Here is a 115,343-nt window from a genome sequence, read left to right on the forward strand (position 1 = left end):
GAGCGCCGTGGGCGAGTGGGGATGGCGCGTGCCGTTCCTCCTCGGCTTCTTCCTGGCGCTGTTCGCCCTCTACCTGCGACGCAGCATGGAGGAGAGCGAGGTCTTCGACCAGCAGGAGACCCGGGTCGACGAACCGCGCATCCCGCGCAAGGTGGTCGTGCGTGCGATCCTGCTGATGATCGGCATGACCTCGGGTGTCACGGCGGCGCACTACACGTGGACCTCGTACGTCTCGACGTACGCGATCACGCAGAAGGGCATGGACGCCGACACCGCCTACTGGATGCTCGTCATCGCCCAGGTCATCGCGCTGGTCTCGCTGCCCTTCTGGGGTCTGCTCTCCGACCGGATCGGCCGGCGCCCGATGCTCGGCGGCTTCGCGGTCCTCATGTTCGCGCTGCAGATCCCGCTGACGTCGATGATCACGTCGGCCGGGTGGACGTTGCTCGTGTCGACCACTCTCGCCCTGCTCATCGTGTCGATCCCTGGTGCGATCCTGTCGTGCACCCTGTCGGAGAGCTTCCCGACCCGCCTGCGTACCCAGGCCATCGGCTTCGCCTACTCCTTCTCGGTGGCGGTCTTCGGTGGCACCGCGCCCTACCTGAATCAGCTGCTCACCGGCTGGGACATCGGCTGGGTCTTCGGGGTCTACATCATGGTGCTGTGCGTCGCGACCGGCATCGCTGCGCTGATCATGAAGGAAACGAAGGGTATCGACCTGCAGAAGGTCTGATCATTCGGATGATCCCTGCCGCCGCGTACCGCTCAGGTGCGCGGCGGCAGTCCGTTTCGGAAGGGGCAGCCGACGAGCAGGCGCAGCGCGCGGCTCAGGGCGGCGGGATCGTCGACCGGTTCGTGGAAGGGGATCCGCACGTCGTGGTCGTCGCCTTCGGACTCGACGCGTAGCCGCAGTCCGTAGCGGTCGAGGCCCAGGGGGCGGATTCGTCCGCCGCGGTGCGCGGGCGGGATGCGTCGCGCGATCTGCCGCACGATGTCGGCGTGGTCCTCTTCGAGGTGCTGGAGCCACCCGGTCTCGAGTGCGGCGAACGGGTCGGGAGCGGCGTCGAGGACGTCGGCGACGTCGACGGCCTCGGCCCCGGTGGTGTCGGCGGCGACGACGGAGTCGAGCGTCAGGCACAGCAGTTCGGAGCGGTGTCCGACGTCGAGGAGTTCGGGATGCGGCAGGATCTCCGCGATCTCGGCGGCGACCCGGCGCGGATGCTCCACGGGACGCAGGGTGCCGCTGAGCCAGATGAGCGACCGGACCGGATTGCGCAGGGCGATCGGGGAGTGGTCGGTGAGCTCGAGCATGGCGGGGATGCCTGCGCTGCCGGACTGCCAGGCGAGTGCGACGGGGAGGCTGTCCTCGGCGACGACCACCGCGACCTGCCCGTCGTCGAGGAGATGATGAACCGAGGTGGGGAGTGGACCGCAGCCGTCGATCGCGAGCTGCGTCGTGTCGGCGCGGATGAGGGCGGTGCGTACGCGTTCGGCCGTGGTCGGCGCGGGGATGACGGATGTGGTGGTCTGCATGCCAACCCTCCTTCTCGATGTAGGTGAGGCAAACCTAAGTCATTGTGATCGCGGTCGCAAGTGGTCCATCGGTAGCCTGGATCGGTGCCGATCCCACTTCCCCTCGGAATGCCGCCGTCCCGCGACGAGCCCCGCGGACTGCTCGACGCGCTGCTCACACACCGGCACGACAGCCTCACCGACGCCCTCGCCGCGACCGGCCGCACGCTCGCCCCGCCGATCGTCCCGGCCGCTGCCGTCACCGGATCACCCACCCGCGAACTTGTCGTCGAGCTCGACGCCTCGGCCGAACTCCCCTCGCCCGCCGGGTGGCGTCCGGTCCGGTATCAGGTCGACTGCACGGCCGAGGACCTCGAGGACGTTCTCGCGATCACCGCGCCGGCACCGCTGGTCGTCTACCCGCACGTGCCCGACGCCGCGCTCGCCGACGCCGCCCGCGCGCTCACCGAGGCCGGTCACATCCCCGGCCTGACCGCAGGTCGCGGGGGCGACGCCGTCGCCGACTTCCTCTCCGTCCTCGCCCACGCCGACACCGGTTACGCCGCCCGCGCGACCGGCACCGACGACGTCGTCGCCCTACTCTCCGCCACCGTCGCGGCGCTGAGCGGTTTCGACGTCCGCGAAGCCCTCGGGACTCCCGACGTGGCCCGGCTCCGGCGACTCGTACCGGAGGCCGCCGCGGCGGTGCGGGAGATCCTGCTGGTCGTCGAGGTCGACGACACAGACGCCGTCGTTCGGGAGCTCGAGGCGCTCGACCTCACCACCGACTGACACGGGCCACCGCTCGGGTGCGGTTCACGCAGAGTCCGCCTTCCCGTCACGACCGATGCGTAACCTCGTACACGTGCCACGTATCGCCTATTTCGGACCCTCGGGAACGTTCACCGAGATGGCCCTCGACCGCTTCGAGAGCCTCGGTGCACTCGACGTGCTCGGCGACGGATCCGCCGACGTCGAGCGCGTCTCGGTCGCCAGCCCGCCCGCTGCCCTGCAACTCCTGCGCGACGGGAAGGCCGACGGTGCCGTCGTCCCCATCGAGAGCTCCGTCGAGGGTTCGGTGCCGCCCACCATGGACGCCCTCGCGCTCGGGCCGCGCCTGCAGATCGTGTCCGAGGTCGAACTCGACATCGCGTTCACGGTGGTCACCCGCGAAGGGATCACCCGCGATCGTGTCCGCACTATCGGTGCCTATCCGGTGGCCGCAGCGCAGGTGCGTCGCTGGATCGAGGACCACCTGCCCGACGCCGAGGTCGTGACCGCGGCCTCCAACGCGGGAGCCGCCGAGGACGTCGCGTCCGGCAAGGTCGACGCGGCGGTGTCCACGGCGCTCGCCGGACAGCGGCTCGGCCTGTCCGTCCTCGCCGACAAGGTCGCCGACTTCGAGGGCGCCCGCACCCGCTTCGTGCTCATCACGCGGCCGCGGCCCGTGCCGAAGCGCACCGGTGTCGACCGCACCTCGGTGGTGCTGCAACTCCCCAACGAGCCCGGCTCGCTGGTGCGCGCCATCACCGAGTTCTCCACGCGCGGAATCGATCTGTCGCGTATCGAGTCCCGGCCGACCCGCAGGGAATACGGCACCTACTTCTTCCACTTGGACTGTGTGGGTCACATCGACGACGCGCTGGTCGCCGAGGCGCTGCAGGGATTGCACCGCTTCGCGCAGGTGCGGTTCCTCGGATCGTGGCCCGCTGTGTCCGAACACGGTGTCCCACCCGTGTCGGACGACGAGGATGCGCGGTGGCTCGACCGACTGCGGCGCGGAGAGGACTGACGGTGAGCGGCAGATTGATCCTGGCCCGGCACGGCCAGACGGTGGCGAACGTCGCCCGGAGGCTCGATACGAAACTCCCGGGCGCGGAGCTCACCGAGCTCGGCGTCGAACAGGCCCGCACGCTCGGGAAGAACCTCGTCGAGCAGACGCCGTCGCTGCTCGTCGCGTCGCAGGCGCTCCGCGCTCGGCAGACGGCCGAGCACGCGGCACCGGTGGTGTCGCTCGAGACGGTCGTCCGCGAGGGCGTGCACGAGGTGCAGGTCGGCGAGCTCGAGGACCGCAGCGACGAGGAGTCGCACAAGTTGTTCATGAAGGTCTACGAGGAGTGGCACAACGGCGACCTGCGGGCGCGGGTCCCGGGCGGTGAGTCGGCGCTCGACGTGCTCGACCGGTACCTGCCCGTCCTGGAGTCGCTGCGCAGCGACTATCTCGATGCCGGTTCGGGTGACGTCGTGGTCGTCAGTCACGGTGCCGCGATCCGGCTCGTCGCCGCCTATCTGGGGAAGGTGCCGTCCGGCTTCGCCATCACCAACCACCTGGCCAACACCGAGACGGTCGAGCTGGTGCCGGTGGCCGGCGGTGGCTGGGAGTGCGCGCGCTGGGGAACCTTCTTCGCGCCCTTCCACGACACCGCGCGCGGTGGTGCCGACGACCCGATGGGGTGATACCGCCCACCTTTCGATCCTTCGAGCGCAAAACGTACGGGTATCCTCGGGGCGTCCGTATGAAGTAGCGATCGGTAGGTAGGTGCGGTTTCATGGGTGCTTCGAGCGACGGGGCCGACACCCTCACCAACGGTGAGGCGATCCCGGACTGGCGCATCCTCGAACCGATGCAGCTCAGTCCCATCCTCACCGCTGCCCTCGACGCCTTCTACGAGACCGGCTTCCACGGCACCTCGGTGCGGGAAATCGCGCGCCGCGTCGGCGTCACCGTCCCGGCGCTCTACTACCACCACGAGAACAAGGAAGGGCTGCTCATCGCCCTTCTCGAGCTCTCGACCAGCGACGTGCTCTCCCGAGCCCACGCCGCCGCCGAGGACGCCGACGGCGACCCGGTGCGCAGGCTGTCCAACGTCATCGAGGCGATTGTGCTGCGCATGACCCTGCGGGCCCGCCTCGCCGCGCTCGAGGGTGAGGCCCGCTACCTGAGCCCCGAGAACCGCCAGCGCTACCGTGCGGTGCGCAAGGGCGTCGAGCAGCTGGTGCGTCAGATCGTCGAGGAGGGTGTCGCCGCGGGCGTGTTCGACGTGGACGATCCCGCCGAGACCACGCGTGCCCTGCTCGGCATGTGCCAGTCGATCCCGCGCTGGTACCACGCGGAGGGCACGCTCAGCCCCGAGGCCGTCGCGCAGAAGTACGTCGGTATCGCCCTCAAGACCGTCGGGGTCTGACGGCCGGATCCGGTGTCGATCGAACTTCGGCGGTCGAAGTTCAGCGTCGGTCGAACCAGGTGACCTGCGTGCCGTTGCTGAACTCCTCGCGCGCGGTGACGTCGAATCGCGTGGGGACGAAGTTGCCCGACAGTGCCGGGATGCCGTCGCCCGCGATCACCGGATAGCTCTTGAAGATCAGCCGGTCGATCTCGGCGAACAGTTGCCCCGCGATGTTGCCGCCACCGCAGAGCCAGATGTCGAGCCCCTCTTCCGCCTTCAGCTTTCGGATCAGCTCGACCGGGTCGGTGCCGACGATCCGAACCTGCGGATCGTCGACCGGCGCGAGAGTGCGGGACACGACGTACTGCTGCATGTGGCTGTACGGGCTCGTGAGTCCCAGCGAGAGACCGGGTTCGTAGGCACCGCGCCCCATGATCACCGTGTCCCATTCCTTGTTCGGCGTGTCGACCGGCATGCCGACCTGTTCGCGGAGCGCGGTGGGGACGGCTTCCGGATATCTCGCGCTCATCGCCGCTGCCATGTCGTCGCAGATCGGATAGAAGTCGTACTCCCCGTTCGGCCCGGCGATATAGCCGTCGAGGGTCACTGCCACGTAGTAGACGAGCTTTCGCATGGTGGACCGCCATTCGTAGTACTATGGATGAAGTGGTTTGAAGGTAGTACTACATATGGAGTGGTGTCAAGTGGTTCGGACGAATCCGGAACGACGACAGGCCTTGTTGGATGCCTCGATCGAGGTGCTGGCGCGCGACGGTGCGCGCGGGCTGACCTTCCGCGCGGTGGACAAGGAGGCAGGGGTCCCGACGGGGACGGCGTCGAACTACTTCGCCAACCGCGACGACCTGCTCGTCCAGGTGGGTCACCGCTACTACGAGCGGCTCCTGCCCGCCGACGAGGTCATGGCACAGTCGCAGGCGCCGCAGACCCGCGAATCCATGATCGAGCTGATGACGGAGGTGGTCGACCGGCTCATCCGGTTCCGCGCCGGCTATCTCGCGCTCCTCGAACTACGCCTCGAAGCCACCCGACGGCCCGAACTGCAGGCCCTGCTCACCGAGCGGGTGCGCGCCGACCTGGATTTCAACATCGCCAACTACCGGCACTCCGGCCTGCCGGGCGGTGAGAACGCCGTCGTGCTGCTCTATCTCGCGTTGAACTGGCTCGTGCTCGACCGACTCACCCTCCCCGGGATCGTCGACGAGGACCGTGTCGCCGAACTGGTGCGGGCGGCCGTCGAACGCGTGATCCCCGACGCCTGAAACGACTTCGGTGGATCCGACCCCGCTCAGCGAGGCCGGATCCACCGAAATCGTCGACGGTTCAACGACGGAAGTTCGCGGTGCGCTTCTCCTGGAAGGCCGTAACACCCTCGGTGAAGTCGGCGCTGCCGAGCAGGACGAGCTGCCCTTCGCGCTCGCGGGCGAAGGCGTGGTCGAGTTCGGTGAGCGTCGCGTCGTTGATCGCATTCTTCGTCGAAGCGAAGGCGGTCGACGGGCCGTCGGCGAGCCGATGCACGAGAGTCTCGACCGCACTGTCGAATTCGTCGTCCGCGTAGACGTCCGAGATGAGTCCGGAGGCCAGCGCTTCACCGGCCGGAAGTCGCTCGGCCAGCAGGGCCATCTTCAGCGCCCGCGCGCGACCGATCGACGCGGCGACGAGCGCGGACGCACCCCCGTCCGGCATCAGACCGATCCGGGTGAAGGCCAGCAGGAAGTATCCCGACTCCTTTGCGACGGTGAGATCGCATGCCAGAGCGAGCGATACGCCGACACCCGCGGCCGCGCCGTTGATCGCTCCGACGACCGGCCGGGGGAACACCCGGATCGCGGCAACCGCGCGGTTGGCGGCGTCGATCGTGTCGGCGGAGGGCGGAGCGCTCAGGTCACGACCGGAAAGGTCGGCGCCGGAACAGAACGCGCGACCGACGCCGGTGAGCACCGCGACCCGGACGGAGGTATCGTCGGCGTACTTCTCGAACGCATCGGCGATCGCCTCGAGCGTCTCGGTCTTCACGGCGTTCATCCGCGAGGGACGGTTCAGGGTGACGCGCAGGACGCCGTCGTCGACGGTCGTGTCGACACCGGGCAGGTCGTCGGTCATGGCTGTTCTCCTAGGGTCGGGACGTCAGGTCGAGCGCGACCTTGCCGGTCGCGGAACGGTTCTCGAGCGAACGCAGTGCTGCCGGAGCTTCGTCGAGGGGATGGAGGGTGGGTTCGGGGACGACGAGCGTCCCGTCGCGCAGCAGCGGTTCGAGTGCGGCCCACTGCCGCGCCGGGTAGCCGGGGTCGGTGCGGAGGTACTCGCCTCACCCCGCGCCGACGACCGAAATGTTCTTCAGCAGAAGGCGATTGACCTTCACGGTGGGAATGCTGCCGCCGGTGAATCCGAGAACGACGGCCCGTCCACCCGGCGCACCGTGGGCGAGGACGGTCTCACCCGCCCGGTACCGGGCGCGCTCGTCGAGCGCGAAGTGCGCGGTGAAGGAGTTCATGAGCATCCCGGCGCCCGCGGTCAGCGACACGCTGTCGGGCAGCGGGAAGACCAGCTCGCGCGGCAGTGCGACGGTCTGCTGCCACGATCCGTCGATGGACAGCACGGCGACGCGTTGTCCGGCGGTGAGGCCGCTGCCCTCGGGTGCGCTGCGGACGATGCCCGCTGCTTCGGCGCCGAGCACGCACGGCAGCGGCCGGACCATCTGGTAGCCGCCGGTCGTCTGCAACAGATCGGGAAAGGGCGCGCCGGCGGCGTGTAGGTCGACGAGGACGAGCGAATCGCCTGCCTCGGGTTCGGGGATGTCGGTCACGCGGACGGCGTCGGGGCCGGCGTGTTCGGTCAATTGCGCTGCGCGCACGGGCGTCTCCTCGACTCGGGTCGTGATCCATCACTATCAGAGTGGCTTAGCGTGCGCTAGCTCTCAGAGATCATTGACCGAGCGCTAAGTCCGTGGTAGAGCTTTTAGCGATCGATAAGTACGCCGCTGGGAACGTCTCCGGCCCGCACGCTGCACTTTCGAAAGGATCGTCATGACCAACGCTGTCATCGTCGACGTCGTCCGTACCGCTGTCGGTAAGGGCAAGCCGGGTGGTGCCCTGTCCGGCACCCACCCCGTCGAACTCCTCGCCCACGTCCTGCGCTCGCTCGTCGAGCGTAACGACATCGACCCCGCGCAGGTCGACGACGTGATCGGCGGCTGCGTCGCCCAGGTCGGCGAGCAGTCCCTCAACATCTCGCGCACCGCGCTCCTCGCCGCCGGTTTCCCCGAGTCGGTGCCCGCGACCACCATCGACCGCCAGTGCGGATCGAGCCAGCAGGCCGCGCACTTCGCCGCGCAGGGCATCATCGCCGGTGCCTACGACATGGTCATCGCGTGCGGTGTCGAGTCGATGAGCCGCATCCCGATGGGCACCGCCACCCTCGGCAAGGACACCCACGGCCCGAGCATCCGTGCCCGCTACCCCGAGGGCCTGGTCAACCAGGGCATCTCGGCCGAGCTCATCGCTGCGAAGTGGAAGTTCGACCGCGACGCGCTCGACGCCTACTCCGCGCAGTCGCACCAGCGCGCCGCCGCCGCCCACGAGGCCGGCCGGTTCGACAAGGAGATCGTCCCGATCACCGTGGAGAACGCAGCCGGTGAGCAGGTCGAGCACACCGTCGACGAGACGCTGCGCGCCTCCACCACCGCCGAGGGCCTCGCCGGCCTGAAGCCGTCCTTCTACACCGAGGAGTACGCCGCCAGGTTCCCCGAGGCGCAGTGGGTCATCACCCCCGGCAACTCGTCGCCGCTCACCGACGGTGCGTCGGCCGCGCTCATCATGAGCGAGGAGATGGCGAACAAGCTGGGCCTGACCCCGCGCGCCCGCTTCCACTCGTTCTCCGTCGCCGGCGACGACCCGATCTTCATGCTCACCGCCCCGATCCCGGCCACGCAGAAGGTGCTCGCCCGCGCGGGTCTGGGCATCGACGACATCGACGCCTACGAGGTCAACGAGGCGTTCGCGCCCGTGCCGCTCGCCTGGGCGCACGAACTCGGTGCCGATCCGGCCAAGCTCAACCCGTGGGGTGGCGCGATCGCGCTCGGCCACGCACTCGGCTCGTCGGGCACCCGTCTGTTGTCGACCCTCGTCAACCACCTCGAGGCCACCGGCGGTCGTTACGGCCTGCAGACGATGTGCGAGGGCGCGGGCATGGCCAACGCCACCATCATCGAACGTCTCTGACTTCTCGAAGTCTCGAAGATCTCCGAACCGCAACCACTCTCGAAAGGGTAATCAATGATCGTCAACGACAGCGTCGCCGTCGTCACCGGTGGTGCCTCCGGCCTCGGTCTCGCCACCGTCAAGGCCCTGCTGAACGACGGTGCCCAGGTCGTCATCATCGATCTGCCGTCGTCCAACGGTGAGACCATCGCCAAGGAACTCGGCGACCGCGTCCGCTTCGTCGCCGCCGACGTCACCGACGAGGCCGCCGTCACCGAGGCCCTCGACGTCGCCGAGTCGCTCGGACCCGTGCGTGTCGCGGTGAACTGCGCCGGCATCGGCAACGCGATCAAGACCGTCAGCAAGAAGGGTGCCTTCCCGCTCGACGCGTTCAAGAAGGTCGTCGACGTCAACCTCTTCGGCACGTTCAACGTCATCCGTCTCGCCGCCGAGCGCATCGCGAAGACCGAGCCGATCGACGGCGAGCGCGGCATCATCATAAACACCGCTTCCGTCGCCGCTTTCGACGGCCAGATCGGACAGGCCGCCTACTCGGCGTCCAAGGGCGGTGTCGTCGGCATGACGCTGCCGATCGCCCGCGACCTCGCGTCGCTGCTCATCCGCGTCGTCACCATCGCACCGGGCCTGTTCAAGACCCCGCTGCTCGGCTCGCTGCCGGAGGAGGCACAGGCCTCGCTCGGCGCACAGGTGCCGCACCCGGCCCGCCTCGGCGATCCGTCCGAGTACGGTGCCCTCGCCGCGCACATCGTCTCGAACCCGATGCTCAACGGCGAGGTCATCCGCCTCGACGGCGCGATCCGCATGGCTCCGCGCTGACCCGAGCACCGACTGTGAGAGGAGGGGGTCGATGACCCCGGCATACGAGGCCGAGGAATCCGACACGCCCCACGCGGACGTGCCGTGCGCGGACTGGCGTGAGTTCCAGCCTCTGGGGCTCGACCCCATCCTCGAACACGCCCTGGAAGCATTCAGCGAGAACGGCTTCCACGGAACCACCGTCCGCGACCTGGCCGGCCGGGTCGGCGTGACGGTGCCCGCGCTGTACTACCACTACGAGAACAAGGAAGCCGTTCTCGTCACGCTGCTCGACGCCGCCGTCCTCGACCTCATCGACCGTGTGTCGGCCGCGGTCGCGGACGGCGGCGACGACCCGGTCGCCCGCTTCGTCAACGCCGTCGAGGCGATCGTGCTGAACATGACCCACCGTGCACAGCGTTCGGGCCTGGATTCCGAAGTGCGCCACATTTCCCCGGAGAACCGCCGGACCTACGCCGCGACCCGCAAGCGTCTCGAGCTGATGATGCTCGACCTGGTGCGCGAGGGCGTCGAACAGCAGGTGTTCGACGTAGACGACGTCGAGGAGGCCGTGCGCGCCCTCCTCGGGATGTTCCAGTCCATCGTCCGCTGGTACCAGCTCGGCGGTCCCCTCACTCCCGCTCGGATTGCCCAGCGGTACATCGTGATCGCACTGCGGGTCGTGGGTCACCACCCGGCCGCCTGAGAGTCTTTCCAACCACCTCCACGCAAGGAGTCCATGCCGTGCTGACCACCGCCTTCACCGAAACCTTCGGCGTCCGCCATCCCATCGTGCAGGGAGGGATGCAGTGGGTCGGCCGTGCCGAACTCGTCGCAGCGGTCGCCAATGCCGGCGCGCTCGGCATGATCACCGCTCTGACGCAGCCGACCCCCGAGGATCTCGCTAAGGAGATCGAACGCACCCGCGAGCTCACCGACCAGCCGTTCGGCGTCAACCTCACGATCCTGCCGGCGATCACCCCGCCGCCCTACGAGGAGTACCGCCAGGTCATCATCGACTCCGGTGTGAAGATCGTCGAGACGGCCGGATCGAATCCCGCGCCGCACCTGCCCGACTTCCACGCTGCCGGAATCAAGGTGCTGCACAAATGCACCAGCGTCCGGCACGCCGTCAAGGCGCAGGACATCGGTGTCGACGGCATCAGCATCGACGGTTTCGAATGCGCCGGGCACCCCGGTGAAGACGACGTCCCCGGCCTCGTGCTCATCGCCGCCGCGGCCGAGAAGATCACCATCCCGATGATCGCCTCCGGCGGCTTCGGTGACGGTCGTGGTCTGGTCGCGGCCCTCGCTCTCGGCGCCGACGGCATCAACATGGGCACCCGCTTCATGTGCACCGAGGAATCGCCGATCCACCGCACCATCAAGGAAGCCATCGTCGCGGCGAGTGAGACCGACACCGAGCTCATCTTCCGTCCGCTGCGCAACACCGCCCGCGTCGCGAGCAACACCGTCAGTCGCGAGGTCGTCGAGATCCTCGACCGCGGAGGACAGTTCGAGGACGTGCGCGAACTCGTCGCCGGTGCCCGCGGCCGCCTCGTCTACGAGAACGGCGATCCCGAGGCCGGCATCTGGACGGTCGGTACCGTCCAGGGAATCATCCACGACATCCCCACCGCGGGGGAATTGGTCGAGCGCATCGTCGCCGACGCCGAGAGTCTCATCGCGGAGCGTCTGAGCGGCATGATGTCGCGCGTGAACGCCTAGGAAGCCATGAAACGCACCCATTTCGACGACGATCACGAGGCGTACCGGGAGACCGTGCGCGAGTTCCTCGCCCGCGAGATCGAACCGAACTACGAGCGGTGGGAGGAGGAGCGCCTCGTCGACCGGTCGGCGTGGATCGCCGCGGGCAAGTCCGGCATCGTCGGCCTCGGGGTACCCGAGGAGTTCGGCGGTTCGGGCGTGACCGACTACCGCTTCCGGCACATCGTGCAGGAGGAGATCGCGCGCACCGGAACGACCTCCTTCGGCGCCGGACTCGCACTGCAGGACGACATCGCGATCCCGTACATCCTCCACCTCGGCACCGAGGACCAGAAGGCGCGCTGGCTGCCGGCACTCGCCACCGGCGAACGAATCGGCGCGATCGCCATGACCGAACCGGGCGCCGGATCCGACCTGCAGGGCGTGAAGACCACCGCCGTACGCGAGGGTGACGAGTGGGTGATCAACGGACAGAAGACGTTCATCACCAACGGAATCCACTCCGATCTCGTCATCGTGGTGTGCCGCACCGATCCGAACGCGGGGTCGAAGGGCTTCTCGCTCATCGTCGTCGAGCGCGACACCCCCGGTTTCGGCAGGGGCCGCAAACTCCACAAGGTCGGTCTCGCCGCACAGGACACCGCCGAGCTCGTCTTCGAGGACGCCCGCGTCCCCGCCGGGAACCTCCTCGGCACCGAGGGTCGCGGCTTCGTGCATCTGATGGAGAACCTGCCCCTCGAACGCATCGGTATCGCCGTCAGCGCGATCACCTCGGCGCGGGCCGCCTACGAGTGGACCGCGCAGTACGTCTTCGAGCGCAAGGCGTTCGGCAAGCCCATCGGCGACCTGCAGAACACCCGGTTCGCGCTCGCCGAGATGCTCACCGAGATCGAGATCACCGAGTCGCATGTCGACCGGTGCGTACTCGCCCTCAACGCCGGGGAACTCACACCGGTGGATGCGTCGAAGGCCAAGTGGTGGGCGACCGAACTGCAGAAGCGCGTCGTCGACCGCTGCGTGCAGCTGCACGGCGGGTACGGCTACATGATGGAGTACCCGATCGGGCGCGCCTACGTCGATGCACGCATCCAGACGATCTACGGTGGCACCACCGAGATCATGAAGGAGATCATCGGCCGCGACATCGCTGCCGGGTACGCGTAATCGTTTCAGGGAAGAGGGATTCGATCTTCGACCTCACAGGCAAGCGCGCTCTCGTCACGGGTGCTTCCGCGGGGATCGGTCTCGGCATGGCACGGGGTCTCGCCCGTGCCGGCGCCGACGTCACCCTGTGGGGCGGGGGCGAGGACAAGCTCGCGAAGGCCGCGGCCGACATCGGGAGGTTCGCCGGCCGTGTGGCGACCCGCACGGTCGACGTCTCCGACGAGCAGGCCGTGACCGACGGTGTCGCGGCGCTCGTCGACGACTTCGGTGGGCTCGACATCGTGGTGGTCAACGCCGGCATCTGGTCGTCGCTGCAGAAGTTCCACGAGTCGACGACCGAGCGGTACCGCGCCGTCATGGCGACGAACGTCGACGGCGCGTTCTTCACGATGCGGGAGACCTCGCGTGTGCTCGTCGAGCAGGGCACCGGGGGTTCGATGATCGTCACGTCGAGCCTCGGTGCGCTGCAGGGCGCCGGACGCAACCAGCCGTACGGGGCGAGTAAGGCCGCGGTGCTCGCGCTCGCGAACGGCTGTGCCGTCGAGTTCGCGCGTCACCGGATCCGGGTCAACAGCGTGCTGCCGGGCCGGCTCGCCACCGACATGACCGGTCCGCTGCAGGAGTCCGACGTCTTCAACTCGAACGTCATCGGCCGTGTGCCGCTCGGCCGGTGGGGCACCCCGGAGGATTTCGAAGGCATCGCCGTCTATCTTGCGAGCGATGCGTCGTCCTTCCAGACCGGCAGCACGACGCTCATCGACGGTGGCTACAGCATGTTCTGACCGGTCCTAAGCTGGTCCGGTGAACCAGCACCCCGCGATTCGTGACCGTGTGATCAGAGTGAGCGCCGTCGTTCTCCGCAACGCCGCCGGTGAGGTGCTCACCGTGCGGAAGCGGAACACGTCGCGGTTCATGCTGCCCGGAGGAAAGCCGGATCCGGGGGAGACCCCCGCCGAGACCGCCGTGCGCGAGTGCGCCGAGGAACTGGGCGCCGAACTGGATCTGTCGTCGTTGCGTCTCGTCGGGGTCTTCGACGCCGAGGCCGCCAACGAGCCCGGTTACCGGCTCGAAGGAACCGTCTACGAACACCCGCTCGTGGAGGTCGCCGGCGCCGCCGCGGAGATCGCGGAGACGCGCTGGCTCGACCCGGCGGCCCTTCCGCTGCCCGACGATCTCGCGCCGCTGCTCGAGCACCACGTCCTTCCCGCTCTCGCCTCGGCCTCCCGATAATCCTGTTTCCGCAGAGGTATTGCGCAGTTCTCATCCATGGGGAAATGTGATGAGAGCAGTCACCTCGCACATCACGGAAGGTCTCCCATGGCGCTCACCGCTCTGCTCGAACTCGAATTCAAGGCCGACTCCCTCGACGACGCGAAGAAGGTCATGACCCGCGTGCTCGACGAGACGCGACAGTTCGACGGATGCGACGGCATCGAGATCCTTGTGGATCAGAAGAACGAGGCCCGTTGGGTGGTCGTGGAGAAGTGGCGCTCGGCCGAGCACGACGCCGCCTACCGCAAGTTCCGCGCCGGCGAGGGTGCCATCACCGAACTCGGACCCCTCCTGGCGGGAGCGCCGAAGCTCGAGCACTTCACCACCCTCTGAGTCCCCCATCGGAGCGCGGGCGGAGTCGGTCGTCACCCGGCGGAACGCGGACGGTAGGGTGACCCCCGGGGCGGACGTGTGCCGTTCGCCTCGAAGTGACATCGACTGTGGAGGTAACCGGGCATGTTGGAACTCTTCGGCGTCATCGTCGTGTGGCTCACCGTGGCCGTCGTCGCTGTCGGAACCGTCATCATGTTCGTCGTGTCGACGCTCAGCCCGCACTTCGGTCAGCGCAAGGCCAAGGGACCCCGCCTCGACAAGGCGACCGCGGCCCGCAACAAGTAGCACCCGGTACCGATCGCGAAGAGCGCCTCAGCCCCAGCCCAGCTGGTGGAGGCGCTCTTCGTCGATTCCGAAATAGTGCGCGATCTCGTGGACGACAGTGACCAGTACCTCGTGCACGACGTCGTCGTCGCTCTCGCAGATGTCGAGGATCGCGTCGCGGTAGATCGTGATCGTGTCCGGTAGCGATCCCGCGTAGTGGCTGTCGCGCTCGGTCAGCGCGACGCCCTGATACAGACCCAGCAGGTCGGGTTCTTCCTCGTGGCGGGGCTCGACGAGGACCACGACGTTGTCGATCGCCCGCGCGAGTTCGCGGGGGATCTCGTCGAGCGCTTCCGAGACGAGCTCCTCGAAGTGCTCGTCCTCCATGTGCACCGGCACGTCACGACCCCGGCAGGGGAACGGCGCCCGGCAGCGGCGTCGGCAGCGACCGGCCTTCCGGCACGGGCGGCGGCGGCACGGGCGGCTGGCCGTCGATGAGGATGTCGCCCTTGGCGCTGCCGGTGATCGACGAGAATCCGCCCCCCTCGACCTGCTTGCCGATCGAGCAGTTCACCTTGCGGCTGCCGGCGAGCCAGCTGTCGTAGTCGAGGTTGTCCCAGAACAACGTGAGGGTCTTGTTGCGCAGAGCCTCGGGTTCGCCGAGGTACTCGTTGACCAGGCGCGTGCAGGTCTCCTCGAGATAGCCGTCCTGGTCTTCGATGCTCGGCAGACCGCCCGGGAACTGCCCACCGAGGTCGACGACCGCGACGACCTCGAAGGCGTGCGGCTTGGAACACTCCACCGGGTCGGCAGGCACACCGTTGTTGATGCCGATGCAGACGCCGACGTCCCAGGCCCGCGACTGGTCCTGATCGGCGACCCGGCCCTTGATGGGGAGCAGGTTGCCGGTGGTCGACGAGAACTGCAGACCGCACCGCAGCGTGCGTTCGCCGGCCGCCCAGCCCGCCTCGCCGGGGTTGATGAGGCCGATGCTGAACTTGCCGTGCGGGTCGAACCGGCCGTCGAGATAGTCCATCGCGGCGGGTGCGCACTGCTCGTCGCGCAGCTCGGTGAAGCGCGTGACCGACGGGAAGCGTGATCCCGGTCCCCATTCGGTGCCGGGATACAGGCTCAGGTCGATGTCGGCGACCACCTCGAACAGATGCGTCTCGGCGCAGTCGACCTTCGCGAGGTCGCTCGCGTCGAGAGCACTCCAGGTCAGGCAATCGCCGGTGGTGGCGGTACCGAACGCTTCCCCCGCGACCGCGCCGGTCGTGCTGATGTTGGCGCCGGCGCTGTCGTCCCCGCCGCCGGCGCCCTGGAACCCCGCGACGACGAACGTCGCGATCGCCGCCAGGACGGCACCGGCCGCAACGAGCACGAGGGCGCGTCGGGTCAACCGCGCCGAGGGCGGGCGCCGGTCGGGCTTGGGCTTGTTGTCTTCGGCCATCACTTCCATCATGCCTGTTCGAGTGGACGCAGGTAGTTTCGGCTCATGGCCGACGACCCGATCGATCCCGAGATTCTCGAGATCGCCAAGCAGACCTTCGACGCCGCCCGCCAGGGAGACGTCGAGACCCTCACCGCGTACGTCGACGCCGGAGTACCGGTGAACCTCACCAACGAGACCGGCGACACGCTGCTCATGCTGGCGTCCTACCACGGTCATGCCGAGGCCGTACAGGTCTTGGTCGAGCGGGGAGCCGACGTGAACCGGCTCAACGACCGCGGCCAGTCGCCTCTCTCGGGGGCGGTCTTCAAGGGCGTCGAGGCAGTGGTGCGGGTGCTCGCCGAGGCCGGTGCCGACCCGCGTCACGGGCACCCCACCGCGGAGGACACAGCGAAGATGTTCGGGCGCGACGACTACCTGGAACTCTGGCAGCGGTAGGCTTCGATTCCGTGATCGACCTCAAGTTCCTCCGCGAGAATCCCGACGCCGTCCGCGAGTCGCAGCGCATGCGGGGAGAGGACCCGGGCCTCGTCGACGTGCTGCTCGAGGCCGACGCCTCCCGTCGCGCCGCTGTCCTCGCCGGCGACAACGCACGCGCCGAGCAGAAGGCCCTGGGCAAGAAGGTCGGCAAGGCGTCTCCCGAGGAGCGCCCCGCGCTGCTCGACGGCGCCAAGGAGCTGGCTGCGAAGGTCAAGGAACTCGAGGCCGAGCAGCACGCCGCGCAGGAGGCCTTCGATCGCGCGCACCTCGCGATCTCCAACGTCGTGCAGGACGGCGTGCCCGCCGGCGGCGAGGACGACTTCGTCACGCTCGAGACCGTCGGCGAGCTGCCCACCTTCGACTTCGAACCCAAGGACCACCTCGCGCTCGGCGAGTCGCTCGGGCTCATCGACATGGAGCGCGGCGCGAAGGTCTCCGGTGCCCGGTTCTACTTCCTCACCGGTTACGGCGCGCTGCTCCAGCTGGGTTTGCTGCAGCTGGCCGCCCAGAAGGCCACCGCGAACGGGTTCACCATGATGATTCCGCCCGTGCTCGTGCGCCCCGAGGTGATGCAGGGCACCGGCTTCCTCGGCCGGCACGCCGACGAGGTGTACCGACTCGAGGAGGACGACCTCTACCTCGTGGGCACCTCCGAGGTGCCGCTCGCGGGCTACCACTCGGGCGAGATCCTCGACCTGTCGAAGGGGCCGAAGCGCTACGCGGGCTGGTCGTCGTGCTTCCGTCGCGAGGCGGGCAGCTACGGCAAGGACACCCGCGGCATCATCCGCGTGCACCAGTTCGACAAGGTCGAGATGTTCGTCTACTGCCGCCCCGAGGAGGCCGCGGCGGAGCACGAGCGTCTGCTGGCCTGGGAGCGCGACATGCTCGCCGCCATCGACGTGCCGTACCGCGTCATCGACGTCGCCGCCGGCGATCTCGGGTCGTCGGCGTCCCGCAAGTTCGACTGCGAGGCCTGGGTGCCCACGCAGGAGCGCTACCGCGAGCTCACGTCGACGTCGAACTGCACGACCTTCCAGGCGCGTCGCCTCAACATCCGCTACCGCGACGAGAACGGCAAGCCGCAGACCGCCGCGACCCTCAACGGCACGCTCGCGACCACCCGCTGGCTCGTCGCGCTGCTCGAGAACCACCAGCAGGTCGACGGTTCGGTCAAGGTGCCCGAGGCTCTCGTCCCGTTCGTGGGACGCGAGGTGCTCGAACCCGCCGGCTGATCCGTCCAGCGGTACAGCACAGCCTCGACGACGGCTCCTCATTGCGCCCGCGGTGAGGAGCCGTTTTCGTGTGTCCGTCCGAGCATAACGAACTGAAAGTTGGTTTTTAGGATTTAAACGGTCCTGAAGTACTTATTTCACGTTATTCTTGGGCGATGGAGAAGGTTTTGGTGGTCTACGGAACTCGTCCCGAGGCGATCAAGATGGCGCCGGTCGTCACCGCCCTGCAGAGATCGGAAGTACTCGAACCCGTTGTCGCAGTGACCGGCCAGCACCGCGAGATGCTGGACCAGGTCAACACCCTGTTCGGTATCGAACCGAGCCACGACCTCGACATCCTCACCCAACGGCAAGGGCTCGAGGCCATCACGGCCAAGGCCCTCGGCGGGGTGTCGGATGTGATCGCGCGGGAGAAACCCGGTGCGGTTCTCGTCCAAGGAGATACGACGACCTGCTTCGCCGCGGCCCTCGCGGCGTTCTACTGTCAGGTGCCGCTCGTGCACCTCGAGGCCGGACTCCGGACGGGGGATCGCTACAACCCCTTCCCCGAGGAACTCAACCGACGCCTGACCTCGCAACTGGCGTCGCTGCACCTGGCGCCCACCCCCACCTCCCGCGCCAATCTCCTGGCGGACGGGATCGATCCCGGCGATATCGTCGTCACCGGAAATACGGTGATCGACGCGCTCTACACCGTGACCTCGCAGCAACCCTCGCTCGACAATCCGGATCTCGCTCCGCTGCTGGATCGTCCGATGGTTCTCATCACGGCGCATCGGCGCGAGTCCTGGGGCGAACCGATGGCGTGCTCGGCGCGGGCCATCGCCCGTCTGGCCCGCGCGTTCCCGCACATGGCCTTCCTGTTGCCGGCACATCTCAATCCGATCGTGCGGGAGGTCCTCCTCCCGCCCCTCGCCGGCCTGGACAACGTGGTGGTGACGAATCCGCTGTCCTACAGCGACTTCGCGCTCGCGATGGCGGCGTCGACGATCGTGCTGACCGACAGCGGCGGTGTGCAGGAAGAGGCACCGAGTCTCGGCAAGCCCGTCCTGGTGATGCGGGAGACCACCGAGCGGCCCGAAGCCGTCACGGCGGGAACCGTCCGGTTGGTGGGGACGGACGAGGAGCTCATCGTCGATTGGGTCACCCGGCTACTCACCCGGCCCGCGGCGTACGACGAGATGGCCCGCGCAGTCAATCCGTACGGCGACGGGAGCGCCGCCCAGCGTTCGGTGGCGGCGATCGAGCACTTCTTCGGCCTCGGACCCCGCCCCTCGGAGTTCGCGCCCGTCGAGGCGGTCGGCTCCTACTGACGAATCCGGATACCGCGCAGTCCGAAAGGAATGTCGCCCGAAAGGAATACGGCCGGTAGGTGTGAGAACACCTACCGGCCGTACTCTCGTGGGTGCCGGATTCTCGTGGGTTCAGCGCCACACCCCGCGGGTGTCGTAGACGACCTTGCCCGCCAGGAGACTGCGCGACAGCGACCGGAACTGGTCGTGGTCCACGAGTTCGACGACGATGTCCGCCGCGGCGATGGCGTCCCGGCACCGCGCGGTACGCACGCTTTCGTAGCCGACGAGGGTATCGGGCACCTCGTGCACGAACGGATCGGCGAGCAGGAGTTCGACGTCGGGCAACGCCTTGGCGATGAGCTCGACGACGTGCAGGGCCGGACTCTCCCGGATGTCGTCGACGTTGGCCTTGAACGTCAGCCCCAGACACGCGACCGTCGGATTCTTGAAACGCGAACAGGTTTCGATGACCTGCTGGGCCACGTAGTTCGGTTTGGAATCGTTGATCTCGCGTGCGGTGCGGATCAGCTTCGCCGAACCCGGCGAGGCACCGACGATGAACCACGGATCGACCGCGATGCAGTGCCCGCCGACACCGGGGCCGGGACTGAGGATGTTCACCCGGGGATGGCGATTCGCCAGCCGGATGACCTCCCAGACATCCAGTTCGAGTTCGTCCGAGACGTACGACAACTCGTTGGCGAAGGCGATGTTGATGTCGCGGTAGGCATTCTCGACGAGCTTCGCCATCTCGGCACTCGCGGCGTCGGTCAGGCAGATCTCGCCCTGGCAGAAGACGCGATAGATCGAGGCGGCGCGCTGAGCGCACAGCGGCGTGATCCCGCCGACCACCCGGTCGTTCGTGATCATCTCGATCATGATGCGTCCCGGGAGCACCCGTTCGGGGCAGTGGGCGATGTGGATGTCCGGCAGACCCTCGTCGGTGTGGGGGAGACGGAGATCCGGCCGCAGTTCGGACAACCACCGGCTGACGCTCTCGGTGGTGCCGGGTGGTGACGTCGATTCGAGCACCACGATCTCCCCGCCGCGCAACTGTGGGGCGATCTGTTCGGTCGCCCGCCGCACGTACGACAGGTCGGCGGTGTGATCGGCGTTGAACGGTGTCGGCACGGCGATGATGTACGCGTCGGCGAGGGGAACCGTGTCGGTCGCGCTCAACGTCCCCATGGCCACGGCGCCGGCCAGGCTCACCGCGAGATCGGGTTCGGCGAACGGCACCTCGCCCCGCGAGACGGCCGACACGATACGGGGATCGATGTCCACGCCGATGACGTCGATGTCGCGGGTCGCGAGAACGACGGCCGTCGGCAGGCCGATGTAGCCGAGTCCGACGACGGCGACGGTGCCGCTGAATGTGTCAGCCATGATGCTTCCTCGGGGTCGGGAGTTTCTCGGGACGCGGATAGGGCGGGGTGGTGCGGAAACGCTCGCGGGCGAGCAGGATCAGGAACGCGGTGTTGGTCGTGAGATAACGCCGCCACATCCGGCGCGGTTCCTGCAGGAGGCGGTAGGCCCACTCCATGCCGGCGCGCTGCCACCGCTCGGGTGCGCGCTTGGTGATCCCGGCGAGAACGTCGAATGAGCCACCCACACCGTGACGGATCGGGACGTCCAGCACGTCCTCCCAGCGCCGCAGGAAGTTCTCCTTGCGAGGAGAGGGCATGCCGAGGAACAGCATGTCCGCGCGGGACTCGCGGATGGCCCGGGCGATCGCCACCTCCTCCGATTCGTCGAAGTAACCGTGGTGGGCGCCGGCGATCCGGAGGCCGGGATACCTCGTGGTGAGGACGTCGACGAGGGCGTCGAGCACCGACTGCTCCGCGCCGAGCAGATAGACGGAGCGGTGTTCGGCATCGGCCGTCGCGAGGAGCGAGGTGAACAGGTCGATTCCGGCGACGCGTTCGGGTAGCGGATATCCCAGGAGGTTGCCCGCCCACACGACCGCCTGCCCGTCGGCGAGGAGTATGTCGCACTCGAGCAGGGATTCGCGCAGGGCCGTGTCCTTGCGGAGACGAACGGTCTTCGCGGCGTTGACGACTCCGACGGTCATCGGTTCTCGGCGTTCGAGGGCGTCGCGGCATCGCGCCACGGCCTCGTCCATCGTGACGGCGTCGAGCGGCATCCCGAACAGGGTCGTCGCCGTGGGGACGTCGGTGGTGGGGTTCGCGGTCATCGGGTTCCTCCGAATTCGTTGCGCGGCAGCCACGCGTAGAGCATCCAGCCGAGTTCGTACGGGCGGCATTCGTAGTCCACGACTCCGGCGGGAAGGAGCCGATCGAGTCCCGGCAGTTCCGAACCCGGGCACAGCGCGGTGGTCGCGGCAGCCAGAGATCTGGCGGCCTTGCGCGGTTCGCGCCGGCCGACCTTGCGCCAGACGACGTCCTGGGACTCGCAGACGAGATCGGCCAGCGTCTCGGGATGGCTCTGCAGCCAGTCGATCCCGAGTTCGATCGCGGCGGTGTGGTCGTCACCGCCGGCTGCGGCAAGATCGAACAGCACCATCGGCGCCATCGCGTGCTGATGGACGCTGTAGACGGGGAAGCGCTCGACCACGCTGTGCCCACGCGAGTCGTAATGCCACCACCACTGGCCGGCCTCGCCCTGCAGCGCGCAGATCCGGGTGGCGCACGCGTTCGCCGCGGCGAACGCGACGTCGTCGTCTGTCGCCGCGGCCGTCCGGGCGAGTGCCTGGAGGGGATAGACCTGGTCGGCGAAGGACCCGATGTGCCGGCGCAGTCTGCTGCCCGTGCCCACGGGGATCATGTGGGGGAAGAGACCACCGGGACCCTGCGCGGCGAGGATCCGTCGCTTCAGCGTCTGCACGAGACCACCGGAATCGAATTGTGTGCGCGCGGCGAGTGCGGCGGTGAGGGCCCAGGACGCGTCGACCGTCGCCAGGGGGCTGCCGCTCTCGCACCGGCTCCGGAGTTCCTCGTAGAGCGCGGAGTCGACCGAACCGGTGATCTCGGCGCAGGCCCACACCGCGAGGGCGAGGGCGCCGGTGTCGCGGTGACCGCGGGCCCGGATCCCCGTGCGACGGGCGAGCTCCGCGGCCGTGTCTCCGTGCAGCGCGCTCCGCTGTGCGTGTTCGGGCAGCAGGTGCAGTCCGAGGGCGGCGATCGAGGTGTAGCGCGTGCTCCGCCCCTCGAGCCGGAGTTCGGTACCGAACGATGTCCTCGCGCCACGCGCGGTCTGGGGGAAGCCGTCCCCGTCGTACATCCGGGTGAGCCCGCGTACGGCGAGATCGGTCAACTGGATGACGCGTACGGCCGTCTCCGGTCGGGTGCCGGTCCGGGACGGTACAGGGTCGGTGCCGCTCTGCGGCGGTACAGGGTCGCTGCCGCTCCGCGGCGGTACAGGGTCGCTGCCGCTCCGCGGGGGTGCGTGATCTTTGTGCAGTCCTGCCGCAATCTTCATGGGGACTCCTTCGCGGGACGAATGCCGTGTCCGTGGAGTGGATGAAAGTCTGTGGATGGCGGAAATAAACTGATGCAAGGATAGCTACTGCGCCAGAAAAAGTCCTAGAGTTTGTTTAAGCCTTGTTGGCGGACTCCGGATGTGTTTTAGTGGGAACCACGATCGAAATCTCGGACCCATCGACATTCCTCTGCGGGGTCTTCCGTCAGCCTGGCCTCCGTCGCCGAAGACAAGGTGTTGATCATGAAAGTGCTTCTGTCTCCCGTCGTTTGCGCTCCCGGCCGCAGCACCGAGGGGGTGTGGGAGTCGTGATCGAGCTGATGCCGCGCAACGTCCGCGAGGTCGCGCTGTTCGGCGCCCACTGCGACGACATCGCCATGGGGGTCGGCGGAACACTGCTGACCCTGTCGGCGGCGTGCCCGAACCTGCGGGTGCGTGCCTTCGTCCTCTCCGGCGGCGACACCCCGCGCGAGATCGAGGAGAACCACGCGCTGCGGGCCATGTGCCCCGGAGCGGACGTGATGGTCCGCGTACTGGACATCCCGGACGGGCGTGCCCCGGGGTACTGGGAGGGAATCAAGATTGCACTCCAGTCCTTCCGCTACCACACCGAACCCGACGTGGTGTTCGCTCCGCAGCGCGCCGACGCGCATCAGGACCATCGGTTGCTCGCCGAGATGGTGCCGACGGTCTTCCGCGACCACCTGGTCCTGGGCTACGAGATCCTCAAGTGGGAGGCGGACACGCCGGCCACCGCCGTGTACCACCCGCTCACCAGGGATGTCGCGGCGGAGAAGGCGCGTGTGCTGCTCAAGCACTATCCGTCGCAGACCGATCACGACTGGTTCGACGAGGAGTCGTTCCTGGGCCTGTCCCGTCTCCGCGGGGTGCAGTGCCGGTACCCGCACGCCGAGGCGTTCGTCCTGGAGAAGGCGGTCGTCCGGTTCGGCGGGCAGGGCGCCTGAGCATTCACCACAACACGTCGGCCGGGTTCTCCGAGGAGGTGAGCCCGGCCAACAGGTCCTTCCAGCTGCCGGCAGCGGCGTCACGTGCGCTGATCGTCGTCACCGGCAGTGGCCAGACGATGCCGAGATCCGCATCGTCGTGTGCCACCGCGAGATCCTCACGCGGATCGTGCGGGCGGTCGATGCGGTAACAGACGTCGGTGACGTCGGCCAGCGCCTGGAAACCGTGCAGGAATCCCGGCGGGACGAACAGGTGGGCGAACTCGACGTCGTCGAGCAGGAATGCCTGTGAGCGGCCGAAAGTGGGCGATCCGGGACGGATGTCGACCAGCACGTCGTGGATCGCTCCATGTGCACAGCGCACCAGTTTCGCCTCCCCGTCCCCGGAGCGACCGTGCATGCCACGTACGACGCCCCGGACCGAGCGGGACTGCGAGTCCTGCACGAAGTCGCATGCCCGGACGGCCGGCGAATCCGGACGGCTCCGGAGGTAGGCGTCGAATTCGGTCGCGTCGAAGGTGCGGGTGAACAGGCCTCGATCGTCACGGAACGGTTCGGGGTGGAGAACGAGAACACCGGCCAGGTCGGTGGTGTCGATACGCATCGCAGGTCTCCCTCGTGTCTACGGGATGGGAAGGTGCGTCAGACCGGCGCGTTCAGACGGACGGCCACCCGCCCGGCCGCGCTCGTCAGTCGTTGTTTCGCCGGGTACAACAGCCGGACCGGGCCGGGAGCCACCGTGACGGACGCGAGCGCAACCGCGGCACGCAGGGAACGCCGGTGGGTGAAGGCGTCACGGGCCGCGATCCGGGCGGCGGGCAGATCGTTGCGGAGGAAGGCGGACCGGGCCCGACGCAGTGCCTGGTCGTAGCGGAGCCGACGCACCGTCTCGTCCAGGGCCTCCTGCTCCTCCGGGGTCGTCGCCAACGCCGCGCCCGCCTGGAACGACCGGATCAGCTGCCGTTCGAAGGTCGAGACGGTGGCCTCGTCCCGCGAATCCGAGTCGCCGCGCAAGCGGTACCGGGCGAGCCGGTCGGGCAGCATCTGCACCTCGAAACGGTCGGCGAGGCGGAGCCAGACGATCACCGATTCGTCGACGTCCTCGATGCCCGACGCGTAGGCGTTCACCGCGGACCACGCCTCGCGGCGGATCGCCGCCGTGTAGTAGGGGACCTCGCCGCCGAGGACGTCGAGCAGGGAGAGGCGTCCGCGCCCCCGGCGGTTCCCGCCGGCCCCGATCGACCGCATGTACCCGGTGGGCAGCAGTCCCTCGGCATCGGTGAACAGGTGGGCGTCCACCGCGACGGCGTCGATCTCCGGCCGGGCGTCGAGCACGGCACCGACCCGCGTGCAGAAGCCCGGCATCAGGTGGTCGTCGCTGTCGAGGACGCACAGGTATCGTCCGCGTGCCGCCTTCGCCGCCGCGGCGATCCCGCCCGCGTAGCCGCGATTCTCCTGGCGCACCAGGATAATTCGCGGGTCGTTCAGATACCGCCCGACCACGCGGGCCATGTCGTCCGACATGCCGTTGTCGACGATCACGTGTTCCCAGTCGTCCAGTTTCTGCGCGAAGACGGATTCGATCGTCTCGGCGACGTAGTCCTCGGTGCGGTAGGCGGTGGTGAGGAAGCTGAAGGTCGGTTCCATGCTCGAACTCCTCGGAGAAACTGCGGGGATCAGGCGGGTGATCAGGAAACGGGGTCGGCGACGTCCTCGCGCCGCACGTGTCCGGGCGGGTCGCTGCTCGACAGGACGGTGTGGAGGTGGGCGCCGTCCTCGTCGTGCCACCGGACGGTGATCGCGTCGTCGCACAGGGCGACGGCGAGTCCCGACACCGCCGGTTCTCCGGCGCCGCCCGGGGTCAATGTCGTCACCAGCGCGACCGGGGTCTGCGCGTGCACGACACTGCCGACGAGCCATGCGGGGACGCGGGATTCGAGCCGGTGCGACCACCAGCCCAGATTCGTGTCGGTGTCGCCGCGGATCTCGCTGCGGATCGGTTCTCCGGAGGACGCGGCGTAGGCGAGCTGCAGGGCGGGTGCGTCCTCCCGGAGGGCGAGATGGCCGCATCCGGCGGGTCGGACGTCGAGGGAGGGGTGCAGCGGCCAGGCGGTGCGGAACTCGTGGTGGCCGGCACCGGTGAACAGGTCCACCACCACCGCGGTGACACGGTCGGGTGGTGCGATGAGCCACCTGCGGTGTACGACGGGTTCGTCGAGCCGGAGGTAGCCGTCGTGCTCGGCGTCCACGAAGCCCGCTGCGGTGTCCACGGAATGCGTGTGCACCCGTGCGTGCTGCCGCCAGAGGAAGGCACCGCCGATGACGGATTGATCGAGTCCGTCCACCGAGGCGGTCGGGTGGGCTCGCGTGCCCCGATGTGCGGACCGCCAGTCGGGATGGCCGTAGTAGCTCGTCACACCCGGATGTCCGACGAGTTCGTGGCCGTCGGCACTCAGGGTGACCGCGAGTGCGTCGGCGTGGCCGTGCGCCGCGATCGACAGGTACCCGAGGGGCCCGACGTCCATGGTGATCCGGCGTCGCCCGGAGCGCAGCACCACGAGGCCGCCGTCGGGCGCGTGGAAGCTGCCGAAGGGTTCGCCACGAGGCACGTCCTCGGTGGCTTTCGTAGGGGCGTCCAGCCATCCGGCCGCCGGCGATCGAGTGCCGGCCCGTATCGCATCGGGTGTGCCGAGGACGGCCCCCACGAGACCGAGATGATCGCGGATGGTGCGCACGGGCGACGCGTCGAGGCGCAGGGCGAACCCTTCGTCGTCGTCCCCGTAGCGCGGTGCCGGGTCGTGGTCTCCGACCACCGTCGCGAGATACCGGCTACTGCGCGTGATCGCGTTCGTGAGCAGGACGGGCGCGTATCCGTCACGTCGCCGGAGCATCTCGGCGACGAGGAGCAGTAGCTCGGCGGTGAACATCTGATAGCCCACGGCCTGTTCGGCACCGCTGCCGTCGGGCAGGATCTGCCGGTCGGCCTCCGCGCACAACGCGGTGACGGCATCACGCTCCCATCGCGGAGAGGGCCGTAGATCGGGGAACAGCAGCGCCACGGTGACAAGGCCCGCGAGTTCACCGATGAGGTGATTGTTCGCCGAGCTGTACAACGAGCGTTCGGCCCAGCATCGGCGGGCGCTCTCCGCGAGCATGCACACGACGGCGCGGAAGCGGGCGACGGTGAGACGCGGACTGTGCCGCAGCCCCTGCAGCGCGACGGCCACCGAGATCGCGCGGATGCCCGCCTCGAACGCTCCGCGCCAGGCGATGCCGCGTCCGGGGGGATTGGCGGCGATCCACGAGTCCAGCTGGTCGAACGCCTCGGCGGCGTAGCGATCGTCGCCGGTCAGGAGCCAGGCCTGCGCCAGCCACGGAAGGTGCTGCAGCCGGTTCAGTTCCCAGATCCACTTCGGGTCGCCGGCCGCAGTGCGGTGATCGATGCGGTGACCGGGCAGCGCCGGCCAGTCGATCCCGCCGATGGGGTCGTGATTCCAGTCGATCTCGGGTCCGAGTGCCGCCTCCGGATAGCCGAAGTAGGCGAAGCGGTGGTCGAGAACCCGATCCGCGGCGGCGAGCGTGGCGGCGGCGATCTCGGTTCCGGCGAGGCCGCCGGCCTGTTCGTGGCCGAGGAGGACGGGACGGCCCTCGGTTGCACGGAAACGGTCGAGGGTGCCGCGCCAGTCGAGGTCGGGCCCGACGAGTTGCGCGTCGGTGAACGATCGGGACGGAAGTCGTTGTCCGACCACGCGGCGGACCCGCCATTCGATCTCGGCGGGTTCCATCGCGCGGAGCCGATGTGCGTACCAGGTGAGTCGTTGCACGGGACCTCCGTTACGAGGTGGTTGCACGGGACCTCCGTTACGAGGTGATCGACAGGGGATCGGCACGGTGCGGATCCCCACCGTAGCAAAATCAAAGTCTGTAGATTGCCGCTTAATCAGACTACAGGTATGTTTAGCGCGAGCGCATCCGAACCGAAGGTGGGCCCATGGCACCTCCGAAGAAACTCGTCGCCGTCCAGCATCGCGTGCGGCGTATGCATCCACTCGCCGCCCTGATGACCCGTGAACTCGGCAGGATCGCAGCGGCGGGCCCCGACGAGATCCGCGCCTTCCAGGAAGGTCGGCTCCGTGCGATGACGCGATGGGCGGCCGTCGCCTCGCCGTTCTACCGGCAGTGGTTCCGCCGCGAGAAGGTGGACCCGCGTGAGATCCGCACCCTCGACGACCTGCGGCGCCTGCCCGTCCTCCGCCGCAACGACCTGATGGACCGTCCCGAGACGTTCCGGGCCTATCCCGCGCGCGCGATGTGGGAGGCCCATTCGAGCGGGACGTCGGGCCGGGCCGTCACCGTCTACCGGACCCCGGGCTCGTCGGTCTACGAGATGCGGGTGCTCGAGCGGCAGTGGAGTTGGTTCGGCCTGCCGCGTGCCCCTCGCCGGGTGACGCTGGGCGGCAGCGACTTCGCGGCCGACCGCCCCGGAAACCCGACCGAGATCGTCCCCGGCGCACGACAGCTGCTGGTGTCGAGCTACCGGCTCACCCCCGACGATCTGCCCACGATCGTGTGGGACATCCGCAGGTTCGGTCCCGACGCGATCGACGGCTGGCCGTCGAGCATCTGTCTGCTCGCGGAACTGCTGTACGAGCAGGGGGAGCGGCTCCCGGTCCGCGCCGTCCTCACATCCTCCGAGACGATGCGGTCCGCCCAGCGCGCCCTGATCCGCGAGGTCTTCCGAGGCCCGATCGTCGATCACTACGGTCAGACGGAGCGCGTCGCGATGGCGGGCACGTGCGAGGCGGGCACGATGCACATCTTCCCCGACTACGGCATCGTCGAACTCGAACCCGTCCCCGGTGTCGCGGACAGATGGGAAATCATCGGAACACCCTTGCACAACTGGGGTTTCCCGATCTTCCGTTACCGGACGGGTGATCTGGTCGGACCGGCACCGGCACCGGCACCGGCAGACGGGTGCGCGTGCGGCCGGGCGTTCCCTACCCTCGGAGCGCTCGACGGTCGGGTCGAGGACGCGTTCACCACCGCGGACGGCAGGCCGCTTCCGTTGCCGTCCACCGTGATCGACGACGTCACCGGTGTTCGCGAAGCGCAGATCGCGCAACTCGCACCCGGGCGTTTCGAGATCCGGATGGTTCCGGGCGTGGGCTTCGACGCCGAGCGTGTCGAGCAACAGTACAGACGCAATGTCGAGCGGTTGTTCGGCCCGGGGCAGGAACTCCGCGTGGTGACCCTGGATGCCGTGCCGCGCACCGCCTCCGGAAAACTCAAGACGGCCGTGGTGGAGGGCGGGGGAGACCGTGCCGTTCCGGCGGCCGTGGCCGAGGCCTTCGCCGGTTATCGCCTGGGTCCGGGAGAGTGAGGCGTCATCCTGTGTACAGGAGAACGGGGCGCCGCGGGTCGGGAGGATCCCGGCACCACTACCGATCCGGAGGATCGAAGGGCCGTACGGTGTCCCGCATCCTGCTCGTCGTGCTGGTGACGACGTCGTCGCTGTCCTGCGCGGCGCCCACCGCGCGCGAGACCACCGCGGATGCGGCGTCGACAGCGATGTCCCTGCCGGGTATGCCCGCGACCGGTGAACCGACCTTCCCGAGAACCGCCACCTACTATCTCGACCAGGATCGCCTTCCTCCGATGGACGAGCTCGCCCGATACGATCTCGTGGTTCTCGATCACGAATGGGCGCATCGTGTTCCGGAGTCGTACTTCGACGGGCTCCGGTCGCGGAATCCGCGTGTCCGTCTGCTCGCGTACATGAACCTCGTCGACCTTCCGGGAGCGCTGGGGTCGCCGGGATACTGGGCCGATCGGTACGCCCTGTGGCAGTTCGACGACCCGAACAGCAGCGCCTTCCCGGAGGAATGGCTCGCCACCACGGCATCGGGGGAGCCGGTCAGCGAATGGCCCCGGACGACGATGGCCAACCTCACCGACGTGGCGCCGCGGGTCGACGGCAGGATCTATGCGGAGTACGCCGCGGAGTGGGTCGCCGATCAGGTCTGGTCGACCGGGATCTGGGACGGTGTCCTTCTCGACGTCTGGGGGGATCGGATCTACTCGGCCGACGCGGATGCGTGGGACATCGACGGCGACGGTGTGGACGAACCGGATTCACAGATCTACGGCACCGACGGTCCGTGGGCGCGGGGACTCACCGTGGCGGAGCGGATCATGCGGGAGCGCATGCCCGACGCGATCATCGTCGCGAACGGCGATCGCAGCCCGGTCGACGGCCTGCTCGACGGGCGGGCCTGGGAGAGCTTCGCGGATCCGATGGTCGAGCGCGACCCGGGCATGGACCTCGACCGCTATCTCGAGACGAGTGCCGGCGGAGGACACCGATCGCCGGGAGTGTGGATGACGATCGACCGTCTGGGGACGGGCCGGAGTGTGGCCGACACCTATCGACGAGCGCGCTTCTTTCTCACGGCCACGCTCCTGGGAGACGGTTACTGGGCGCCGATGCTCCTGCACTACGGCAGTACCGCCTACTACGACGAGATGGACGGGGCGGGACTCGGCCCTGGTTATCTGGGCCTGCCCGTCTCCGAGGTCGGCCTGCAGGGCGACGCGGGACGGACCGTGCTCCGCCGGGACTTCGAGAACGGGATCGTCCTCGTGAACAGCGGGGACAATGCCGAACACGTGTACCTCGAGCGCCCCTACCGTCACCTGCAGGGGACGCAGGACCCGAGCGTCAACGACGGCAGCGTCACCGACGAGGTGGTGCTCGAACCGCTGGACGGCCTCATCCTCCTGCGGACGGACTGACCGGTCGATCTGCCCGTCAGCTCGACCGGGCCGTCAGTTCGTCGAGCAGGGCCTCGAACGACCGTGCGGTCCGGGAGATCCGGTACTCGCGTTCCGCGCGTTCGCGGCCGTTCGCGCCGAGGCGGCGGGCGAGTGACCGGTCGGCGGCCAGCACGCACAATCGTTCCGCGAGTGCTGCGGCGTCTCCGACCGGGACGAGGAAGCCGTCGGTCCCGTCGGTGACCATGTCGGGCAGGCAACCGCATTCGGTGGCCACGACCGGAAGCCCGGCGGCCATGGCTTCGATGACGGTGATGGGTGCACCTTCGTGGACGGACGACAGCGCAGACACGTCCAGTCCCGGCAGCAGTGCCCGGACGTCGCGGCGCACACCTGTGAACACGGTCCGACCGGAGATACCGAGATCATCGGCGAGCGAACGCAGTTCGGATTCCCTCTCGCCCCCACCGATGACCAGCAGTTGCAGCTCGGGACGGGCGTGTGCGGCGAGCCGCACCGCTTCGAACAGCACCTGGTGTGCCTTCTGACGGCTCAACCGCGCGACGATACCGACGGCGAACGCGTCGGGGGACAGCCCGAGCGCTGCGCGGGCCCGGTCGCGGTCCTCCTCGGTGGGTGGCTCACCGATGTCGATCCCGTTGGTGATGACCACTTCTCGCGTGCGGGACCACGGCCGGCGGGCGACCCCCTCCTCGCGGCGCAGATAGTCGCCCTGGCGCGGTCCCAGCAGCACGAGGGCATCGGAGAGGAAGAGGGTGGACACCACCCACCGGGGAAGACACCGCTTGCCGATGCTCGTCAGATCCATGTCGTGTGCGGCAACGAGATTCGTGGGTGTCCCGGCCAGTCGCGCCGCCAGTCTACCGAGTGCCAGGGCGGCATGGTGGTGGTGTGTCACGAGCACGGCGTCGGTGCGGTCGGTACGCAGCATCCGCACGAGCCGTGTCAACCGGCGCGGATCGTAGCGGCCGGATCGGGGGACGACCTCCACCTCGAATCCCGCGCGCCGATATTCCTCGGCGAGCGGACCGGCTTCGCGCAGGCACACCAGACGGGGGCGCACGACCGACGGATCGAGGTGCCGGAACACCTCGAGCATGAGGACCTCGACGCCCCCGACGAACGTCTGGTCCAGCACGAGCGTGAGGCGGACGGGATCCGTCCGATCGGCTCGCTCCGTCGGCCGTGCGGGTCGCACGATTCTGGACCGTGCGGGTCGCACGATTCCGGACCGTGCGGCTTCCACGAGGGCGGTCTGGGCGCCCTCGACACTTCGGTGGAGTGTGAACTCCGATTCCACGCGTTCCCGCGCGGCCCGCCCCATCTTGCGGGCGAGTTCGGGATCGTCGAGCAGTTCGAGCATCCCGTCGGCGAGTGCTCGTTCGTCGCGGGCAGGGACGAGTCGGCCGGTGACCCCGTCGACCAGCATCTCGGGGACACCGCCGACGGCCGTGCACACCGCGGGACGGCCGGATGCCATGGCTTCGAGCAGAGCCATGGGGAAGCACTCGATGCTGTACGACGACAGGACGACGAGATCCAGGGCGCGGAGGATGCGGGGAATGTCGCCGCGTGCACCGGTGAAGACGACGTTCGCGCGCAGACCGGCGGCGTCGGCGATCACTTCGAGGTCCTCGCGGCACGGCCCGTCGCCGATGACAAGGAAACGGGTGTCGGGCCGCACGTCGGCGACCCGCCGTGCGGCGCGGAGGAAACAGGCGTGGTCCTTTTCCGGACGCAGTGCCGCCACGATCCCGACGGTGGGAGCATCCGCGGGCACGCCGAGTTCGGGCAGCACGCGGCGATCGTCGGTGGTGTCGTACAGTGACGGATCGACCCCGTTGTGCACGACGGTGATCTTCTCGGGTGGGTAGCCGAGATCGTCGGTCATGAATGCGCGCTGGGCCTCGGCCACACCGAAATAGGAATCGGTGATCGGATCGAGGCACCGGTCGATCAGTCGCCGGAGCGGGCCGCGAGGTTCGGGATCACCGCAGTGGTGAACCCACACCACGACGTGCGGAACCCGGGCGAGGAAGGCCGCAGCCCGTCCCAGCGTCTCGGCGTTGTATCCCCGAGTGATCACGATGTCGGGACGGAACCGGCGCATCTCCCGCACCAGATCGACGAGGGAACGCACCATCTGTCGTTTTGTCCTGCGCAGCGCCGTTGCGGGAATCGACGAGTCCACCAGGTCGGAGAACAGCGCGCCGGGTTCTCCGATGCAGACGGCGCACGAGGTGAAGCGCTGGGGGTCGAGTCGGGGGAGCAGGGTGGTGACGTGCCGTTCGGCGCCGCCCACACCGAGATCCGGCACGACGTACATCAGTCGCAGCGGACGGGACATCTGCCGACCTCTCTGTAGAGGGCGTCGAAACGCCGTGACACGACGTCGACGTCGAATTCCGTGCACACCCGGCGCCAGGCGCCGGCACCGAGACGGGCCCGCTCCGCGTCGTCGGTGACGACCTTCCGGAGGGCGACGGCGAGGGCGTCGGGATCGTCGGGTGGGACGAGAATTCCCGAATCGGCGTCGACGAGATCGGGTATCCCGCCGACCGGACTGGCCACCACACACAATCCTGCCGCCATGGCTTCGAGGATCGCCATCGGCTGACCTTCGTTCCGGGACGGGAGCACGAGGATGCGGCTGTCCCGGAGCAGTCCGGAAACCTTTTCCGGCGCCGCCCATCCCGCGATGGTGACGGTGTCGTCGATTCCGAGTTCGGCGACCTGCTGTGCGGCCGCGTCCACGGCGCCGTCACCCGCAATCGTCAGGTGCGTGCCGGAGACGACTCCTTCGTGCGCGAGTCGCGCCCATGCCTCGAGCAGGACGAAGGTGCCCTTGCGTTCACCGACCTCGCCGAGGAAGAGCACGTTCACCGGTCGCCCGTCCGGCAGTTGGGAAACGGGCGTCCGGGGCCGGACGGCATTGGGCACGACGATGATCCGGGCGCGAGGTGCGATCTCCTGCAGGCGGCACGCCCACCTCTCCCCGAGTGCGATCACCGCGTCGGCCTCGGTGAGGGTCGCGCGGATGACGGCCCGGGCGGGCTTGGGGCACAGGGAGTAGAAGCGGTGGAACTCGGCACCGTGGACGTGGAGGATCACCGGGATGCGGGCAGCGCGTGCGATCCACGCCAGCGTGGCCTTCCGGACGAAGCTCCCGTACGAGGCGGTGTGGAGGTGTACGACGTCGGGTCGCCTCCGGATCACCGTGTAGGTGAACGAGACCAGCCCGACGGCGAAGGCGACGATCCGGAGGGGGATCGAACCGTTGCGATGGGTGCCGATGTGTTCGATATGCCAGTCGCTCCACAGATCGGTGCCCTGCATCGTGCGAACGAACGAGGCGACACCGCCTCGGGTCGATGTGCTGGTGGAGACCCACAGCACCCGTGGGGCATTCATGACGAGACCTCCTCCGGGGATCTCTCGGGATCCCACTTCCGCGGGACGAACCGGTCGGACCATCCGATCGCCACACCGGCGATGAGCAGTGCCATCGCATTGGTGACATCGAAATTGCGGAGTTCGGCGGTGAACCCGGTGACGAGCAGGCACAGCACGGCGAGGACGGCCGCGATCGCGAGCGGTTGCCCGGTGAGCCGGCCCGGTGGCAACCTGCGGTAGGCGCGGACGAGTTGGACGACGAGCAGCACGAGCACCGTGATCCACAACAGACCACCGACGATGCCGAGTTCGGCGAAGATCCCCAGTTCCGTGAAGTGGGCGTCGATACCGAATCCGCCCTCCCACGGGATGCTCGGTCCCCACGCCCGGTGGAAGAAGGTGTTGACGGACACGAAACGCGCGACACCCCATCCGGTGAGCGGTTCCTCGCGGATCGCCCAGAAGGCCGTCGCCATCGCATTGAGCCGGTCGTGGATCTCGCTCGTCGAACCCACCCCGCCGGCCTTCCGGTCGGCGCTGGTGAAGGTCGACCAGTTCATCGCGACGGCGACCACCATCGCCGTGGCCGTCAGGGCGAAAGCGCGGCGGAAGTCGCGGGCGCACAGCAGTCCGACGAGGACGACGATCCCGAACGCCAGCCACACCGCGCGTGTGTAGGTGAGGAAGACGCCGTAGGCGCAGGCCGCGGCGATCACGGCGGCGAGGCGCCGGAGCCAGACGGGTTCGGATTTCTGAGAAGCCAGGACGACCGTGACGATGAATCCGAAGATGAGGATCGTCCCGTTGCCGACGGGCTGATTGGTGACACCCACCGCGCGGCCCGGCCAGTGCTCATTCTCGAGCATGTAGCGCGGCCATACCAGAGCGGTCGGACCTTTGAGCTGGAAGATGCTCATCATCGCCGAGAACGCCGCGATGCCGGTGACGGTCCAGAGCATGCCTCGCACCGCACGCTCCCGATCGAAACTCAGGCGGCCCATGACGAAGACGGCGAACGGGATGACCGTGCCGATGATGATGAAGCGGGACACCGAGGTGGGTTGACTCGTCAGGGGAACCACCGCGGGGAAGCGGTGCGAGGCGAACATCGACCAGAAGTTCCACAGGACGAACAGGCCCATGAAGATCTCGAGCATGCCCAGCTGCCGGATGCGATCGGGGCGCACGGTGATCCAGAGCCCGAACGACCCCAGCGCGACCGCGAAGAGGAAGACGAACAGATCGACAGGCAGCATGGGGATCTCGGGTGTGGGGAGCCGGAAGAACATTGCGACGATCAGCACGAGCACCGCGGTGGCCGGGTGGTAGACCGCCGCGGCGATGACGGCCAGTCCCACCGCCCCGGGCAGGATCAGCGCAAGCAGTTCGCCCGGGAGGACGAATGCGGCCAGGGCCGCGGCGACGAGCAGGCCCGCGGCCGTGGCGGCCGTGAGCGCCGCGCGTCCGAACCGGGCTCCCGACGATCGGATGCCCGGCCGGACAGCTCCTGCGGTGGTCATGGTGTCGCACCCGGCTTGCCGGACAGCAGTGTCGCGGCGTCCCGGTCGGGATGGTGGCCGTTGGACGAGATCGTCGTCGTGTCGGGGCCGAGGTTGTCGATCCGTTCGTAGCGCACCGTGGCGAGGGACTCGCCCCGCTTGTTGCGGCGGAAGAGACGGCGGACGAGCGAGCTTCCGGTGCGGGGGTCGACGAGGACCGCGCCGAGCAGTTCGGCGTCGGCGAGCAGTTCGACGGCCTCGCGGGTGAGACCTACCCGGCCCGAGCGCCGATCCAGGACGAGCACGGTCCGGTCGCTCACGACGCACGCGGAGTGGGCGAAGGGATCCTCGGTGAGCGGCGGGACCTCGACGATCACGAGGTCGGCATCGGCCCGGAGCCGTCGCAGGAGGTGGGTGAACCGTTCGCGGTCGAGCGGGGCGTCCGGGTCGTCGAGCAGATCCCGGACGAGTGCCGTGCGTACCGTGACGGCGTTGTCGGCGGCGGTGCGTTCCTGCACCGTGGCGGTGTGCATGTCGGCGTGGAGCAGGACGACGCGCTCGCCCTCACCGGCCCAGAACTCGGCGATCGCCCGTGCAACCTGGCCGGTCGCCGGTGTGCGGGTCGGCGAGACGACGGCCAGGGTCCCCGGCCGCGGTACCTGGCGGTGTCCGGCGCGGGTCGCGAGGCGGACGAAACCGAGATGTCGCGCGCGGCCCTTGCGCCGGCTTCCCCCGCGGGGGATCTCGACGAGCGGATTCACTCCCGTCCTCGTGTGCACGTCGTGGGAGGTGCCGAGGGTGGGGGAGAACAGGGCGGCGAGAACTGCGGCGACGGAGCCGAGGACGAGGCCGCCGAGGAGTCCGACCAGCACGTTGCGGGACATGCTCGGTTCCGACATCGCGATGCCGGCGTCGGGCTGCAGGATCTGGAGCTGGTTGGTCGAATCGCCCTGCAACTGCTGGATCAGCGTCTCGAGTTCGATGATCCGCTGGGTGGTGTAGGCGGGGTCCGCGCCCTCGGTGAGCAGTCTGCGCCGCTCGTCCAGCTGGCTGCGGAGTGCATCGAGAGAAGCATCCTTCTCGGCCCGCCGCACCGCGTCGACGTCCCACCGGAAGTTCGTGGCCAGGGCAAGGGCGGCGTCCTTGGCTCCCACATCGGTACCGGCCGTCGCCTCGACGAAGATCATCGAGCTCGCGGCGGCGGTGCGTGCCTCGAAGGTCGTGCCCGGCGGGAGATCGGTCGAATCCCGAAGTCGCGCTTGGTAGGCGGGATCGTTGAACAGGTCGATGTAGCCCCGCACCATGACGGCGTCCTCCTCGGGGACACGTCCCGGCGAGGAGACGATCAACACCGTCCGGCCGGTGTAACTCGGCTCGGCGGTGTAGGTGCTCACGGCCGACGCGATCACGGCCCCGAGCGTGATGAGAAGGACGAGGGGCCAGAAGTGGCGGATGCGCTGAAGTTGGATCCCGACGGTCGTCGCCGTGCCGAGCGTATCGGCGTCGGTAGTGGTGCTCGTGTGTGTCATGGGGTACCCCAGGTCCTCGGGAGACGACGCTTAAAACAATCTCTTAGTCTCTTTTTACACGATAGAACAGAGCTCCAGTTTGTTAAATCCCAATTTTGATGGACTATGGATGCGAACAGCACCCATGAGCCTGATTCTGGGTATGCTTCGCTACACCGCACCGCCGGGGACTCCCGGACCCTCTCTCATCGAGGATCGGATCATCGGATGATCGACAATCATTTCGGACTGCACTCGGAGGAACCGGCAACGCGACCGGTCCGCATTCTTATCGAGAGCAGCGAGTATTGGCTTCGCAACAACGGCGACCTGGCGATGCTCGAGGTCACGATCACGCGCCTACGTCGCAGATGGCCCGACGCGCAGATCGGCGTGCTCACCGACGTCCCGCTCCTGCTCCGCGCCTACCACCCGACGGCGAAGGGGATCACCGTCCTCTCGACCGACCCATGGGCCGAGCCGACGGTCGCCGAGGACTTCTTCGCCGCACTGGGACCGCACATCGTCGGCCCGATCGCCCTCGGCATGGTCCGCTTCCGGGTGTGGTTCCCGCAGAAGGCACGCGGACTGCGCCGGCGGCTCGAGCGGCTCGTCCGCGCGCGTCTCCCGTCCGAACAGGCGGTGGAAGCGCCCGTCTCCGCGAGTGAGGCGGCCGCTCGCCGGCCGGTGCACCCGGGCAGCGCGGCCGCCGTCGAGAAGGCCTCCCTCCTGCTCGTGCTCGGAGGCGGCTACATCACCGATTCCGATGCCGCCCAGGCCCACCGTGTCTTCACCCTCATCGAGCACGCCCGCGACCACGGTGTTCCCGTCGCCATGGTCGGCCAGGGCCTCGGACCGCTCGACGACCCCCTCCTGCAGAAACGCGCGGCCGAGGTGATGCCGCGCGTCGACTTCGTCTCCCTGCGGGAGAACCTTCGCGGCCCGGCCATCCTCGAACGGGCCGGTGTGCCGGACGATCGAATCCTCGTCACCGGCGACGACGCGATCGAACTCGCCTACACCGAATGCGACACCGGCCCCGGAACCGACCTCGGCGTGTGCCTGCGTCTCGCCGCCTACGCCCCCGTCTCGGAGATCGCCCGCGACACCGTCCGCAGGGTCGTGCAGGCCGTGGCCACCGAGTACTCCTCGACGCTGGTGCCGCTGATCATCGCGGAATACCGTTCCCAGGACCGCCGTTCGACGCTGCCCATCGTGCGCGGAGCGGACTCGGTGGCCGAACCGCCGTCCCGGTACACCTCGCCCGGACGGCTCGTCGAACAGGTGTCGAGGTGCCGCGTCCTCGTGACCGGTGCCTACCACCTCGCGGTGTTCGCGCTCTCGCGGGGAATCCCTGTGGTCGCCCTGTCATCGACTCGCTACTACGACGACAAGTTCCGCGGCCTCGAGGACATGTTCGGCGGTGGCGTCACCCTGCTGCACCTCGACGATCCCGCGCTCGGAAGCAAACTCGCGGATGCGACGCGCACCTCCTGGCAGCAGGCGGACGAGGTCCGCGGTCGTCTGCGTGCCCGTGCCCGGGAGCAGATCCGCCTGGGACACGTGGCCTTCGAACACGTGTTCGCGCTCGCCGAACGGGCGCGGGTCGAGAACCACTGAGACCCCTGGGATCACCGAGCAGTACAGGTCGGAAGGATGTCGCCGGAGTGAGCAGCACGACCCCCGACGAGACGGACCCTGCGAGCCGGACGGTGGAGACCGGCCCGTCCGGTCGGTCGCTGATGTCCTCGATCGGACGGGTGGCCGGCGCGTCGACTGTCGCGTTGCTCTTCTGCGAACTGGTCTCGCTCGCCCAGACCGTCGCCCTCGCACGCCTGCTCACTCCGGCCGAGATCGGGATCTTCGTCGCGGGAACGGTTCTCACGACCTTCTTCGGAACATTCGTCGAAGGTGGACTGCGGTCGGGGCTCATCCAGCGCGACACCGACGTCGCCGACGCGGCCGAGACCGTCTTCCGCGTGACCCTGCTGGCCGGGATCGTCATGAGCATCGGCGCGCTCGCGGCCGCACCCGTGATCGGGGCGATCTTCGACAGCACCACCGCCGGGCTGGTCGCCGCCGCGACCTCCGGAGTACTGCTGGTCTACTCGGTCGCCAACGTGCCGGAAGCCATGCTGCAACGCGAATTCAGCGTCAAGAGGCGGCTGATCGTCGGTCCCGCCGTCGCCGTCAGCTACGCGACGGTCGCGGTGTCGACGGCCGCCCTCGGCTGGGGCGTGTGGAGCATGGTCGCCGGCACCTACGTCTCGTACATCACCCTGGTGGTGTCCGTCTGGACGATCACCAGCTGGCGGCCGGGTCGCGGCCGCGCCTCGTTCGCCCTCTGGCGCGAACTCGCCCGCTACGGAGCACCCCTCGTGCTCGGAATGATCGGCTCGCGGGTGCAGGCGGCGACGGAGGCGGTGGTGGTCGGCCGAGGGCTCAGCGCCTCCGACCTCGGCTTCTTCCGGTACGGCCAGCGGATCGCCCGGATCCCGGCGATGGCGATCATCGAGATCGGGTCGGTCGCACTGTTTCCCGCCTTCTCACGGATCGCCAAGGACCCCGACAGGCTCGTCTCGGCCTATCTGCGCGCCCTGCAGTGGGCGACCATCGGAGCCGCCGCGTGTTCCGGACTGATGATCGCTGCCGGCACACCCGCCGTCGTCGTCGTGCTGGGAGAGCCGTGGCGCGGAGCCGGACCGGTGGTCGTCGCCCTGGCCGGTCTCAGCCTCGGCAAGGCGTTCATCTGCGTGAGCGAGGAGATCATCAAGGGATGCGGCCGGACGGGCCTGCTGAACTGGTACACGCTCACCGAGGTCGGTGTGGGTCTGGCGCTCCTGCTCGTGTTCGTCGGATTCTTCGGCCTCGTCGGAGCAGCACTGTCCGTGTCGATCACGGCCATCGTCGTGGGGATCGTCGTCATGGCCCTCGCCAGGAGATGCATCCCGGTGTCGCTCTCGCAGCTCGCCGGCGCGATCCTTCCCCCGCTGCCCGCCGCGGCAGTCGCGACGGTCGTGCTCTGGTTGTTCGAACACCATCTCGCACACAGCGATACGCACCCCACCCTCGCCGCCGTCGCCTTGTTGGCACTCGACGCACTCGTCTTCGCAGCCGCCTATCTTCTGGCGCTCGGCGTGTTCGCGAGATCTGCCACGACCGACCTGGTCGGCACGGTCCGCCGACTTGTCGCAACCGCCGTCAGGACGAGGAGAGATATCCGTGTCGATTCCTAGAACCCATCCCGAGAAACACGGCTCCGCCGAACTCGCCGCGGTCGCGCGGTCCGGGGAGGTGGTCCGGCTCCGGCCCCCGCGGTTCTCGGACCATCGGGAGTGGCGCCGGATCCGGCTGCGCGACCGGGCCATCATCGAACCGTTCTGGGCGACCAGTCCGCTGTCCTGGGAGGCGCGGCACACCCAGGACGAATGGGTGCAGGAGTGCCTGCACCTGCGATCCTGCCGCCGGTCGCGCGGCTTCGTGATCGAAGTCGACGGGCGTTTCGCCGGACAGGTCAACCTGTTCGGCATCGATCACGTGAGCCGCTCCGCGGAGCTGGGTATCTGGATGGATTCGGCGGTGGGTGGTCGGGTCATCGGGCACCTGGCGATATCGATCCTGATGGACCACGCGTTCACCGCCCTGGGACTGTACCGGCTGACCGCGCCGATCTGTGTCGACAACCTCCCGGCCGCCCGCGGCGCGGACCGGCTCGGGTTCGTCCGGGAGGCGACGATGAAGAAGTCCTTCGCGGCAGGAGGCCGTCGCAAGAACCACATCCTGTTCGCTATGACGGCCGATCGGGTGCCCGGCGAGGGACTGACCGCGCAGTGGTCCGATCCCTCGGTTCCCCTCGTCCTACCGGTGTGCTCGGTCGACCGGCGCATCTCGCCGAGAAGTCTCGCGATCGGCTGTCGGTACGTGCTCGGTACCGCGAAACGGCTGGCTCCCGGACGCGCAGCGCTGCAAGCGGCACCCGCCCACGTCGGTGGGCTGATCCTGCGACCGGTCCACGCCCTGTCTCCTCCTCTGTTGCGACGACACTGCGGGGAGGAGGACGCCGTCCTGGAAGGGATGTGGCAACCGAGTTCACCGCTGGCGGGCTGGTCGGGGCACGCCTTCGGATACCGCGTGGAGAAGGACGGCCGGCACCTCGGCACGGTCGGTTTCGAACCGATCGATCTCGTCCGGCGCGACGCCACACTGCGTGTGGACGCGACCGGCGACGACAGTCACCGGGCGCTCCTGCAGGCAGCGGGATGGCTGCTCGACCGGGCATTCGGGGTGCTGAACATCGAGCGGGTGCAGACCGGGGTCGATTCCTGCAACGCGGTGGCAGCCGGTTTCGCGAAGGCGCTCGGGCTCACCCTCGAAGGACGGATGCGAGGCATCACCACACGCGACGAACGGCTGCGCGATCTCGACCTGTGGGCCAAGGTCGCGGACGGCAGCGCAGACAGCGAAACACACAGACTCGATCACGCAACCCCCGCGGGAGAATGACGATGACCGAATCCGTCGACCTATCAGAAAAATTCGACAGGTCCGCCCACCTCCAGCGGCGCCTCCACGAACTCGTGCCCGGAGGTGCCCACACCTACGCCCGTGGTCCGGACCAGTATCCCGAACACATGACGCCGGTCCTCACCCACGGAAACGGCGCACACGTGTGGGACGTCGACGGGAACCGCTACGTCGAATACGGGATGGGACTGCGGTCGGTGACGCTGGGACACGGCTACCGCCCGGTCGTCGACGCCGTCACCGAAGCCGTGCGCAGAGGGACGAATTTCAGCCGTCCCACCCTCCTCGAAGTCGAGGCGGCCGAGGACTTCCTGTCGCTCGTGCCCGGCGCCGACATGGTCAAGTTCGCCAAGAATGGATCCGACGCCACCACCGCGGCGGTCCGTCTCGCACGCGCCGTCACGGGGCGCGATCACATCGCCGTCTGCGACCACCCCTTCTTCTCCGTCGACGACTGGTTCATCGGCACCACGCCGATGAGCGCGGGCATCCCGGAGAGTTCGCGATCACTCACGCTGCGCTTCCGCTACAACGACCTCGCATCGCTCGACGCTGCCCTCACGTCGCACCCCGTGGCGTGCGTCGTCCTCGAAGCGGCCACTGCCACAACAGAACCCGCACCCGGATTCCTCGAGGGAGTGCGCCGGCTGTGCGATCGCCACGGTGCGCTCATGGTGCTCGACGAGATGATCACCGGGTTCCGCTGGTCGGAGCACGGGGCGCAGTCGGTCTACGGCGTGCGGCCCGACCTGTCGTGCTGGGGCAAGGCGATGGGGAACGGATTCCCCATCTCCGCGCTCGCCGGTCGCCGCGAGTACATGGAACTCGGCGGACTCGGGACCGACGCCGAACGGGTCTTCCTGCTCTCGACCACCCACGGACCGGAAGCGGCGTCGCTCGCGGCCTTCCGCGCAGTGGTACGCGCGTACGGGACCGAGCGGCCGATCGAACGGATGGAGGCCGCCGGAACGCGCCTGGTCAGCGCGGTGAACGCGCTCTCAGCGGAGATGGGACTCGACGAATACGTCCGGGTCGAGGGCAGACCGTCCTGCCTGGTGTTCTCGACGCGAGGACCCGACGGGACGCCCTCGCAGGAGTACCGGACGCTGTTCCTCGCCGAACTGCTCGACCGCGGGGTCCTGGGCCAGTCGTTCGTCGTGTCGGCGGCCCACACCGACGACGACATCGACCTCACGGTCGCCGCGGTGGAAGCGGCGCTCGTGGTGTACCGGAAGGCGATCGACGCCGGGAGCGTCCGGGGTCTCCTGCGCGGACGGCCGGTGGCACCTGCCCTCCGCCGGTTCGCTGCCCCGCGCCGACTGCCGTAGAGGTCAGCGCAGGATCAGGCAGGTGGTCGAACCCGTCGCGAGCAGGCGGCCCTCGGAGTCACGGGCCTCGCCGCGCGCCGTCGCCGTGCGACGTCCGGTGTGCTCGCAGAAGCCCTGCACACGGATGACGCCCTTGCCGGTCTGCACCGGACGCACGTAGCGGACCTGCAGGTCGAGGGTCGTGTACCCGACCCCGGCCTCGAGGGTGCTCGACACGCAGAAGCCCATCGCGGTGTCGAAGAGGGTAGCGAGCACGCCGCCGTGGATGCTGCCCACCGCGTTGGCGTGGAACTCCTGCGGCTCGAGGGTGACCTCGGCGAAGCCCTCGCCGGCATCGGTGACGGTGAAGCCGAGCGTGCGGGAGGTGGGGTGGTGCGGGATCGTCCCGTCCATCAGCCCGCGCAGGAAGTCGAGTCCGTGCATGTCGCGGTTGGCCGCCGACGTCGGTGCCGGGTCCTCCCACGTGTAGGTACGCTGCCGCTGCTGTTGCTCGTCCGTGCTCACGATGACCGACCGTATCCCACCTCCGGAGGGGTGACATGTGGAGCCGGGCGTGCCATTCTCGTTGCATGCGCCGTCGATGTTGATCCGATCCGGTGACCTCGCTGTCCGCGCGGGTGGTCGCGTACGCGTCCGTCCGTGAGTTCGTGCCGCTCTACGGCCTGTACGCGTTGCTGTTCGAGGATCACGGTCTCGACACCCGTTCCATCTCCTCGCTGTTCGTCCTGTGGTCGGTGGTCGCCTTCGTCTCCGAGGTGCCGTCGGGTGCGTGGGCCGACACCGTCTCCCGTCGCGGTCTGCTGTTCGGCAGCGGAGCCCTGCTCACGGCAGCGTTCACGATGTGGCTGGTGTGGCCCGGTTACTGGGGATTCGCGCTCGGTTTCGTCCTATGGGGCATCAGCGAGTCGATGAAATCCGGCACCTTCGAGGCCCTCGTGTACGACGAACTCGCCGCGCGCGGGTGCGAACACCGGTACGCGGCGATCATGGGATACGCCAACGCGGGTGAGATGACGTGTGTCTTCGTCGCGATCCTCACGGCGGCACCGCTGTTCGAACTCGGCGGCTACGCGCTCGTGGGCTGGGTGTCGGTCGCGATCACCGTCGTCGACATCGCGCTCGTGGGAACGCTTCCCGCCGCACCGAAGGTGGAGGAGGCCGATGAGATCGCCGGCAGAGGCGACACCGTCCTCGTCCGCTACATGTCGTCGCTGCGCGCGGGAACGTCCGAGATCCGCACCGACCGGGTGGTGCGACGATCGGTCGTCCTCGCGGCCGCCCTGCTCGCCTGCCTCGCCTTCGACGAGTACTTCGCTCTCCTCGCACGCGAATCGGGAGCGGAGACCGGATTCGTGCCGGTGCTGGTCGCGCTGACGGCCGTCGGACAGGTGGTCGGTGCCGCGACCGCCGGACGGACTGCGACGATGAGCGGCCGCACCATGGGTGCCGTCGTGATCGTCGGATCGGCACTGATCGCCGGTGGTGCACTCGCCGGGGGGATCGCCGGATTCACGGCGATCGGTGTGGGCTACGGCGCGCTGCACAACACGGCGATCGTCGCCGAGGCGCGCCTGCAGGACACGATGTCCGGTCGTGCCCGCGCGACCGTCTCGTCCGTCGTCGGCCTGACGAGCGAGGTGCTGTCGGTGGCGGTCTTCGCCGCCTACGCGATCGGCTCGCTGTGGTTGCCGATGGCGGCGCTGGTCGCGGTGACGGTGCTCCCGCTGGTCGGGTTGGGCGTGGTCGCGCCGAGGCTGTTGCCCGCGGCGCGACCCGCCGGGACCGAACGGGAGCGGTGACTACCGGATGCGGATCACAGCTTGGTGCTGCGCAGTTCGTGACCCTTCGAGGTCTTGCAGCGGCCCGATTCGAGATCCCACTGCCAGCCGTGCAGGTTGCAGGTCAGCGTGGTGCCGTCGACGACACCGAACTTCGACAGGTCGGCCTTCAGGTGCGGGCAGCGACGCTGGATCTCGTAGCCGCCCAACTCGATCGACGCCGAGTCGTCGTGCGCCTCGGCGAACCAGCCGTCGGCGTACGCGATGCGCTCGTCGGTCAGGCACTTGAAGAAGGTGTAGAGGAACTCGTTGTATCCGCCGATGCGCCAGGCCGTGAACCGGGTGGACAGGAAGATCGTGTTGACCCAGTCGGGCTCGTCGTCGCGCAGAACCGTGCGCACGAGCTCGGGAGCGATACGGAAACCGTAGCGGTACTTGCCTTCTCCCTCGATGGGTTCGCGCACGACGCGCTTGGGGAAGTCGAGCACCACGGTCTCGTCGCCCATCACCAGACCCACCGGGTAACCGATGCCGTCGCAGATGAGATCGGACTGCGCCATGATCGGCTCGAACTTCGCCTTGAGTGCGGGCAGCAGCGGCTCGCCCTCGGCGGGAGCCCAGGCCGCCTTCTGCGCCGCGATCACCGGAGCGAAGCGCTGCGCCATGTCCTCGATGTAGGCGGCCTTGTTCGTGAAGATCGCCTCGACCTGCTCGTCGGGGATCGGGTGCGTGAGCGTCATGTGCTCGCTGCCCTTCAGATCCACCACCGAACCCGGGATCATGAGCAGACCGCCCTCGCGGCCGTGGATGCGCAGTTGCTCGAGGAAGACCTGCTGGTCGGGGAAGATGTTGCCCTCGTCGCCGTGGTCGTCGTTGAGGTCGCGCAGGTCGTCGTCGAGGAAGACCGGCGGACCGGCCGACGGCACGATCCACGTCGCGTCGACTTGGTCGATGTAGCTGCGGCAACGGTCCATGCCGCGCTGGCGCTTCTGCTTGCCGAAGTTGGCCTTGGTCTTCTTCGGGATGTCGTAGACCATCGGGTACCAGATGGCGCCCGAGTACTGCAGCAGGTGGATGTCGATCTTCCCGAACGCCTCGTGCATGACGTCCATGTCGATCGGCCGCGCGTCGTTCATGTTGAACACGGTCGACTCACCGTCGGAGACGATCAGGCCCGAGTCGCCGATCGGTCCGTCGGCCGGCGCACGCAGCGCGATGATCATGATGTCGAGATCGCCCGGCGAGAGCGGAGCTTGCGGAGCGACCTCGATAGTGCCGTGCCGCAGCCGGTGCTTGACGGAGTCGGTGGTCTCGAAGAATTTCGAGAAACCGAGCTTCTCGAGCTCGCGACGCAGGTCCGGTACCGGATAGTCGGGCAGCAGGACGGTCGCGTCCTTGTTGACGTGCTTGCTCAGCGTGTCGGGATCGAAGTGATCCTTGTGCAGATGCGAGACGTACAGGTAGTCGACGTTGCCGAGAGCGTCCCAGTCGAGACCGGTGTTGTCCGGGAAGGGCACCCACGAGGCGAAGTACGCGGGCGTGACCCACGGATCGCACAGGATGGACCCCGCTTCGGTCTGGATGTGGAAACCGGCGTGTCCGACGCTGGTGATCTGCACTTCGTACCCTCCTGACGTGCTGACCGACGCCTACCAGAGTAGGCGCCGCCCGTCAGTCCACTGCGCCCAGGCAGTACCCGTTGCTGCCCGTGGTGAGCAGGACCACCAGGTCACGGGGTGTACCGGCCTCGACGATCGGAATCGTCACATTCGTGTACACCTCCGAGACCGGGGTGACGGAAGCGGCCGCGGCGTCGAAGGATTCGAGGTCGCCGACGACGTCGGGATCGGTGGCCAGCGGCGGCACTCCGGGGTTCCCGGTGCCCCAGGGATCCCACGTGCCCCGCGCCTCGCACACCAGTGGGTACCGCTCCTCGGTGTCGTCCGGATCCACCGGCGCGCCGATCGCCCGTCCGAGGAATCGTTCGACGGCGTAGCGGGCGTCCTCGTCGGTGTAGCCCGGCGCGCCGGTCGGGTTCACGTACGGGCACGCGTAGCCGGACGCGATCTCGCTGCGCAGGACGGACAGGTCGATGCCACCGGCCGACCACGTCACCGCGTACTGGCCGTCCCTGCCCGGCTGCTGCACCGCGGCGGTGATCGCGTCGACGTCGGCGTACATCTGCCGGGCCCGTTCCGGGGCGATCGTCCAGCACTTGCCCACCACATCGATGCCGCCGACGAGATCGTTCGTCCATGCCTGCAGCGCCGCGGTGGCGGCGGGATTACCGGGGACGTCCCCGACGACCACCGCGGGCGTCGCGGCGGGGGTGGTCTCCTCGACGGTTTCCGCCGCGGTCGGTTCCGGGCTCTCGGTCGGGATGCCGGACTGCCCGTCGCCCTCGCAACCGGCGACGGTGAGGACCACGGCGACGGCGAGGCCGGCGAATGCGAGTACGTCGGGCTTTCGGGCGAGGGTGCGCACAGTAGTGGCCTTTCGACGATGATCACGGTCGTTCCTCCACCGGGCCCCGCTAGGCTGACCGGCGTGGAACCCTTCTATCGGACCATCATCGGTGTCGCCCGCACGCTCTTCGCAGCGCAAGGGCTGAAGTTCGCGATCACCGGGGCGGAGAACATCCCGGCGACGGGTGGTGCGGTCATCGCGATCAACCACACCGGCTACATGGACTTCACCTACGCCGGGATCCCCGCCCGGGTCACCAAGCGGTACATCCGCTTCATGGCGAAGAAGGAAGTCTTCGACCACAAGATCTCCGGCCCCATGATGCGCGCGATGAAGCACATCCCCGTCGACCGCGGCGACGCCGGCGAGTCCTACCGACTCGCCGTGGAGGCGCTGCGTGCCGGTCAGCTCGTGGGTGTCTTCCCGGAGGAGACGATCAGCCGCAGCTTCGAACTCAAGGCGTTCCGGTCCGGCGCGGCACGGATGGCGAACGAAGCCGGTGTCCCGGTGGTCCCCATGGTCATCTGGGGGTCGCAGCGGGTGTGGACGAAGGGCCACCCGAAGCGGCTCGGACGTACGAACACCCCGATCACCATCGAGGTGGGCGCCCCCATCCATCCGTTCGAGCCGGCAGCGGAGATGACCGCGCAGCTCCACGCGACCATGGAGAAGATGCTTCACCGGGTCCAGGACGGTTACATCCACGAGGACGGTGCCTACTGGGTGCCCCGCCGCCTGGGCGGATCCGCGCCGACCCTCGAGGAGGCGACCGCCCTGGACGAGGCCGCGGCCGCCGAGCGTCGCGCCCGGAAGGCCCGGGAACGTGCCGCCCGTGAAGGTGCTGCCGGTAGCGGCAACGATGACGCAGGCGGCGACCGCGGTACTTCGGCACAATGACGGAGTGAACGCACAGTCGAGTCGAGAGCCGTATCGGGACCACATCACGGACGCGGTGCGTCCTGCTTCCACGGACGCGGTGCGTCCTGCTTCCACGGACGCGGTGCGTCCCGGATTGGTGGCTACGGACGTGGACGGCACCCTGATCGACGACACCGAGAAGGTGTCCGATCGGACCCGCGCCGCGGTACATGCGGTGGTCGACTCCGGTGTTCCGTTCGTCCTGGCCACCGGCCGCCCGCCGCGCTGGATCGCGCCGGTCGTCGAAGAGCTGGGCTACGCGCCCATGGCGGTGTGCGCGAACGGTGCCGTGCTCTACGACAGTTCCACCGACCGTGTGCTCAGCGCCGCGGTGCTCGAGGTCGACGAACTGGCGTGGCTCGCCGAGGTGGCCTCGTCGGTACTTCCCGGTTGCGGTCTGGCCGCGGAGCGGGTGGGGGATCGGGCCCACGACGCGGCGACGCCGCAGTTCGTCAGCGCTCCCGGTTACGAACATGCCTGGCTGAATCCGGACAACACCGAACTCGCCGAGCACGAGGTGATCAGTGAGCCCGCCATCAAGTTGCTCGTCCGGCTCCCCGGCGCGACCAGCCGGGAGATGGCGGAGGCTCTCGTGCCGAAACTGCACGGGCTGGTCGACGTGACCTATTCGACGACCCACGGGCTCATCGAGATTTCCGCGGCGGGGGTCACGAAGGCTTCCGGTCTCCAGGAGATGGCCCGGCTACTGGGTGTCTCCCACGAGAATCTCGTGGCCTTCGGCGACATGCCCAACGACATCCCGATGCTGTCGGTAGCGCGTCACGGTGTGGCGATGGAGAACGCGCATCCGGACGCGAAGTCGGTCGCAGACGAAGTCACCGCCACCAACGTCGAGGACGGGGTGGCCCGCGTTCTCGAACGGTGGTGGCGGTGACTCGTTCCTACCGGTGCGCTGCGGGTCAGCCCGCGGGCGCCGGTTCGGGTGCCGGTTCCGGCGCAGGTGCCGGTTCGGGTCCGGGCGCAGGAGCACCCTCGGGTGCGGGTCCTGCGACGTCGGCCGGCTGATCCTGCATCGCCTGGTCGTAGGCGTCGTCGTAGGCGCGCAGCACCTTGGTGACGACACCCGTGACCTCGTTGAAGATCAGCGAGCCGAACTCGAAGTCCGAACGCCAACCGTCCGGCACCCGGTACTCGTCGCTGGTGGGCAACCCCAGCTCACCAGCGTCGAGTCCGTTCTTCTCCCACGCCTTGTAGATCTCGCCGAGTACCGTCCACGTGCCGCCGTTCGGTGACGTGTAGATGGCCCCGTTGACGAAATTCACTCGTTCGAAACCGCTCTTGACCGCGGGAAGGATCGAGGTCACCGCCTGTCCGAGCCGTCCGAGTTCGCCGCCCTCGGCGAGCCACTTCTGGACCAGCGGGTGACCGCTGAGGCGGATCAGCTCGTCGACGACACCTTCGGCGGTGTCGGCCGAGCCCGAGGCGAGCGCTCCGACGTTGATGTCCGGCACGTTCGGCGACGGATTGGACGGCGACGGGTTCGAGGGTTGCGGGTTCGAGGGTTGCGGGTTCGACGGCGACGGGTTCGAGGGCTGCGGGGCAGTGCCACCGCCACCGCCCTTTGCCGCAGCGACGGCGATATCGCGGATCTTGCCCATCTGCGAGTAGCCGGCATCACCCGGGCAGCTGGTGTTGCCCACGTCGCGGTGCGCGAAGATGATCGGCAGATCCACCGCCGCACCCTGCGGGTAGGGGGTGAACGATGTGCCCTCGGAGTACATCGTGGTGCGGCCCTTGGGGTTCAGTCCCGCGCGGGCCAGACGCCAGCCGAGGAACTTGCCGACCGACTCCACCGCGGCCTGCGGCGGGGCCTGGGTCGAGAAGTCGCCCATCATCGCGATGCCGTGGGTGTTCTCGTTGAATCCACCCGCGTGTGCGCCCTGGACGTTGCGGTCGAGACCACCGGCGCGACCCTCGAAGATCTGGCCGTACTTGTCGACGAGGGTGTTGTATCCGATGTCGCACCAGCCGAGCGTGCGTGCGTGGTATGCGTAGATCGCGCGCACGATCTCGGCCGATTCGGCCTTCGAGTAGTTGTTGCTGCCCGCGGTGTGGTGCACGGTCGCGCCACCGAGGGAGTCGTCGTAGGTCGGGGTCTGGCAGCGCATCGACTCGTCGGCGCCCCACTGCTGGCGGGTGATCACCTTCAGGCCGGAGTTACCGAGCGGGCTCGCGATGTCCTCGAGTCGCGCGTCCGCTTCGCTGCTGCCGGGCGAGATGAGCACGGCACTGACCGCTTCGGCGGCCGCCTGCAGCGGGTTCTCGCGCAGCGGCTTGGACGAGGACGCGGGCACGTATCCGAGATCGGGTGCATCGGCTGCGGGTGCAGCGACCGGCGCGGGTGCCTCGTCGGCGGGGACCGGGGCCTCCGCCGGGGCTGCAGGAGCAGGAGCTTCGGGCGCCGGTGCCTCCGGGGCGGGTGCCTCGGGAGTGGGAGCGGGGGCTTCGGGTGCCGGCGGGGCCTCCGCGCCGGCGAGATTCGGTTCGGGGCCGGGACGCGGCGTCAGCAGCACCTGCACCGCACGGGTGGCACCGACGTAGATCGGCTCCGTGCCCGTGCGTCCCTCGCTGGTGGCGTCGTCGGCGCGCGTCTCGATCGGCTCGGTCGCGGTCCAGGGACCCCAGCTGCCGTCGTCCTGCTGCGCGCGGATGAGCGCGTCGGTGGCGGCGACGTCCTCGGCGGCGAGCGCGACGAGGCTGAACGGGGTGTCGCGGGTGAGTTCCTTGACGGTCGCACCGACGCGCTGGACGAGTCCGCCGTTCGGGTCGGGAGCAGTCGTGATCTGCGGGAGCCCGTCGACGATCTCCTTCAGGCTGAGGTCCGGCAGGTTGAGACCGGTGAGCTCCTCGAGCGGGATGATCAGGTCGGGCACCGAGGCGAGCACGACTTCCGCGATATCGGGTGCCACTGCCTCGACGGTGTCGTTGGCATTCCGGATCTCGGGAGCGGTGCTGGTCAGCCCGGTGACGGCGAAGGGCGTCGCGACGGCCAGGGCGGCGACGGCACCCAGGACGATCGACGGCTTGGGGCGGCGATGCGGCACTGTTTGCTACTCCCTGTCGTTGGTGCTCCAGCGGACGGTTCCGACTTCGGATCGTCCCTTACGTGTCGCTTCCGTGGCCCGGTTCGGACACGAAAGTTCTGTAACTCGTGATTCTTGTGTTGCTTCTGTGACATTTGTTGCCTAGCTCCGTCACTCTTGTCACACTAGACGCAGCAAACCTTAAGCCTCAACCTGAGCTTGAGGATCGGTCGAAATTGTCCGATATCGCGGATCACGAGTTCGCGCCTACAGCGACAACGAGGGAGCAACGTCATGTCACGACAGTCCATCGGGCGCAGAGGCAAGATCCGGAGGCGGCGCATCATCCTCGGCAGGCCGCTGCGCAACGGATGGCGTCCCTCCGTCGCCCGTGCCGCCGCGATCGGGGTCGCTCCCGCGCTGCTCGTCGGAGCCGGCGTGGGCGCGCTCGTCCAGAGCAACCAGGCGGCACCAGGTGTCGTGCAAGCGGTTTCGGCCGACACGCCCTTCACGTTCAGTGGCTTCGGTCACGGCCACGGTCGTGGCATGGGGCAGTGGGGTGCCTACGGCTACGCCCAGGACGGGTGGACCGCCGAGCGGATCATCGGCCACTACTACGGCGGCACCGAACTCGGCACGGTCGACGACGCGATGATCGCGGTCCGTCTCATGGCGCGCGACGACCACACCCTCGACGTCTACTCCGACGCCGGCATGGTCGTCGCCGGTAAGCAACTCGCGCCCGGCGAGGCCGCGCACCTGACACCCACCCCGGACGGCGGCGCGAACGTCGTCGTCACCGAGGGCTGCAGCGGCGACGTGCTGTGGCAGGCAGCCACCGACCTGCCGTGGGTGGACCCGATCGACCTCGCCGAGGACCGTCCCGCGAACGAGCACCTCACGATGTGCTCGGACGACAAGACCTACCGCGGTGCCCTCGGTGTGGTGCTCGACGGCACCGCCCCGCGCACCGTCAACCGCCTCCACGTCGAGGACTACCTGCGCAGCGTGGTCCCCGCCGAGGCGCTGCCCGCCTGGGCCGACACCGGTGGTGCCGAGGCGCTGCGGGCGCAGGCCATCGCCGCGCGGTCCTACGCCCTCGCCGAGAAGCGTCACGAGAAGTGGCAGACCTGCGACACCACGGACTGTCAGGTCTACGGCGGGTCGGGCGTCGAGGATCCGCGCACGGACGACGGTGTGCGCACCACCCGCGGAACCGTCCTGATGAAGGACGGCGAGGTCGTGCGCAGCGAGTTCTCCGCCTCCACCGGCGGCTACTCGGCCGGCGGCACCTTCCCGCCCGTCGAGGACGAGGGTGACAAGGTCGCCCCGAACCGCGAATGGGCCAAGACCTTCACCGCGGCCGAGATCGGCAGCAAGTTCGGCGTCGGCGACCTCCAGGCATTCGAGGTGCTCTCCCGCAACAATCTCGGACCCGAAGGCGGTCGCGTGACCCGGGTCCGCGTGGTCGGCTCCGACCGCACCATCGAAACGACGGGCGCCGAGGCACGGACCAAGCTGGGACTGCGTTCCGACTGGTTCACCGTCAAGGAAGGCATCGACGAGGACGCCCCGGAGATCACTCCGGCACCCGAACCCGGCCCCGAAACCGGCACCGATCCCTTCGGCAGCGGCACCGGCACCTCGCCCATCGAGCAGGCCTATCTGGACCTCGGCGGCGTCGACAGCGTGCTCGGCTCGCCCATCGGCCCCGAGCTGATGCTGCCCGACGAGATCGGCAAGTTCCGGATCTTCACCGGCGGCGCGATCGTGTGGACACCGGACCTCGGTGCTCAGGTCATCGACGCGAGCTTCCTGAAGGACTGGTTCCCGAGCACGGGTAGCGCCGAGTAACCCGACGGCACATCTCGACCGGCCGGTCGCCCCGAACAGGGCGGCCGGCCGGTGGCGTTCCGGCACCGCGACGACGATGGTTGACATTGACGCAACGTGAAGATGCACGCTGGGCGTAGCCGGAAAGAAGGAGGTGGGCACGTGCGGGAATGGTCGATCCAGCAACTGGCACGCGCCGCCGGTGTCACCAGCCGCACACTGCGGCACTACGGCGACGTGGGGGTGCTGCATCCGAGCCGCACCGGCAGCAACGGCATGCGGTTCTACGACGAGGACGCACTCGTGCGTCTCCAGCGCATCCTGCTGCTCCGCGATCTGGGACTGGCCCTGCCCGCCATCCGCGACGTGCTCGCCGGTCACGACGACACCGCGAGCGCACTGCGCACCCACCTCGACCTGCTCGAACACGAGCGCCGGCAGTTGGACCGCCGTATCGCGGCGGTGCGCACCACCTTGGCGAAGACGGAGAGAGGGGAGGAACTCGTGGCAGACGAAGTGTTCGACGGGTTCGACCACACGCAGTACCGGGACGAGGTCATCGAACGGTGGGGCAAGGACGCCTACGACTCGGGCGATCGTTGGTGGCGGGGCATGGACGACGCCGCCAGGCACGACTGGATGAAGCAGGTCGAGCAGCTGAACCATGACTGGATCGCGGCGGCCCGGGCCGGTCTCGACCCGGCGGGCCCCGAAGCGCAGGACCTCGCGCGGCGGCACGTCGCCTGGCTGTCGTCGATTCCGGGCACCCCGGGAGGCGGCACTGCGGCGGGCAGTCCGCGGGAGTACGTGCTCGGTCTCGCCGACATGTACGTCGAGGACGAGCGTTTCGCGGCGAACTACGGAGGACGGGAGGGCGCCGAATTCGTCCGTGACGCGCTCACCTACTACGTGTGAGTGTGACGGCCCTCTCGGTCCGCCCGGACCGAGAGGGCACCTCCGCGACGGAGTCGCATACCCTGGTCTCCCGTGACTGCTGCATCAGCGCCCCAGCCCTCCACCGGTGAGTACGACCTGATCGTCGTCGGCTCCGGATTCTTCGGACTGACGATCGCCGAGCGCGCGGCCACGCAGCTCGGCAAGCGAGTGCTCGTGATCGAGCGTCGCCACCACCTCGGTGGCAACGCATACTCCGAGCCCGAACCGGAAACCGGAATCGAGATCCACAAGTACGGTGCCCACCTGTTCCACACCTCCAACAAGAGGGTGTGGGACTACGTGAACCAGTTCACCGATTTCACCGGCTACCAGCATCGCGTGTTCGCGATGCACAAGGGCCAGGCCTACCAGTTCCCGATGGGTCTCGGACTGGTGTCGCAGTTCTTCGGCCGGTACTTCAGCCCCGACGAGGCACGCGCCCTCATCAAGGAGCAGGCCGCCGAGATCGACACCGCCGAGGCGAAGAACCTCGAGGAGAAGGCGATCTCCCTGATCGGCCGCCCCCTGTACGAGGCGTTCGTCCGCGACTACACGGCCAAGCAGTGGCAGACCGACCCGAAGGAACTGCCCGCCGGCAACATCGCCCGGCTGCCCGTCCGCTACACCTTCGACAACCGCTACTTCAACGACACCTACGAGGGCCTGCCGGTCGACGGGTACACGGCGTGGCTGGAGAACATGGCGGAGAACGAGCGGATCGAGGTCCGGCTCGACACCGACTGGTTCGAGGTGCGCGATGAGGTCCGTGCCGCGAGCCCGGAAGCCCCCGTCGTCTACACCGGCCCGCTCGACCGCTACTTCGACTACTCCGAGGGCCGGCTCGGATGGCGCACCCTCGACTTCGAGACCGAGGTGCTGCCCACCGGCGACTTCCAGGGCACCCCGGTCATGAACTACAACGACGCCGACGTGCCCTACACCCGCATCCACGAGTTCCGGCACTTCCACCCCGAGCGCGACACCTACCCGACCGACAAGACGGTCATCATGCGTGAGTACTCGCGTTTCGCCGAGAACGACGACGAGCCGTACTACCCGATCAACACCCCCGAGGACCGCGAGAAACTCAACGCCTATCGCTCCCTCGCGAAGAAGGAAGCCGCGGACAACAAGGTGCTCTTCGGTGGCCGGCTCGGCACCTACCAGTACCTCGACATGCACATGGCGATCGCGAGCGCGCTGTCGATGTTCGACAACGTCCTCGCCCCGCATTTCGACTCGGGAGCGCCCATCGCCGGGGACGCCTCGTGAGCGCCGCGAAGCACGCGGCCGTCGCGAAGCACGAGGCGGCGAGTACCCCCGCCACGGAGGACGAACTGCTCGGCCGGTCGCTGCTGCAGCGCATCATCCTGCCGCGCCCGGGCGAGCCCCTCGACGTGCGCACGCTCTACCTCGAGGAGTCGCCCACCAACGCGCGTCGCGCCCACGCGACGAGCCGGACGACGCTGGCGATCGGCGCCGAGTCCGAGGTGTCGCTGTGCACCTACTTCAACGCCTTCCCGGCGAGCTACTGGCGTCGCTGGAGCACGCTCGGCTCGGTGGTGCTGCGACTCGAACTCACCGGCCACGGCCGCGTCGACCTGTACCGCAGCAAGGCCGACTCGAGCCGCATCCACGTCACCGGCCGCGAGTTCCGCGGGTCCGACACGGTCGTCGAGATCGAAGCCGACCTGGGGCCGTTCGAGGACGGCGGCTGGCTGTGGTTCGACGTCACCACCGACAGCGAGGTCACGCTGCACGCCGCCGGCTGGTACGCACCTGTCGAGGCGCCCGGACACGCCTCGGTCGCAGTGGGCATCCCGACCTTCAACCGCCCTGCCGACTGCGTGAAGGCGCTGCGTGCGCTCGCGTCCGACCCGCTGGTGATGGACGTCGTCGACGCCGTCATCATCCCCGACCAGGGCACCCGCAAGGTTCGCGACGAGGCCGACTTCGCGGAGGCCGCCGAACCCTTCGGCGACCGTCTCGTCATCCACGACCAGGGCAACCTCGGTGGCTCCGGCGGCTACAGCCGCATCATGTACGAGGCGCTGAAGACCACTTCCAGCCCGTACATCCTGTTCATGGACGACGACATCGAGATCGAACCCGACTCGATCCTGCGCGCGCTCGCCCTGTCGCGATTCGCGAAGAAGCCCATGCTCGTCGGCGGGCAGATGCTCAACCTGCAGGAACGCAGCCACCTGCACACCATGGGCGAGGTCATCCACCGCTCGAACTTCATGTGGGGTGCCGCGCCGAACGTCGAGTACGACCACGACTTCTCCACCAAGCCGCTGCGCGACCGGGAGAACTCGAAGCTCCTGCACCGACGCATCGACGTCGACTTCAACGGCTGGTGGATGTGCATGATCCCGCGTGTCGTCGCGGAGGAGATCGGCCAGCCCCTGCCGCTGTTCATCAAATGGGACGACGCCGAGTACGGCCTGCGGGCACGGGACGCCGGCTACCCCACGGTGACGATGCCCGGCGCCGCGATCTGGCACATGGCGTGGAGCGACAAGGACGACGCCATCGACTGGCAGGCGTACTTCCATCTGCGCAACCGGCTCGTCGTGGCCGCGCTGCACCAGCACGGCGACGCCAAGCCGATGGTGCTCGACACGATCAAGGCCACGATCAAGCACCTCGTGTGTCTCGAGTACTCGACGGTCGCGATCCAGAACAAGGCCATCGAGGACTTCCTCGCCGGTCCGGAGAACCTGTTCGAGCTGCTGCCGCGTGCCCTCGGCGAGGTGCACGCGCTCCGGAAGAACTTCCCCGACGCCGTGGTGCTGCCGTCGTCGACCGAACTGCCGATGGCATCCGGCGCCGAGGTCGGGGCCGTCGGACTGCCCGAGGGTGCGGTCGCGAAGGTCAGGCGTCTCGCGAAGGGTGTGCTGCACAACGTGCGCCCCGAGAACCGCGAGCACCACGAGCGGCCGCAGCTGAACGTGCCCACCATCGACGCGCGGTGGTTCCTGCTCTCGCAGGTCGACGGCGTGACGGTCACCACGGCGGACGGTCGGGGTGTCGTCTACCGTAAGCGCGACCGTGCTCAGGCCCAGGCCCTGCTCACCGAGGCGCTCAGGCTGCGACGCGAACTCGCGCGCCGGTTCCCCGAGATGAAGAAGCGGTACCGGGACGCGGTTCCCGCCCTGACCAGCAAGGAGGAGTGGGAGCGTGTCTTCGGAATCGGCAACTGACCCCGGCACTGCGGCTGCACGTCACTGGAAGAGCACCGACACCGAGGTGCGGGTGCTGCAGACCGTCCAGGCCACCGCCGGTGCCGTACCCGCAGCGACGACGATCGCCCGCGGCATGTCGCACTTCGGTGAGCACGCTCTCGGCTGGATCGCGATCGGCGCCGCCGGCGCCCTCGTCGACCGTCCCCGTCGCCGCAAGTGGGCGAGCGTGGCGGTCGGCGCGTTCGGTGCCCACGCGGCGTCCGTCGTCATCAAGCGGGTCGTGCGCCGTCCGCGGCCGGTGGACCCGACGGTGCAGGTCAACGTGTCCACGCCGAGCCGGCTGAGCTTCCCGTCGTCGCATGTGACGTCCACGACTGCGGCGGCCGTGCTACTCGCCCGCACCACCGGGCTACCCTTTCCCGCGGTGCTCGTGCCGCCCATGATGCTGTCCCGCCTGGTGCTGGGCGTGCACTATCCGACGGATGTACTGGCGGGTGCGGCACTCGGTGCGGCGTCCGCGGCCGTCGTGGCGCGGGCAGAGACGAAGTGGGGAGATCGATGAGCGAGGAACCGGCGCCCGTCAAGGAGGCGCCCAAGAGCCTGGGCGCCGGGATCGTCAAGGCGGTCCGTCCCCGACAGTGGGTGAAGAACGTCCTGGTGCTCGCGGCCCCGATGGCGGCCGGCTCGGTCACCCAGGTCGACGTGCTGCTGCCCGTCGCGCTCGCCTTCGTCGTCTTCTGTATGGCCGCCTCGGGCATCTACCTCGTCAACGACGCGATGGACGTCGAAGCCGACCGTGCACACCCCACCAAGCGGTTCCGGCCCATCGCGGCCGGCGTGCTCCCGGTGCGACTCGCGTACATCCTCGCGACGGTGCTGCTCGTCGGCTCGATCGCGCTGTCGTTCATCGCGAACTGGCAGCTCGCCGTCGTCATGGCGGTGTACATCGGCATCCAGCTCGCGTACTGCTTCGGGCTCAAGCACCAGGCCGTGCTCGACATCTGCATCGTCTCGTCGGGCTTCTTGATCCGTGCCATCGCCGGTGGCGTGGCCGCCGAGATCCCGCTGTCGCAGTGGTTCCTGCTGATCATGGCGTTCGGGTCGCTGTTCATGGCGGCCGGCAAACGGTACGCCGAGTTGCGCCTCGCAACCCGCACCGGCGCGAAGATCCGCAAGTCGCTCGAGTACTACACCGAGACCTACCTGCGGTTCGTGTGGACCGTCGCGGCGACGGCGGTCGTGCTCTGCTACGGCCTGTGGGCGTTCGAACAGGACAACGTGGCCGGTTCCAACTGGTACGCCATCTCGATGGTCCCGTTCGTCGTCGCCATCCTGCGCTACGCGGTCGACGTCGACGGCGGTGAAGCCGGCGAACCCGAGGAGATCGCCCTGAAGGACCGGGTGCTGCAGTTGCTCGCAGTGGTGTGGATCCTGGTGGTCGGCGGTGCTGTCTACCTCTTCTGACGTCGTGCACGGCGTCCACGACACCGAGGCCGGACCGTCCAGTACGGTCGGGCCCGTTCGGCGTGACCGCCTCACCGGCGGTGTGTTCGCCGCGGGTGTGGTCGTCTCCGCGTTCCTGATGTTCTGGGGAGCGTGGGAGCGGCGCTGGATCGCCGACGACGGTCTCATCGTCCTGCGAACCGTGCGCAACCTCCTCGCCGGCAACGGGCCGGTGTTCAACGCGGGGGAGCGCGTGGAGGCCAACACCTCCACCGCGTGGACGTACATCGTCTACGCGGGCGGATGGCTCACCGGCCTCCGCCTCGAATACGTGGTGCTCACGATCGCGCTCGTGTTGTCGACGGGCGCGATCGTCCTCGCCATGCTCGGCGCCGCACGCCTGTACCGGTGGCGACTGCGCGCCACCACGGGCACCGTGCTGCTCCTGCCCGCCGGTGTCCTCGTCTACATCGCGGTGCCCCCGGCCCGCGACTTCGCCACCTCGGGCCTCGAGTCCTGCCTGGTGATCTGCTGGCTCGGCCTGCTGTGGCTGCTCATGGCCCGGTGGGCGACCCCCACGCCGGGAGGGGACGGATCGCTCCCGGGTACCGGGCAGATCCTCGCCACGGCGTTCGTCGCCGGACTCGGCCCGCTCGTGCGACCCGAACTCGCGCTGGTCGCGGTGCTCGCACTCGCGATGCTGTTCCTCGCGCCCGGCCTCGACCTGCGCATCCGGGTCGCGATGGTCGCGGTCGCCGGGATGATCCCGATCGGTTACCAGATCTGGCGCATGGGCTATTACGGACTGCCCTATCCCAACACCGCGGTCGCCAAGGACGCCGGTGGTGCCAAGTGGTCGCAGGGCCTCGAATATCTCGGCAACCTCGTCTCGCCGTACCTGCTGTGGCTGCCGCTGCTGGTCCTCGCGGTCCTCGCCGCGCTCGTCCTCGCGACCAGCCGTGAGGTGGTGGGCCTCACCGCAGCGGCGGCGCGTCCCGATCCGCGCGACGTGCGGGCCACGCTGACCTGGGCGCAGAAGCTGTTGCGCACGCCGACCGCCGTCGTCGTGCTGTTCCTCGGCTCCGGTGTGCTGCTCGCGCTGTACTCGCTGCGTGTGGGCGGCGATTTCATGCACGGCCGCGTCCTCCTGCCGCCGCTGTTCTGCCTGCTCCTGCCCGTCGCCGTCGTCCCGCTGCGGATCCCGGACCGGGCGGAGCTCGGCAACAACCGGCCGACGCAGGTCGCGGGTGCGTTGGCCGTGCTGTGGCTGGGCACCGTCGTGTGGACGGCCGCCGCGGCCAACACGACCGGCATGACCGAGGGCGCCGTGGTGGGCCGATCCGGCATCGTCGACGAGCGCGCCTTCTACGCCCTCAACACCGGGCATCTGCATCCCATCCTGGCCGAGGACTATCTCGACTACCCACGTATGCGGGCCATGGTCGAGGCCATCGCGAACACCCCGAACGGCGGGCTGCTGCTGCCGACCCCCTCCTTCGACGCGTGGGACGTCGTGCCGCCACCCGAGCCCATCCCACCGGGCGGTGCCGGGCACACGGTGTTCTTCCTGAACCTGGGCATGACCAGCATGAACACCGGTCTGGACGTGCGGGTCGTCGACCAGATGGGCCTGGCCTACCCGCTCGCCGCGCACACCGAGCGTCTCGAGGACGGCCGGATCGGCCATGACAAGATCCTGTTCCCCGACTGGGTGGTCGCCGATTCGGGCATGGTCGACGTCCATCCGTGGATGCCGGGCTATCTCGACGAGGACTGGGTCGCGATGGCGAAGACCGCGCTGACCTGTCCCGAGACCCGGGAGATGATCGATTCCTCGAGCGCCGAACTCACGTGGGCACTGTTCAAGAGGAACCTGCGCAACGCGTTCGACTACGCCTCGTACCGGATCGAACGGGTGCCGAAGTACGAGATCCAGCGCTGTGACCTGCCGATGCCACCGCCGCGGGGGTGACGGCCGGACACCGAGATCAACTTGGCCCCCTTCGACTGTCTCGATAGGATCACGACGCATCACGGATAGGTAACATTCCGGCAGCGCGTGCTTGACCTATAGGTCAAGAGGTGCCCAAGAGCTGTTGAAACCAGGGTTTGTCAGAGATCACGCGGTCCTTTACAGTTTTGACCGCAGTGTGACTTGGGGCGGCCTTCCGCGGTCGTCATCGCCGGAATCCGGGGGACGCGAACGCGGACGCCGCAGACGAGAAAGAGAGCATTGTTCATGCGTTTTGTCCCGAGGTTGAGGCAGGGCCTTCGACGGCGACTGCTCGGCACCGCCGCCGCAGCTCTGGTCCTCCCCGTGGCTGCCGGCCTCGTCGGAACCACCGCCGCCGTCGCCGCGCCGGCGCAGGGAGCGCCGGTCTCGCACCGCGCGCCTGCAGGGGGCTTCGAAGAGGTCTTCGTCGAGTCCGACATGGGCCCGATCAAGGTTCAGATCCAGTGGGCTGCGCGCGGTGGCGACGCGGCGCTCTACATGCTCGACGGCCTGCGCGCTCGGGACGACGCGAACGCCTGGACTTTCGAGACGAACGCCCTGCAGCAGTTCGCGAACGACAACGTCAGCCTGATCATGCCGGTCGGTGGACAGTCGAGCTTCTACACCGACTGGTACGCGCCGTCCAACCTGAACGGCCAGGACATCACCTACAAGTGGGAGACGTTCCTGACGGAGCAGCTGCCCGACTATCTCGCCACCCGTGGCGTGTCGCGCAACAACAACGGCATTCTCGGCCTGTCGATGGGCGGTTCCGCCGCCCTGACCCTGGCCGCCTACCACCGCGACCAGTTCAAGTTCGCGTCGTCGTTGTCCGGCTACCTGAACCTGTCGGCTCCCGGCATGCGTGAGGCCATCCGCGTGGCGATGCTCGACGCCGGCCGGTTCAACGTCGACTCGATGTGGGGCCCGCCGTGGAGCCCGGCGTGGCTGCGCAACGACCCGTTCGTCTTCGCTCCGAAGCTCGAGGGTCTGTCGCTGTACATCTCGGCCGCCAGCGGTCTGCCCGGTGAGCACGACAACCCGCAGGGCTTCGTCGGCTACTACAACACCGCCAACGGCATGGCGCTCGAGGCGCTGTCCCTCGCCCAGACCCGCGCGTTCCAGCTCAAGCTGGCGACGCTCGGCATCCCGGCTACCTTCGACTTCCCGGCGCGCGGCACGCACGCATGGAAGTACTGGGAGGATCAGCTGTGGAAGGCACGCCCGCAGATCCTCGAGGCGCTGAACGCGTTCTGATCTCCGGTACGCACTGCTAGCAACGACGCCGCCCGCTCACCGATCCGGTGAGTGGGCGGCGTCGTAACTTTCTGCAACAATTTTCTCACCTGTCACAGCGCGGCACCCGCGATTCCGGGTGCCGCCGGTGTAGAAACAACATCCGGGACTCCGGTATCCCGAGTCGGCATACCCAGCCGGGCGCCCTGCCACTGCCGCCGTCGCGGTCCACCCGAAGCCGCACTTCGGCAGGAAATCCGGCAACGCAGAAAGTGAGCGATGCAGATGCGAACTGAGCTCGAGCACGGTGAGCGACGGACGGGGCCGAGCAGGAGAGCGGCTCGCGTCGCGGGTGCGCGGCGCAGAAGATCCCGTGCGCTCGCACTGATCGCCGCAGCCCTCGTCGCGCCCGTCGCCGCAGGTCTGACCACCGTCTCGGTGGCTACCGCCGATCCGCTCATCGCCCAGTCCGGCCCGACGAGCACTGCCGGTGCGACCGTCCGCTCTGTCGATTGGCTCACCGATCGCCGCGTCGCTCTGTGGATCGACTCGCCGTCGATGGGGACGCCGATCCAGGTGCAGCTGCTGCTCGCGCGCGACTGGAACAGCAAGCCCGACGCGAAGTTCCCGTCGGTGTTCATGCTCGACGGCATGCGCGCGCGCGACGACGAGAACGGGTGGACGCTCGAGACCGATGCGGAGGCGTTCTTCGCCGACAAGAACGTCAACGTCGTGCTGCCGGTGGGCGGCCAGTCGAGCTTCTACTCCGACTGGATCGATCAGAACAACGGACAGAACTACAAGTGGGAGACCTTCCTGACGAAGGAGCTCCCTCCGCTGCTCGAACGCGACTGGCGTACCACCGACAAGCGTGGCGTCGTCGGCCTGTCGATGGGCGGTACCGCCGCGATGTTCCTACCCGCCCGCAACCCGGGCTTCGCGCAGTTCGCGGCGTCGTTGTCCGGCATCCTCACCACGACCACCCTCGGCATGCCCGAGGCCATCCACTACGCGATGCAGGACGCCGGTGGTTTCGACTCCGAGGCGATGTGGGGTGCGCCCGGCTCCGAGGGCTGGGAGTCGCACGATCCCTACCTGCTCGCCGACAAGCTCAAGGGCGTGAGCCTGTACGTCTCGAGCGGCAGCGGCACCACCGGCCCCCACGACGATCCGTCGGGCATCCCCGGGGTCAGCACCAACTACGCCGGCATGGGCCTCGAGATCCTCTCGCGCCTCACCTCGCAGGCGTTCGCGACGAAGCTCGAGAAGCAGGGCATCCCCGCCCAGATCGTGTACCGGCCGTCGGGCACCCACACGTGGAAGTACTGGGAGTTCGAACTGCACCAGCTGTGGCCGCAGCTCGCCAACACCCTCGGGGTCGAGGTCGACAAGCCCGAGTGCAACCCCACCGGCGCCTTCGGCGATGTGGCGAACGTGAACGGTTGGCTCGGCGACTGCCTCACCGGTGAATACGACGTCGCCGGTGGCAAGGTGCAGGACTTCCGCCTCGGCCGCGTCTTCTCGTCCGACGGCACGACGGTGCCGGTCGCGGGTGCGATCGGCGGCGCCTACCAGGGTGTCGGCGGTCCGGCCGGGCAGCTCGGCTATCCGACCACCGAGGAACGCGTCGCACCCGACGGACGCGGACGGTTCAACCATTTCCGGAACGGCGCGATCTACTGGACGCCCGAGCACGGCGCCCACGCGGTCCGCGGAAAGATCTTCGAGGAATGGAAGAACCAGGGCTGGGAGGGCGGACCGCTCGGCTACCCGATCCTCGACGAGGCGGCGACCCCCGACGGCCGCGGCGCGGTCCAGGGCTTCGAGATCGGCGCCATGTATTGGGGCGAGGACACCGGCGCCCACGGCGTGCAGGGCATGATCCTCGACAAGTACTCCCAGCTCGGCTACGAGACGGGAGTCCTGGGCTACCCGACGGCCAGCGAGCAGCCCGCAGGGCGTGACGGTCGCTTCAACGAGTTTCAGCACGGCAACATCTACTGGAGCCCGCTCACCGGTGCCTGGCCGGTCCGCGGCAAGATCCTCGAGGCGTGGCTCGCCGAGAAGGGTGCCGAAGGACGTCTGGGCCTGCCGATCAGCGACGAGTTCCCGGCCGTGGACGGCAAGGGTGTCCAGCAGAACTTTCAGAACGGCTTCATCACCCTCGACGGCGACGAAGTGAAGCTGCAGCCGTAACCGAACGACAGCAGGGTCGGCCCGTGTAACCGGGGGAGGAGGGACGCTCCTACCGGCCGCACGGGCCGCTCTGTAGCCTGGGGCGCATCTGACCAAGTTCGACCGACATCCCGGATGTGAGGACCCCACCACATGCCTGCACGGACCCGCTCACGCTCGACCCGAGTCCTCGGCGCCCTCGCTGCGGCACTGACCGCCACGGCCGTTCTCTCCGCGTGCGGAAGCGACGACTCCACCGCGACGAACACGCCGACGACGTCTGCCGCCACGGAAACCTCGGCGTCGACATCGACCTCCGCGGCCGAGACATCCCCCGGCGCAGCCGGGGCCGAGACCACGGGCGAGACCGAGACGAGCGAGGCGTCCCCGGCTCCGTCCTCGCCCGCTGCCGGAGACGACGATGCCGGAGAGGCCACGGGGGCGGCACCCGCTCCCACGCCCGGCGCACAGGCCTTCCTCGACGGTCTCCGCGCCGAGGGCGTCGAGCCCAGCGACGAGACCGGCGCGGTGAACATCGCCGACTACATCTGCAGCGCCCAGGCGCAGGGCGGGTCGCCGGAGGAGATCAAGGTGTTCGTGACCGCGCTCGTGGGTAGTGATGCTGCAGCCGGTGGTGTCGAGTTGTCGGAGGATCAGGCCTCCTCGACGGCCGACACGTACATCGCCGTCGCCGGCGAGACGTACTGCAACTAGGGAACGCGGGGACAGCACGAATGGTCAGGACGAAGCAGCGTCGCGGACGCAGGATCGTGGTCGTGGGGGCGCTGCTCGTCCTGGCGATCGTGCTGGTGCTCTGGTACATGCTCGCGGGGCGGCTGGACATCCCGTCGCCGATTCCTACCCCGCCCGGGCCGGAGGAGCCGCAGTCGCAGCCGGCCTCGTGCCCCGACGTGCAGGTCGTCGCGGTGCCGGGCACCTGGGAGTCCGCGGTGGGCGACGATCCGTACGCTCCGGCCGCGAACCCGTACTCGCTCATGCTCAACGTGACGAGGCCGCTGCAGGAGCGTTTCGATGCCCAACGCGCCGATGTCTACACGGTGCCGTACGTCGCGCAGTTCTCGAACCCCATCGCGATCCCGCCGGACGGCCAGCAGTCCTACAACAACAGCCGCAGTGAGGGATTCGCGGCCACCACCGACATCCTCGCGCGACGCTCGGCCGAGTGCCCGCTGACCACCTACGTGCTCACCGGTTTCTCGCAGGGCGCCGTGATCGTGGGCGACGTCGCCGCGCAGATCGGTGCCGGCAACGGCCCGGTCCCCGCCGACCGGGTGCTCGGTGTCGCACTCGTTGCCGACGGTCGCCGCGACGGGGTCTCGGGCACCGACATCGGTGCGCCCGTCGCCGGAGTGGGCGCCGAACTGTCGCTCGACGGCCTGCGGCTGCCGGGGATCACGATGACCGGCGCGCGTCCCGGTGGCTTCGGGGAGCTCGACGACCGCACGATCCAAATCTGCGCGCCCACGGACAGTATCTGTGACGCACCACCGAACGCGCTGAATCCCGCCAACTGGATGTCGGCCGCTCCGCGCCTGCTCGAGTACGTCAACAACCCGATCCACGCGATGTACAACACCTACGTCGTGGACGAGAACGGCACGACCGCGACGCAGTGGATCGCGAACTGGGCGGCGGAGAAGATCGATGCCGCACCGGAACCCGCAGAAGAATGAGGTGCGGCCGTCGCTGCACGCGGGGGAGGTTCGGGTCCGAGTGAACCCTCCCACATATTACTCGCCGGTAGTGTCCGATCTCACCACCCGGTACACTCGAAAGACGGGCTGCCTTTAGACTCATCCCTCGGCTGCGGCCCGGCCGTCCGGGATCGTGGCGCACGACGACTGCCACAGGAGAAGAGGTTCATGGTGCCAGTGACGGCACGGCGAACGGCCGGCCCCCTCCGGGGGCGTAGCGACGGCCCGCGACCGGGAATGATCCTTGTCACGAGCTCTCGCCTCGGTCGGGCGTACGTACCGGGGCGCCGATCCTGGGCAGCAGAGGGCGGCGGGTTGCACCGTCGGTCGGTGTCGGCGTCGAAAAACCCTCGCACACAATCGGATCGTGTGCTCGTCTCGTTCGACGGGCGCGGAATGTGTGTGTGAAGACGACCATGTCGTATCTTTGTGTTTCCCGTGTGCGAGGGGAAGCGTTCTTCCCGGCGACCGCACTTTGCGTGGGTGCGCGTGATGCCGATCTGTAACATATTCGTGATCTGGGGTCGATGGACACGTTCGAGGAACGGACCGCCGGAAGCCGTGGGGGGCGGTATCGGTACGACGATCCGCCGGCGCGGAGGAAAAGTTAGTGGCGCAACCATGTCGAGTGGTTGTGGGATCGCTTCGACAGGGAGAAGGAATTGAGCGTCGGGTTCGAAGAGTTCATCGATGAGAACGGGCGGATCAGGCTGCCTGAAGGGCAGACCCTGCTCGATCACCTCGAGGGGAACTTCGCTTCAAACGGTGACGACCTCGCCTACCGGTACATCGACTACTCGCGGGAACGCGACGGCGAGGTGCACGAGCTGACCTGGGATCAGTTCGGCGTGCGCATCAAGGCCATCGCCGCGCGCCTGCAACAGGTCACCGCTCCCGGCGACCGCGTCGCGATCCTCGCTCCGCAGGGCCTCGACTACGTCGTGTCCTTCTTCGCCGCGATCTACGCCGGCACCATCGCCGTGCCGCTGTTCGATCCCGACGAGCCCGGCCACACCGATCGCCTGCACGCCGTTCTCGGCGACTGCACCCCCAGCGCGATCCTCACCGCCACCTCGTCCGCGGCCGGCGTGCGGCAGTTCTTCCGCCCGCTCCCCGCTGCGCAGCGTCCCCGCGTGATCGCCGTCGACGCCATCCCCGACTCGGTCGCCGAGTCCTGGAACCGGCCGCCCATCGGCACCGACGACATCGCGTACCTGCAGTACACCTCCGGCTCGACCCGCGTTCCCGCCGGCGTCGAGATCACTCACCGCTCGGTGCTCACCAACGTCATCCAGATGGCCGACTCCATCGAGCTCGACGAGTCGTCGCGCGGCGTGACCTGGCTGCCGCTGTTCCACGACATGGGCCTGCTCACGGTGATCCTGCCCGCGGTCGGCGGCAAGTACATCACCATCATGAGCCCGCGTGCCTTCGTGGCCCGGCCGAGCCGCTGGATCCGCGAGCTCGCCGCCGTCTCCGACGGTGCCGGCACCTTCGCCGCCGCCCCGAACTTCGCGTTCGAGCACGCTGCGGCACGCGCGGTCCCCAAGCCGGGCGAAGAACTCGACCTGAGCAACGTCATCGGCCTGATCAACGGCAGCGAGCCGGTCACCACGTCGTCGATGCGCAAGTTCAACGAGGCATTCGGGCCCTACGGTCTGCCCCGCACGGCGATCAAGCCGTCCTACGGCATGGCCGAGGCCACCCTGTTCGTCTCCTCCACCCGTCACAGCGACGAGGCGAAGGTCATCTACGTCGACCGCACCGCACTCAACGCGGGCCGGGTCATGCGCGTCGAGCCCGATGCCGAGAACGCCATCCCGCAGGTCTCCTGCGGTTACGTCGCACGCAGCCAGTGGGCCGCGATCGTCGACGCCGAGACCGGCACCGAGATGCCCGACGAGCAGGTCGGCGAGATCTGGCTGCACGGCGAGAACATGGGCATCGGCTACTGGGGTCGCAAGGAAGAGACCGACAACACCTTCCACAACCGCATCACCAAGCGTCTGGCCGAGGGCAGCCACGCCGAGGGCACTCCGGACGACAGCAAGTGGCTGCGCACCGGCGACTACGGCGTCTACATCGACGGCGAGCTCTACATCACCGGTCGCGTCAAGGACCTCGTGATCGTCGACGGCCGCAACCACTACCCGCAGGACCTCGAGTTCTCGGCGCAGGAGGCCAGCTCCGCGCTGCGTCCCGGCTTCGTCGCGGCGTTCGCGGTGCCGGCCAACCAGCTGCCGCGCGAGGTGTTCGACAACGACGCCTCCGGCCTGCAGTTCGATGCCGACGATTCGTCGGAGCAGCTCGTGATCGTCGCCGAGCGCGCTCCCGGCGCCGGCAAGGCCGATCCGCAACCGATCGCCGACGCGGTACGTGCCGCGATCTCGTCCCGGCACGGTGTCACCGCCCGCGACGTGCTGCTCGTGCCGGCCGGTTCGATCCCCCGTACGTCCAGCGGAAAGATCGCGCGTCGGGCGTGCAAGACCGCATATGTCGAGGGAACGCTGCGTGGTGGTTACCAGCAGCAGGCCTTCCCGGACAGCGTGTAAGAACGAATGTCCTCTTTCCCGGGTAGCGTGGTGGGTTGATGTCTGACACTGAAATGACGGTTGCGCAGCTGCGCGAATGGCTGCGCAACTGGATCGCCGACGCGACCGGGCAGCCGGTCTCCCAGATCTCGGACGATCGTCCGATGGAGGAGTTCGGGCTGTCCTCCCGGGACGCCGTCGCCATGGCGGGTGAGATCGAGGAACTCCTCGGTGTCACCCTCAACGCGACGATCGCCTACCAGCACCCGACGATCGCGTCGCTCGCGACGCGCATCATCGAAGGTGAGCCCGAGGCACCCGCCGAGGACGACTCCGCCCTGTACACGGTCGGTGCCGCGGCGGGTTCGAAGGACGTCGCCATCGTCGGTCTGTCCACCCGTTTGCCGGGCCACGTCGACACCCCCGAACAGATGTGGGAGCTGCTCGCGTCCGGACGCGACGGCATCTCCGATCTGCCCGAGGGCCGCTGGTCGGAGTTCGAGAACGATCCCGCCGTGTGGGAGTCGATCCGCAACGCCAACACCAGGGGCGGCTACCTCGACGACGTCAAGGGCTTCGACGCCGAGTTCTTCGCGATGTCGCCGCGCGAGGTCGAGATGGTCGACCCGCAACAGCGCCTCGCGCTGGAGCTGACCTGGGAAGCACTCGAGCACGCGCACATCCCGCCGAGCGACCTCAAGGGCGGCTCGGTCGGTGTGTTCATCGGCAGCTCGGCGAGCGACTACATGCTCCTCGCGGTCGGTGATCCGTCCGCAGCGCATCCCTACGCGCTCACCGGCACCTCCACCGCGGTCATCGCGAACCGCGTGTCGTACTTCTACGACTTCCACGGCCCGTCGGTCACGCTCGACACGGCGTGCTCGTCGTCGCTGGTCGCCGTGCACCAGGCCGTACGTGCGCTGCGTAACGGCGAAGCCGACGTCGCCCTCGCCGGTGGCGTCAACATGCTGCTCGCCCCGGCCGGCACCCTCGGCTTCGACGAACTCGGCGTGATGGCACCCGACGGCCGCATCAAGGCGTTCTCCGCCGACGCCGACGGCATGATCCGCGCCGAGGGCGGGGGTCTCGTCGTGCTCAAGCGTCTCGAGGACGCCGAGCGCGACGGCGACGACATCCTCGCGGTGATCGCCGGTTCGGCCGTCAACCAGGACGGCCGCTCCAACGGCCTGGCCGCTCCCAACCCCGAAGCGCAGGTCGACGTGCTGCGCCGCGCCTACCGCGACGCGCAGATCCTGCCGTCCGGTGTCGACTACATCGAGGCGCACGGCACCGGCACGGTGCTCGGCGACCCGATCGAGGCCGACGCGCTCGGCCGCGTCGTCGGTCGTGGCCGCGAGGACGACAAGCCGGTCCTGCTCGGTTCGGCCAAGACCAACTTCGGTCACCTCGAGTCCGCCGCGGGTGCGGCCGGTCTCATCAAGGTCGTTCTCGCGATGCAGAACGATCAGCTGCCCCCGACGCTCAACTACACCGCGCCCAACCCGTACATCCCGTTCGACAGCGCGCACCTGAAGGTCATCCCCGAGGGCGCGAAGTGGCCGCGCTACACCGGTCGCGCCGTCGCCGGTGTATCCGGCTTCGGTTTCGGTGGCACGAACGCGCACGTCGTCGTGCGCGAGTACACCGGCCCCGAGGGGCTCGAAGCGTCCGAGGCCGAGGTCGAGGTCCTGCCGGAGGAGATCCCCGCCGCGGAGACGACCGAGCAGACCCGCGAGCTGCCCGTCCTGCTCGCCATCTCCGCTGCGATGCCGTCGCGTCGCCGCCGTGCCGCCGCCGATCTCGCCGACTGGCTCGAGACCGAGAAGGGCAGCACGACGCCGCTCGCCGACGTCGCCCGCACGCTCGCTCGTCGCAACCACGGCCGGTCCCGCGCGATCGTCGTGGCGAGCAACCACGGTGAGGCGATCGCCGGTCTGCGTGCCGTCGCCGCCGGCAAGCCCGCGCAGGGCGTGTTCACCGCCGACGCTCCCGCCTCCAAGGGCGCGGTGTGGGTGCTCTCCGGCTTCGGTGCCCAGCACCGCAAAATGGCCAAGCAGCTGTACCTGGAGAACCCGGTCTTCGCGGCGGCCGTCGACGAGGTCGACGAGCTGATCTACGACGAGTCGGGCTACTCCATGAAGGAGAAGTTCCTCGACGACGCGCAGGACTACGACGTCGAGACGGCGCAGGTCGGCATCTTCACGATCCAGATCGGTCTCGCCGCGCTGCTGCGCCACCACGGTGCCGAGCCCGCCGCGGTCGTCGGCCACTCGATGGGTGAGGCCGCCGGCGCCTACATCTCGGGCGGACTCTCGCTCGAGGACGCCGTGCGCGTCATCTGCTCGCGTTCGCGTCTGATGGGTGAGGCCGAATCCGGCCTGACCGGCGACGACATCCGCCTCATGGCGCTCGTCGAGTACAGCGCCGCCGAGATCACCGACGTGCTGCCCGACTTCCCGCAGCTCGAGGTCTGCGTCTACGCGGCGCCGACGCACACCGTCATCGGTGGCCCGCAGGAGCAGGTCAACGCGATCGTCGCGCGTGCCGAGGCCGAGGAGAAGTTCGCCCGGGTCCTGCAGACCAAGGGTGCGAGCCACACCTCGCAGGTCGATCCGATCCTCGGCGAGCTCGCGGCCGAGCTCGCCGGCATCGAACCGCACCGTCTGAAGGTCGACCTGTACTCGTCGGTCGATCAGGAGACCCTCTACCGTGCAGGTCACGAGGGCATCCACGACGTGGAGTACTGGACCAAGGGCATGCGCCACAGCGTGTACTTCACGCAGGCGATCCGGCAGGCGCTGTCCGACGGGCACACCACCTTCGCCGAGCTCAACGCCAACCCCGCGACGCTCATGTCGGTCGCGGCGACGGCCTTCGACGCCGGTGTGCAGGACGGCCAGTTCATCCAGACGCTCAAGCGCAAGGAGGACGAGTCCCTCGGTGTGCTGACCGCGCTCGCGCAGTTGTACGTGCACGGGCAGTCCGTCGATCTGAAGACGTTGCTGCCGGAAGGCGACTACGCCGACCTGCCGCGCACCGCCTTCCTGCGCAAGCCGTACTGGGTCGACGCCAGCATCGGCACCTCCGGCAACGGCCGCGCGCCCGGCGCCCGGGTCGCACTGCCCGACGGCCGCTACGTGTGGGAGGTGCAGGCATCCGCCGTCACCGATGCGGCCGAGCTGGTCGTCGCGGCGGCCTCGCAGGTGCTGTCCGATGTCACGCTCACCGCGTCCATCCCGCACACCGACGTCCCCGCGACCGGCACCCTCACCACGACGCTCACCCGGCACCCGGGTGGCGCGTCACTGCAGGTGCACGCGAACACCGGCGACGGTTTCACGCTCGTCCACGAGGGTGTCGTCACCTCCGGTGAGCCGCTGCCCGCGCCCGTCGCGGTGGCCGCGAAGCCGGCCGCGCAGGCCGAGGAGCTTCCCGAGGTCGTCGAGTCGTTCGGCGACCAGTGGGATCCCAACGGATCGCAGAGCCTCGACGACCGCCTGACGCTGATCGTCGCCGAGTCCATGGGTTATGCGCCCGAGGATCTGCCCGCCGAGATCCCGCTCATCGAGCTGGGCCTCGACTCGCTCATGGCGGTCCGCATCAAGAACCGCGTCGAGTACGAGTTCGACATCCCGCAGCTGCAGCTGTCGGCGGTCAAGGACGCGAGCCTGCGCGACGTCGCGAAGTACCTGCGATACGCCGTCGAGAACCGCGAGGAGATCGCGCAGCTCGCCGAGCAGCAGGCCGCCGAGAAGGCGGCCGAACGCGCCGCCGCTGCGGAGCAGGACGATCTTCCCGAGGTCGAGGACACCACCGCGGTGGGCGAGGCCGAGCAGATTCTCGCCGAAGCCGAAGCCGAAGCCGAAGCCGAAGCCGAAGCGCAGACCGCGCCCGAGACGGCCGAGCCCGAGCAGGAGTCGAGCGGTGTCGACGTGCCGCCGCGCGACGCCGCGGAACGGTTGACCTTCGCCTCGTGGGCCGTGGTCACGGGCAAGTCGGCCAAGGGCATCTTCAACCCGTTGCCGAAGCTCGACCGCGATGTCGCCGAGAAGCTCGCGGCACGGCTGACCGAGCGGGCCGAGGGTGAGATCACCGTCGACGACGTGCTCTCCGCCCCGACCGTCGAGCAGCTCGCCGAGACCGTCCGTCAGCATCTCGAATCCGCCGATCGCATCGACGGACTCGTGCGCACCCTGCGGCCCCGCGCCGAGGGATCGGACACCGTGCCGGTCTTCGTCTTCCACCCCGCGGGTGGTTCGACGGTCGCGTACGAGCCGCTGCTGCGCCGCCTGCCCGCGCACACCCCGGTGTTCGGTTTCGAGCGCACCGAGGGCCCGATCGACACCCGCGCACAGGCGTACCTGCCGCTCATCAAGGAGATCCAGGGCGACGGCCCGTACGTGCTGTGCGGCTGGTCGCTCGGCGGTGTCCTGGCCTACGCGGTGGCCCGTCTGCTCCGCGAGGAGGACAAGGACGTGCGTCTCGTCGGCCTCATCGACACCGTCATGGCCGGTGAGAAGGTCGAGGACACGCCCGACGAGATCCGCAAGCGCTGGCAGCGTTACTCGGCGTTCGCGAAGAAGACCTACGGGGTCGACGCGCCGCTGCCCTACGACCTGCTGGCCGAGGCCGGCAGCGACGAGGAGCAGATCGGCATCCTGATGGGTCTGCTCGAGCTGAGCGGGGCGCAGATCCCCGGCGGCATCATCGAGCACCAGCGCACGTCGTGGCTCGACAACCGCGCCATCCAGACCGCGGAGCTGCTGCCCTACGACGGCAAGGTCGTGCTGTACATGGCCGACAAGTATCACGACGACGCGATCGATCTCGAGCCGGCCTTCGGGACCCGGCTGCCCGACGGTGGGTGGGGCGAGGTCGTCGCGGATCTCGAGGTCGTGCACGTCGGCGGCGATCACCTGCAGATCGTCGACGAGCCGTACATCTCGAAGGTGGGGGAAGACCTGACCCGCAAGCTGGCCGACATCGAGGCCTCGAGGAGCTGAACGAAGAAGTGAGCACCACGGCACAGAAGCTGGCCGAGCTGCGCGAGAAGCTGGAGATCGCGAAGGAGCCTGCCGGCGAACTCGCGATCGCCAAGCGCGCGAAGAAGGGCATCCCGAGCGCTCGCGAGCGCATCGACATGCTGCTCGACAGGGGCAGCTTCGTCGAGATCGGCGCGCTGATGAAGACGCCCGGCCGCGACGATGCGATGTACGGCGACGCCGTCGTCGTCGGGCACGGCACGGTCGACGGCCGCCCGGTCGCGGTGTTCTCCCACGACCAGACCGTCTTCGGCGGCAGCGTCGGTGAGATGTTCGGCCGCAAGGTCGCCGCGGTCCTTGACTTCGCCCTCAAGATCGGTTGCCCCGTCGTCGGCATCAACGACTCCGGTGGTGCCCGCGTGCAGGACGCCGTCACCTCGCTCGCCTGGTACGGCGAGATCGGCAAGCGTCACGAGCCGCTGTCGGGTCTGTGCCCGCAGATCTCGGTGATCGTCGGCAACTGCGCCGGTGGTGCGGTCTACGCGCCGATCAACACCGACGTCGTGGTCGCCACCGAAGGCGCCCACATGTTCGTCACCGGCCCGGACGTCATCAAGGCGGTCACCGGTGAGAACGTGAGCCTCGAGGAGCTCGGCGGTGCCCGTCAGCAGGCCGAGTACGGCAACGTGCACCACGTCGCGCCGGATGAGAAGGCCGCTTTCGAGTGGGTGCGGCAGTACCTGAGCTACATGCCGTCCAACGCGCAGGAGAAGCCTCCGATCATCAATCCTGGTCTCGAACCGGAGCTCACGCCCGACGATCTCGAACTCGACACGTTCATGCCCGACGCCGACAACTCCGGCTACGACATGCACGACATCCTGCTGAAGATCTTCGACGACGGCGAGTTCCTCGAGGTCCGCTCACAGACCGCGCCGAACATCATCACCGGCTACGCCCGCGTCGACGGCCGGGCGGTGGGCGTGGTGGCGAACCAGCCGCTGTACCTGTCGGGTGCCCTCGATGCGGCTGCTGCCGACAAGGCGGCGCACTTCGTGCGCGTGTGCGACGCCTACGACATCCCGCTCGTGTTCGTCGTCGACACCCCCGGCTTCCTGCCCGGTGTCGAGCAGGAGAAGATCGGCGTCATCAAGCGTGGCGGCCGCTTCTTGTTCTCATATGTCGAGGCGTCGGTCCCGAAGGTGACCGTCGTGGTCCGCAAGGCCTACGGTGGCGGTTACGCCGTGATGGGGTCGAAGCAGCTCGGCGCCGACATCAACTTCGCGTGGCCCACCGCGCGTATCGCCGTGATGGGTGCCGAATCGGCTGTCGCGGTGATCGGGCGCCGGCAGATCGAGGCCGCGGGCGAGAACGCTCCGGCGGTCCGTCAGCAGCTCATCAACTTCTACAACGAGCATGTCGCGACGCCGTACATCGCGGCCGAGCGCGGATACGTCGACGCGGTGATCGAGCCGTCGACCACCCGTCTCGAGATCCGCAAGGCGCTGAACCTTCTTCGCGACAAAGAAGTGTTCAAGAACCCGCGGAAGCATCACCTGCTGCCGCTGTAGAGCCGTTGCCGACGGGGCCTGTGCACCAGTGCGTGCACAGGCCCCGTCGGGTGTATCCGACGCCGCCCCACCGGGCCGGGGGTCAGGGCACGGTCCAGGAACCCCGGCCCGGCAGGAAGGTGATGTCGGTGGTCGTCACGACCGCCTCGATACGTCCGGAGCCGGTCTCGAACCAGGGGTATTCCCATCCTGCGGAGGGGATGGGCGGGTAGATCGGCAGGGTGACGGTGCCACGCTGTCCGGTGGTGACGTTCGTCCAGTTCACGAGGCACGGGCACTGGAAGCTGCTGCCGAATCGCGAGAAGCCGGGACGCTCGGGGTCCACACCGACGGTCACGCCCTCGTTGACGAGGAGACCTCCCCACCCTGCGGAACCTGTGCCACCGACCGCGCCGATCACAGGGCTCAGGGTCGTAGCCGCCACAGGCTCCGCGGACGCTGCGGGAGCGGTGACCACACCGAGTGCGAGCGCCGCGCCCAGGGCTGCCGTGAATGCGATCTTTCTCGAGGTCGTCATGCCCTGTGTGTCGCCCGTCGGCGTCACTTCCGTTACTCGCGCCTCATCCGTCACTCGTAGACGCGCATCGGCGCGGGTTTCCACAACCCGGACCTCGTCACCTCGGTGGTGGTCAGTTCGGCCGGCTGCGCATTCGGGTAGAAGCGCACGTACCGCTCCACCGAACCCCAGTCGCGCCCCCAGTCGTTCTCGAGGTAGGTGGGCACCTGCTCGGGTCGCGCCAGGACCTCCGCGAAGCCGAGCGGGCCACCGTTGTCGGCCGACTGCCAGGTGTCGGTCGACGACACCGCGAGCGGACGGTCGGGGAGGACCCGGTAGTTCGGCATCTCGGCCACACCGGCCCAGTGGTCGAACGGCCGCTGGCACGGGAACTGCAGACCCACGGCCCAGTCCAGCAGGAGCGGCTGCTCGGAACCGAGCTGGGCGTCGAGCCGCTCGAGGGTGGGGACGCGCGGCGGCGTGAACGCCAGCCACTGGTCGCCGGTGAGGTTGGGGTCGTTGGCGACGATGCGGACGGCGTCGACGTCGTCGGGCAGGTCGGCGAGCGGCACACGCAGGTTCCGCCACGACGGTGCGGGGCCGATGTCGCGCGGCAGGTAGGTGCCCTTCGCCTCGACGCTGCCGTCGGCCTGGCGGGTGCCGTACTCGACGAGCAGCGACTGGCCGTAGGTCAGTGCACCGGTGTCGTCGTACGACCAGATGCGACCGGCCGCGGAGATGATCACCAGCGGCGTCTCGTCGGTGATCCCGGGAAGGGCGTACCAGCTGGAGGTGAGCGCGGCGGGTTCCTGCACACCCTCCTGGTAGCTGCCGAGCACCGGGGTGACGGACGGGTCGAGCCCGAAGGGCAGACGCACGGTGCTGCCGTTGACGGTCTGCTCACCGGAACCACCCGTGGTGCCGCCGCCCGCGCCCGTCTCGAAGGTCGGGCCGACGCTCTGGTTGTCGGTGTTGCCCTGGCCCGGCTTGACCTCGACGTAGTCGGCGGTCAGGTCGGACGGCACGCCGTCGGGAGTGAAACCGCGCGGCGCCGCACCGGCGAGCGGGTCGTCGTTTGCCGGCGGATCGGCGGGGTCGATGATCGGTTCGAGGCGTCCCTCGTTGGGGTCGGCCTCGACGAGCACGTCGTTCGCGAGACCGCAGGTCTGCCCGGCGACCGCCCCGATGTTGGAGCGAGCGAGCGAGTACGCCGGGTATTGCGACACCGCGCCCTTGAGCAGCGACAGCACCTCGAACAGCACCATCACCGCGGCGACGACCGTGAGCGGCGCAGCCGCGAGGGCGCGGATCCGCCGGCCCTTCTTCGTCTCGGGCGACTCCGGCGGCGGTGCGTAGCCCTCGCGGAGGTACTGCCACGCGACGAGCACCAGGGCGAGACCGAACAGGACCAGGAACAGCGAGCTCGACTGGTAGCCGCTCAGCGAGACGGTCTTGTCGAACCACGGCACGCCGTAGCTCGAGACGTACCACCAGCCGTTGATGCCGGCGAACGACACCGCCAGGACGAACAGCACTCCGGCGAGGAAAATCGTGCGGTTGCGCCGCGACCGCAATGCGCTCGCGGAGACCACGACGGCCGTGACCGTCGCGAGCGATCCGGCAATGCCTGCGTACGCCCCGAAGTGGTGGGTCCACTTCGTGGGGTTGAACATCATGAAGAAGATCGTGCCGAAGACGATGCCGAGCAGACGCCAGGTCGGGCTCACGGCGACGCCGGGGATCCGGCGGCGGCGCAGCAGCACGAACAGCGTCGTGAACAGGCACAGCAGCATCGTGAGGAACGCGAAGCGGCGCGGCAGTGAACCGTCGACGGTCTGCACCATCAGGTAGTAGTAGCGGAGGAAGTCGTTCCACCACTCCTCGTTGGGGCCGATGATGGTGCGCACGCGGGTCGCCTCGAGGACCGCGGCGAGGGTCTGGTCGGAGAACACCACGACGAGCACGAGCATCCCGGCGGCGCCGATCGGGGCGAGCAGTGGCAGGGTGCCGACCTCGCGGTGGCGGCGCACGATGATCCGCGTCATCGGCCGGATGCCGGCGATGAGCGCGGCGATACACATCAGGCCGGTCGGTGCAGCGGCGAGGGTGAAGGCGCCGATGAACACCGCCGTCGCGGCGGGCAGCAGACGACCGGTCGCGATGGCGCGTTCGATCGAGCACCAGGTCAGCAGCGCACCGAGCGCGACGATCGGCTCGGGCCGCAGACCGTTGTTGTAGGGCAGCCAGAAGGCGAGGAAGACCAGTCCACCGGTCCACAGTGCGATGCGGTTGTGCCGCACGGCCCGGCCGAGACGCGGCACCACCTCACGGCTGATGACCATCCAGCACAGGATTCCGGCGATCAGTGCCGGGATGCGCATCCATGGGCTGGCCGTGGAGATCTTCGCGAACGCCGCCAGCACGTCGTAGTACCAGCCGAAGGGAGCTTCGGGGACACCGAACCAGCGGAAGTAGTTGGCCATGTAGCCGGAGTTCTCCGCCGCCCGGGCCATGGTCAGCAGGTAGCCGTCGTCCGAGGTGTTCGCGCCGAAGAAGTGCCAGCCGACGAGCGTGAGGACCACGACGACGTCGACGCCGGTGAACTTCCACCAGCGGGACGGCAGGAAGCGGCGGTGACCGCGACCGTCCGTGCCGTCGAGCTTGGCCAGCGCGCCGAGCGCGAGTGCCGTCGACAGCACCGCGAGGACCATCGCGAGGGACTTGACCAGCGTCGGCGACGACGTGAACCGGGAATCGACATCGACGGTGACGTCGAGGCCGGGAACCGCGGTCGGCAGGTCGCTGAACACGCCCACGACGAGCGGCCGCAGGTCGCCGGTGAGCTCACCCGACCGCGGGTTGCCGTTCTCGTCCGAGAGGCCGACGAACTCGGCGGTGGTGCGTTCGGAGTCGGAGAAGATCTGCAGTTCGCTGCACGCACCCGACTCGACGTCGGCGCGCGGCGCGGTCGCGACCACCACGTTGCGGTCGAGCACGTCGACGTTCTCGGCGCCGACCCGCACGAACATCGCGTTGAGGGCGGCGTCCTGCCCGTTGGTGGGGGCGGTCGCGAGCAGCATCCCGCCGTCGCCGGGCATCTCCGCGACGGCGCTGCACGGCACGGTGGCGCGGAGCTGGAGGGGGACCTGCGACATCAGCGGCAGTTCGACGTCGGTCGCCGCCGCGTCCTGCGGCCACGACATCGTCGCCTCGGTCACGCGGACCGGGAGAAACGGTGTGGCCAGCGCCAAGATCATGCCGAGCAACCCGGCGACGACGGCGACGAGTCGCGCAGTCCGGTACCGAGTGCGAAGGTCCTCGCCCATCGACCGGGGGGCGGTCGGAGCGGGCGCGGGTGAGGTCGTCACGTCGTCGGGCACGGGAGTCGATGGTATCCGGCGACGTGGTGTGACGGCACTCGCCCTTACTCCAGCAGGACGGGGACCCCGTCACGGATGCGGCCCGGCGACCACAGGCCGGAGCGGGTCGTCACGTCGGTGGTGACCTCCGCGGGGGAGGCATCCGGGTCGATCGGACGGTACTGCTCGAGCGATCCCCAGTCGCGATCCCAGTCGTGGTTCAGATAGGTGGGGACGGCCTCGGCGTTCAGCAGAAGCGGGATCCAGCCGAGCGGTCCGCCGCCGATGTCGTCCTGCCAGCCGTTCGTCGCGTCGGCCCCGACCCGGTCCGGGAGGATGCGGTACTCGGGGACCTCGGCGACACCGTTGCGGTGCCCGAAGGGTCGCTGGCACGGGAAGGCGAGACCCACCGACCAGTCGATGAGGACCGGGGCGTCGGATCCGACGACCTCCTGCAGGGTCTGCATGCGCGGCATCCGCGGCGGCGTGACCGCGACCCACTGGTCGGGGGAGAGGTCACCGTCGTCGACGACGATCCGCACGGCGTCGGCGTCGGCCGGGATCGCGTCGCTCGGCACGCGCAGGTTGCGCCAGGACGGCGACGGGCCGATGTCGATCGGGGCGAGCGTGGCCAGCGGCGTCACGTCGTCCCCGGATGACGAACCGAACTCCAGCAGCACGTCCTGACCGGGGGTGATGACACCGTCGGGGTCGACGTAGCGGATGCGTCCCGCCGCGGTTACGACCAGCAGCGGTGTCTCGTCGGTGCGCTCCGGCAGCGCGTACCAGCCGGATTCGAGTTCGGCGGACTGCTGCACGCCGGAGCGGTAGCTGCCGAGGACGGGCGTGGTCTGCGGGTCGAGGCCGAAGGGCAGCTTCACGGTGCTGCCGTTGATGCCCTCGTCGCTGGTGCGACCGCCCTCGGTGCCGGCGCTGGTGGATGTGGTGGTGCCGCCCTCCTCGCTGTCGACGGTGTTGGCGCCACCGGTCGTGGTGGTCTCCGCGTCGGCGGTGAGGTCGAGGGCCACGCCGTTCGGGGTGAAACCGACGGCCGTGCCCGCACCCAGGGCCTCGCCCGCATCACCGTCGAGGGGCTGAAGCATGGTCGCGTTCGGTTCGGACTCGACGAGCACCTCGTCGGCGAGTCCGCAGGAGTTGCCTGTGAGGGCCGCCGCGTTCGACTTGGCGATCGAATAGGCCGGGTACTGCGAGACCGCGCCCTTGAGCAGCGACAGCACCTCGAACAGCACCACCGCCGCCGCGACCAGCGTGAGCGGGGCCGACGCCAGGGCCCGCACCCTGCCGTTGCGGTCGGGTCGTGGCGTGGTGAACGGCTCGCGCAGGTGGAACCACGCGGCGAGGAGCAGGGCGAGCACCGTGAGGCCGAGCAGTGCCGTGGAGAAGGCGTAACCGGAGATCGACGGCGGCTTGTCCCACCACGGGATGCCGTAGCTCGAGACGTACCACCAGCCGTTCGAACCGGTGAAGGCCATCGCCAGGACGAACAGCACCCCGGCGGTGAACAGCGCCCGGTTGCGGGCCGATCGGATGCCGACCGAGCCCACTCCGATCGCGGCGAGCGCAGCCACCGACGCGGCCAGGCCCGCGTACACACCGAAGTGGTGTGTCCACTTCGTCGGCGTGAGCATCATGAGCAGCAACGACGCGAAGACGATGCCGAGGATGCGGCGCGAGGGTCCGATAGCGGTGCCCGGGATGCGGCCCTTGCGCAGGATCAGCATGACGCACACGACCAGGCACAACAGCATCACGAACACGCCGAACCGGCGGGCCAGCGAACCGTCGGGGGAGACGGTGAGCAGTGCGTCCCACCGCAGTCGCTCGTCGAACCACGGCACGTTCGGTCCCACGGCCGAACGCACGCGGGTCGCTTCGAGGACCGACGCGAGCGTCTGGTCGGCGAAGACGGCGATGAGCACGACGGTGCCCGACGCCAGGATCGGCGCGAGGGGCGCGACGACACCGACGAGATGTCGGCGCGCGATAAGAACCTTCACCAGCGGGCGCATCCCGGCGACGAGCGCGGCCACCGCGATCAGGCCGGTCGGGCCGGCGGCGAGCGAGAAGGCCGCGATGAGGACCGCGATCGCGGCGGGCAGCATGCGCCCGGTCGCGATGGCGCGTTCGATCGAACACCAGGTCAGCAGCGCACCGACCGCGATGATCGGCTCCGGGCGCAGACCGTTGTTGTAGGGGAGCCAGAAGGCGAGGAAGACCAGCCCGGCCGTCCACAGCGACACCCGGCTGTGCCGGACAGCGACGCCGAGCCGGGGGATGACCTCGCGGCTGATGACCATCCAGCACAGGATCGCCGCGATGAGCGTGGGCAGGCGCATCCACACGCTCGACGTCGAGACCTGTGCGAACACGACGAGCACGTCGTAGAACCAGCCGAACGGCGCCTCGGGCACACCGAACCAGCGGAAGTAGTTGGCCATGTATCCGGCGTCGCCGGACACCCGCGCCATGTTGAGGATGTAGCCGTCGTCCGAGGTGTTCGCGCCGATGATGTGCCAGAGCAGCAGAGTGCTCACGACCACCGCGTCCACGAGGGTGAACCGCCACCAGCGGGCCGGCAGGAACCGGCGCGCGCGGCGCCCGTCGATCCCGTCGAGTCGATGCAGAGCGACGAGGGAGACCAGCGTCGCGAGCGCGCACACGATCATCGCGAGGAGCTTGAGCACCGTGGGGGTCGAGGTGAACCGCGAGTCGAGCTCGGCGCGCACCGACAACCGCTCGGTGGAGTCGTCACCGTCGGGTTCGAAGGCGCCGGCCGGGCCGCCGAGGTCGCTGAAGACACCGACCATCTGCGGCCGCTCGTCGCCCTCGAGCTCGATCGCCACCGGCGGGTCGGCGCCCACGATCTCGGCGGCGGTGCGTTCGGAGTTCGATGCGACCGTCACGGCCGTACACGGCTCGTCGAGCGGCGCCGAGACGAGCACCCAGTTGCGCAGGACGGCCTCGACGGTGCCGGGAGCGCCGTCCTCACCGGGTATCGCGCGGATCACCAGGCCCTCCGCCGTGGCGTCGGGGGAGCCGGACGGGATGGTCGAGACGAGGGTGCCGCCGTCGGAACCGAGCTGCGCTGCTGCCGCGCACGGCACGCTGGCCCGCAGCGTGAGCGGGGCGTAGGTGACGAGCGGCGCCTCGACACTGTCGATGCTGCCGTTCTGCGGCCATTGCAGTTCGCCGGTTTCCTGCCGGACCGGCAGGAACGGAAGGGTCAGAGCCAGCACGAACCCGAGCAGTCCCGACACGATCGCGACGATCCGAGCTGTGCGGACGCGCGATGTCGGGTCGGACGAATCGGTTTTCCCGGGCGAAGCGGTATCGGCTGGCACAAGCGTCGATGCTAGGCGAGTCCCGTCACGGGGCCGGCGCGTGCCGCTCCGCTCGCACCACTCGCGGGTACTCCGCGGTTCTGTCCGACCACGTCCGGAGCGATGCCTCCCGCCACTAGCATCGCTGTCTATGAGGACCTCCACCCCGATCGGGCGCGCTCTGCGCGCGGCGGGCATCGGGGAGGTCTGCGACGACTCGACCACGCGCGCGCTGTACTCGTCCGACGCTTCTCTCTATCGCGTCCCGCCACAGGCCGTGGTGCGCGCCCGATCGATCGACGACGTCGCCACGACCCTCGACGTGTGCCGCCGGGAAGGTGTCCCCCTCACCTCCCGCGGCACCGGCACCTCGCTCGCGGGCAACGCTGTCGGGCCTGGCGTGGTCATCGACTTCTCGCGTCACCTGAACCGGGTGCTCTCCGTCGACCCAGAGACCCGGACCGCGCGGGTGCAACCGGGTGTCGTGCAGGCCGAACTGCAGCGCGCCGCGGCACCGCACGGTCTGCGCTTCGGCCCCGATCCGTCCACCCACAACCGGTGCACGATCGGCGGGATGATCGGTAACAACGCGTGCGGGGCGCGGGCGCTCGGCTACGGCCGCACGTCCGACAACGTCGTCGCGCTCGAAGTGCTCACCGGCACCGGGCACCCGCTGACGCTGCCCGGCGAGGATCCGGTGCTGGAACCGTTGCGGGAGATCGTCGCCCGCGACCTCGCGACCATCCGCACCGAATTCGGTCGCTTCGGCCGGCAGGTGTCGGGTTATGCACTCGAGCATCTGTTGCCGGAGAACGGTTTCGACGTCCGGAAGCTGTTCGTCGGTAGCGAGGGCACACTCGGGATCACGACCGAGGCGACGGTGCAGCTGGTCGCCGACCCTGCCGTCCGCACGATGGTCGTGCTCGGCTATCCAGACATCGTCGCCGCCGGCAACGCCGCGCACGGACTACTGGGTTTCCGGCCCACGGCGTGCGAAGGGCTCGACTCGCGGATCGTCGACATCGTCCGGCACCGGCGCGGACCGCAGGCGGTACCGCCCCTGCCGTCGGGTGCGGCCTGGCTGTTCGTCGAACTGGCCGGTGACGACGCCGACGAGGTGCGCGGCCGGGCGAAGGCACTCGCGCAGGCCGCCGCCGCGACCGACGTCCTGCACGTCGAGGACCAGGCGCGTGCCGCTGCGCTGTGGCGTATCCGGGAGGAGGGAGCCGGCCTGTCGGCGAGAAGTCCGAAGGGACTGCCCGCGCACGCGGGATGGGAGGACGCCGCCGTCCCTGCCCACCGCGTCGGCGACTATCTCCGCGACTTCGAGGAACTGCTTGCCGGATACGACGTCACCGGCTATCCCTACGGGCACTTCGCCGACGGCTGCATCCACATCCGCCTCGACATCCCCCTCGAGGTTCCGGGTCTGTTCCGCGAATTCCTTTTCGAGGCAGCTGAACTCGTCGCCGAATACGGCGGGTCGATGTCGGGGGAGCACGGCGACGGGCGTGCCCGGAGCGAACTGCTGCCCGTGATGTACTCACCCGACGCGCTCGCACTGTTCGGGGCTGTGAAGTCGGTCTTCGATCCGGAGAACGTCCTCAACCCCGGCGTGCTCGTCGACCCGCGGCCCGTCGACGCCGACCTGCGCGTCCCGGCGGCCGGGAAGATCCGGGAGGGCCTGGCCTTCCGCTATCTCGAGGACGGCGGCGACTTCACGCAGGCAGTGCACCGGTGTACCGGGATCGGCAAGTGCCGCGCCGACAATACCGGCACCGGCGGGGTGATGTGCCCGTCCTTCCTCGCGACCCGCGAGGAAAAGGACTCCACGCGCGGACGAGCACGGGCGCTGCAGGAGATGCTCAACGGGCACCTCGTCGACGAGTCGTGGCAGTCGCCGGAGGTGCACGAGGCGCTCGATCTGTGCTTGTCGTGCAAGGGATGCCTGTCCGACTGCCCGACCGGGGTCGACATGGCAACCCTCAAATCCGAAGTGCTGCACCAGACCTACCGGGGACGGCGACGGCCCGCCAGTCACTACGGTCTCGGCAGGCTGCCGCAGTGGGCGGCGATCGCCTCCCGTGCGCCACGCGCCGTCAACGCCCTTGTCCGCGCTCCGGGGGTCGCCCCGCTCGGGTTGACCGTCGCCGGTCTCGACCGCCGCCGCCGTGTACCGAGGTTCGCGCCCCGCACCTTCCGGAAGTGGTTCGCCGACACCCTCTCGCGACGATCCCGCACGGGCGATCCGGTGCTGCTGTTCGTCGATACTTTCACCGAGTACTTCACCCCGGAGATCGGGGTTGCCGCCGTGCGCGTGCTCGAAGCCGCCGGACACAGCGTGCACCTCACCGACGAACCCCGCTGCTGCGGCCTGACGTGGATCACCACCGGCCAGCTCGACCAGGCCCGGAAGATCCTGGGCCGCACCGTCGCCGAACTCTTCCGCAGCGGCATGCCGATCGTCGGTCTCGAACCGTCGTGTACCGCCGTCCTGCGTTCCGACGCAGTCGAACTGCTCGGGTCCGCACCCGCGCGTCTCGTGGCCGACAGCACCACGACCCTCGCCGAACTCCTCGCCGACTGGGAACCACCGTCGCTGGACGGCACACGGATCGTCGCACAACCCCACTGCCACCACCACGCCGTCATGGGATGGGGCGCCGACGCCGCACTGTTGCGACGCGCGGGTGCCGACGTGCAGCGCCTCGCCGGCTGCTGCGGTCTGGCCGGGAATTTCGGAGTCGAACGCGGGCACTACGACGTGTCGGTGGCGGTCGCGCGAACCCAACTGCTGCCGGCGGTCGAGGCGGCATCCGACGACGCGGTGATCCTCGCCGACGGGTACTCGTGCCGTACCCAGCTCGGCGACCTCACGACGCGGCGCGGCATGCACCTGGCCGAGTTGCTGGCCTCACGACTGCCGTAGGTACGGCGGGCTCATCATCTGCGGCGTCGCCCTCTGGTGCGCTCGCTTCGGGAGGGGCGCGGCCCGAGTTCGTAGGGGATCTTCAGGATGTGGCGGGTTTTGGCGTCGATGTCGCAGTTGCCCGACGCGACGGAGTGGAGGATGCCGTTGTAGACGAGGTCCCACAGGTCAGGGTTTCCTTGAATATCGCTGATCTTGAACGAGTGGATCTCGTTGCCGTGAGCGTCTTTGAACCGGAGGACGCGGTTCGTTCCGTCGGCGGAGAAACGTATACGGGTGAGGTGGTAGGTGTCGACCCAGCTGTCGCGACATTGCACCCATGTGGATCCTGCTGCCGTCCAATAGTTCCTGATCCCGCGAAACATCAGCCAGCCACCCGCAGTGATGACGAGCCACGCACCCCACCAGTGAATCCAGCGAAGATCCCCGTTGGAGATTGTGAAGAACGCGACCGTAATGGTCATCAGGGTAAATGCGCTGATGTATTTTTCGCGGACGTGAGGTTGGAACCATTCGAGAGTGGGACCGAGATGCTCCGGTGCATCTGGTGGGTTCCGTGGGTTGCGGTCGAGCGGTGTGTATTCCGTGCCGTGGTAGATGCGGGGCGCCCGGGGTAGGCGGGGTTCGCCTGTGATCGAATCCGGCATCGGTGGTAGATCGATGGGGTTCACCATCTGCGGCGTCGTCCTCTGATGCGTTCGCTACGGGTGGGGCGTGGCCCGAGTTCGTAGGGGATCTTCAGGATGTGGCGGGTTTTGGCGTCGATGTCGCAGTTGCCCGACGCGACGGAGTGGAGGATGCCGTTGTAGACGAGGTCCCACAGGTCGGGGTTGCGCTGGATCTCGCTGATCTTGAAAGAGTGGATTTCGTTGCCGTGGGCATCTTTCAACCGGAGCACACGGCTGTAGCCGTCTGCGGAAAAGCGGATGCGGGTGAGGTGGTAGGTGTCGACCCAGCTGCTGCGCCATTGCACCCAACTGGCACCGGCTGCGGTCCAATGGTTCGCGGTAGCGCGAAACATCATCCAGGCGCCTACCGTCATGATGACCCACATGATCCACCAGTGGACCCAGCGGAAATCTCCGTTGAGGACGGTGAGATACACGACCAAGAGCAAGACCATGGAAAGGGCACTAGTGTACTTGTCGCGGACGGTGGGCTGGAGCCATTCGAGCGTGCGGCGGAGATGATCCGGTGCCTCGGGCGGCTTTCGTGGGGAGCGCTTGACTGGTGTGTATTCCGTGCCGTGGTAGATGCGGGGCGCCCGGGGTGGGCGGGGTTCGCCTGTGATCGAATCCGGCATCGGTGGTAGATCGATGGGGTTCACCATCTGCGGCGTCGTCCTCTGATGCGTTCGCTTCTGGTTGGGCGCGGCCCGAGTTCGTAGGGGATCTTCAGGATGTGGCGGGTCTTGGCGTCGATGTCGCAGTTGCCGGATGCGACGGAGTGGAGGATGCCGTTGTAGACGAGGTCCCACAGATCAGGGTTGCGTTGGATCTCACTGATCTTGAACGAATGGATCTCGTTGCCGTGGGCGTCTTTCAGCCGGAGAACGCGGTTCGTCCCGTCGGCTGAAAATCGGATGCAGGTGAGGTGATAGGTGTCAACCCAATCGTCGCGCCACTGTACCCAGGTGGATCCGACTGCGGTCCAATGGTTCCTGGTGGCGCCGAACATCACCCACGCACCCACAGCTATGATGACCCACATGACCCACATGTGGGTCCAGCGAAGGCCTCCGTCGACGAGGGTGAGGTACGCGACCGAGATGCCCACGATGAAGAGCGCGCTCGTGTACTGGTCACGGGCGGTGGGCTGGAGCCATTCGAGAACGGGTCCGAGATGTTCCGGCGCTTCCGGAGGCTTCCGTGGGGATCTGTCGGTCGGCGTGTGCTCGATTCTCTGGTAGATGCGTGGCGCACGGGGTGGTCGCGGCTCTCCGGTGTTCGGATCGGGAATCGCGGGCAGGTCGGTTGTATTCATTTATGTCCTCAGAAAAGATTTCCCACCCAGCGCGCCGCGGAACCGGCAGCGCCGGAGATATCGTCCCAGTGTTCGATCACTTCGCCCACACCGAATGCGACACCGACCCCCGCGCCGACGGCGAGCAATGTCACGGGACCTCCTGCTGCACTCGCGAGGATCAGCTCGGTAGCCACGGTTCCTGCAACGAAACCGCCGACGTCTTTTGCGACTGCTTCGACTGCGTCCCCGGTGGTTTCGGCATTCGCTACATCGTAGGCAGTCTGAAGTCCGGTGAGAACGCCTCCCACGACGGGCACCTTCGAGCCGAACTGTGCCAATGCCGAACCTTTCGGTAAATAGTCGCCGGCGGTGCGACCGAAGGATTCGATGAATTTGTTGTCACCGAGCCCAGCAAGCAGTCGAGAGTTCTCCGCAGCAAACCGCGCTGTATCGTCCGCGCCACCTTGGAAAGCTCGAACAGCCCTGGCCGCCGTCGCTTCCGGGTACGGATCACCCAGCCGCGCCGCTTCGGCAGCAAGCTCACGCAGCCGGGCGAGCGTCGCACCTCGCGTAGCGGCTTCGTTGCCCCATTTCGACAGCTCGGAGACTGTCGTCGCTATGTATCCGCCCACGGAATGGGCCAAGAGCCATCCCCACTGGGCTTCTGCGTCCTTCAGAATCGTCGTCGGCCCGCGCAAGGCTTCCGCGAGCGCGCTGTGCGCTGCAGTTTCGGCCGCGCGACCTTCCGTAACGAACCCCGCAGCCGCCTCGTAGGCTGCGATCTGTTTCGCCCGAAGTACCTGGGGTGCAATGTCGTACGAGTTCGGATCGACGTTGAGTGGCTCACCGATCCCGACGCCGAACTCCACGGGAATACCGGCTTCCGCCGCTGTCGCCTCGGCCTGCGACATGCGTGACCGGACGGTGACGAGTCCGTCGGCGAATGCGCGCAGGGCAGCGGCGATCACGTCGATCTGGTCTGCGGCCTCGGTCGTCCCCGTGATGATGCGGTCGAGCGTCGTGCGGAACGCATCTCCCGCAGGGCTTCTGAATTCGTACTCGGACTCGGTGCGTCCGTCGCGTGCCGCCTTCAGTCGGTCGTTCACACCCGTGGCGAGGGCAGTGAGCGAATCCGCGCATGCGTAGCAAGAGGTGGGGTCGCCGAAGACTCGGGTGTCGAGGCTCATCCCTCACCGGCCTTCGCCATCTCCTGAGCAGTGTGCGACTCGGCGTCCTGGTAGGCGCGCAGACTGTCCTGGGCGGCGTCTGCTGCATCGGCCAGCGACCGGACCGCCGCGTCCAGCGCGGAAGCAATCGACCCGAGAGCGTCGACGAGCAGTGCTGTGGCGGCACCCGCGTCGGGTATCGGTGCTGGATCGGATCCGAGTTCGTCGATGCCCATCGCTCCGGTCGCCAGGTGCTTCGCGACCGTGTCGAGGTCGCCGATGTCGATGCTCACCGGGTCGCTCTCCTGCCGAGTGGGGCCTCGAACGGACGGTCGTCGTCCCCGACCGGGGTGGCGGTGGTTGTCGACCGTCGAGCAGGACCACGTCGTACCCGGTGGTCCGGTGGATCTCCTGCAGCCCTGTGCTGTCGACGCCCATCCACGGCTGCTGCGGTCCACAGCAGCGGACCAGTTCCTTCGGTGAGGTGTAGGCGGGCAACGCCAGCCGGCCGTCGGGCAGTGTGCGCATCTCGAGCCGAACGTGCCCGGAACTGTCGCGGCGTCGGATCGGCACATACAGAACGTCGCTCATCGAATCCCCCGATTCCGTCGTACCCCCCGTACGACTCGCCGCGACCTTACCGCAGCGGCGATGAGATTCCGGCTCCTGCCCGGTCGGTATCTGCGACAGCACCGCTGCCCACCTACCAGGAGGCCGTCATGAACACCTTCACCGCATCCACCACCGGCACCCGCGACGACATCGCCGCGGCACCCTCACGCGCCGCCCGCATCGCAGGCCTGATCGTCAGCGGTCTCGTCGTCCTGTTCCTGCTGTGGGACTCGATCATCCACATCGCCAACGTTTCGCAGGTGCAGGAAGCGATGGCCGATCTCGGGTTCGACCCGAGCCTCAACCGGGTGTTCGGCGTCGTCCTACTCGTCTGCCTGATCGCCTACGTCCTGCCGCCTACCGCAATCCTCGGCGCCGTACTCCTCACCGGCTATCTCGGCGGTGCTGTCGCGACGAATCTGCTCACCGAACAGCCCATCGTCAGTACGACTCTCTTCCCGATCTACACCGGAATTCTGGTCTGGGGTGGATTGTGGTTGCGCGACATCGGGGTTCGTCGCATCATGCCGGTTCGTCCGTCGCGGTGACGACGACGAACGGCCCCACCTCGGTCAAGGTGAATCGGGGATCGTCGAACAGTTCCTTGGGGAAGGTCACCGTGTACCGCCGCACATTGGGATCGTTCGGGTAGACGTCCTCGGCCAGACGCAGCGTGTAGCCCTCGGCGCCCTGCCGGAAGACGACGGCGTCGGGGGCTCTCCACGGCAACTCCTCCCAGGCGGCGAGCAGTTCGCCGGGGGAGGAGAGTTCCGACCACTCCTCGATCGCTGCGGCCCGCGCGGAGAACTCCGCCAGCGGGTTGGCGTAGTGCGAGGTCAGGGCTTGGAAACCGAAGTACGGGTAGTAGGCGAGGAAGGACGTGTCGGCCGTGAGGACCACGTGGTCGTCACGCTCGGCGCCCAGCTGGGACAGCAGGACGTCGTCCACCTCGGCGTAGTAGGACGCGGCTCCGGCGGGTCGCTGGTCGGCGCGTTCACCGGCCCCGTCGGTGTCGGTGTAGGCGACGGTGATCTCGCTCCCGAGCACCTGGGGGATGTTCTGGGTGAACGCCAGCGCACCGAGAGCACCCACCGCCACGAGAACCCTGCGCACGCGCGGATTCTCGCTGGTCGCCAGGCTGATCCAACGCGAGAAGTCGACGAAGGCGAATGCGCCTGCCGCAGCGAGCAGTACGAGCAGGATGACCTCGAGACGGAACGCGAGCAGGGTGTTGCCCACGGCGGTCAACGCCATCGAGGCGAGGTACCACAGGTAGACCGCGATCACCCCGAGCCCGAGCGCCTGCGCCCGATGCGACGACGACGCCCGGCCCACGAGCCACACGGTGCCCAGCAACGACAACAGTCCGATCAGGGACATGTGGAACATCGGCAACGGCAGTCGCGCACCGGCATCGGGGAGATAGTGGGTCGCGGTCCCGGACTCGGACGGGGGATTACCGCCCAGCACGTCGAACACGAACGGCGCCCACACGATCAACGCGACGAGCACCGCGATCGACGCCATCACCACGAGACGGACGAGCACCGGAAGGACCGCCCGCCACGACCCGGTGGCGCGACGCGCGAGGTACGCCGCGACGACGGCCATCACCGTCACCGCGAACGCCGCGATACCGAGATAGAGGGTGTAGAAGGTCGCGGCGAGACCGAGGAACAGGCCCGTCCCCACGACGGCACCCCAACCCTGTCGTCCCCGGCCACCGCGTGTAGCGGGTAGGAAACCACCCCAGGCCAGCACCAACGCCGGCGCGACCAGCACGGCGATCACCGCTCCGTAGGGTTCCGGCGAACCGTAGGCCAGCACGACCAGCGTCGTCGCGGTGGCGGCGAGCACCGCCAGATCGGAGCGGACCAGTTCGGACCACAGCACCAGCGCGACGACCGCCGCGACCGCCAGCGAGCCGATCGCATACGGCTTGAACGCTTCCCAGCCGTCCATATTCAGCAGATTCGCGACACGGCCACCGATCCAGAACCACCCGGCCGGATAGAACGACGGCAGGTCGGCGTAGTTCATGTCGCGCAACGCCGCGCTGTCCGTCAGTCGCGTGAGGAACTGGGTGCGGAACTCCTGGTCGACGGAGATGCCGTGCAGGTAGAGGCGGGTCGCGGCGAGCGGCATCCCGAGGGTCGCGGTGACCAGGCCGGACAGCGCCGCCCACGACAGCACCCGCGCCCCCGTCACCCATCTGCGGCGACGCAACAGATAGATCGACAGGCCGAGCACGGCGAGTGCCGCGAACTGCATCACGGTGGTGACGGCCTGCGTCACGTTCGACGAATTGAACGCCGGCCACTGCACACGGTCGAAAGCGAACAGCCCCACCGCGGCGACGAGTGCTGCGACGAGCGCTGCGCAGACGAACTGCACGAGCGTCGAGACGGCACGGCGTAACGGGGCGACTGCTACAGGAGTGTCGGCGAGCACCCCACGAGCATAGAGATGCGTCCGCGAGACGAGTGGTGGCCCGATCCGCGCCGCAAAAACGCCGCCGTCCACCGGTCGGGACGTTCATCCTGGAAGTTGCGTCGGGAAACCGGGCTGTCGGTACCGCCCGGGGAATCCGAACGGAAGGCTCAGATCATGACAGGTAAAGCAGTTCGTGCGGCCCTTGCAACGCTCGCGACGGCACCTCTCCTCGTCTTCGGGGCGGCGCAGGCCTCGGCGTATCCGGTGATCGAACCGGGTGCGCCCGGCGGTCCCATCGACGGCCGGTTGTACGACCACCACGGCGTCGATCCCTACCAGTGCATCGTCGTCGGGGCGCCGGGTGTCGGCTACGCGACGAACGAGGCGGGGCAGGACGGCATCGTGAACGGTGTCTTCGTGAACGAAGGGTCGATCAACCACTGGTGCTACGGGCCGCCCGGGATGATCCACAGCGGAACCGGCTACGTCCGGTAGACCCCGAAAAGACGACTGCCCCGCCGAAACGGGTCCGGCGGGGCAGAGGGTGCACGTCTGTCAGATCGGCAGCTTGCGGAAGATCGCGCGCGGCAGGTGACGCAGCACGATCATCACGAACCGGAAGGTGCCCGGCGCCCAGACGATCTCCTTGCCGCGATCGGAGGCCGCGACAGCGAGCTTCGCGACATCTTCCTTGTTCACGGTGAGCGGGGCCTCGTCGACGTGCGCGCTGAACTGCGTGCGCACCTGGCCGGGGCGCACGACGGTCACGCGCGGCCCGAACGGGCGCAGCGCCTCACCGAGTCCGAGGAAGAAGCCGTCGAGGCCGGCCTTGGTGGAACCGTAGACGAAGTTGGCGCGCTTGACGCGCTCGCCGGCAACCGACGACATCGCGATGATGCGCCCGAAGCCCTGCGCCTTCATCTTCTCGCCCACCAGCACACCCACGGAGACGGCGGCCGTGTAGTTGACCTCCGCGACCCGCACGGCCTTGCTCTGGTTCTGCCACAGCTCCTCGGCGTCGGCGTCCAGACCGAAGGCGACGATCGCGATGTCGACGTCGCCGTCCTTCCACGCCTGGTCGATGACGGCCGGGTGGCTCGCCGTGTCGAGCGCGTCGAAGTCGATCAGGTCGACCTGCGTCGCACCCGCGGACTTCGCCTGGGCGACGGCGTCCTCACGACGCGGGTCGCCGGGCAGGGCCGCGAGGATCACGCGGGCCGGTGCCTTGCGGAGGTACTCCTCGACGATGGCCAGGCCGATCTCGGAGGTGCCACCGAGCAGCAGCAGGGTCTGGGGATTGCCGACGGCGTTGATCATCAGTGGAGTTCCAACCTTCTGGACATATCGGAGGCGAAGACGTTCGTGGGGTCGACGGAGCGGCGCACCTTCAGCCACTCGTCGATCCGCGGGTACATGGCGTGGAAGGTCTCCGCGTCGGTCCGCGAATCCTTCGCGGTGTAGAGGCGACCACCGAACTCGAGGACCCGCTTGTCGAGTTCGCGCACGAACTCGTTCAGGCCCGGCTTGATCCGGAAGTCGACGCAGATGTTCCAGCCGGGGATGGGGAAGCTGAGCGGAGCCTTGTTCCCTTCACCGAACAGCTTGAACACGTTGAGGAACGAGTGATGTCCCGACGCCTGGATGTCGCGGATGATCTTCTTGAACTCCTCGACCGCTTCCGGCGGCACCACGAACTGGTACTGCAGGAAGCCGTTGGGTCCGTAGCCGCGGTTCCACTCCCCGAACAGGTCGAGGGGGTGGTAGAACGCCGTCAGATTCTGGACCTGGTTGTCGGCGTTCTTCGTCTTCCGGTAGTACAGCTCACCGATCACCGAGAAGTTGAACTTGTTGGCCAGCCCGTTCGGGAATACGTCGGGCAGGGTCAGCAGGGTCGGCGCGTCGAACTTGAGCGGGTCCTTCTGCAGCTTCTTCGGCAGCTGGTCGAGCTTCGCGAGGTTGCCTCGGGAGACTGCGGCGCGGCCGAGCTTCGGCTCCGGCGAGATGGCGTCGAACCATGCGCTGGAGTAGTCGTAGTTCGCTTCCGAACCGTCGCTGTGCAGGGCGATCGTCTCGTCGAGCGACTCGGTGCGGCGGCTGTCGGCGATGAAGTACGCCGTCTCCGTGGGGGTCATCTCGATGGTCGCGCGCAGGATGATGCCTGTCAGACCCATTCCGCCCACGGTCGCCCAGAACAGCTTGGCGTTGCGCCCGGTGGGGGTGCACGTGCGGACCTGGCCGTCGGCGGTGAGCAGGTCGATGGACTTGACGTGGTTGCCGAAGCTGCCCGCGCTGTGGTGGTTCTTGCCGTGGATGTCGGCACCGATCGCTCCACCGATGGTGACCTGGCGCGTGCCCGGCAGGACGGGCACCCACAGACCGAACGGCAGCGCGGCGCGCATGAGCTGGTCGAGGCTCACACCACCGTCCACCACGACCTTGCGGGAGTCACGGTCGATGCTGTGGATCTTGTTCAGCGCCGTCATATCGACGACGAGCCCGCCCGCGTTCTGCGCGGGGTCGCCGTAGGAGCGTCCGAGCCCGCGTGCGATCACGCCGCGCCGCAGGTGCGACGGCTTCGACTCGTTGTCTTCCGCGACCCGCGCGACCGCCTTGGCGATCACTTCGACGTCGGGGGTGGACAGCACCTCTGCGGTGGTCGGCGCAGTGCGCCCCCAGCCGGTCAGGGTGCGGGTCTGGGTGGGGAGCGGCTCGCTCGCCTGCTCCGTAGCTGTCGTGGACATCGGGATAAAGGCTACCCGTGTGTCCTGGTCACCCGGCAAGATGCTGTTCCTCACGGGCGTTACCCTCGTCTGCGTGCCGGAATCCCACGACCATGTGCAGCCGCTGCCGGAGCATCACGCCCCACTGGCTCCCGAACTGCCGTTGACCGATTCGACGGCCGACGAAGCGCTGGACCTGAAGACGCAGCTCACACGGTTCGTCCTGACCGGTGGGTTCTCGGCGATCGTCGACTACGGCCTGTACGTCCTGCTCATGGCCCTGGGCGTCACGCGCGACGTCGCGAAGGCCCTGTCGTTCGTGGCCGGCACCACCACCGCCTACCTGGTCAACCGCCGCTGGACCTTCAAGGCCCCGCCGAGCCGCGTTCGTTTCGCAGCCGTGGTGGTCCTCTACGCAGTGACGTTCGCCGCACAGGTCGGCATCAACCGTGTACTCAACGAAGCCCTCGGCGACGAGTGGTGGGTCACGCCCTTCGCCTTCGTCGTCGCCCAAGGCGTCGCGACGGTGATCAACTTCGTCGTCCAGCGCGTCGTGATCTTCCGCCTCCGCTGATTCGGGTGGATCCGACCCCGCTCAGCGGGGTTCAACCCACCGAAGTCCGATTCAGGGCCTGACGGATCTGCCGCACCACCTCGTCGGGTTCCTGGGTGATCGCGTGCCAGGTGAAGCGCAGCACGTGCCAGCCGGCGTTGATCAGGACGTTCTGCCTCTCGGCGTCGCGGCGGTGTCGCTCGGCGTCGCGGTGCCAGGCCCACCCGTCGATCTCGACCGCGACCCGCTCGGCGTCGAACACCACGTCGATCTCGAAGCCGCAGCTCATCGCGTGTGCTCGCCACCCGGTGAACCCCGCACCACGGAGTAGTCGGTGGAAGATGCGTTCGGCCTGGGAGTGGCCGCCTTCGCGAGCCGAGCACAACAGATGAGCGGCGCGGGGTGCGCCGTGACGTCCGAGATTCCTTCGATGTGCCTGCTCGAGTGCGGGTAGCGAGGTGTGACGCTGCAGCGCGCGGTCCATGAGCACCGAACCCGTCGGCAGTTCGACGGCGGCTTCGAGCACTGTGAGTGGCAGCGCGGTGACCGGTAGACCGCGCACTACGACGACGTCGCGTCGCTGGAGGTCGCGTCGGCGTACCCGCACCCCGTGGCGTCGGGCGAGGGTGCGCTTCTGCGGCACGGTCACGTAGCGGAGAGAAGGAGCGCGGTCGAGCAGTCCGTGCCACCATGCCGCGCTCGGTCCCCAGGCTGCCGCTTCCGGACCTGCCGCGTAGACGGCTGACCGTAGCGCCACAGCCGGCGTGCGTTCCCGGTCGGCACGCAGGTAGACGCCGCGTGCGAGCGCGAACCAGTCGCCGTTCTCGACTCGTCGGTCGACAGCGGAAGCGCTCATTCCGCAGTCCAGTGCTTGTGCTCGGGTGATGACGCCGTCCTGAGCGGCCATGATGCGGTACGCGTTTCGCAGGTTCATATCCGGTTCGACGCAGTGACCGCGGTTCCGGTTCCGTACCGATCGATTAGTGTGGATCCAGCCCCGGAAACCGGGGTCGAATCCACACAAATCGTCAGAAGCTCGGGAGACGACCCGCTTCGCGGGCGTCGGCGAGGGTGGGTGCCGCCCGATCCTTGGCCGACAGTTCGTAGGTCAGCGACCTGCCGTCAGGTCCCGTTGTCGGCCAATCGATCCCGATCTCCGGATCGAACGGGTTCACCTCGTGCTCACGGTCGGGGTCGTAGCCCGTCGAGCACAGGTAGACGACGGTCGAGTTGTCCTCGAGTGCAAGGAAACCGTGGCCGAGGCCCTCGGACAGGAAGATCGCGCGCCGGTCCTTCGTGTCGAGCAGCACCGAATCCCACTGCCCGAAGGTCGGCGACCCCACCCTCAGGTCGACGACGACGTCGAGCACCGACCCCGACACGCACGTGACGTACTTCGCCTGTCCGGGAGGCACATCCGCGTAGTGGATGCCGCGCAGCACCCCGGCGGCGGAGACCGAGCAGTTCGCCTGCGCCAACTCCAGGGGACGGCCGGCGGCGTCGGTGAAACTCTCCTGCTTGAACCATTCGAGGAACACGCCCCGGTCGTCGCCGAACTGTTTCGGCGTGACCTCCCACGCCCCGGCGATCGTCAGTTCCCGGTACTGCAACCTAGCGGTCCTTTCCTCGTTCGAGCAGATCCAGCAGGTAGCTGCCGTAGCCCGACTTCACCAGCGGCTCGGCCGCGGCGCGCAGTTGCTCGTCGTCGATGAACCCGAGACGCCACGCGACCTCCTCGGGCGCACCGATCTTCAATCCCTGACGTTGTTCGATGGTGCGCACGTAGTTCGACGCGTCGAGCAGCGAGTCGAAGGTGCCGGTGTCGAGCCAGGCGGTACCGCGCGGCAACACCTCGACCTGCAGTTTCCCCGCTTCGAGATAGGTGCGGTTGACGTCGGTGATCTCCAGTTCGCCGCGCGCCGACGGCTTCAGCGACCGGGCGATCTCGACGACGTCGTTGTCGTAGAAGTACAGCCCCGGCACCGCGAAGTTCGACTTCGGGTCGTCGGGTTTCTCCTCGAGCGACAGGGCGCGGCCGGTGGAGTCGAACTCGATCACCCCGTAGGCCGACGGATCGGACACCCGGTACGCGAACACCGCACCACCGTCGATGTGAGCGAAGCGTTTGAGCTGGGTGCCGAGGCCGGGGCCGTAGAAGATGTTGTCGCCGAGGATCAATGCGACCGGCTCGGTTCCGATGTGGTCGGCGCCGAGCACGAAGGCCTGTGCCAGGCCGTCGGGTGAGGGTTGGATCGCGTAGGTGATGTTCACGCCGAACTGCGAACCGTCGCCGAGCAACCAGCGGAACTGTCCGGCGTCGTGCGGGGTGGTGATCATGAGGATGTCGCGGATCCCGGCGAGCATGAGCGTCGAGAGCGGGTAGTAGATCATCGGCTTGTCGTAGACGGGCACGAGCTGCTTGCTCACGCCCTGGGTGATCGGATGCAGACGCGAGCCCGTCCCACCCGCGAGGATGATTCCGCGCATGTCGGACAGTCTCGCATGAGTAGGCTTGCGCCAATGAGGCTGCTCGTCACCGGTGGTGCCGGTTTCATCGGCGCGAACTTCGTCCATCAGACCGTCGCGGAACGACCCGACACGCAGGTCACCGTGCTCGACAAGCTCACCTACGCCGGCAACCGCGCCTCCCTCGACCCCGTCGCCGACACGATCACCTTCGTCGAAGGTGACATCGCCGACGCCGAGCTGGTTGACCGGCTCGTCGCCGACACCGATCTGGTGGTGCACTTCGCCGCCGAATCCCACAACGACAACTCCCTGGCGAACCCCGCACCGTTCGTGCAGACCAATCTCGTGGGCACCTTCACCCTGCTCGAGGCCGTCCGCAAGTACGACGTGCGTTATCACCACATCTCCACCGACGAGGTCTATGGCGACCTGCCGCTGAACGATCCGATCAAGTTCACCGAGACCACCGCCTACAATCCGTCGAGCCCCTATTCGTCGACGAAGGCCGGCTCGGATCTGCTGGTGCGCGCCTGGGTGCGTTCGTTCGGCGTCCGCGCGACCATCTCCAACTGCTCGAACAACTACGGCCCCTATCAGCACGTGGAGAAGTTCATCCCCCGCCAGATCACCAACGTGCTCACCGGTGTGCGCCCGAAGCTCTACGGCACCGGCACCAACGTGCGGGATTGGATCCACGTCGACGACCACAACAGCGCCGTGTGGACGATCATCGAACACGGCCGGCTCGGCGAGACCTATCTGATCGGCGCGGACGGGGAGACCGACAACCGTACCGTCGTCGAAACCGTCCTCGAGCTGTGCGGCAAGGGCCGTGAAGAGTTCGATTTCGTCACCGACCGCCCCGGCCACGACCTGCGTTACGCCATCGACGCGACCCGACTGCGCACCGAACTGGGCTGGGCGCCCCGCTACCGTGACTTCCGTGAGGGGCTGGCCGCGACCATAGCCTGGTACCGCGCCCACGAGCAGTGGTGGACGCCACAGAAACGGGCCACCGAGGCCGCCTACAGGCGCGTCGAGCGCGTTCTGGGCGGATAACCCGCGCCGTTCGGGGTGGTCCCGGCACAATTCGCGAATGGGTCGAAACACCGGTACACGACGCACACAACCGTGGAGCTCCTGTTTCCGCTGCTACTGTCGCATCGAAAACAGCGGATCGACCACGAGCGGGGAGTAGCCCGATGGAGCAGGCAGCTGCCGGCGACACAAGCACGATCGGACATGAGGCGGACACACTGGACGAGGTTCTCACCGAACCGGTGCGTCGCGACCGGCTGATCGTCCAGCGCGGTGTCTTCGCATCTCTGTCGCCGCGCGTGCCGGAGAAGATGTACGTCCACACGAAGGGTGGCGCGGCGTCCGACCGCTACGGGCTGCAGCTCGCCGACGGCGCGACCGCCCACACCAACACCTATTTCGGCCGCTTTCCCGCGACGTTCTGGCAGCGCTGGACCGACGTGAAGACCGTGAACCTGCAGCTCACCTACGGCTGCTCCGGTACGGCTGAGTTCACCGTGTGGGCGTCCGATGCACGCGGACGCGAGCGGATCGTGACGGTCGAGACGGTGTCGGGTTCGGGCGAGCTCGACCTCGAGCTGCCGATCGAACGGTTCGTCGACGGCGGTGCGATGTGGTTCTCCATCGATGCCGGCAACGGATCGGTGCTCGTCTCCGACGCGCGCTGGACGGTCGCCGCTCCCGAGCACCTGCGTCCCGCGGCTGTGGTCATCTGCACGTTCAACCGCGCCGACGACTGCACCGTCACCGTCGGCACTCTCGCCTCGGACGACGGGGCGATGGCCGACATCGAAGCGGTGTGCATCGTCGACCAGGGCACCGACCAGGTGCGCTCGCGCTCGGCGTTCGCCGAGGTCGCCGACAAGCTCGGCGACAAGCTCATCTACCTGACCCAGCCGAATCTCGGTGGTGCGGGTGGCTTCTCGCGCGGAATGTACGAGATCACCGGTTCCGCCAAGGCCGAGCACGCCAACGTCATCGTCATGGACGACGACATCCTGTGCGAACCCGAATCGGTGTTGCGTCTCAACGCTTTCGCGAACATGACGGTGCAGCCGACGATCGTCGGTGCCCAGATGCTGTCGCTGAGCAATCCCCAGGTCCTGCACGTCTCGGCCGAGCGTGAGGTGCTCGACGAGATCACCGCCGGCGCACTGACTCCGGGTGCGCGCATGGGCATCGACCTCGTGAAGAAGAAGCAGGACATGCGTTTCGACGCCGGCTGGAACGGCTGGTGGACCTGCCTGCTGCCCGCCGAGATCATCGCCGACTGCGGTCTGCCCATCCCGCTGTTCTTCCAGTGGGACGACATCGAATACGGCATCCGTGCCCGGTACGCGGGGCATCCGACGGTCACCCTGCCCAATGCGGGTGTGTGGCATGCCGACTTCTATCTCAAGGACTACGACGACTGGGCGCGCTATTTCAGCATCCGCAACGGCCTGATCGTCTCGTCCATCTACGGGCGCTTCGACGGTAACGACATGTCGAAGTACCTGTTCCGCAAGATCAGTGAGCTCATCGTCTCGATGCAGTACGGTCTCGCCGCGACCTTCATCAAGGCTGCGGAGGACTTCCTCGCCGGACCGGACTTCCTCTACGACGGCGGCCAGTCCGTGCTGAAGGAACTGCGCGAACTGCGCGACCGCTATCCCGAGACGAAGCCGCTTCCGGCCGCGCAGGTGGGCAAGGAATCCGATCCGCATACGCAGATGTCGGTCTGGCAGTTCGAGCCCGACAAGAAGCGCGAGGGCCTGGTGCTGCTCAAGCGTGCCGTGCAGCAGTTCGCCGGCAAGGTCGACCGCCGGACGGTCACCGTTCCCGCTCACTTCGCATCGTGGTGGCACGTGTCGTTGTTCGACAAGGCCGTCGTCACCGACGCCTCGCAGAACGCCGTGCGGGTGCGTCACCGCGACAAGGACACCGCCGTCGACCTCGCGAAGCAGGCCGCGAAGGTGTGCTGGCAGCTTCGCAAGGAAGCGCCCCGGATGAAGACGGTCTGGCAGGAAGCGCTCCCCAAGCTCACGAGCCGCGAGAACTGGGCGCGCCTGTACGGCATCGACGGGTAGACCGTGAGGGCATGGTCGTTTCCCCTGCTGATCGGGGTTGCGACCGTGCTCGTCGCAGGGGCGTTCTCGTGGGTCCCCTCGCTGTGGTGGGACGAGGCCGCCACCATCTCGAGTGCCGACCGGTCGGTCGAGCGGATGCTCCGCGTCCACACCCGGATCGACGCCGTCCACGGCCTGCACAATCTGCTGCTGCACTACTGGTTCTCCCTCGTGGGCGTCGACGAGTTCACCGCCCGCCTGCCCGGTGTGCTCGCGCTCGGGGTGGGTGCCGCAGCCGTCACGGCGACCGGCCAGGTGCTGGCGGGTCGTCGCGTGGGGATCGCCGCCGGGGTGCTGTTCGCGCTGTCGCCGCGGGTGACCTGGGCGGCCACCGAAGCGCGGTCCTATGCCTTCGCTGCGGCGCTGGTCGCGGTGTTGTCGCTGCTGGTCGCGCTCGGCTGCGCGACCGGCCGTAGACGGTGGTGGGCGCTGTACGCCGTCGTCCTGCCGGTCGCGACGGTGATGTTCGTGTACTCCGCGACGGTCGTTGTCGCGCATCTCCTCACCGTGCTGGTCCGTGGTCGTGGGCGCGGTGCGTTCCTGTTGTCCGCAGGGGTGGGCGCGGCCTTGTCGACGCCGTTCGTCCTGCTCGCCTATTCGCAGGCCAAGCAGGTCGCCTGGATTCCTCCGCTCGACTCGACGATCGTCCGCACGATCGCTCTCGATCAGTGGTTCCCGCAGGCCCCGTGGACGGCCACCTTGTTCGCCGCGATCGTCGTCGCCGGGGTGATCGCCGCGTGCCGTCGTGGCGCGGAGCCTGGGGAGCGGACCCTGCTGTGGCTCGCTGTGCCGGGTTTCGCCGTGCCCATGGTGCTGTTGCTCGGCTACTCGCTGCTCGAGGACAACATGTACCTCGAGCGCTATCTGTCGTTCACGGTTCCCGCGATGGTGCTGCTCGTGGGCTGGGCGGCGGCCCGCATCGCAACCCGCTGGTGGTCGATGCTGGTGGTGCTGACTGCGGTCGCCGTCAGCGTTGCGCCGGCCTACGTGCAGCAGCGACAGCCGTTCGGCAAGGCCGGCGGGATGGACTACAGCGTGATCGCCGACCGGCTGGTCGAACGCTCCGAACCCGGCGACTGTGTCGCTTTCGAACCGCGCGTCTCGTGGGCACCGACCTCACTGCGCGCGGTCGTTGACGCCCGGCCCGACGCGGTGGAAGGACTCGACGACGTGGGGCTCGGCTACGACGCCGTCGACCGAGTGAACCTGTGGTCGACCGACGCTCCACCGCCGGAACTCGCCCGACGCGCGGCGGCTCGATGCGAGGTGCTGTGGGTGGTCGCCGACGGCGAGCGCGAGACCGGCTTCCGGGTGTGGCACCCGAACAACGTGTGGTGGCGGTTCGAACCCCACCGGTTCACCGAGACCGACACCTACCGGGAGCTCGAGGCCGTCGGTTTCCGGATCACCGACCGGGAGCCGATCCACCGTTCACAGCTGGTCCGGCTCGAACCGGCTCAGACCCAGTAGGCGACGCGCGAGCGGTAGTTGCGCAGCGCGAGCAGGGCGATACCCCAGCCGACGACGGTGATGATCAGGACGATGACCCAGTGGTAGAGCTGCTGGTCGCCGCCGAGCAGTGGGGTCCGCACGATGTCGAGGAAGTGGTAGAGCGGGTTGATCTCCGCGATCCGCGCCCGCCCCTCGTTGCCGGTGCCCTCGAGCGTCTTCTCCGTCCAGATGATCGGTGTCATGAAGAACAGCAGCTGGACGATGCTGCCGAGCAGCGGCGCGATGTCGCGGTAGCGCGTGGCGAGGATGCCGAACACCAGCGACACCCACACCGCGTTGATCGCGATCAACGCCAGCGCCGGGATGGCGAGGAAGGCCGTCCAGTACAGCTGACGTGGGAAGAAGATGAAGATGCCGATGTAGATGACGATGTTGTGCGCGAACAGGATCATCTGCCGCCACACCAGCCGGTAGACGTGCACACTGAGCGGCGTCGGCAGCTGTTTGATCAGGCCCTCGTTGGACATGAACACGTCCGCGCCCTCGAGGATCGACCCCTGGATCAGGTTCCAGATGATGAAGCCGAGCGCGACGTACGGCAGGAACTCCGGGACATCGAGGTTGAACAGCGTGCCGTAGAGCACACCCATCGCGATCGCCGACACACCCGTGGCGATCGTGATCCAGAACGGGCCGAGCACCGACCGGCGGTAGCGCTGCTTGATGTCCTGCCAGCCGAGCAGCAACCACAGTTCGCGGTGGTTGAAGCCTTCGCGCAGATCCTGGAACGCGCGCCGGAACGAACGTGAGGACGACTCGATGGGTTCGTCGTCGACGGTGAGGGCATCAGACACGGGTCCCGAGCCTACCCGCGGCGTAAATGTGACCTGCCGGGGCGCGGGGTCGACGGGACCGCCGTGCGTGTGCAGGTCCTGTCGATCTTGCGCGGTATTCACGACGAGAAGTGCACGCCGGAGCCGGGGCTACAGGCCCCACGTCTGCCGGCCGAGTACCCGGTTCTCGTAGTGGTAGACGTTCACGCGACTCGCGGCGTAGAGCCACAGGCCGAGTGTGAGAGCGGTGTCGACGGTCGAGGGCAGCGCCAGCGCGACGACGAGGAGACCCAGCACGAGGCCGACGCCGAACACCACCAGCGCCTTCTTCCACAACCGCAGGTACAGCAGATAAAAGATGCCGAACAGGAACCCGAGCAGATTCATGTTCAGCTTCATGCGCTGCCGCAGCGGCAGGGCGCGGAAGGCCGCGGTGTATTCGGGAGACGTCTTCAGCGATCCCGGGACGCCGTATGCGGCGAAGAATTCGAAGCGGAACCGCCACGTCTCGCTCAGACCCTCGAACCGGTCGGAGCCGGCTGCGGGCATGCTGAGGTCGGTCATGATCCCCCCGATCGTCGCGGTCGTTCCCCCTGAACGACCCGCAACAGTATGCACATCTGTCACGCGGGAAACACGATCGGGTGCAATCGAGTCCGACGTTGTTGGCGAGTTCTCGGCGTTTCCTCGCACACAACGTCGGGCTCGCTCGGCTCCTCGTCAGGCGCCGTCGTCCATATGGCCGGAGTCGCCCAGCCACTCGTACAGTTCCGACATCGGTTGTATCTACACCTGCTGCGTCTCGCCGAGCCATGCACCGGCGACGAGCGCGCCGAGGGTTCGCCCTCAGTTGTGGTGGAGGCCGAGCGCGCGTCGAAGGAAGTGCAGGCAGGCCGCCATCGGTGAAGTTCTACGGGACCGTCCGGAAGCGCAATACGGGCAACGGTCGGTCCTGTACTACACCAACGGTTCGACTCGGCGGACGGTCGACGACAGTGCGCGTGATCAGGAAGGTGATCACCACCCCCCGCGATCGAGCGCACCAGACGGTTGACGTCCACGGCGGGTCGCCCGACACGTTCCCACCGCTGATGACGTAGGCGCCGGCGGGTCGGGCCCCGCCGCCGAAGCCGCCGCCTTCACTGTTCCCAGCGTCCGCCGACGTACCACCATTTCCACCCATGCCGCCCACCTGGGGAAAGGAGGACGCATGTCCTCCATGTGGCGTCGTTCTGCGCGATATCGGCGGAGAATGACGGCGGGCGGGACGTACCGGAGATGGGAGTGACGGGGCATGAGGGCGACAGCCGAGTCGGGAGAGGCGTGGTCGGCGGAACGCCTGTTCGCGGGGCCGGGAGAATGCCTGGAACGGTTTCGGAAGACCGACTGGTCGGCCACCCCTCTGGGGCCGGTGGAGTCCTGGCCGGCGGAACTGCGCATGGCAGTGCGGACGGTATTGCCGTCCGAGGTGCCGATGCTCCTGTGGTGGGGGCCGCAGCTCGTGCAGATCTTCAACGACGCGATCATCCCCGTCCTCGGCGACAAGTACCCCGCGGCGGTCGCGCAGCCGGCGCCGGAATGCTGGCACGAGGTGTGGGACGAGGTGGGCGCGCGCGTCGAACGGGCGATGGCGGGCACCGCCACCTTCGCCGAGGAAGAACTGCTGTTCATGCAGCGCCACGGCTACGAGGAAGAAACCTACTGGACCTTCTCCTACAGCCCGATCCGCGACGAGTCCGGCGAGGTCGCGGGGGTCTTCGTCGCGACCACCGACGTCACCTCACGGGTACTCGGTGAGCGTCGTCTGGAGGCTCTGAGCCGCCTGGGTACGGTGGCGATCACCGATTCGGGCCTGTCGGTGATCGACACGTGCCGGAACGCGCTGGACGCGCTCGCTCCGAGCCATCAGGACATTCCCCTGGCCGCGCTGTTCCTCGACAGTCGGGTGGTGGATCCCGATGATCCGCAACCGAACTGGAAGCAGCTCGCCGTAATGGGGACGAAGCCCGGCTTCTCGGGTGCCCTGCTCGGACCGGATGAGGACCAGCTGCTGTCGAAGGCCGCCAGGGCCTCCGAACCCTTCGTCGTCTCCGGCGTCGCCGAGCGTTCCCCGGATCTGCTCGACCCGCAGCGGGCCCTCGGCGACCATCCGATCGGCACCCTCCTCCTCGTGCCGTTGACGGCGTCGGGACACGACTTCCCGCTCGGTGTCCTCGCCGTCGGACTGAGTCCGTACCGGGTGTTCGACGCCGCGTACTCGACCTTCGTCGACCTCGTGGTCACGAAGATTTCGGGGCTGCTGCGCGATGCGTCAGCGATGGATGCCGAGCGTCGCCGGGCCGATGCGTTCGCGGCGCTGGACGCCGCCAAGACGCGGTTCTTCGAATCGATCAGCCACGAGTTCCGCACGCCGCTCACGCTGCTCCTCGGCCCGTTGCAGAGTGTGCTCGACGACGCCACGACGTTGACGGAGGCGCAGCGGCAATCGCTGGAGGCCTCCCAGCGCGCCGCGATCCGATTGCGGCGACTTGTCGACGCACTGCTCGAAGCGACGCGTGCCGAGACCGACCCGTCGAGGAAGTCCCTGGAACCGACCGATCCGGCGGCGCTCACAGCCGAATGTGTGGACCTGTTCGCCGACGTGGCGCACCGCGCGGGCCTGGACCTGCGCAGCCGGATCGCCGACGCGGCGGCCGAGCAAACCCGGCTCGATCCCCAGACGTGGGCCCACATCGTGCTGAACCTGCTCTCGAACGCGATCAAGTACACCCCTTCGGGGTCGGTCGAGGTGGATCTGGACGTCGAGGGCGATCGACTGGTCCTGAAGGTCGCCGATACGGGTCTCGGCATTCCGGAGTCGGAACTCGCCCGCGTCTTCGAACGGTTCCATCGCGTCGAGAGCGCCGGCGGACGCAGCCGGGAAGGGATCGGGCTGGGTCTGTCCCTCGTCTCGGACTGGGTCCACGCGCTCGGGGGAGAGGTAACCGTGTCCAGTGAACTCGGACGCGGCAGCACCTTCACCGTGTCCGTTCCCCGCGTCCTCGACCCGACGTCGGAGTCTCCGGCCGGAACCGTTCCGGGGGATCTGGGCGCCATGTACGTCGGCGAAGCGCAACAGTGGGACAGGGTCACTCTCGACGAGGACGAATCATTCGCGCAGGGAGAGGATGTGGATTCGTTACCGCGGATCCTCGTGATCGAGGACAACGCGGACATGCGTGACTATCTGACGCAATTGTTGCGTCGCCAGAGTTGGCACGTGGATGCGGTGGAGGACAGCGATACCGCACTCGAGCGAATCCGATCGCGACCGCCGCATCTCGTGCTGAGCGATATCATGCTCCCCGGGCGGGACGGGGTGGAGCTGCTCGAGGAGATCCGCCGCGACCCGGCGACCTCCCGTCTGCCGGTCATCCTCCTGACGGCACGTGCCGGCGCGGAGGCCACGATCGGCGGTCTGCGCACCGGCGCCGACGACTACATCACCAAACCGTTCCACCCCGATGAACTCGTCGCCCGCGTTCGCGTGAACCTCGAATTGTCGTGGCTGCGTGAGCAGACGCTCGTCGCGCGGGAACGTGAATCCGACCAGTTGAAGACGGCGTTGGAGACCCGTTCGACGCTGAGCAAGGCCGTCGGATTGATGATGGCTACGTTCAAGTGCGATGCCGACGCGGCCTTCGACAAACTCGTCGCCTTCTCCCAGCACCGCAACGTCAAGGTGCGTGAGATCGCCGAGCAGATCGTCGGCGACTACACCGTCTCGCTCAGCGATTCGTCGAGGTAGTGCGCGATCAACGGTCCTGCGAACCGGTCGGCGCGGTGACGGATCAGGCTCCCGCGTACAACTTGTCGATCTCCTCCGCGTATTTGGCATCGATGGGCTTGCGCTTGAGCTTCATCGTCGGGGTCAGCTCGTCGCCGGAGGGTTCCCAGATCGTCGGCAGCACCGTGTACTTCTTGATCTGCTCGACCCGCGACAGCTTGCTGTTCGCCTCCTCGACCGACTTCGCGATCGATTCGAGGACCACCCGATGCCGGGTGAGTTCCTCGTGGGTGCCGCTGAGACCGTGCTGTTCGGCGAAGACGGCCAGGGCGTCGGGGTCGAGTGCGAGCAGTGCGACGTTGTAGGGGCGGTCGTTGCCGATGGCGACGGCGCCACCGAGCATCGGGCACGCGGCACGCAGGGCGCCTTCGATGTTGGTGGGCGACATATTCTTCCCCGCCGCGTTGACGATGATCTCCTTCTTCCGGTCGATCAACCGTAGGTAACCGTCCGCGTCGATCTCGCCGATGTCGCCGGTGTGCAACCAGCCGTCGGAATCAATTGCGTCGGCAGTCTTCTCGGGGTCGTTGCGGTAGCCCTTCATGAGCAGCGGGCCGGAGACGAGCAGTTCGCCGTCTTCGGCGATCCTGATCTGCGCGCACGGCACGGCCTGGCCGACGGTACCGATGCGGATGGCGCCCGGCCGGTTCATCGTGACCACGCACGAGGTCTCCGACATGCCCCACACCTCGGAGCACGGAATGCCGAGGGCGAGAACGAACTCGAGGACCTCCGGCGAGATCGCCGCGGCGCCGGTGACGGCGGCGCGGACCTGGTCGAGACCGAGCTTGCCGCGGATCGCGGACAGCACCAGCCTGTCGGCCACCGCGTGCTGCACCTCGAGGGACCGGGGGACCGGTTTGCCATCGGACTGCAGCCGGGCGCGCTTGCGTCCGACGTCGATCGCCCACAGTGCGAGCTTCTTCTTGATCGGGCTCGACTCCTCGGCGAGGGTCTTGTCGATCGCGGCCTTGAGCTTGTACCAGACCTGGGGGACGGCGCCGAAGAGCGTCGGCCGCAGGCTCGGTAGCACGGTGATGGCCTGCTTGAGGTCGTCGAGCGTGGTGATCTGCATGCCGCTGTACAGGCTCGAGTAGTGCGAGCCCCAGCGGTTGGCGATGTGCGCGTCGGGCAGATACGACAGGATCCGGTCGTCCGGACCGATGGGCAGATACGAGCTCGTCGCTTCGAGTTCGGCGAGCAGGTTGGCGTGGGTGAGTTCGACACCCTTCGGCGGGCCTGTGGTGCCCGAGGTGTAGATGAGGGTCAGCAGGTCGGGCGGTTGCACGGCCTTCCACGAGGCCTCGAAGTCGAAGGACGGATCGATGGCGGCCTCGAGGCCGTCGAGGGAGATGGTGCCTTCCGGTTTGCCGTCGATGCACACCAGGTGCTCGACCTTCGTGTCGCCGATCGCCTGCCGCAGGACGGGGACGAACTGTTCCTCGGCGATCATCACGTGGTTGCCGGCGTTGCCGAGCACGTACGAGATCTGTTCGGCGGTCAGCGAGTTGTAGATCGAGAACGGCGCCGCACCGAGGTGGATCGCGGCGGTGTCGAGAAGGTGGAATTCGGGCCGGTTGGTGAGCATGAGGCCGACGGTGTCCCCGCGGTTCACGCCGAGCCCGGCGAGTCCGGCGGCGAGGCGTTCGACGCGCTGCGCGTACTGACGCCAGGTGTAGGAGACGGAGTCGTCGGGGGTGCGCAGCGCGACCTTGTCGGGGTACGCCGCGGCGGTGGTCTGGAAGGCTTCGCAGAGGGTCGACGGTGAGGTGGCACGAGGGGTCATCACTGGCTCCCGAGGTCGAGGGTGGCGAAAGTGTAGGACGAAGTGCGTACATCCGCGGTCGGATCTGCCGGATTGTGTTCCGAGATTTCGCGCGCGTGTCCTGATGGGATGGACTGAGGAACAGGCAGAGTCAGATCTCGGCTGTAGTGACTCCTGTCTGTACGATTCGACCTATTTGACGTTCGTTCCGGTTTCGTGGAACCGGCGAGGGGAGAGGAACCACCGATGACCGGACCGGCAGGAAACTGGGAACCGCAACCGAAGTACCAGAGGGATCTCGAGCCAGGGGAACTCGAGGAGTTGAACCGTCTTCGCGCCTGGAAGGAAGAGCAGGAGCGCGAGGCCGAAGCTCAGCGTCTTCGAGACCACCATCAGCAGATCGCGCTCGAAGAACAGCAACGGAGAGTCGCCGAGCACCAGCAGAACCTGTATGCACAGCAGCAGAATCAGCAGCCGTATCCGCACGCGCAACAGCAGTACCCGCCACAGAATTACGCGCATCAGCAGTTCCACGGGCATCCGCAGTCTGCGTACCCGCCCCCGCAGCCGTTCGCGCCGATCCAGCAGGTCACCGTCAATAATGTGAAACGCGCGGACTGCCCCCATCTCCTGCATCTCGTCCTCACATTGATCACGTGCGGCGCGTGGCTGCCGGTATGGATCATCCACGCCATCATCGTCGCTGCGAGGAACTGAAGTCCGGTAGCGCGGGGTCTGTCCGCGTGAGCGTCAGGGACGCTCGAACCGCTCCTCGCGCCCGAGCCTGCGCAGCCGGATCCACTCGCGCAACCCGGCCGGGTCGCGGCGCGTGATCAGGAAGTACCAGCCGAACCGCACCCATTCCTGGGGCAGCAACCGGCGCAGTCCCGGCTGCGACAGCAGGTAGCCGCGGTTGCGGTAGGTGAAGAAGCGCTTGGTGTCGTTGTCCGGATACTGCGTGTGCATCCGGCCGCCGAGAATCGGCTTGAACTCGTCGGCACCGTCCGGGTGCAGATAGGCCGTCTGCAGGCAGGTGCCGAACGGCAGTCCCGAGCGGACGAGACGCCGGTGCACCTCGACCTCATCGCCACGGACGAACAGGCGCAGGTCGGGCACACCCACCGCGTCGATCGCCGCGGCGGTGAAGAGCGCACCGTTGAACAGCGAGGCGATGCCGGGCAACAGGTCCTCGTCGCCGAGTTCGTGCCGCCACCGCCGCCACACCACACCGCGACGCAGCGGGAAGGCGAGGCGGTCGGGTTGCGCGATGTCGCACACGACCGGCGACACCTCGGCCAGGCCGTTGCGTTGCGCGCAGTCGAGCAGCGTCGCGAGCACGTCCGGTCCCTCTGGGCGGCCGTCGTCGTCGGCGAGCCACACCCGGTCGGCTCCCAGCGACAGCGCGTACAGGATGCCGAGGGCGAAGCCGCCTGCTCCACCGAGATTGTGCTTCGAGCCGAGATAACTCGTGGGCAGGTCCACCGCGTCGACGAGCTCACGCACCGCGTCCTCGTCGCCGTTGTCGACCACCACGAGATGGTCGAGCGGACGGGACTGCGAGGCAAGAACTTTCAGCGAATCCGCCAGCAGTTCGCGTCGGCGGTGTGTGACGACGACGCCGATGATCCGTTCGTCAGCCACCGTTCGAACCCGTCGAGGCCGCGGCGTCGGGGGCGGACTTCGCGATCCGCTCACGCTCGAGCTCGTGGAGGATCGTGCGCACGTGATCGCCGGCCTCGTCGCCCTCGTAGGCGCGCACCACGTGCTCGATGTCGCCCTGCTCGCGGATCTGGCCGTGGTCGATCCACATCGCCTGGTCGCACAGTTGGGCGAGGAACTCGTTCGAATGGCTGGCGAACACGAGGATGCCCGAGCGCGCGACGAGATCCTGCAGACGCACCCGCGCCTTCTTCATGAACTCCGCGTCGACCGCGCCGATGCCCTCGTCGAGCAGCAGGATCTCGGGATCGATGCTGGTGACCACGCCGAGCGCGACACGCACCCGCATACCGGTCGAGTAGGTGCGCAGCGGCATGTTGAGGTAGTCGCCGAGCTCGGTGAAGTCCGCGATCTCGTCGACCTTGGCCAGCATCTGCTTGCGGCTCATCCCGAGGAACATGCCGCGGATGATGATGTTCTCGTAGCCGGAGATCTCCGGGTCCATGCCGACGCCGAGGTCGAACACCGGCGCGACGCGACCCTTCACCCGAGCGTGGCCGCGCGTGGGCTCGTAGATCCCGGAGAGCAGACGCAGCAGCGTGGACTTGCCGGCACCGTTGTGGCCGACGAGCCCGACGCGGTCGCCTTCCTTCAACGACATCGTGATGTCGCGCAGAGCCTCGACGACCACGACATCGGAGTCGTTGCGGCCGATCGCCCCGCCCGCCTTACCCAGGAAGGCCTTCTTCAAGGACCGGGTCTTGGCGTCGAAGATGGGAAAGTCGACGCACGCGCCGCGCGTTTCGATGCTGACCCGACTCACGATGCTGCTCCAGACGCTGACACGGGACCCGAGCGTACCCGTCGCGCCGATACCCGAGTCCCGGGGCGTACCCGGTGGGACTACAGGTACTGGCCGGTTCCGGGGTGGGTCTGACCGGGAAACGATTGATCGTTCTGGCCGCGACCGCCCTGCGCGACGCCGGGAGGAAGCGCTCCCTGACGCATCTGCTCGAGCTGGGCACGAGCCGCCATCTGCTGAGCGAACAGCGCTGTCTGGATGCCGTGGAACAGACCTTCGAGCCAACCGACGAGCTGAGCCTGCGCGATGCGCAGCTCGGCGTCGGAGGGCACCGCGTCCTCACCGAAGGGCAGCGCGAGCCGCTCGAGTTCCTCCCGCAGATCGGGGGCGAGGCCCTGACCGAGTTCGCGGATGGACGACAGGTGGATGTCCTTGAGCCGGGTGCGGCTGGCGTCGTCGAGCGGCGCGGCCTTCACCTCTTCGAGGAGCTGTTTGATCATGGTGCCGATCCGCATGACCTTCGCCGGCTGCTCGACCATGTCGGCCAGGGATTCGCCGCCGTTCTCGGTCTTCTCCTCCTCCGGCCGGCCGTCGGCCTCCACGCGGGCCGCCTCCTCGCGGGAGACACGGATGGGCCGGCCGTCGGGGCCGATCACGAGAACCTGGTCGTTGTCCGGATGCGTCATGGCTCCATTCTCCCTTTCCCACCTCGGGGGTGCCCGGTTACCCGAGGGACCCGGAGTGCCGGGTACCCCGATCGAGCCTACCGAGAGGGCAACGCCGAGTGCAGGTACGGCGCGTCCCATTGACATCGGGACCTAGAGTGTCTGCCATGGCTTACGACGTTGCCCGGATCCGGGGGTTGATCCCCTCGCTCGGGGACGGGTGGATCCATCTCGATCCACGGGCCGGTATGCAGATCCCCGATGTGGTGTCGCGCACCGTGTCCACTGCCTTCCGCAACTCGGCCGCGTCGTCGACCGGACGGCACCTGTCGTCACGTCGCAGCGCCGCGATTCTCCAGGAGGCGCGCGTCGCGGTCGCGGAACTCGTGGGTGCCGATCCGGACGGGGTCGTCCTGGGCCCGAGCCACGCGGTGTTGCTCGCCTGGCTCGCCGAAGCACTCAGTTCCCGCCTCGGGCTCGGCACCGGCATGGTGCTCTCACGGCTCGACGACGAGGCGAACATCGCTCCCTGGTTGCGGGTCGCGAGCCGCTACGGCGCGCAGGTGCGCTGGGCCGAGGTCGAGATCGAGACGTGCGAGCTGCCCACCTGGCAGTACGAGGAACTCATCACGCCCACCACCCGGCTCGTCGCGCTCACCGCGGCGTCGTCGATCGTCGGCACCGCGCCCGACGTGCGGGTCGTCGCGGATCTCGTCCACGAGGTCGGTGGGCTCATGGTCGTCGACGCCGCGGGCGCTGCCCCCTACGCCCACGTCGACATCGACGATCTCGGCGCCGACGTCATCACCGTCGACATCGCCTCGTGGGGCGGCCCGCAGATCGGTGCGCTCGTCTTCTCCGACCCCGCGCATCTCGAACGGGTTCCGGCCATGTCGCTGAACCCGCACGCGCGCGGCGCCGAACGCCTCGAGGTGGGCGGTCACCAGTTCGGTCTGCTCGCCGGTATCCCCGCGTCCATCGACTTCATGGCCTCACTGGACGACGACGCCACCGGTTCGCGCCGCGAGCGTCTCGACATCTCGATCAGCTCGATGCAGAACTACCAGGACGTGCTGTTCGACCGTCTGTTGCGACAGCTCGACAGTCTCACCGGCGTGATCGTGCTCGGCCGCGCGTCGAGCCGCGTCCCCACCCTCAGCTTCACCGTCGACGGGGTCCCGGCCGAGAAGGTCGCCGCGCATCTCGCCGACCGCCGCATCGCGACGGTGGCGAGCACCCGCGGATCGAGCCGGCTCCTCGACTCCCTCGGCGTCAGCGACGAAGGGGGAGCGGTGAGCATCGGCCTCGCCCCCTACACCACGAGCTTCGAGGTCGATCAGCTCGTCCGTGAGCTCCGCAACCTCTAGTTCCGTTCGATCCGCAGCACGACCTTCCCGACGGTCTCGGGGCTGTCGAGCAGTTCGTGCGCCTGTGCCGCCTCGGTGATCGGCAGCTCGGCGTGCACGACGGGATGGACCTTCGCCTCCTCGATGAGCGGCCACAGATCGGCGCGCACGGAGTCGATGATCGCGCTCTTGCCCGACGGCCCCGAGTCCGGACGGCCGCGCAGACCGGTCGCGATGACGTGACCGCGCTTGGCGAGCAACTTGCCGAGGTGCAGTTCACCCTTCGTGCCACCCTGCATGCCGATGACGACGAGCCGTCCGTCCGGAGCGAGGACGTCGATGTTCCGGGACAGGTACTTCGCACCCATGTTGTCGAGCACCACGTCGGCGCCACCGAAGGCAGTGCGCACCTCGGAGACGAAGTCCTGTTCGCGGTAGTCGATCGCCAGGTCGGCGCCGAGTTCGCGGCAGCGGTCGAGTTTGCCGGCCGAGGCCGTCACCGCCACCTTCGCGCCGAGCGCCTTGCCCACCTGGATGGCATGTGTGCCGATGCCTCCGCCGCCACCGTGGACGAGCAGGACGTCGCCGCGCTTCAGGCCGGCGGTCATCACGACGTTCGACCACACCGTGCACGCGATCTCGGGAAGCGACGCGGCGACCGCGATGTCCATGCCCTTCGGGACGGGCAGCAGCTGGGAGGCAGGGACCGCGACCTTCTCGGCGTAACCGCCACCGGTGAGGAGAGCACAGACCTTGTCGCCGATGTTCCAGCCCGTCACACCCTCGCCGAGTTCGGAGATCACTCCGGAGCATTCGAGGCCCAGGATGTCGCTCGCCCCCGGGGGCGGCGGGTAGAGGCCGCGCCGTTGCAGCAGGTCGGCGCGGTTGACCGCGGTCGCCGCGACATCGAGAAGTACGTGCCCGGGAGGCAGGTCCGGGTCGGGCTGCTCGGTCCACCGGAGAACTTCTGGACCACCGGGTTCGGTGGCGACGATTGCATACATGTGTTCGACGCTATCGCGTGCGGGGCAGTGAGGAGACGATCACGCCGCTCGCCGCGCGCTCACCTGCTCGAAGCTACCGTGCGGTAACCGGATCGGGCCGTCGGCATTACACTCCCGGCGTGACCAGCGAACGAGACGAACCCAAGTGGCTGACCGCAAAGGAGCAGGAGGCCTGGCGTCTCTACATGGACGGCAACAACCGTCTCATGAGCGCCCTCAGTCGGTCTCTCAACGACCGACACGACCTGTCGCTGGCGGAATATCGGATCCTGGTCATGCTCTCCGAAGCCCCCGAGGGCGCCCTGCGCATGAGCGATCTCGCCGACGGCGTGCTCTCCTCACGCAGCCGGCTCACCCATCAGATCCGGCGGATGGAGCAGGAGAAGATGGTCGTGCGCAGCTCGTGCCCCGACGACGGTCGCGGTGTGCTCGCCACCATCACCGACGAAGGCAGGCGGCGTCTGGCGGAGGCCGCCCCCACCCACGTCGACGACGTGCGCAACTACCTCATCGACCTGCTGTCGGCCGACGAGCTCGACATGCTGGCGCGGGTCTTCGCGCGCGTCGAGCACACTCTGGCCGACTGCTGAGGTCGCGAATCGGTTATGCCCTGCTTGCGCGGAGCGGTTAGGATCTGCCGCGGAAGCGTGGCAGAGCGGCCGAATGCACTCGCCTTGAAAGCGAGCTTGGGTAACACCAACGGGGGTTCAAATCCCTCCGCTTCCGCCACGGAAGAGGTTCCGGCACTCGTCAGGGAGTCGGAGCCGGAGCCTCTTCTCGTTTCTACCGCCGGGTGGCGACCATCTTCTCCTCGAGGATCCAGGTGCGCCCCTCGTCCCCAGCTTCCGTCGAACCGTGAGAAAGCCCCGAGCTTCGGGTCGGCGACGCCGGTCAGAAGAGTGGCACCGAGAGGATTCATGCGGCCGGTGTGCCCGCGCCGTGCGGGCATGTCCCCGGTTCCCGTGGACCGATCACATCTGTCAGCTCGGTCCGGCGGCCACCGCTCGTTCCACGGCCGCGGCCGCACCGTCGTGCCAGGGCTCACCGTGGCCGACGAGGACGTGCTTCGCGCCGGTGCCGGCGATGGCCGCCAGCGAGGCGAGGGCGGTCCTGCTGTCGGCGGTCGCCGCACCCGAGACGATCTGCGGACCGCGCCTGTCCGTGTACGGATCGAGGGTGACGATGGCGTCGCCGACGATCACGGTGTCGCGGTCCGGGAGATGCAGCGCGCAGTGCCCGTAGGTGTGGCCGGGTGTGTGCAGGGGGACGGGGCGGCCCGGCAGGTCGAGCGGTTGGGAGTCCTGGAAGAGCGTCACGTCGTGGACCCCGCGCACCCACAGCGCACCGGCCACGGTCATCCGGGCGAGAACGGGGATGCAGGCGGGATATCGAACGGGATAGAGCAGCCGGTTGCGTTCGTGCTGGTAGCGATAGGGGTGGGCGGCGAGGAACTTCTCGTCGCGATGCGCCCATACCGGAACCCGCCACCGTTCACGCAGCCGCTTCGCCGACCCGACGTGATCGAAGTGGGCGTGCGTGAGGACGACTCCCTGCACGTCGTCGATCCGGCGACCGATGCGTGAGATCGCCTCTTCGATGCGACCAGCGGTCGCGGGTAGTCCCGTGTCGACGACGGTCACTCCGGCGTCGTCCTCGATCAGGTAGACGTTGACGTCGGCGTGCGCGAGGCGATGCACGCCCGGTGCGACATCCGTGTGGAGCATGGTGGCCCTTCGCTCGGGTGAACGTGCGGGTTCAGCTGTGTCCGTCGATCTCGTCGGCGATGAAGGCGGCCCACGACCGCACCTCGTCCTCGCCTGCGGACGGACTGAACGACCGGTAGTCGAGCGCGGCGAGTTCGGACACCAGATCCGTTGTGTCCTCGGTGCTTTCGTCGCCCACCGCGAACAACCACACGAGCTGCTGACTCAGCCCGGAGGCCCGCGACGACAACAGTTCGACGGTGTCGGGCGAGTACTCGCCGGCGTCGACCTCGCCTCCGAAGACGACGCCCTCGAACTCTTCCGACCGCTCGAGATCGGAGGTGTCACCGACGGTGACGTCGATGTCCCGCTCTCCCAGCGCGTCGGCGACGAGCCGGGCGATCTTCTGTGCCGGACCTTCGGGGCTGTCCGTGACGACGAGAACGGTCATTGTGTCTCCAGCATGTTCGGCGACTTGGGTTCACTGGTGCGTTCCCGGTCCCCGAGGGGCGGAAACATGCCCCCGGCCGTGTCAGCGGTAGACGCCGAGTGCCCGCACCCCCGGCGCCCCCGACCGGCGGACGAACTCGGAGTCGGCGAGGCGTTCGTCCGCACCGAGATCCAGCGACAGGTCGACGGTGGTGGCGAGCCGGTAGGGCTTGCTCTCGATCACGTCCCCGATCGCGCGTCGCAGTCGCGACACCTCGGCGCGGACCGACACGGCATGGTCGTCGTCCCCGTAGAGGGCCCGGCTGAGCGCTGCGACCGTCATGCCGTCCGGGCCGCGCTCGTGCAGCAACAGCAGGATCTCGGCCTGACGTGCGGTGACGATGCTGTGCCACGAGTCGTCGTCCCCGAAGACCTCCACTGTGGGCGACGACGACACGTGCAGCACCATCCGCATGCGCGA

At 68.2% G+C, this 115,343-nt stretch carries 96 protein-coding genes, 1 tRNA gene and 2 pseudogenes (2 of these 99 cut by a window edge); 53 read left to right on the forward strand and 46 right to left on the reverse strand.

The features are described 5' to 3' along the window. Window positions 1-733, forward strand: the 3' portion of a protein-coding gene (locus AC6CID_RS10565; protein ID WP_037217341.1) for an MFS transporter. The gene continues 569 nt to the left of window position 1, outside the view; only the last 733 of its 1,302 coding nucleotides appear in the window; its start codon lies off the left edge, out of view; the stop codon is at window positions 731-733. A 32-nt stretch (window positions 734-765) separates the two neighbouring features. Here AC6CID_RS10565 and AC6CID_RS10570 read toward each other — a convergent pair whose 3' ends face one another. Beyond that, complete coding sequence (locus AC6CID_RS10570; protein WP_064060563.1) at window positions 766-1,533, reverse strand: DUF2470 domain-containing protein; 768 nt, start codon at window positions 1,531-1,533, stop codon at window positions 766-768. Between the two features lie 108 nt (window positions 1,534-1,641). Between AC6CID_RS10570 and AC6CID_RS10575 the strand changes: the two genes are divergently transcribed. The 4 genes from AC6CID_RS10575 (at window position 1,642) to AC6CID_RS10590 (ending at window position 4,697) form a co-directional block, all read left to right on the forward strand. Beyond that, the gene (locus tag AC6CID_RS10575) at window positions 1,642-2,304 is read left to right on the forward strand and encodes a hypothetical protein (RefSeq protein WP_019290373.1); all 663 of its coding nucleotides are present in this window, start codon (window positions 1,642-1,644) and stop codon (window positions 2,302-2,304) included. Window positions 2,305-2,377: 73 nt separating this feature from the next. Next, on the forward strand, window positions 2,378-3,304 hold the full coding sequence (gene pheA, locus AC6CID_RS10580) for a prephenate dehydratase (protein WP_064060562.1): 927 nt from the start codon (window positions 2,378-2,380) through the stop codon (window positions 3,302-3,304). Window positions 3,305-3,306: 2 nt separating this feature from the next. Beyond that, window positions 3,307-3,969: a histidine phosphatase family protein gene (locus tag AC6CID_RS10585; protein WP_037217338.1), complete on the forward strand. Its 663-nt coding sequence runs from the start codon at window positions 3,307-3,309 to the stop codon at window positions 3,967-3,969. Window positions 3,970-4,061: 92 nt separating this feature from the next. Next, entirely contained in the window at window positions 4,062-4,697 is a 636-nt protein-coding gene (locus AC6CID_RS10590) for a TetR/AcrR family transcriptional regulator (RefSeq protein ID WP_006553412.1), read from the forward strand. A 40-nt stretch (window positions 4,698-4,737) separates the two neighbouring features. Here AC6CID_RS10590 and AC6CID_RS10595 read toward each other — a convergent pair whose 3' ends face one another. Then, entirely contained in the window at window positions 4,738-5,313 is a 576-nt protein-coding gene (locus AC6CID_RS10595) for a dihydrofolate reductase family protein (protein WP_064060561.1), read from the reverse strand. Between the two features lie 70 nt (window positions 5,314-5,383). Between AC6CID_RS10595 and AC6CID_RS10600 the strand changes: the two genes are divergently transcribed. Continuing rightward, window positions 5,384-5,959, forward strand: a complete 576-nt coding sequence (locus AC6CID_RS10600; protein ID WP_006553414.1) for a TetR/AcrR family transcriptional regulator — start codon at window positions 5,384-5,386, stop codon at window positions 5,957-5,959. 61 nt (window positions 5,960-6,020) lie between these two features. Here the strand turns inward: AC6CID_RS10600 and AC6CID_RS10605 are convergent, their stop codons facing one another. Both AC6CID_RS10605 and AC6CID_RS10610 read right to left on the reverse strand, forming a co-directional pair. Next, a complete protein-coding gene (locus tag AC6CID_RS10605) occupies window positions 6,021-6,800 on the reverse strand; it encodes an enoyl-CoA hydratase (RefSeq protein WP_064060560.1) in 780 nt (259 codons plus the stop codon). A gap of 10 nt (window positions 6,801-6,810) precedes the next feature. After that, a pseudogene (locus AC6CID_RS10610) lies at window positions 6,811-7,551 on the reverse strand (alcohol dehydrogenase catalytic domain-containing protein). Window positions 7,552-7,723: 172 nt separating this feature from the next. Between AC6CID_RS10610 and AC6CID_RS10615 the strand changes: the two are divergent. The 9 genes from AC6CID_RS10615 (at window position 7,724) to AC6CID_RS10655 (ending at window position 14,494) form a co-directional block, all read left to right on the forward strand. Then, window positions 7,724-8,917, forward strand: a complete 1,194-nt coding sequence (locus tag AC6CID_RS10615; protein ID WP_498353928.1) for a thiolase family protein — start codon at window positions 7,724-7,726, stop codon at window positions 8,915-8,917. Window positions 8,918-8,971: 54 nt separating this feature from the next. Beyond that, a complete protein-coding gene (locus tag AC6CID_RS10620; protein WP_498353929.1) occupies window positions 8,972-9,733 on the forward strand; it encodes a 3-hydroxyacyl-CoA dehydrogenase in 762 nt (253 codons plus the stop codon). A gap of 31 nt (window positions 9,734-9,764) precedes the next feature. After that, entirely contained in the window at window positions 9,765-10,418 is a 654-nt protein-coding gene (locus AC6CID_RS10625) for a TetR/AcrR family transcriptional regulator (protein ID WP_006553419.1), read from the forward strand. A gap of 38 nt (window positions 10,419-10,456) precedes the next feature. Next, complete coding sequence (locus tag AC6CID_RS10630) at window positions 10,457-11,440, forward strand: NAD(P)H-dependent flavin oxidoreductase (RefSeq protein WP_019290366.1); 984 nt, start codon at window positions 10,457-10,459, stop codon at window positions 11,438-11,440. Window positions 11,441-11,446: 6 nt separating this feature from the next. After that, entirely contained in the window at window positions 11,447-12,604 is a 1,158-nt protein-coding gene (locus AC6CID_RS10635; protein WP_217579298.1) for an acyl-CoA dehydrogenase family protein, read from the forward strand. A gap of 23 nt (window positions 12,605-12,627) precedes the next feature. Beyond that, complete coding sequence (locus AC6CID_RS10640; protein ID WP_498353954.1) at window positions 12,628-13,386, forward strand: SDR family NAD(P)-dependent oxidoreductase; 759 nt, start codon at window positions 12,628-12,630, stop codon at window positions 13,384-13,386. Between the two features lie 49 nt (window positions 13,387-13,435). Beyond that, a complete protein-coding gene (locus AC6CID_RS10645; protein ID WP_170318549.1) occupies window positions 13,436-13,834 on the forward strand; it encodes an NUDIX hydrolase in 399 nt (132 codons plus the stop codon). An 87-nt stretch (window positions 13,835-13,921) separates the two neighbouring features. Beyond that, the gene (locus AC6CID_RS10650; protein WP_024102663.1) at window positions 13,922-14,209 is read left to right on the forward strand and encodes a putative quinol monooxygenase; all 288 of its coding nucleotides are present in this window, start codon (window positions 13,922-13,924) and stop codon (window positions 14,207-14,209) included. 123 nt (window positions 14,210-14,332) lie between these two features. Continuing rightward, complete coding sequence (locus tag AC6CID_RS10655) at window positions 14,333-14,494, forward strand: hypothetical protein (protein WP_016933301.1); 162 nt, start codon at window positions 14,333-14,335, stop codon at window positions 14,492-14,494. A 27-nt stretch (window positions 14,495-14,521) separates the two neighbouring features. Here AC6CID_RS10655 and AC6CID_RS10660 read toward each other — a convergent pair whose 3' ends face one another. Both AC6CID_RS10660 and AC6CID_RS10665 read right to left on the reverse strand, forming a co-directional pair. Next, on the reverse strand, window positions 14,522-14,860 hold the full coding sequence (locus AC6CID_RS10660) for a metallopeptidase family protein (RefSeq protein WP_033097890.1): 339 nt from the start codon (window positions 14,858-14,860) through the stop codon (window positions 14,522-14,524). 13 nt (window positions 14,861-14,873) lie between these two features. Beyond that, window positions 14,874-15,932, reverse strand: coding sequence for a septum formation family protein (locus tag AC6CID_RS10665; RefSeq protein ID WP_033097889.1), 1,059 nt, complete (start codon window positions 15,930-15,932; stop codon window positions 14,874-14,876). Window positions 15,933-15,968: 36 nt separating this feature from the next. On the opposite strand from AC6CID_RS10665, the gene AC6CID_RS10670 reads away from it, so the two are divergent. The 3 genes from AC6CID_RS10670 (at window position 15,969) to wecB (ending at window position 18,948) form a co-directional block, all read left to right on the forward strand. After that, window positions 15,969-16,361, forward strand: coding sequence for an ankyrin repeat domain-containing protein (locus AC6CID_RS10670; RefSeq protein ID WP_006553426.1), 393 nt, complete (start codon window positions 15,969-15,971; stop codon window positions 16,359-16,361). Window positions 16,362-16,372: 11 nt separating this feature from the next. Further along, entirely contained in the window at window positions 16,373-17,635 is a 1,263-nt protein-coding gene (gene serS / locus AC6CID_RS10675; protein WP_064060556.1) for a serine--tRNA ligase, read from the forward strand. A 155-nt stretch (window positions 17,636-17,790) separates the two neighbouring features. Beyond that, window positions 17,791-18,948 carry a non-hydrolyzing UDP-N-acetylglucosamine 2-epimerase gene (gene wecB / locus AC6CID_RS10680; RefSeq protein WP_064060555.1) on the forward strand — a complete coding sequence of 386 codons (1,158 nt, stop codon included), beginning with the start codon at window positions 17,791-17,793 and terminating at the stop codon, window positions 18,946-18,948. 111 nt (window positions 18,949-19,059) lie between these two features. Here the strand turns inward: wecB and wecC are convergent, their stop codons facing one another. Genes wecC through AC6CID_RS10695 form a run of 3 tightly spaced genes read right to left on the reverse strand, consistent with a single transcriptional unit; the run spans window position 19,060 to window position 22,368 of the window. After that, window positions 19,060-20,316 (reverse strand): UDP-N-acetyl-D-mannosamine dehydrogenase, encoded by a 1,257-nt coding sequence (wecC, locus tag AC6CID_RS10685; protein WP_498353930.1) that lies wholly within the window; start codon window positions 20,314-20,316, stop codon window positions 19,060-19,062. Beyond that, window positions 20,309-21,124 (reverse strand): WecB/TagA/CpsF family glycosyltransferase, encoded by an 816-nt coding sequence (locus AC6CID_RS10690; protein WP_498353931.1) that lies wholly within the window; start codon window positions 21,122-21,124, stop codon window positions 20,309-20,311. Before AC6CID_RS10690 ends, wecC begins: the two co-directional genes overlap by 8 nt. Continuing rightward, entirely contained in the window at window positions 21,121-22,368 is a 1,248-nt protein-coding gene (locus AC6CID_RS10695) for a hypothetical protein (protein WP_139192925.1), read from the reverse strand. Before AC6CID_RS10695 ends, AC6CID_RS10690 begins: the two co-directional genes overlap by 4 nt. Before the next feature lie 320 nt (window positions 22,369-22,688). Between AC6CID_RS10695 and AC6CID_RS10700 the strand changes: the two genes are divergently transcribed. Continuing rightward, window positions 22,689-23,333 carry a PIG-L deacetylase family protein gene (locus tag AC6CID_RS10700; protein WP_081263402.1) on the forward strand — a complete coding sequence of 215 codons (645 nt, stop codon included), beginning with the start codon at window positions 22,689-22,691 and terminating at the stop codon, window positions 23,331-23,333. Between the two features lie 4 nt (window positions 23,334-23,337). Here the strand turns inward: AC6CID_RS10700 and AC6CID_RS10705 are convergent, their stop codons facing one another. The 3 genes from AC6CID_RS10705 to AC6CID_RS10715 are packed head-to-tail and all read right to left on the reverse strand — an operon-like array spanning window position 23,338 to window position 27,157. Next, window positions 23,338-23,937, reverse strand: a complete 600-nt coding sequence (locus tag AC6CID_RS10705) for a dTDP-4-dehydrorhamnose 3,5-epimerase family protein (protein WP_094979606.1) — start codon at window positions 23,935-23,937, stop codon at window positions 23,338-23,340. A 38-nt stretch (window positions 23,938-23,975) separates the two neighbouring features. Continuing rightward, window positions 23,976-24,980 (reverse strand): glycosyltransferase family A protein, encoded by a 1,005-nt coding sequence (locus tag AC6CID_RS10710; RefSeq protein WP_064060550.1) that lies wholly within the window; start codon window positions 24,978-24,980, stop codon window positions 23,976-23,978. A gap of 41 nt (window positions 24,981-25,021) precedes the next feature. After that, complete coding sequence (locus AC6CID_RS10715) at window positions 25,022-27,157, reverse strand: alginate lyase family protein (protein WP_254707470.1); 2,136 nt, start codon at window positions 27,155-27,157, stop codon at window positions 25,022-25,024. A gap of 167 nt (window positions 27,158-27,324) precedes the next feature. Here AC6CID_RS10715 and AC6CID_RS10720 point away from each other — a divergent pair, with 167 nt between their 5' ends. Both AC6CID_RS10720 and AC6CID_RS10725 read left to right on the forward strand, forming a co-directional pair. Continuing rightward, window positions 27,325-28,716: a phenylacetate--CoA ligase family protein gene (locus AC6CID_RS10720; RefSeq protein WP_498353932.1), complete on the forward strand. Its 1,392-nt coding sequence runs from the start codon at window positions 27,325-27,327 to the stop codon at window positions 28,714-28,716. A gap of 89 nt (window positions 28,717-28,805) precedes the next feature. Continuing rightward, window positions 28,806-30,128, forward strand: a complete 1,323-nt coding sequence (locus AC6CID_RS10725) for a putative glycoside hydrolase (protein WP_064060547.1) — start codon at window positions 28,806-28,808, stop codon at window positions 30,126-30,128. A 16-nt stretch (window positions 30,129-30,144) separates the two neighbouring features. Here the strand turns inward: AC6CID_RS10725 and AC6CID_RS10730 are convergent, their stop codons facing one another. The 4 genes from AC6CID_RS10730 to AC6CID_RS10745 are packed head-to-tail and all read right to left on the reverse strand — an operon-like array spanning window position 30,145 to window position 36,549. Beyond that, window positions 30,145-32,475, reverse strand: coding sequence for a glycosyltransferase (locus AC6CID_RS10730; protein ID WP_498353933.1), 2,331 nt, complete (start codon window positions 32,473-32,475; stop codon window positions 30,145-30,147). Beyond that, window positions 32,454-33,539, reverse strand: coding sequence for a glycosyltransferase family 4 protein (locus AC6CID_RS10735; RefSeq protein ID WP_498353934.1), 1,086 nt, complete (start codon window positions 33,537-33,539; stop codon window positions 32,454-32,456). Before AC6CID_RS10735 ends, AC6CID_RS10730 begins: the two co-directional genes overlap by 22 nt. Further along, window positions 33,536-35,041: an O-antigen ligase family protein gene (locus tag AC6CID_RS10740; protein ID WP_498353935.1), complete on the reverse strand. Its 1,506-nt coding sequence runs from the start codon at window positions 35,039-35,041 to the stop codon at window positions 33,536-33,538. Before AC6CID_RS10740 ends, AC6CID_RS10735 begins: the two co-directional genes overlap by 4 nt. Continuing rightward, window positions 35,038-36,549, reverse strand: a complete 1,512-nt coding sequence (locus AC6CID_RS10745) for a hypothetical protein (protein ID WP_498353936.1) — start codon at window positions 36,547-36,549, stop codon at window positions 35,038-35,040. The genes AC6CID_RS10740 and AC6CID_RS10745 overlap by 4 nt, the downstream gene beginning before the upstream one ends. A gap of 207 nt (window positions 36,550-36,756) precedes the next feature. Between AC6CID_RS10745 and AC6CID_RS10750 the strand changes: the two genes are divergently transcribed. From AC6CID_RS10750 to AC6CID_RS10765, 4 genes are read left to right on the forward strand one after another with little or no spacing between them, the layout of a single operon-like run. Beyond that, a complete protein-coding gene (locus AC6CID_RS10750; protein WP_498353937.1) occupies window positions 36,757-38,148 on the forward strand; it encodes a polysaccharide pyruvyl transferase family protein in 1,392 nt (463 codons plus the stop codon). A gap of 47 nt (window positions 38,149-38,195) precedes the next feature. Continuing rightward, window positions 38,196-39,764, forward strand: coding sequence for an oligosaccharide flippase family protein (locus AC6CID_RS10755; protein WP_498353938.1), 1,569 nt, complete (start codon window positions 38,196-38,198; stop codon window positions 39,762-39,764). Then, a complete protein-coding gene (locus AC6CID_RS10760) occupies window positions 39,751-41,031 on the forward strand; it encodes a GNAT family N-acetyltransferase (protein WP_498353939.1) in 1,281 nt (426 codons plus the stop codon). Before AC6CID_RS10755 ends, AC6CID_RS10760 begins: the two co-directional genes overlap by 14 nt. Before the next feature lie 2 nt (window positions 41,032-41,033). Then, window positions 41,034-42,380: a glutamate-1-semialdehyde 2,1-aminomutase gene (locus tag AC6CID_RS10765; RefSeq protein WP_064060540.1), complete on the forward strand. Its 1,347-nt coding sequence runs from the start codon at window positions 41,034-41,036 to the stop codon at window positions 42,378-42,380. A 3-nt stretch (window positions 42,381-42,383) separates the two neighbouring features. Here the strand turns inward: AC6CID_RS10765 and AC6CID_RS10770 are convergent, their stop codons facing one another. Beyond that, a complete protein-coding gene (locus AC6CID_RS10770) occupies window positions 42,384-42,884 on the reverse strand; it encodes a PaaI family thioesterase (protein WP_006553428.1) in 501 nt (166 codons plus the stop codon). A 92-nt stretch (window positions 42,885-42,976) separates the two neighbouring features. Between AC6CID_RS10770 and AC6CID_RS10775 the strand changes: the two genes are divergently transcribed. Beyond that, the gene (locus AC6CID_RS10775; protein ID WP_064060539.1) at window positions 42,977-44,179 is read left to right on the forward strand and encodes an MFS transporter; all 1,203 of its coding nucleotides are present in this window, start codon (window positions 42,977-42,979) and stop codon (window positions 44,177-44,179) included. A gap of 14 nt (window positions 44,180-44,193) precedes the next feature. Here AC6CID_RS10775 and AC6CID_RS10780 read toward each other — a convergent pair whose 3' ends face one another. Both AC6CID_RS10780 and AC6CID_RS10785 read right to left on the reverse strand, forming a co-directional pair. Beyond that, entirely contained in the window at window positions 44,194-45,777 is a 1,584-nt protein-coding gene (locus AC6CID_RS10780) for a Rieske 2Fe-2S domain-containing protein (RefSeq protein WP_019290360.1), read from the reverse strand. A gap of 52 nt (window positions 45,778-45,829) precedes the next feature. Beyond that, window positions 45,830-46,642 carry a hypothetical protein gene (locus AC6CID_RS10785; protein WP_217579291.1) on the reverse strand — a complete coding sequence of 271 codons (813 nt, stop codon included), beginning with the start codon at window positions 46,640-46,642 and terminating at the stop codon, window positions 45,830-45,832. Between the two features lie 63 nt (window positions 46,643-46,705). Between AC6CID_RS10785 and AC6CID_RS10790 the strand changes: the two genes are divergently transcribed. Further along, a complete protein-coding gene (locus AC6CID_RS10790) occupies window positions 46,706-47,521 on the forward strand; it encodes a lysophospholipid acyltransferase family protein (RefSeq protein ID WP_006553432.1) in 816 nt (271 codons plus the stop codon). Next, window positions 47,484-48,437, forward strand: coding sequence for an HAD family hydrolase (locus AC6CID_RS10795; RefSeq protein WP_231412381.1), 954 nt, complete (start codon window positions 47,484-47,486; stop codon window positions 48,435-48,437). Before AC6CID_RS10790 ends, AC6CID_RS10795 begins: the two co-directional genes overlap by 38 nt. Window positions 48,438-48,462: 25 nt before the next feature. On the opposite strand, the gene AC6CID_RS10800 is transcribed toward AC6CID_RS10795, so the two are convergent. Next, window positions 48,463-50,607: an N-acetylmuramoyl-L-alanine amidase gene (locus tag AC6CID_RS10800; protein ID WP_220666366.1), complete on the reverse strand. Its 2,145-nt coding sequence runs from the start codon at window positions 50,605-50,607 to the stop codon at window positions 48,463-48,465. 273 nt (window positions 50,608-50,880) lie between these two features. On the opposite strand from AC6CID_RS10800, the gene AC6CID_RS10805 reads away from it, so the two are divergent. The 14 genes from AC6CID_RS10805 to AC6CID_RS10870 all read left to right on the forward strand — a co-directional run bounded on the left by AC6CID_RS10805 (window position 50,881) and on the right by AC6CID_RS10870 (window position 74,189). Then, a complete protein-coding gene (locus tag AC6CID_RS10805) occupies window positions 50,881-52,440 on the forward strand; it encodes a SpoIID/LytB domain-containing protein (protein ID WP_498353940.1) in 1,560 nt (519 codons plus the stop codon). A gap of 141 nt (window positions 52,441-52,581) precedes the next feature. Further along, window positions 52,582-53,334, forward strand: a complete 753-nt coding sequence (locus tag AC6CID_RS10810) for a MerR family transcriptional regulator (RefSeq protein ID WP_006553436.1) — start codon at window positions 52,582-52,584, stop codon at window positions 53,332-53,334. 72 nt (window positions 53,335-53,406) lie between these two features. Further along, window positions 53,407-54,627, forward strand: coding sequence for a UDP-galactopyranose mutase (glf, locus tag AC6CID_RS10815; protein WP_006553437.1), 1,221 nt, complete (start codon window positions 53,407-53,409; stop codon window positions 54,625-54,627). After that, entirely contained in the window at window positions 54,624-56,561 is a 1,938-nt protein-coding gene (locus tag AC6CID_RS10820; protein WP_006553438.1) for a glycosyltransferase, read from the forward strand. Before glf ends, AC6CID_RS10820 begins: the two co-directional genes overlap by 4 nt. Before the next feature lie 46 nt (window positions 56,562-56,607). Then, window positions 56,608-57,105 (forward strand): phosphatase PAP2 family protein, encoded by a 498-nt coding sequence (locus AC6CID_RS10825; RefSeq protein WP_024102673.1) that lies wholly within the window; start codon window positions 56,608-56,610, stop codon window positions 57,103-57,105. Then, entirely contained in the window at window positions 57,102-58,007 is a 906-nt protein-coding gene (locus AC6CID_RS10830; protein ID WP_033097846.1) for a decaprenyl-phosphate phosphoribosyltransferase, read from the forward strand. The genes AC6CID_RS10825 and AC6CID_RS10830 overlap by 4 nt, the downstream gene beginning before the upstream one ends. Before the next feature lie 4 nt (window positions 58,008-58,011). Next, a complete protein-coding gene (locus AC6CID_RS10835; RefSeq protein ID WP_282189489.1) occupies window positions 58,012-59,958 on the forward strand; it encodes an arabinofuranosyltransferase AftB family protein in 1,947 nt (648 codons plus the stop codon). 267 nt (window positions 59,959-60,225) lie between these two features. Then, window positions 60,226-61,236: an alpha/beta hydrolase gene (locus tag AC6CID_RS10840; protein ID WP_006553442.1), complete on the forward strand. Its 1,011-nt coding sequence runs from the start codon at window positions 60,226-60,228 to the stop codon at window positions 61,234-61,236. Between the two features lie 258 nt (window positions 61,237-61,494). Beyond that, complete coding sequence (locus tag AC6CID_RS10845) at window positions 61,495-63,411, forward strand: alpha/beta hydrolase-fold protein (protein ID WP_498353941.1); 1,917 nt, start codon at window positions 61,495-61,497, stop codon at window positions 63,409-63,411. 132 nt (window positions 63,412-63,543) lie between these two features. Beyond that, window positions 63,544-64,104 carry a DUF732 domain-containing protein gene (locus AC6CID_RS10850; protein WP_231781294.1) on the forward strand — a complete coding sequence of 187 codons (561 nt, stop codon included), beginning with the start codon at window positions 63,544-63,546 and terminating at the stop codon, window positions 64,102-64,104. A 20-nt stretch (window positions 64,105-64,124) separates the two neighbouring features. Next, the gene (locus AC6CID_RS10855) at window positions 64,125-65,084 is read left to right on the forward strand and encodes a cutinase family protein (RefSeq protein WP_006553445.1); all 960 of its coding nucleotides are present in this window, start codon (window positions 64,125-64,127) and stop codon (window positions 65,082-65,084) included. A gap of 683 nt (window positions 65,085-65,767) precedes the next feature. Then, window positions 65,768-67,657, forward strand: a complete 1,890-nt coding sequence (gene fadD32, locus AC6CID_RS10860) for a long-chain-fatty-acid--AMP ligase FadD32 (protein WP_006553446.1) — start codon at window positions 65,768-65,770, stop codon at window positions 67,655-67,657. 53 nt (window positions 67,658-67,710) lie between these two features. After that, window positions 67,711-72,639, forward strand: coding sequence for a polyketide synthase Pks13 (pks13, locus tag AC6CID_RS10865; RefSeq protein WP_498353955.1), 4,929 nt, complete (start codon window positions 67,711-67,713; stop codon window positions 72,637-72,639). Window positions 72,640-72,647: 8 nt separating this feature from the next. Next, complete coding sequence (locus tag AC6CID_RS10870) at window positions 72,648-74,189, forward strand: acyl-CoA carboxylase subunit beta (RefSeq protein ID WP_064061903.1); 1,542 nt, start codon at window positions 72,648-72,650, stop codon at window positions 74,187-74,189. Between the two features lie 82 nt (window positions 74,190-74,271). Here the strand turns inward: AC6CID_RS10870 and AC6CID_RS10875 are convergent, their stop codons facing one another. Genes AC6CID_RS10875 through AC6CID_RS10885 form a run of 3 tightly spaced genes read right to left on the reverse strand, consistent with a single transcriptional unit; the run spans window position 74,272 to window position 81,406 of the window. Beyond that, window positions 74,272-74,706: a hypothetical protein gene (locus tag AC6CID_RS10875; RefSeq protein WP_033097841.1), complete on the reverse strand. Its 435-nt coding sequence runs from the start codon at window positions 74,704-74,706 to the stop codon at window positions 74,272-74,274. Between the two features lie 50 nt (window positions 74,707-74,756). Then, entirely contained in the window at window positions 74,757-78,065 is a 3,309-nt protein-coding gene (locus tag AC6CID_RS10880; RefSeq protein ID WP_024102683.1) for an arabinosyltransferase domain-containing protein, read from the reverse strand. A 44-nt stretch (window positions 78,066-78,109) separates the two neighbouring features. Then, window positions 78,110-81,406 carry an arabinosyltransferase domain-containing protein gene (locus tag AC6CID_RS10885; protein WP_498353942.1) on the reverse strand — a complete coding sequence of 1,099 codons (3,297 nt, stop codon included), beginning with the start codon at window positions 81,404-81,406 and terminating at the stop codon, window positions 78,110-78,112. Window positions 81,407-81,536: 130 nt separating this feature from the next. On the opposite strand from AC6CID_RS10885, the gene AC6CID_RS10890 reads away from it, so the two are divergent. Next, window positions 81,537-84,314: an FAD-binding and (Fe-S)-binding domain-containing protein gene (locus AC6CID_RS10890; protein ID WP_498353943.1), complete on the forward strand. Its 2,778-nt coding sequence runs from the start codon at window positions 81,537-81,539 to the stop codon at window positions 84,312-84,314. 14 nt (window positions 84,315-84,328) lie between these two features. Here the strand turns inward: AC6CID_RS10890 and AC6CID_RS10895 are convergent, their stop codons facing one another. The 6 genes and pseudogenes from AC6CID_RS10895 to AC6CID_RS10920 form a co-directional block, all read right to left on the reverse strand. Continuing rightward, complete coding sequence (locus AC6CID_RS10895; RefSeq protein ID WP_498353944.1) at window positions 84,329-84,988, reverse strand: hypothetical protein; 660 nt, start codon at window positions 84,986-84,988, stop codon at window positions 84,329-84,331. Continuing rightward, complete coding sequence (locus AC6CID_RS10900; RefSeq protein WP_498353945.1) at window positions 84,982-85,644, reverse strand: hypothetical protein; 663 nt, start codon at window positions 85,642-85,644, stop codon at window positions 84,982-84,984. Before AC6CID_RS10900 ends, AC6CID_RS10895 begins: the two co-directional genes overlap by 7 nt. Further along, entirely contained in the window at window positions 85,638-86,297 is a 660-nt protein-coding gene (locus AC6CID_RS10905) for a hypothetical protein (RefSeq protein WP_465862227.1), read from the reverse strand. The genes AC6CID_RS10900 and AC6CID_RS10905 overlap by 7 nt, the downstream gene beginning before the upstream one ends. A gap of 8 nt (window positions 86,298-86,305) precedes the next feature. After that, the gene (locus tag AC6CID_RS10910) at window positions 86,306-87,466 is read right to left on the reverse strand and encodes a hypothetical protein (RefSeq protein WP_498353946.1); all 1,161 of its coding nucleotides are present in this window, start codon (window positions 87,464-87,466) and stop codon (window positions 86,306-86,308) included. Then, entirely contained in the window at window positions 87,463-87,738 is a 276-nt protein-coding gene (locus AC6CID_RS10915) for a hypothetical protein (RefSeq protein ID WP_024102690.1), read from the reverse strand. The genes AC6CID_RS10910 and AC6CID_RS10915 overlap by 4 nt, the downstream gene beginning before the upstream one ends. Window positions 87,739-87,871: 133 nt before the next feature. Continuing rightward, window positions 87,872-88,036, reverse strand: a pseudogene (locus tag AC6CID_RS10920) (SAV_915 family protein); the annotation flags it as partial. A gap of 128 nt (window positions 88,037-88,164) precedes the next feature. Here AC6CID_RS10920 and AC6CID_RS10925 point away from each other — a divergent pair. After that, window positions 88,165-88,605, forward strand: a complete 441-nt coding sequence (locus tag AC6CID_RS10925; protein WP_006553458.1) for a DoxX family protein — start codon at window positions 88,165-88,167, stop codon at window positions 88,603-88,605. Here the strand turns inward: AC6CID_RS10925 and AC6CID_RS10930 are convergent. Beyond that, window positions 88,580-90,508 carry an arabinofuranosyltransferase gene (locus AC6CID_RS10930; protein WP_220667196.1) on the reverse strand — a complete coding sequence of 643 codons (1,929 nt, stop codon included), beginning with the start codon at window positions 90,506-90,508 and terminating at the stop codon, window positions 88,580-88,582. The two genes, AC6CID_RS10925 and AC6CID_RS10930, sit on opposite strands and share 26 nt — an antisense overlap. A gap of 156 nt (window positions 90,509-90,664) precedes the next feature. Here AC6CID_RS10930 and AC6CID_RS10935 point away from each other — a divergent pair, with 156 nt between their 5' ends. Beyond that, entirely contained in the window at window positions 90,665-90,985 is a 321-nt protein-coding gene (locus tag AC6CID_RS10935) for a hypothetical protein (RefSeq protein ID WP_024102694.1), read from the forward strand. 60 nt (window positions 90,986-91,045) lie between these two features. Here the strand turns inward: AC6CID_RS10935 and dprE2 are convergent, their stop codons facing one another. Then, window positions 91,046-91,807, reverse strand: coding sequence for a decaprenylphospho-beta-D-erythro-pentofuranosid-2-ulose 2-reductase (gene dprE2, locus AC6CID_RS10940; RefSeq protein ID WP_006553461.1), 762 nt, complete (start codon window positions 91,805-91,807; stop codon window positions 91,046-91,048). Continuing rightward, window positions 91,807-93,231 carry a decaprenylphosphoryl-beta-D-ribose oxidase gene (dprE1, locus tag AC6CID_RS10945; protein ID WP_019290337.1) on the reverse strand — a complete coding sequence of 475 codons (1,425 nt, stop codon included), beginning with the start codon at window positions 93,229-93,231 and terminating at the stop codon, window positions 91,807-91,809. Before dprE1 ends, dprE2 begins: the two co-directional genes overlap by 1 nt. A 19-nt stretch (window positions 93,232-93,250) precedes the next feature. Between dprE1 and AC6CID_RS10950 the strand changes: the two genes are divergently transcribed. Beyond that, entirely contained in the window at window positions 93,251-93,784 is a 534-nt protein-coding gene (locus AC6CID_RS10950; RefSeq protein WP_308257121.1) for a GtrA family protein, read from the forward strand. Between the two features lie 31 nt (window positions 93,785-93,815). Here the strand turns inward: AC6CID_RS10950 and AC6CID_RS10955 are convergent, their stop codons facing one another. From AC6CID_RS10955 to rfbA, 3 genes are all read right to left on the reverse strand, one after another. Further along, window positions 93,816-94,697, reverse strand: coding sequence for a type IV toxin-antitoxin system AbiEi family antitoxin domain-containing protein (locus AC6CID_RS10955; RefSeq protein WP_064061125.1), 882 nt, complete (start codon window positions 94,695-94,697; stop codon window positions 93,816-93,818). 94 nt (window positions 94,698-94,791) lie between these two features. Continuing rightward, window positions 94,792-95,373: a dTDP-4-dehydrorhamnose 3,5-epimerase gene (gene rfbC / locus AC6CID_RS10960; protein ID WP_064061124.1), complete on the reverse strand. Its 582-nt coding sequence runs from the start codon at window positions 95,371-95,373 to the stop codon at window positions 94,792-94,794. A 1-nt stretch (window position 95,374) separates the two neighbouring features. Then, on the reverse strand, window positions 95,375-96,250 hold the full coding sequence (gene rfbA / locus AC6CID_RS10965) for a glucose-1-phosphate thymidylyltransferase RfbA (RefSeq protein ID WP_019290334.1): 876 nt from the start codon (window positions 96,248-96,250) through the stop codon (window positions 95,375-95,377). Window positions 96,251-96,283: 33 nt separating this feature from the next. Here rfbA and rfbB point away from each other — a divergent pair, with 33 nt between their 5' ends. The 3 genes from rfbB (at window position 96,284) to AC6CID_RS10980 (ending at window position 100,848) form a co-directional block, all read left to right on the forward strand. Beyond that, window positions 96,284-97,291: a dTDP-glucose 4,6-dehydratase gene (gene rfbB / locus AC6CID_RS10970; protein ID WP_094979582.1), complete on the forward strand. Its 1,008-nt coding sequence runs from the start codon at window positions 96,284-96,286 to the stop codon at window positions 97,289-97,291. Window positions 97,292-97,434: 143 nt separating this feature from the next. Further along, a complete protein-coding gene (locus AC6CID_RS10975; RefSeq protein ID WP_006553469.1) occupies window positions 97,435-99,339 on the forward strand; it encodes a glycosyltransferase in 1,905 nt (634 codons plus the stop codon). Between the two features lie 3 nt (window positions 99,340-99,342). Continuing rightward, window positions 99,343-100,848, forward strand: coding sequence for a glycosyltransferase family 39 protein (locus tag AC6CID_RS10980; RefSeq protein ID WP_094979581.1), 1,506 nt, complete (start codon window positions 99,343-99,345; stop codon window positions 100,846-100,848). On the opposite strand, the gene wzm is transcribed toward AC6CID_RS10980, so the two are convergent. Beyond that, on the reverse strand, window positions 100,836-101,684 hold the full coding sequence (wzm, locus tag AC6CID_RS10985; RefSeq protein WP_006553471.1) for a galactan export ABC transporter permease subunit Wzm/RfbD: 849 nt from the start codon (window positions 101,682-101,684) through the stop codon (window positions 100,836-100,838). The genes AC6CID_RS10980 and wzm overlap by 13 nt on opposite strands. A gap of 129 nt (window positions 101,685-101,813) precedes the next feature. Beyond that, entirely contained in the window at window positions 101,814-102,227 is a 414-nt protein-coding gene (locus tag AC6CID_RS10990) for a DUF2628 domain-containing protein (RefSeq protein ID WP_033097827.1), read from the reverse strand. A gap of 730 nt (window positions 102,228-102,957) precedes the next feature. On the opposite strand from AC6CID_RS10990, the gene AC6CID_RS10995 reads away from it, so the two are divergent. Continuing rightward, window positions 102,958-105,450, forward strand: coding sequence for a response regulator (locus tag AC6CID_RS10995; RefSeq protein ID WP_064061121.1), 2,493 nt, complete (start codon window positions 102,958-102,960; stop codon window positions 105,448-105,450). 43 nt (window positions 105,451-105,493) lie between these two features. On the opposite strand, the gene AC6CID_RS11000 is transcribed toward AC6CID_RS10995, so the two are convergent. The 5 genes from AC6CID_RS11000 to AC6CID_RS11020 all read right to left on the reverse strand — a co-directional run bounded on the left by AC6CID_RS11000 (window position 105,494) and on the right by AC6CID_RS11020 (window position 110,401). Next, window positions 105,494-107,275, reverse strand: a complete 1,782-nt coding sequence (locus AC6CID_RS11000) for an AMP-dependent synthetase/ligase (protein ID WP_350246872.1) — start codon at window positions 107,273-107,275, stop codon at window positions 105,494-105,496. Between the two features lie 171 nt (window positions 107,276-107,446). Next, complete coding sequence (locus AC6CID_RS11005) at window positions 107,447-107,944, reverse strand: hypothetical protein (RefSeq protein WP_156666164.1); 498 nt, start codon at window positions 107,942-107,944, stop codon at window positions 107,447-107,449. Window positions 107,945-108,004: 60 nt separating this feature from the next. Next, complete coding sequence (gene glfT1 / locus AC6CID_RS11010; RefSeq protein ID WP_016692663.1) at window positions 108,005-108,895, reverse strand: galactofuranosyltransferase GlfT1; 891 nt, start codon at window positions 108,893-108,895, stop codon at window positions 108,005-108,007. Further along, on the reverse strand, window positions 108,888-109,739 hold the full coding sequence (gene wzt, locus AC6CID_RS11015) for a galactan export ABC transporter ATP-binding subunit Wzt/RfbE (protein ID WP_085989319.1): 852 nt from the start codon (window positions 109,737-109,739) through the stop codon (window positions 108,888-108,890). Before wzt ends, glfT1 begins: the two co-directional genes overlap by 8 nt. Before the next feature lie 77 nt (window positions 109,740-109,816). Further along, on the reverse strand, window positions 109,817-110,401 hold the full coding sequence (locus AC6CID_RS11020) for a bacterial proteasome activator family protein (RefSeq protein WP_006553480.1): 585 nt from the start codon (window positions 110,399-110,401) through the stop codon (window positions 109,817-109,819). Window positions 110,402-110,547: 146 nt separating this feature from the next. Between AC6CID_RS11020 and AC6CID_RS11025 the strand changes: the two genes are divergently transcribed. After that, window positions 110,548-111,747: a cysteine desulfurase-like protein gene (locus AC6CID_RS11025; RefSeq protein ID WP_498353947.1), complete on the forward strand. Its 1,200-nt coding sequence runs from the start codon at window positions 110,548-110,550 to the stop codon at window positions 111,745-111,747. On the opposite strand, the gene AC6CID_RS11030 is transcribed toward AC6CID_RS11025, so the two are convergent. Continuing rightward, window positions 111,744-112,730 (reverse strand): NAD(P)H-quinone oxidoreductase, encoded by a 987-nt coding sequence (locus AC6CID_RS11030; RefSeq protein ID WP_006553482.1) that lies wholly within the window; start codon window positions 112,728-112,730, stop codon window positions 111,744-111,746. The two genes, AC6CID_RS11025 and AC6CID_RS11030, sit on opposite strands and share 4 nt — an antisense overlap. A gap of 119 nt (window positions 112,731-112,849) precedes the next feature. On the opposite strand from AC6CID_RS11030, the gene AC6CID_RS11035 reads away from it, so the two are divergent. Both AC6CID_RS11035 and AC6CID_RS11040 read left to right on the forward strand, forming a co-directional pair. Further along, entirely contained in the window at window positions 112,850-113,320 is a 471-nt protein-coding gene (locus AC6CID_RS11035) for a MarR family winged helix-turn-helix transcriptional regulator (protein ID WP_064061115.1), read from the forward strand. Between the two features lie 51 nt (window positions 113,321-113,371). After that, window positions 113,372-113,459: transfer RNA gene (locus AC6CID_RS11040), tRNA-Ser, on the forward strand. Between the two features lie 251 nt (window positions 113,460-113,710). Here AC6CID_RS11040 and AC6CID_RS11045 read toward each other — a convergent pair. From AC6CID_RS11045 to AC6CID_RS11055, 3 genes are all read right to left on the reverse strand, one after another. Continuing rightward, window positions 113,711-114,454 carry an MBL fold metallo-hydrolase gene (locus AC6CID_RS11045; RefSeq protein ID WP_498353948.1) on the reverse strand — a complete coding sequence of 248 codons (744 nt, stop codon included), beginning with the start codon at window positions 114,452-114,454 and terminating at the stop codon, window positions 113,711-113,713. A 31-nt stretch (window positions 114,455-114,485) separates the two neighbouring features. Continuing rightward, the gene (locus AC6CID_RS11050) at window positions 114,486-114,884 is read right to left on the reverse strand and encodes a flavodoxin domain-containing protein (protein WP_006553498.1); all 399 of its coding nucleotides are present in this window, start codon (window positions 114,882-114,884) and stop codon (window positions 114,486-114,488) included. A gap of 81 nt (window positions 114,885-114,965) precedes the next feature. Beyond that, a protein-coding gene (locus tag AC6CID_RS11055) for a helix-turn-helix domain-containing protein (RefSeq protein WP_019290322.1) crosses the window boundary here: on the reverse strand, window positions 114,966-115,343 show its 3' portion. It continues 885 nt past the right edge of the window; only the last 378 of its 1,263 coding nucleotides appear in the window; its start codon lies beyond the right edge, outside the window; it ends in the stop codon at window positions 114,966-114,968.

Source organism: Rhodococcus sp. GQ147 (assembly GCF_059759155.1).

Excerpts from the sequence above, each read along its gene's own strand:
- AC6CID_RS10570 (WP_064060563.1), bottom strand. The coding sequence starts at position 1,533 with ATGCAGACCACCACATCCGTCATCCCCGCGCCGACCACGGCCGAACGC.
- AC6CID_RS10575 (WP_019290373.1), top strand. The coding sequence starts at position 1,642 with ATGCCGCCGTCCCGCGACGAGCCCCGCGGACTGCTCGACGCGCTGCTC.
- AC6CID_RS10590 (WP_006553412.1), top strand. The coding sequence starts at position 4,062 with ATGGGTGCTTCGAGCGACGGGGCCGACACCCTCACCAACGGTGAGGCG.
- AC6CID_RS10595 (WP_064060561.1), bottom strand. The coding sequence starts at position 5,313 with ATGCGAAAGCTCGTCTACTACGTGGCAGTGACCCTCGACGGCTATATC.
- AC6CID_RS10605 (WP_064060560.1), bottom strand. The coding sequence starts at position 6,800 with ATGACCGACGACCTGCCCGGTGTCGACACGACCGTCGACGACGGCGTC.
- AC6CID_RS10615 (WP_498353928.1), top strand. The coding sequence starts at position 7,724 with ATGACCAACGCTGTCATCGTCGACGTCGTCCGTACCGCTGTCGGTAAG.
- AC6CID_RS10620 (WP_498353929.1), top strand. The coding sequence starts at position 8,972 with ATGATCGTCAACGACAGCGTCGCCGTCGTCACCGGTGGTGCCTCCGGC.
- AC6CID_RS10625 (WP_006553419.1), top strand. The coding sequence starts at position 9,765 with ATGACCCCGGCATACGAGGCCGAGGAATCCGACACGCCCCACGCGGAC.
- AC6CID_RS10635 (WP_217579298.1), top strand. The coding sequence starts at position 11,447 with ATGAAACGCACCCATTTCGACGACGATCACGAGGCGTACCGGGAGACC.
- AC6CID_RS10650 (WP_024102663.1), top strand. The coding sequence starts at position 13,922 with ATGGCGCTCACCGCTCTGCTCGAACTCGAATTCAAGGCCGACTCCCTC.
- AC6CID_RS10655 (WP_016933301.1), top strand. The coding sequence starts at position 14,333 with ATGTTGGAACTCTTCGGCGTCATCGTCGTGTGGCTCACCGTGGCCGTC.
- AC6CID_RS10660 (WP_033097890.1), bottom strand. The coding sequence starts at position 14,860 with ATGGAGGACGAGCACTTCGAGGAGCTCGTCTCGGAAGCGCTCGACGAG.
- AC6CID_RS10665 (WP_033097889.1), bottom strand. The coding sequence starts at position 15,932 with ATGGAAGTGATGGCCGAAGACAACAAGCCCAAGCCCGACCGGCGCCCG.
- AC6CID_RS10670 (WP_006553426.1), top strand. The coding sequence starts at position 15,969 with ATGGCCGACGACCCGATCGATCCCGAGATTCTCGAGATCGCCAAGCAG.
- wecB (WP_064060555.1), top strand. The coding sequence starts at position 17,791 with ATGGAGAAGGTTTTGGTGGTCTACGGAACTCGTCCCGAGGCGATCAAG.
- wecC (WP_498353930.1), bottom strand. The coding sequence starts at position 20,316 with ATGGCTGACACATTCAGCGGCACCGTCGCCGTCGTCGGACTCGGCTAC.
- AC6CID_RS10690 (WP_498353931.1), bottom strand. The coding sequence starts at position 21,124 with ATGACCGCGAACCCCACCACCGACGTCCCCACGGCGACGACCCTGTTC.
- AC6CID_RS10695 (WP_139192925.1), bottom strand. The coding sequence starts at position 22,368 with ATGAAGATTGCGGCAGGACTGCACAAAGATCACGCACCCCCGCGGAGC.
- AC6CID_RS10700 (WP_081263402.1), top strand. The coding sequence starts at position 22,689 with ATGCCGCGCAACGTCCGCGAGGTCGCGCTGTTCGGCGCCCACTGCGAC.
- AC6CID_RS10705 (WP_094979606.1), bottom strand. The coding sequence starts at position 23,937 with ATGCGTATCGACACCACCGACCTGGCCGGTGTTCTCGTTCTCCACCCC.
- AC6CID_RS10710 (WP_064060550.1), bottom strand. The coding sequence starts at position 24,980 with ATGGAACCGACCTTCAGCTTCCTCACCACCGCCTACCGCACCGAGGAC.
- AC6CID_RS10720 (WP_498353932.1), top strand. The coding sequence starts at position 27,325 with ATGGCACCTCCGAAGAAACTCGTCGCCGTCCAGCATCGCGTGCGGCGT.
- AC6CID_RS10730 (WP_498353933.1), bottom strand. The coding sequence starts at position 32,475 with ATGTCCCGTCCGCTGCGACTGATGTACGTCGTGCCGGATCTCGGTGTG.
- AC6CID_RS10735 (WP_498353934.1), bottom strand. The coding sequence starts at position 33,539 with ATGAATGCCCCACGGGTGCTGTGGGTCTCCACCAGCACATCGACCCGA.
- AC6CID_RS10740 (WP_498353935.1), bottom strand. The coding sequence starts at position 35,041 with ATGACCACCGCAGGAGCTGTCCGGCCGGGCATCCGATCGTCGGGAGCC.
- AC6CID_RS10745 (WP_498353936.1), bottom strand. The coding sequence starts at position 36,549 with ATGACACACACGAGCACCACTACCGACGCCGATACGCTCGGCACGGCG.
- AC6CID_RS10750 (WP_498353937.1), top strand. The coding sequence starts at position 36,757 with ATGATCGACAATCATTTCGGACTGCACTCGGAGGAACCGGCAACGCGA.
- AC6CID_RS10765 (WP_064060540.1), top strand. The coding sequence starts at position 41,034 with ATGACCGAATCCGTCGACCTATCAGAAAAATTCGACAGGTCCGCCCAC.
- AC6CID_RS10795 (WP_231412381.1), top strand. The coding sequence starts at position 47,484 with ATGACGCAGGCGGCGACCGCGGTACTTCGGCACAATGACGGAGTGAAC.
- AC6CID_RS10805 (WP_498353940.1), top strand. The coding sequence starts at position 50,881 with ATGTCACGACAGTCCATCGGGCGCAGAGGCAAGATCCGGAGGCGGCGC.
- AC6CID_RS10830 (WP_033097846.1), top strand. The coding sequence starts at position 57,102 with ATGAGCGAGGAACCGGCGCCCGTCAAGGAGGCGCCCAAGAGCCTGGGC.
- AC6CID_RS10840 (WP_006553442.1), top strand. The coding sequence starts at position 60,226 with ATGCGTTTTGTCCCGAGGTTGAGGCAGGGCCTTCGACGGCGACTGCTC.
- AC6CID_RS10845 (WP_498353941.1), top strand. The coding sequence starts at position 61,495 with ATGCAGATGCGAACTGAGCTCGAGCACGGTGAGCGACGGACGGGGCCG.
- AC6CID_RS10850 (WP_231781294.1), top strand. The coding sequence starts at position 63,544 with ATGCCTGCACGGACCCGCTCACGCTCGACCCGAGTCCTCGGCGCCCTC.
- AC6CID_RS10855 (WP_006553445.1), top strand. The coding sequence starts at position 64,125 with ATGGTCAGGACGAAGCAGCGTCGCGGACGCAGGATCGTGGTCGTGGGG.
- pks13 (WP_498353955.1), top strand. The coding sequence starts at position 67,711 with ATGACGGTTGCGCAGCTGCGCGAATGGCTGCGCAACTGGATCGCCGAC.
- AC6CID_RS10875 (WP_033097841.1), bottom strand. The coding sequence starts at position 74,706 with ATGACGACCTCGAGAAAGATCGCATTCACGGCAGCCCTGGGCGCGGCG.
- AC6CID_RS10890 (WP_498353943.1), top strand. The coding sequence starts at position 81,537 with ATGAGGACCTCCACCCCGATCGGGCGCGCTCTGCGCGCGGCGGGCATC.
- AC6CID_RS10895 (WP_498353944.1), bottom strand. The coding sequence starts at position 84,988 with ATGGTGAACCCCATCGATCTACCACCGATGCCGGATTCGATCACAGGC.
- AC6CID_RS10900 (WP_498353945.1), bottom strand. The coding sequence starts at position 85,644 with ATGGTGAACCCCATCGATCTACCACCGATGCCGGATTCGATCACAGGC.
- AC6CID_RS10905 (WP_465862227.1), bottom strand. The coding sequence starts at position 86,297 with ATGAATACAACCGACCTGCCCGCGATTCCCGATCCGAACACCGGAGAG.
- AC6CID_RS10910 (WP_498353946.1), bottom strand. The coding sequence starts at position 87,466 with ATGAGCCTCGACACCCGAGTCTTCGGCGACCCCACCTCTTGCTACGCA.
- AC6CID_RS10925 (WP_006553458.1), top strand. The coding sequence starts at position 88,165 with ATGAACACCTTCACCGCATCCACCACCGGCACCCGCGACGACATCGCC.
- AC6CID_RS10935 (WP_024102694.1), top strand. The coding sequence starts at position 90,665 with ATGACAGGTAAAGCAGTTCGTGCGGCCCTTGCAACGCTCGCGACGGCA.
- dprE2 (WP_006553461.1), bottom strand. The coding sequence starts at position 91,807 with ATGATCAACGCCGTCGGCAATCCCCAGACCCTGCTGCTGCTCGGTGGC.
- dprE1 (WP_019290337.1), bottom strand. The coding sequence starts at position 93,231 with ATGTCCACGACAGCTACGGAGCAGGCGAGCGAGCCGCTCCCCACCCAG.
- AC6CID_RS10955 (WP_064061125.1), bottom strand. The coding sequence starts at position 94,697 with ATGAACCTGCGAAACGCGTACCGCATCATGGCCGCTCAGGACGGCGTC.
- rfbA (WP_019290334.1), bottom strand. The coding sequence starts at position 96,250 with ATGCGCGGAATCATCCTCGCGGGTGGGACGGGCTCGCGTCTGCATCCG.
- rfbB (WP_094979582.1), top strand. The coding sequence starts at position 96,284 with ATGAGGCTGCTCGTCACCGGTGGTGCCGGTTTCATCGGCGCGAACTTC.
- AC6CID_RS10975 (WP_006553469.1), top strand. The coding sequence starts at position 97,435 with ATGGAGCAGGCAGCTGCCGGCGACACAAGCACGATCGGACATGAGGCG.
- AC6CID_RS10990 (WP_033097827.1), bottom strand. The coding sequence starts at position 102,227 with ATGACCGACCTCAGCATGCCCGCAGCCGGCTCCGACCGGTTCGAGGGT.
- AC6CID_RS10995 (WP_064061121.1), top strand. The coding sequence starts at position 102,958 with ATGAGGGCGACAGCCGAGTCGGGAGAGGCGTGGTCGGCGGAACGCCTG.
- AC6CID_RS11000 (WP_350246872.1), bottom strand. The coding sequence starts at position 107,275 with ATGACCCCTCGTGCCACCTCACCGTCGACCCTCTGCGAAGCCTTCCAG.
- AC6CID_RS11020 (WP_006553480.1), bottom strand. The coding sequence starts at position 110,401 with ATGACGCATCCGGACAACGACCAGGTTCTCGTGATCGGCCCCGACGGC.
- AC6CID_RS11025 (WP_498353947.1), top strand. The coding sequence starts at position 110,548 with ATGGCTTACGACGTTGCCCGGATCCGGGGGTTGATCCCCTCGCTCGGG.
- AC6CID_RS11030 (WP_006553482.1), bottom strand. The coding sequence starts at position 112,730 with ATGTATGCAATCGTCGCCACCGAACCCGGTGGTCCAGAAGTTCTCCGG.
- AC6CID_RS11045 (WP_498353948.1), bottom strand. The coding sequence starts at position 114,454 with ATGCTCCACACGGATGTCGCACCGGGCGTGCATCGCCTCGCGCACGCC.
- AC6CID_RS11050 (WP_006553498.1), bottom strand. The coding sequence starts at position 114,884 with ATGACCGTTCTCGTCGTCACGGACAGCCCCGAAGGTCCGGCACAGAAG.